Origin of the sequence: Deinococcus alpinitundrae (genome assembly GCF_009982895.1) — a bacterium.
Lineage (GTDB): Bacteria > Deinococcota > Deinococci > Deinococcales > Deinococcaceae > Deinococcus > Deinococcus alpinitundrae.
Genome location: NZ_WXZL01000007.1, coordinates 114,489 through 199,639, shown reverse-complemented (window position 1 = coordinate 199,639; position 85,151 = coordinate 114,489). Strand labels below are relative to the sequence as shown.

The window sequence follows — 85,151 nt, the reverse complement described above, 5'->3', positions numbered from 1 at the left end:
GGCGACGTTCTTCGAGTTGAGCTCGGGTGAGGTGCGATGGGAGCCAACGGTCAGTCATCCAATCATTCTACCGTCGTTCACTTCAGCCGAGATCAATAAGCGGGCAAGGGCCGTTCTGAGCGTCACATCGTCGTAACGTCTCAACCCCTGCGCAATGGCGAGGGTGAGCAGCTGTGGACCTGTTCTCGCGATCTCTGCCGAGGCGCTGGAGAGCAAGGCATGTTCGATTGAACCGCTGAGGACGACGTGTGATTTCCAAGGGGAGGTCATCGGCTGTCAGTATAGAAAACGCTGTGCCTGCTGGCCGATAGCAATGCAAATCAGGTGAGAGGCTGGCCGATAGCGTGGGGAATCAGCCGGGGTGGGGCTGAGGCTGTGTGGGGTCAGTTGCGGTCAATCTTTGCACCCATGCCTCGCTGTGGCTGATGGCAGCAGCAAAAACCCCGCTTTCCAGCGGGGCGAAATTCATCGGTAAGGGTTAAAGATCGGCACCCATTGCACGTAGCAGGTCGTCGAAGGAGACGGTGTGGTCCTCGGACTGAGCATTTCTTCCAAGATTCTGGGATGCAGGCATTTCCGGCGCAGAAGGAAAGGGCGTCGCTGATGCCTCGAGCGTCAGGAATCGTTTCAGGAAGTGCATCAGGGAAGCCATGCGGCAGTCTGTCAGAGGGAGCCTTGAAGTACGTTCAGAAGCCCTAAACGTTGTGTTTGGTTGACCTTCACAGAGTGGGGAGGGGGGGTTGGCTGGCTGATCGTTGACGGTGTGGGCGAGAGGCTGGTCAATGCTCGCCCGGGTCAGGTCTCAGGAAGAGATCAGTCACAATCGCTAAAGTGCCAACAATGAAAAAGCTCTCGCTCCTCCTCATGGCCCTCAGCGGCTTTGCCTTCGCCCAAGAAGGCCTCTACGACCCGGCCCCACCTGCCAATAGTGCCTTCGTCCGGGTGCTGAACGCCCCAGCGGCCACCCTCGGCGATAAGCCCATCACGGCTGACAAAAATGCGGCCAGCGTCTACGTCGTCATTCCTCAGGGCGACTTCACTGCCAAAGTCGGCAGTGTCAGCACCAAGCTGAAGGTCGAGGCAGGCAAGTTCTACAGTGTGGTCGCTGACGGGGCCAAGCTCAATATCCTGACTGATCCCTCGGCTGACAACCGCGCCAAGGCCTTGCTGGTGATCTACAACCTCAGCAAGGTAGCGAGTATCGACCTCAAGACCGCCGACGGCAAAACCGCTGTGGTCAGTGGCGTCAAGCCCGGCCAGAGTGGCAGCCGCGCCGTCAACGGTATTACCGTCGATCTGGCGGCATTCAGCGGCACCAAGGCATTGGGCACCCTGAAAGGCGTTAAGTTGGAGCGCGGCAGCGCCTACGCCCTGGTCCTCACCGACAGTGGCTTCACCCTGACCACCAGCAGCACCAAGACCAAGTAAGGCGGTGCCCGGGATAGATTCTGCATATATGCTCTCCTCCTTGAGGTGCAGTAAATGACTGAGTTTGCCCAGGACACCGTCAAACCCAATCCGGACAACCCGGCTGCTCCAAAGATCTTGCAGTGGCTGCCCGCTGCCTTTCTGCTGGCAGTGGTGGGTGTGGGCGCAGTGCTGACGCTCAGCTCCAAGGGCACCCGCACTTTTCCCGCCGGGCAAGACGTGGTAACGGGGCAGTGGATGGCGAGTTACGAAAAGACCAATCTCGACCCCGGTGTGCCCTGGCGGGATGCCAGTGTGAACCTATGGGGCGGGCTGAACTACCGGCTGTTCGGTGAGGCCCGCGACGGCGCGGTGATCGGTAAGGACGGCTGGCTGTTCACCAGCGAGGAATTTCAGACCAGCAAGACCGACCCTGCCGAGGTCGCAGGCAAGGTCGAGTATGTCAAGCAAGTCCGGGACGAACTGGCGAAACAGGGCGCGAAACTGGTAGTAGCGCTCATTCCAGCGAAAGTGCGGGTCTACGCCGACGAGTTGAGCGGCGCGAAGGCTCCAGCGGTCAATGCTGGGCTGTACGAGAACTTCCGCCAGCAGCTCACCCAGGCGGGCATCCCGACGCCGGATCTGGCGTCGGACCTCAAGGCAGCCAAAGCGCAGGGAGACCTGTTCCTCCATACAGATACCCACTGGACACCGCTGGGCGCGCAGGTGGCGGCGCAGGCCCTCGCACCTGTCGTGAACGAATTGGACCTGGATCTACCAACAGCGACGTATGGGGCATCGAAGAAGCCTCCAGTGAAACGCTCAGGGGACCTGCTGAGGTACGTGCCGGTGCCGGAAGGCGAAGGGCCGCCGCCCGACACGGTGCAGGAGGCGGTCTACACCCGCACCGACGAGGGCGGCGGTGGCCTGCTGGGCGACGACAGCTTGGCCGTCACGCTGGTCGGTACCAGCTACAGTGCAGTCAGCAAAAACAATGCCTGGCACTTCGATGGGGCGCTCTCGCGGGCGCTCAATACCGAAGTGCTGAATGCCGCTCAGGAAGGGAAAGGCCCGATTGTGCCAATGCGCGAGTATCTGTTGAGTCAGGATCGGAAAGACAACTCACCCCAGGTCATGATTTGGGAAATTCCAGAACGCTTCTTGCGCGTGAAGTATCCAGTACAACAGTCAACCGCCAAAACAGCTCTACCTTGATCAATGACAGTTTCCCAAATCATTTTGGTTTAGAATGAGTGTTTTGGTGCGGTATTCAGTATAGCTCACGTACCGGTCCATACTCAACAAGAAAAGCTGGTCAAGAGCGTCTTCCGAGGTTCTGGGCCTCGCCAGAAATTTTGCATCCAGTGAAAGCAGGCAAGACAGTTGCGCTGACCTGCTATACCGATCGAGTTCATCATTTCTACGGATCAGATAAACGAGATCAGAGTGGGTTCTATCTATGAAAAGGCCGCTTGAATAATAGCGCATGGCGATATCGCCAAGATCTTCGACTGATCCGTTGGCGATGATTTTGGCTCTGGACAGGTAAGTTGATTTGTCGCAGCAGTCTACTTCGCCAACCGCGCCTTCCACGTCGAATTCAACCAGGCCCAGGACGGGCTTCGACTCTGCTGTGAAGGCCACGTCCCATACCCTGACCTGACCCTCTTTCGCCGTGTAGATGGGCGTCATTTTCGACAGATCCGCAACAAATTTTCCATGAATGTCCTTCCAGAGTATTCTTCTGGTATCGGACTGGGCGTAAAACACGCTCTGGTGAGTCTTGGTGATCTGATCGAAATAATCCCAGGCAATCCCAATTATATTTCCGTGCTGCTCAGCGATGTAGTAAACGGTTTTATTCTTGGGTGCCAGGATCAGCTTCCTTGTCTGAAGGCTCGCCAGATCCATATCCTGATTGATCTCAGCAAATGAGATGTCGCCTTGCGAGATGGTGCTGTCTCTGAAAAAGCAGATGATTTTGTTGTCGCTCGTGAAGAAGAGCTGCGGATAGGTAGCGGACTGATGGATCACGAACTCTTCACCCCAGTCCTCAATGCTCTCGGGAGATTTCGACAGCTTCCCGTAAAGCGTTGAAGTGTGCAGTGAATACACCAGCAGGATTTTACCTCTCTGCGGTCCTTTGGGAATCACCAAAAGGGCAGCGCTGGAATGATCGTCTGGGCGAGGCCAGGACTTGATCAGGACAGGCTGCGAACGTGTGCCGTCCCGGTTGTCCAGGTACTGAATGGAGGCTTTCCCCTCGGCACTAACGGAGGTGAAATAGGTTCGATCATGCTCGCCAACATAATGTTGAATTTGTGGCGCGTTGTACCAGAGATTGGTAGCATCGTTGATAACGACCGGTGCAGCAAGCGATAACCCAATGTATTGCACCAAGATTATGAGACAAATCAACATCCTCGGCATATTTGTTCCCCCACTCATGCAATTTCTTATACCGATTGGTCGGCAGACTTGATGGGCTTATTTCAAATTGAAGAGCTGCAACACGCCGTCATTCAAAACGACCGGAGTCTCTGTTGAAGTCGGGAACGTGACCGTGATCTGGCGCAGTCGACCTACGTTCACAGGTACCTCAGCTAAAAACTCCTTGGCCTGGATCAGTTTGTTTCCGTCTCGGCGCAGATCAAGCTGCGCTGTACCCCGTTCTCCCTCTATCTTCACGACCGGACTCAAGGCAGTGGCTTTCCCAAGCTTCAACTGGAAGTACAGACGGGCTCCTGTACTAGGTAGGGGATCAAACGAGAACACCACCTCGTTGCCTGTTACCACTGGACGCCCGGACGCGACGGGCCGTTCAACTGGATTCGACAGTCGGGAGAGGCGAGCCATCATCTGTGCCAGAAAAGTCTGGTTATGCTCTTTGTTTTCAGTGGCGAAGTCAGAAATGGGAAATTCCCAGATCGCCAGACGCCGTTTGGCTACGTTGGCAGGGTCACCGAAAAGCTCCAGCATGGATGTTTCGGAACCACCGCTGATGCTTTCGTTCTGAAAGTCGGTGTGCAATAGGCTGATCAACCATTGCTCGAAGCCGTATCCCAACGCATACGGGTTGATGCCCTGGTTGGTCGTCACACTGCGCGAAAAGCTGCTGCCGAAGATTACGCCACCTGGCAGGTCATCACTGATCAGGTTCTGAGAAGGTTCTGGGAGAGCGATCGTAGCAAACGTTTCTTCCGACGGGAAGGTGAACTTACACAGCCGCTCAACGGGCACGGCGAAGCCCCCCAGAAACTGAAAGCGGCCCTGAAAGACGGGCGGCACCTCTTCGGGCTGCCCTACGGTGGCCAAGGCTTGCTTCACTGGCCGAGGTACAGCATCTGTAACACTTCGTGCCGCCAGCTCGACCGCTGGAAGTTTCCAATGATGGTCGGTCTTGAAATAGAGGTCCTGAGTCTGATGGGCCAGAAAGGGAGTGAGCAGATCAATTATGTTGATCCCAGCCTTTCTAAAGTTCTCGATGACTTGCCAATAGCCGAGGCGGGCCAGCAAGGGAGAATAATGAAACGTCCCAGGTGTGCCGACCAGAGATTCCGGAAAGTAGAGCATGGCGGCCCAGGGAACGGGCACAACCACCAGTTCGATACCGAGATTCTGAAGACGGCGCTCAAGTTCACGAAGGTCTGGAACAAGTGTGGCGGCTGAGAAATCAGTCCCCAGGGTCAACTGGCTATAGAGCCGACCTTGGCCGTCGGAAACCACGTAAGGCGGCTTTTCGGTCGCGGCGGTACAGACCTCCGGCACCGCTGTCTGGGCGAGGCCCGGACTGGCGAAAAGCAGGGCAGCGCAAATGGCAAGAGGAAAACACTTGCTGGAAATCATGGCGTCGGTCTCCAGATCAGCGGTATGTGAACCCTAGTCATTCTTTGCAAGTATGCCTCCGCTGGGCAAGCGGACGCCCCCGCGTGGAGCCGGGGGCTGGGTGGCGGGCAACTTATGACCGTGTCTTGAGCTTGAGAACCTCGGAGCGCTGCAGGTCAACCGTCACGCTGACCCCGCCCAGCCACGTCGCCGTGAGCAGGTTGCCGAACGTGCTGGCCGAGGCGGGCCGCCCGGCAGTCAGGCCGTTGACCTCCTGGCAGGCCTGGAGGAACGCCAGCTCCAGCGCCACCGGCAAGACCCCCTCTGCGCTCAGCAGGGAGTAGCCGAGCAGGCCGTCCAGGCCAGCGGCGGCCGCGACCCACACCTGCGCCCGGATCTGCTGAGGCGTCGGTCGCGGCTGGTCCGGCCCGAGCGGGTGCAGTTGGCTGTTGCCGATGGCCTGCACCCCAGCCTTGTCAGCGTTCTGCCGCGCGGCCTGCCACACCAGCCAGGACGCCTACAGCGACTCGGTGGGAAAGGGGTAACTCTGGACGCCCACAGCCTCCTTCTCGTAAAGCACCTCGAATACCTCATCGGAGACGAACGCAATGACCGGCTCCACCGTTTCGGGCGTTGCCACTCCCCCGAAGGCGTATTCATGGTATTGGTCCCTGGACCCGTACAGGTAGCTCTCGCTGATGATGCACGGTATCCCCGTGCGGTATACGGCGTCACCTCCTACCTGTTCATCGCTCGGCTGGTTTTCGGAAAGCCAGGGGCGCAAAGTCCAGGGATGCGCCTCATTCCTGACTAAGCCTGCGCCGTTAATCCAAGCGTGGGGTCCGGTTTCGCGGGAGAGGTTTTCGTCGTCGTGTTCGGGGTTTTGCGTGGTCATGCTTCTTCCTCCGTCTTTGTCATGCGGGCGGTTCGTGCCTGTTCCTGGGCGATGGCCTGGGCGAGCGCGAAGGCTTGGTATGTCTGGTCGCGCACGCTAGCGTCAGGATTCGTCAGCAGCCCCAACAGCTCTCGCTCCTGCGCATGGGCCGCTTCCTGCTCGACAATCAGTTGCCGCAGGCCCTTGATCTGCCCCTCGGCTTCTTCCAGCGCTTTTTCCAGCGTCTCGACATGAGCTGTCGCCCGGTTCAGTTCAGCGGTGGTCTGCTGCTCAGCGCGACTTGCGACCGCAGCCGCTTCCTGGGCAGACTGCAACTCGGCTTCGCTTTGGCGATGCTGTTCCAGCGCGCCCGCCGCCACGTCGCCCAGCGCCGCCATCACGACCCCTTCGTCTTCTGGTGCCAGATTGTTCAGGTCAACGCGCTCCATCGGCAGCGCCAGGGTGTCGCTCAGCTCCCCGTCCTCGAAGGTCTGCCGGTGGCGCTGAATCTCGATGATCGGCGGGGCCGAAATACGGATGAACAGGCTGTGAATCACGGTCTGGCGGGTCAGTGTGGTCATTTTCGTACTCCTTAGCTCGCGGGCGAGAGCCGCAGGTGAATCACTCGGTTCGGCGGGTCGATGGCCGCACTGGAGGCATTGGTCAGGTTCAGCGTGACGGTGCCCGCCGCCGTGACCTGGCCTGTCAGGAACAGCCCTGCATTCCAGCCGCCCTCAGCAAACACATCCACGAAATCGCTCAGCGCCGCGTTGGGGACCGAGACATTGAGCGGCGTCGCTGAAGCCCCCGCAGCAATCGAGGCTGGGTCCCAGGTCACGGTCTGATTCATGACCCTGACGAGCGGAACGGTGTGCATCGGCCCGCCAGACAGGGAAGTTTGCACCCATGCCCACGTACCTACAGGCACATTGTTGATGAAGGCGTCCGCTGCTCGATAAGACCCAGCAGTCGGGATCGACGCCGTGTTGAACTCGCGGCCTCGGCCTCGGCCTTCTCGAATCGTCCCGCCGCTCCAGTCAAAGGCCGTCAACGTTGAAAGGGACGTGTAGATCGTGCCGATGTTTGGGCCGTCAATTTTACTCAGCGTCCCGGCGATAATCACTGGCAGGGAACTCGGCGCGTAGACGCTGCGCTCGATCTCAAGGGTCGTGGCAGTGTCCTCGTTGTAGATCGACGCCACCGCGCCGCCGACCGAACCGGAACTTCTGGTCGTTCGTACGTTGATCGTGCCGCCGCCTGACAGCGCCATCAGGGATTTCTGCGGGTTCGTCAGCGTTGCGCCCCCTATGCCGGGCTGTGCTGCGCTGCCAGCGTTGACGGGGTTCGCGCCCCCGTCGATGATCGCAGTATCGCTGATCTGGAGACGCCCACCTGTTGAAACGCCCGCGTAAAGTGGCGTCCAGGCCGCGCCCTTCAAGATGTGATTGTTGATGGCCCCGTTCATGTCCAGCACGTAGACGCCGTAAGTGCCCACGTCCACCACGACTGAGGTCGTCAGCATCCCGTGATCGGTCGCCCGCATCGTCCAGCCACCCGAGTTCGTCTGCGCCGTGACGTTCCCGCCCATCAGCGAGGCGATGTGGCGGAAGGAACCGCTGACCCGACTTTGGTTCAAGCTCCAGCTCGATCCTCGGCCAGCCATAAACGAGTTGCCCCAGTAGATATTGGCAACCGAGTCAGCCGTGTCGCCTGAGCTGATCTGATTCTTCAGCCCGTCGTAGACGTAATCGTTAGTAGCGTTCCCCCCGTAGAACAGTTGCTCGGTGCCGCTGAGGTAAACCGCGTGCTGCCCGCGAATCTTCGTGAAGGTGTTGTAGGTGATCTTCAGCCGCTTGAGGTCAGGCGCGACTTGCAGCCCCATCGCCAGCTTCGTGAACAGGTTGCTGTGAACCCAGTGATCGGGGTACAGGATGGAAATAATGAGGTGAATGCCGAAATGGTAGTTGCCGCTGGCCGTGTCCCCGGTGATGAGGCCGTTCTTGACCCCGCGCTGGTTGTTCGTCGCGTCGTATTCGTCCACCCCGATGAAGGTGCTGTCGAGCGTGCGGGTCGAGGCGATGTTCGTGTGATAAACCGCCGCCTGTCCGAACTTCTCGAAGTAGGCGTTGCGGATGGTGAAGTGGAAGCCGCCACTGGTGGCGATAGCGCGTCCGCCGGTACGGGGGGCGAAGTTACCGTCCGTCGCGTCCTTGTAATCGGTGCCCACGCCGATCATGTGCAGGTTCTCCAGCAGCAGGTTATTTGCGCTGAAGAACGTCCACATGTTGTTGAGGCCCTGGGTCATCTGCAACACCGTGCCCGCACCGCTAATCACGGCGTCAGTCACGGGCACAGTGGCCGATTTGGAGATGTTGGCTTTCATGGCCGAGTTGCCACGCCCACCGACATCGAGGTGGCCAGTGAACCAGGCGGCCATGAAGGCGGACCACTCGGTCTGGTTGGCGACGACGTTGACATCGGCGGCGTCCACGGTGCTGGCGTCCTGAGCGAGATTGTTGCTGGCGAGGTAGGTGGTCGAGCGCTGATTGACGGCCTGCTCAGCCTTCATCCGGGCGTCGAAGCGCACCCATTTGCGCGGCGACACCCCGCTGTAAACCGTGACGCCGTTGGCCGTGCGCGTATCGTCCCGAACCCAGACGCCCCTGCCGGGTCCGGTCTGCACGGCCAGGATGGTGGCTGCGCCTTGGTAGGCGGCCAGGGCGGCTAGATCAAAGGCATTGCCAGGGACAGCGGAAGTGAGCGGAACGCCGTTGCCTTCGAGCACCCACGCGCCTGCGGTGCGGGTCCAGAACGCGCCAGTCGCCAGCACAAAGGCTTTGGTGTTGTCCGGGGGCGTGGCGGCTGCGCGCAGGGCGTCGGTGGTGTAGAAGGTGCGGCCCGCCGCGACGAGGGCGGCAGCAGCAGCGGTACCGGCATCGCTGACGGCCTGCGCGCCCGCCGCTGCCGCGCCACTGACCGCCTGCGTCCCAGCGGCCGCCACGCTGCTGATGGCTGCGGCCACGTTGGCGTTCCGCTGGGACTCGCTGAGCACGGTGGCGTCGAGCGACTGCTGCATCTGCGGTACCAGCGCTGTGGCCTGCGCGAGCAGATCCGTGAGGTTCGCCAGCACGCCAGGCGTGACCGGCTGCACCTTCCCCTGCAGGTACAGCGCCTTGATGTCCACGATGCCGGCGCTGCTCTCGATCAGGTCGAATTGCAGCACTCCACCGACCGGTGCGCCGTTGAACAGGATCGTCAGGCTGGCCCGGGCGATGTGGCCCAGGGAGCCGCCGACCGCCGCCGCGATGACGTAATCGCTCGTGCCGTCCGCCGCCTTCAGATTGCCGGAGCTGTCGTAGGTGATCGGCTTGAACACGGTCAGGCCCAGCCCGTTCGGCCCGATGCTGCCGATGTCACCGTCGACCTCCAGGTAGCCGGTGTACGTCCCGGCGGGTGCGCCGGTCAGATCGAGTTTCTGCGTCAGGATGCTCAAATGACTCCTTCCCTCCAGCTGACAACGGCGCTGGCTCCCGGTGCGGTGATGGTGATGGTCTGCAGGCCGGGGGCCAGACGAGGCTGCGGCCCACGCAGGGCCGTCCGCACGTCATTGCCGTTCAGGGTCACGCTCCAGGTGCCGGGCGTGGCGTCGATGGTCAACGTCTGCCCGGCGGGCACGGTGCCCAGCCAGGTCGTGATTCCGGCGTCGGTCTGCACTACTGGGTTCAGGACCGCGCTCCCGCCCGCCGTGAGGCTCAGCCGCAGCGGTGCGGGCATCTGGCCACCGTTGCTGAGTGGAACCGCGCTGCCCACAGCCACGATCTGAGGTGACTTCGGCGGGCGCAGCCAGTAAGCGCTGGCCGCTTCGAAGGTCGCCTTGACCATGCTCCCGAGTGCTGCCGAGCCGCGCCAGCTCTTCTCAACGCCACTCATGATCACTGGCAGCGTCAGGTTCCCGCTCACCGCATACCGGGTGCGGATGGCGGCCAGCATCACCTGGCCGCTGAGTTCCCGCTGGGAGAGTCGGTCCCCCGCCCAGATACCCACCGACACGGTGTACTGACTTGCCACCAGACCGTCGTACCCGGCGTAGATGCGTTGCCCGGTCTGCGGCACCGTCTCCGCTGTCCCCAGCAGCTTAAGGCTCGGCAGCATCTCTTCGAGCGGCCTGATCTCATGGCCGTCCGCGAATTTGTACAGGCCGAAGAGGGGCTGCTGGTTGATGTCCAGCCAGCGCAGCAGTTGTGGTTCATCGTGCTCGTCGGGGAGTTGACTCGGAAAATTGTGCATTCAGTTCACCCCCAATGTTCTGATTTGCCGCTGCAAGCTCTCGATGCGGCCCACCGCCGCCGCGTCACTACGGGCCACCGGCGTTCCGGCTTCCACCGTGACCGTGCCCTTGTCCAGGTCGTAGACGCAGCGCTGAATGTCCAGCCCCACGTCGCCGCCGGCCACCTCGAAGTTCGCCACCCCTCGGCACGGCACGCGCTTCAAAGTGCGGATCAGGCCCACCCACTGCCGCACCGGCTCGATGCGGTAGCGCAGGAGTCCGTAGGCGTAGGCGATCAGGGCACTCTGGTCCGCGATGGCCGCGCCCACCCAGCCGATCTGGTTCGGGTCGCCGGTCACGATGACCTGCGAAGCGGTGATGTCCTGCGGCGTCGCCCAGATCCGCCGCCGCCCAACTTCCGGGTGGGCTGGGTCCGGGCCGTCCACATCGTCCTTGCGGATCAACGTGACTGCCGTGGTCAGGTCTTGCAGCACCACGCCGCTCACGTTGACGTCGGTGGTCACGGTGTCCCCGGCCCGCCAGATGAACACGCCGGGGAGGCCCACTCGCACCGTGCTCGGAGCCGAGAGTGGGCGCACCTGATACGGCGTGATCCCAGCGCTCTCCGTGCCCGCTGTCGCCAGGACCTGCCCCATTGCAGGCAGCCCACCCGTGCTGCTGACTGCTGAGACGGCAGGCAGGTAAACCTTCAGAGACGACCCCGGCAGCTGAACGGAAAAATCGAAGGCCACCGGCCGGTGGCCAGTCGCCGTGATGTAAGCATCGACGTCCGCCTGCACATACCGCAGTAGCGCCTCACTGCCGGTGATGGTGAACTGCCGGACGCTGTTGGGGACGTAAGGAATCGTTGTCCAGGCCCCGCCGTCGATCTGATATTCCAGGTCAACGACTTTTGCCGTTCCCCCGGAAGGGGTATAGACCACGATGTCGGAGATGTTGCCCTTGCTGCCTGTCGAGGCGGTTTGGGTCACCCTGACGGTTTCTTGCTGGTTCTGGGTGAGCTGGAGGCCTGCGCCCTGATTCACGGCCAGCGTCCCCGGCCCGATGCCCAGCCCATCACTCAAGTGGCCCGCCCAGCTCGGCGTCAGGGCCGTGTTGGTGACATGCAGGTTGAGATTGAAGGTCGGTTCGTCTGGATGAACCACCGGAATGTTGATGTCGACCGTCGTTCCGGCGTAAGGATTGTTCTGCGTGGTCGTGACGTTGGTGGGGAGCCCGGCGCTCTCCCACAGCTCACCGCGCACGTCCACCTCGCTCTGCACCCGGCCCTCGAAGTAGGTGTCGACATCATCGGGCCGTTTGTAAGCGAAGCGGACGCAATTGGCGTAGTCGCCGCTCACGCCGGGCGGGGTCTGCGCCTCTCCGAGCACGAAGCGGTGCGTTACCTCGCTGCTGTACTGGGAGACACTCCAGACCGCGTGGCTGTTGACCCCGGCTGTCGCGCTCGCCACGGGCAACGCTTGCGCGAGGGTGTCGCCGAACTCTTCGAACAGCGTGTTGGATTTGAGCGTGGCCACCACGTCGGGAATGAATCCCAGGGTGATGCCCTTGGGGGAGGCGGCATTGAAGGCAGCGGTCAGGTAGACCTTGAACCCGGCCGTCGCCTTGCCCCGCCAGGCCGCCTTGCCCACCGTGACGCTGAGCGGGCGGCATTTCAGTTCACCGGCTCCGGCTTCCCAGGGTTCCCCCTCAGCCTCCCCCAGATAAGTCGGATCATCGTCGGGGTCATCGTCGAGGTAGATCCGGACCCAGTCTCCGGCCCGGAACTCCGGCGGGGCCGAGAGTTTGAGCGTCGCGGCCCCGCAGAAATCCCCACGCAGGTGCTCGAAATTGCCGCCCAGCGGCGCGATCTCCCCCGGCGCGTAGGGCGTGTCGCGGGCGTGGACGGTCAGGTAGGGCGTCAGGGCCGCCGTGCGGCTGAGCGTGTAATACATCTATTCACCTCCTTTAGCGGGTGGGGAGCATGCCGACCAGGCCCAGGCCCGGGGTGCTCGGCAGGGTGAAGTTCACAAGTGTGGTGCCGAACTGCTGCTCCTGCACCGCAGCGGTGTTCTCTTTGGTCGCATCGGTATTGGCCTTGAGTGCCGCGTTGTTGGCCGCGTAAAAGGGTTGCAGCGCGTCGAACACGGGATGAAAGTCATTCCCGAGGGTGACGATTCCGGCTTGGATATCGGCAATGGCGGCCAGGTCGTCCTGAATGCCTGCGGTCTTGAGGGCCTGGCGGTACTTCTCGACGGCCGGGCGCAGTTCTTCCTCGGCCATGCTCTTGAACAGCCCAGCCACCGTGCCTTCCAGCGTGGCGCGGGTCAGATCGGCCTTGAACTTGTTGAAGAAGGTGTCGAAGTTTGCGGCGTCGAGACCCGCCGTGAACGCGGTGGCGAAGGTGCCACCCCAGGTGTTGAGGATGCCGTCCTGCTCGCTCTTGAGGGCATCTACGGCCTGTTGCGCGGCTTGTGCCACCTGCTGAGCGGATTGGAGGCGGGCCGCATCAGCATTGATCTGGGCAACTTGACGCTGGGTGTCGAAATTCTCGTTGATGCTGGCGATCTGGGCAGCGGTGAGGCCCTCGGCGCTGAGGGCCGCTTCCTGCTCCAGGTCGATGCGTTTGAGGGTGCGGGCCAGCTTGTCCGCGTTGTACGCATCGTCGATAGCGCGTTTCTGATCATCGGTGCTGGCCGCCGCGAGCACCTCGGCATGCTGAGCGTCGGCGAGACCATCCGCGTTGGTCAAGGTCTGCAGGCGGATGCCGCGCTCAATTTCCGCCGCTCGTTTGTTCGCTGCCGTTTGCCAGTCGAGGTAATCCTGCTCGATCCCCTGACGGCGCAGGCTGAACTGCTGGAGCAGGATCAAGCGTTGTTCATCGGTGAGGGCCTGGTTGGCGAGTGCGGCGGCCTGTTCTTCGTCCACCTGGCGCAGGGCCAAGTCACGCTTCCTGGCCTGATACACGTCGTCGCCCATCCCAGCACGCTTGGCGAGTTCGAGGGCAGTCTGTTCGTTGTTCAAGCGGTCCATCGCGTTTTTCTGGCGAATGGCACGCAGGGTGTTCTCGTTTTCGGTCTCGGCAGCGATGTCTTTCTGGCGGTAGAGGGTGCGGATGAGGGCGATTTGTTCCTGGGTCAGTCCCTCCTTGCTGAGTTCTTCGGCCATCTGGGCCGCGTTCGTTCGTTTGGTCAGGGCCAGTTGTTCACGGGCCGCGTCCTCGTCGCTGATCAGCTGGGCATTCTTTCGAATGTCCAAGCTGGCTTGCTCGATGCTGAGCTGCCGGGACGCGAGGTCGCGCTGCACCGCCGCCATCGCCTCGGGGGAGTAGCGGCCCGTGCCGTTGGCCTTGTCGATCGCGTCGAGGGTGGCCAGCAGCTCTTTGGCCTGTTGTGTGGTCGCTTTGGCATCCGCTTTGAGCCGATCCAACGCGCTGGCCATCCCCACCGAGTCACCCGCTTTTTGGGCATCGGTGTAGGCCTTGATGTCCGCAGAAAAGGTGGCCTGCCGGGCGGGATCGTTCTTGAAGCCGTCGATCAGCCCTTGCTTGGCCGCGTCCACAATGCTGCCCGTCAGGGCCTTTTCGAAGTCGTCGAGGTTGCCGGTCTCGGCGTATTTCTTGAACCCGGCGTCGAGGCCGTTGAACACGCCAGTGGCCAGGCCCTGCGCCACCTTCAAGCCGAGCTTGTCGATATCGTTGACCACCTCGGGGCCGCCGCCGAACGTGTCGGCAAACCAGCCCCGCGAGCGAGTGAACGTCTTCTGGTAGTCGCCAGGGTTGAGGAGCGGATTCTGCTCGGCGAAATCAGCCTTGTTCTTGAGTACCGCAGCCTGGGCCTTCTTGAATCCAGCCAGGGCGTCGGCGATCGAGTTGATCACGTCGGCAAACAGCTTGCCCCAGGCCTTGATGTCCAGCGGATTGGTGATGATGGCCAGCGCGTCACCGGCGATGGTCTGGAGAGTGTTAAAGGCCTTGCCCGCCCCCGCAAGATTGGCTGACAAATCCTTCCAGGGGGTCTGGAGCTTTGCGCCCGTCAAGGAGTCGTAGGACTGTTCGGTCTCGCCCATCGCTCCAGCCAAGTCCCCAAACGCTCCGGACACCTGCCCCACTGTGCCTGCCCAGTCGGCAAATTTGTTCAGGCCCATATAGGCCTTGAGCGCCATTCCGCCCAGCGCCCCAAGCTCCTTTGCCATCTGGCGGTATTGGTCAGCAAGGTCGGTTCGCCCCGCCGCCTGGGCAGCTTTTGCTAGGTCCAATAGCTTAGGGATGCCCGCTGCGGCCTCTGTGCGGAACTCTTGAAGCGTGATAGCTCCGTCCTGCAATCCGGTGACCAGTTTAACGAGCCCGACGACGAGGTCGCCCCCCGCCTAGTCGGCCAGCGTACCTAGCACGTCGCCCACGTCCATGCCGGGCTTGATCATCCCCTTGAGCTCGGCCGCCATTTCGCGGTACTGGGCGGCCAGCTCAGGGTTACCGGCCCGGTCCTGAGCCTGGGCCAGGCGCTCGAGCACGGTGATGTTCTCCAGCGCCTGAGTATTGAAATCTTCCTGGGTGACTGTGCCGATGTCGAGCTGCTGCGTGAGACCCACGAGCTTAGTGACCAGATCCGCACCGGCTTGCTCGGCGAGGTTGCCTATCACATCGACAGCCTGCTCTCCAATCACCACCATGTTTTTCAGCTCGGCGGCTATTTGTCGGTACTGTGCGGCCAACTCTGGGTTGTTCGCCTTGTCTTGAGCCTGGGCCATGCGCTCCAGCACGACGATGTTGTCGAGCGCCTGGTTGTTGAAGTCCTCCTGCGTGGTGGGGCCGATCTCCAGCTGCTGCGTCAGCCCAACCAGCCTCGTGACCAGCTCTGCCCCGACCTGCTCTGCAAGGCTGCCCATCACGTCCACAGCCTCAGCGCCAATCACGACCATGCCTTTCAGCTCGGCGGCAATCTGACGGTACTGCGCGGCCAACTCTGGGTTACCCGCCCGGTCCTGGACCTGGGCCATGCGTTCCAGGATGGTGATGTTCTCCAGGGCCTGGGTGTTGAAATCGGTCTGCGCGAGGGTGCCCATGTCCAGCTGCTGGGTCAATCCCACGAGCTTCGTCACCAGATCGGCCCCGACTTGCTCAGCAAGGTTGCCCATCACGTCGACCGCTTCAGCACCGACGACGATCATGCCCTTCAGCTCGGTCGCGATCTGCCGGTACTGGGCAGCCAGTTCTGGGTTGTGGGCTTTCTCCTGCGCGTCGGCCATCCGGCCCAGCACCACGATGTTGTCCAGCGCCTGAGTGTTGAAGTCCTGCTGGGTGAGCGTCCCAATGCTCAGTTGCTCGGTCAGGCCCACGAGCCTGGTGACCAGATCCGCTCCGGCCTGCTCGGCGAGCGACCCAAGAACATCGACGGCCTGCGCCGCGACGACGACCATGCCCTTCAGTTCGCTGGCTACCTGCCGGTATTGAGCGGCGAGCGCCGGGTTACCGGCCTTGTCCTGCGCCTGCGCCATCCGTTCCAAGACCGTGATGTTCTCGAGGGCCTGGCTATTGAAGTCCTCTTGAGAGGTTGCACCGATCTCCAGTTGCTGAGTCAGGCTGACGAGCTTCGTAATCAGGTCTGCTCCAGCCTGCTCTGCGAGGCTGCCCATCACGTCCACAGCCTCCGCCCCAATGACAACCATGCCTTTCAGCTCGGTAGCGATCTGCCGGTACTGAGCGGCCAACTCAGGATTGTTCGCTTCGTCCTGAGCCTGCGCCATCCGTTCCAAGATCAAAATGTTGTCCGTGGCCTGCGAGTTGAAATCCGCTTGGGAGACAGCCCCCTCGCTAAGCTGCTCGGCGAGACCCACCAACCTAGTGATCAGGTCGGCCCCGGCCTGTTCAGCGAGGCTACCCATCACATCGACCGCTTCGGCCCCCACCACGACCATGCCCTTCAGTTCAGCGGCGATCTGTCGGTACTGCGCCGCCAACTCTGGGTTGTTCGCCTTGTCCTGGGCTTGAGCCATGCGCTCCAGCACCAGAATGCTGTCCGTGGCCTGCGAGTTGAAATCCGCCTGGGAGACAACCCCCTCACCAAGTTGCTCAGTGAGGCTCACCAGCTTGGTGATCAGATCGGCTCCGGCTTGCTCGGCCAGTGATCCGAGCACCTCGACCACATCCTGAGCGGGCTTGATCATCTGACCCAACCCAGTGGCCGCCGCCCGGTAGTACCCGGCCAGATCAGCATGGCCCTGTTTCTCGGCGGCCTGAGCTTCGGATCAGCAGCAGGCGCTTTCCAGTTTGGATCACGCTGAGGAACAGCCGCCGCAGCGCTGCCGGTCACGTCCCCGACCCTCACATATCCAGCAATGGGCCCCAGCGAGGTCATCTTCTCGGTCGACACGACGTCGCGGCCATGCTGAGTGCCCCAGCGGTTGTTGCCGCGCACGGCGTCCTGCATTTTGCCGTCGATCATCTGCTTACCGACGTAGATCCCAACATGGTTATCGTCATAGACCACCACGTCGCCGGGCTGGAGCTGCTTCAGATCAGTACGGAGTTTCTTGCTGTTCGTGGCCGTGGTCTTGATGTCGTTCGCATCACCGGCGAAAAATTTCTCGATCTGCTTGGCCGCGTGCGGCTCGGCCTTATCGAGCGTGAGCCGCACCCAGCGGGCACACCAGCCCGCCACAGTGTCGGCTTCCAAGTTGCCGGTGTTCCCCAGGAGCGCTGCGCCGACCACATTCCAATTTCCAGTTGAACCGGCACCAGGAGGCGCGGCCAGAGGTCCCGGCCCACCGAACCCGGTCATTCCTGGCACGTTCAGCGGAGCCGCACCGACCTGGGCGATCTTCTTGTTGAGCATCGCCTCGTACATCGGCAGCTTGTCCAGAATGGCGAAGAACTGCTTGAGCTTGTCGGCCCCGCTCTTTTCTTGCAGCACGCCGAGGTTGACCAGGCGGCTCTGGACTTCTTCAGCGCGGCCCTGGGCCGCCGGGCCTTTATCGTTGGGCATGGCCCAGGCCTTGACCGCGCTCAGGCCTGCGAACCCGCCCATGAACAGTTTGAGGATCTTCTCGGTTCCGCTGTCGGCCGAGGTGATCTTGAGACTGAGCTGAAGCTCTTTGGGGCTCTTGTTGCCGTCGAAAATAGCCAGCACCTTGTTGACTTCGGTCAGCACGGTTGTCGCCGCTGTCGCCGCTGCCGTCAGCGCAGGCGTGAAGGTCTTGGCGAAGGTCAAGCTCAGGTTCTTGGTGGCCGCGTCGAGGCGCTTCTGGCTGCCTTCCAGCCCGCTGACCACCGTGCCGCTGTAGGTGGTCAGGAAGCCGCCCGAGTTCTTGACCTCGGCGGTCATGTCCTTGAGGTTGCCGAGGGTGCTCAGGAAGGCGGTGGCGCTGCGGGTACCGAAGATCCTGAACGACATGGCGGCCAGGTCGTTGCTGGTGATGATCTCGCCGGTCGTCTTGCTGTACACCGGCGCGGTGGAACTGAAGACCTTCTGGAGGTCTTGCATGATGTCCCGGCCCGAGCGCATGTGCCCGGTGGAATCTTCCATGTTGACGCCGAGCTGAGCGTAGATAGCCGCCGCATCCTTGCTGGGGGTGAGCACCTTCTGCATGGCGTTGCGCAGACCGGTTGCGCCGATGGTGGCCGGGTCCATGCCCTTCTGGGCGAGGCGCACCAGCATCGCCAGCGTTTCTTCGACCGAGAAACCCATGGTGTGGGCTGTCGCACCGGCCACGTTCAGGCCCTTGGACAGGTTGTCCATTGAGGCCATGCTCAGGTGGGAAGCGCGCGCGAGCTTGTCGCCGAACCCGCTGGCCTCGTCGGCGGTCATGTCGAGATGCTGGAGGTTGCCGTAGAGCCGCTCGGTGGCCTCGGAGAGTTTGATGTGCTCCGCCGCCGCGAGTTGACTGGAGACCTTCAGCACGGTCAGGGCATCCGAACCCTTCACGCCGCCGCGGGCCAGTGCAGCCAGGGCGGTGGCCAGTTCGGATTTGCTGAACATGCGTTCGGCATCGGAGCCGTTGGCGACCATATCGTTCAGCTCAGCGTTGATCTTGTCGATGTCCCGAATGCCGTTGGCTGACATGACCAGGTAGGCCTGTTGGAGTTTCTTCGCCTCGTCCTGGCCGTCCTTGGTGAGCTTGACGACCCCGCCCAGTGCTAGGCCCACAGCGGCAGCTCCGGCGACGACAGGGCCCATGCTCGCGGCCATCGCAATCATGCCTGCCTGAGGGCTGATGAACGATAAGGCCATTGCCGCGCTATTCATGCCGCTCGCCTTACCTGCACCTGCTGCGCCCAGCCCAGCCCGCAGCGGAGCCGCTGCTGCTGCCTTAGCCGCCGCGTTCTGCTGGAGCAGCGCGGCAGTCGCTGCCGCCGCGCTGGCCACCAATGCCCGCTCCGCTGCGGTCAGCTCAGCGAGCCGGACGGTCTCCTGCGCAGTGTTGACGCCCAAGCCTTTAAGGGCTGTCGCCTCAGCTTGCACGGCCAGCATCTGAGTGCGAAGAGCCAGGGTCTGGCCTTCCATGGCCAGCTTGAAGTCATTGCCAACAAGAGTTCCGGCCCGCTGCTGATCAAGCAGGAATTTCGTGTTACCAGTCAGGTTCTTGAGGGCGGTGGCTTCCGTTCCCGCTGCCACGCTCGCCGCCAGGCTGCCCTTCTGAATCTCGCCCGCGATCTGCATCTGGACGCTGGAGGTGGTCCTAAGCGCGTTGTTGAACGTATTCCGCTGCGCGATCAGCGCTGTCACTCGTGCCTGATCCTGCTCTTCCAGGACCCCTAAGCTACGCAGGCTGGCGATCTCGGCGTCGATGGCGTTTTTCTGGCTGAGGATGCCTGCTTCGAGCCGCTTCATGATGGAAGCGGTCGTCGCGTCGTCGTTGGCCTTGCGCTGCCAGGCGATGCGGTAGTTGTTGACGTCCTGCACCGCTTCGCGGGCTAGTGCCTGCTCCTGGCGCAGCTGGTTGATGACAGGGCTGGTCGAACTGCGAGCGGTCCCGAGTGCGGCGCGGCCCTGCTCGATCACGCCGGTCAGCACGCGGGCCTCCGCCGTGCCCGCTTCGAAGCCTGGTTTCAAGGCGCGGGCCTCGGCAACGATCCCAGCAACCTTGGCCTTGGTCGCAGCCGCATCGGCGTCCATCGTGCGGAACTCACTCCCCGCCTGGCGCAGCTGGTTGCGGAGGTTGGTCGCTTCGTTTCCGGCCCCGCCGAGGTTGCGGGTAACGGTCCGAGTAGCCTGGTCCGCGATGCCCTGGAGATCCTTCCAGCTGGTACTGGTGCGGGCGATCTCGGCGCGCATGGCGGTGGTGTCCAGTCCGGTCTTGACCTGCACCGTGCCGATCTTGTTCGATTCCTCGCGCACACGGTTCAAGCCAGCAAAAAAGCCGCTCAGATCGAGTGCCGTGCTCGCTACCAGTGATCCCAGCGTGCTTTCCATTCCACCACCAACCCTTCGTTACATTGAAAAAGCCGCGCTAAGGCGGCTCGTCTTGTGTTTAGTTCATCGCCCCCACAACCCCTTCCCAGATCCGGCTGAGCGGCTTGCCGTCCCTTGAGGCAGGCCAGCTCGACATCAGCGGCCCGGTGATCAACCCGAGGGACATCGCTTTGTCCAGGCCGCGCGCCACCGTCGCTGGGAGGTCGTAGCGCTGGCCGGAGCCGTTAATCACGTCACTGCCGTCGATGGCGGCGTAGACCTGCACAGTGCCGCGCTCGTGGCCCCGCTTGGCGACTTCCATCAGGTCGGTGCTGCCTGACATGGCCCGCACGGCAAACTCACCGGTCGTGACAGCGCGGGCATACGCCCTAGCTTCTCTCGCCTGCAAATGCTCGTGCAGGAAGTAGACCCGGTCCATCGGCGCGTCATACCAGTCGAAGCCAGGGTGCTCCAGGCTCAGGTCGGCGAAGATGGCGGCGAGATCGGCCCGGTAGCGCTTGCCGCCGGAACCGCCTGCGCTTTTGGGTCTTGCCCCCCGTTCGCGGTGCGGACGCGCCAGGCGCTCAGATCTTCCTCGCTCAGCTCGTCATAGACCTGCTCTTTGGTGGGGGCTTCGCTGCCCATGCGCCGTGCGAACAGCCGCGCATACGTCTCGGAAGCGAACTGCCGCACGACCCGCAGTTGCTGAGCGAAGTCGCGCGCCTTGGTGTCGGAGGGGAGGCTCTGCACTTCCTCGCGAGCGACATCGACGTCGAGCAGATCGTCCAGCTCGCGCTGGCTGAAGCTCAGGTAGGGAATCAGGAAGGGGCCGACTTGCCAGCCGTTCTCGCTGTCTGGCTGGCCGAGCGCGGCTTTGACGGTGCGGGTGGGTGAGGTGTCTTTAGGAGCCATGGCCATCCTTCGGCGTCAAAATGACTCTGATCGATGGTACGAAAGGGCGCATCTTCTGCAGCTCCTCCAGGACTTGCCGCGCTTCCGCTTTCGGCGACGGCACCTGTTTGCCAACGACGGTGCCCTGGGGACCGATATAGAAGCCGTTCATCGTCATCATCGACATATTTGTTCTCCCTAATCCATGACCCTTTTCAAGGTAATGGCCTTGTGGATGTGGTGGCCGGAGTCGTGCGCCGGGAAAATGACGGTGATGCCTGGCGAGAGCCTCACCCAGTTCTTGTCTTGCGGATTGTCGTGTTCGAGTGCGCTGAGCGGGCCGTCCGGGAGTTTGTAGCGGACGCTGTAGCCCTGGGCGGTGACGTGGTCCTGGGCCAGCTCCACGCCGTAAAGGAGGAGCAGGGGCATGCGCCCCTGCTCTCCCATGACCAGAAGGTCAAGGTGGGTCATTAGGGCGTGGGCACCGCCAGCGTGCCGATCGGGTACCACTGCGGGGTGGTTTCGTTCAGGTCAGCCCAGAACATCTTGCCGGCGAGGTTGCCGCTGAACTCGTAGCGCTGGGTGCTGCCTACCGCGCCGGTCGGCTTGGGGGAGCCGATGTTGACGGTCGCCAGGATGGCAAAGCCGTCGGCATACTTGAAGATCAAGCGGGCGCGGTTGCCAGGGCTGATCTGGGTGCCAAGGATAACAAGGCGCTTGATCACCGGATCGTCGATGGCCGCCACGGTCTTGACCATGGCGGTGAGGTCCTTGCCGTTGACAGTGCGGATCGGGGTGATCCTGCCGTGGACTTTTACAGTCTCTTCGTCGTCGGTGAGGGTCGGCGCGAAGTCCTCAGCCAGCGGGATCTCGTCGAAGTTCTGGTAGGCGGCCGTCGCCCCAGCAGGAATCGAGGCACTGAGCGCCGAGACGGTCAGGGCAGTTGCGCTCGCAGCCGCAGCAGCGGTCAGGGTGGCCTTGACGCCACCGAAGTCCAGCACCGTGCCACTGGGCAACGCGACGGGGAGCGCTGTCACGGTGATGGTGGTCGCAGCGGCGGCCGTCAGGGTCCCGCCCGTGGTCACGGTGCCGGTCACCAGGGTCGTCTGGCCCGCCAGCAGCAGGTACGCGGTCAGCAGGGTACCGGAGTAGGTCTTGGGGGTGTTGTCAGTCGGAAGAGCAGTGGGCAAGGGCTGCTGGGTCATGTGGAGACTCCTTGAAGGAATGAGAGGACGAAGCGAATTGACGCGTAGTGGCTTTGCGTGCCCACATCCCGCATGACGGGCGACTCGTCGGCCGCCTGACACTCGGTGATGCGCGGGTACCCGGCGAGGCGATCAACCTCGCGGGCGCGGGCGCGCAGGTGAGCAAGGACGATGCCGCAGCTCTGGAAGCCTGCGGCGTCGGCGGTGAAGCCGTAAATGCTGATGAGCACCTGCGCGCGCCGGGTCTGCGCGCCGCCGTGCAGCAACGTTTCGCGGCTGCCGTTAAGCAGTTGGGTGACCGCGTATGGCGCTTTTGGGAGCGGATTGGGCGGGGCGTTGCTGAGGTAATTTCCGGCTGGATCGCGGTTGAGGATGAGGCCCAGCCCGTATAAAAGTTGGTCGACGGTCAGTGCCGCATCACCTCCCACATGGCGTGCATAACCCGCTCGCGGGCGTCCGGATCGGCCAGCATTTTGCTTAGCCAGGGCCGCGCCGTGCGCCCAGGAGCTGGGTATTCCAGTGCGAATGCCTCAACTGGCGCGTTGAAGCTGCCAAAGGCCCAGAACTGGCCCATCGGCTGGGCGTCGATGGATTTGAGAAGCTTCCCGCTCTGCTCAGCCGGGTACTCCCCTGGGGCGGAGCTGGTGTTCGGGAGGCCCGGCCACTTGTTGCCCGTACCTGCGCCTTCCAGCTTCTCGCGCAGGAATGCCGCCGCTTCTTCCGCGCCTGCCTTCTCGGCGAGCGCGGCTCTCGCCAGCAACATGGCCCGCAGTTGTGGGTTCTCAGTCCAGGTCATCAGCGCTGTCCAACCGCCTGGCAGATCAGCCGCCAGACCACGCCCGCCGCGCCGACCAGCTCGGCGTCACCGACTGGCTTGAGCGGCACCGGGGCCGTCAGCTTGTCGCCGCTGAGCGTGAGGCTGAACCCTGGCTTGTTGAGATCGGCCCGCCGGTCGATCAGCACGCGCCACAGCGGAATACCGATGTCCGCGCCGAGGCTGGCGTACTGCTGGCGTTCCTTGTCGCTGACCTGATACCCGTAGGCAGGGAAATCGTCGGTGAGGTGGACGGGCTGACCTACCGGGAGGGTAATCACGCCGTCCTCGATGTCAGGCGGCGGGCCGTCCGGCACGGGCACAGGGCGGCTGACCTTGATGGACTGCCCCAGGAGTGGGAGCAGTAGGTCGAACTCCACGCCGCTGATCGCCTCGGCGCGGGTGGAGAGTTCGGACGCGGCGGCCAGCAGGCGCGCGTCCACCAATCGGCATACGCCGGTGCTGGTGCCGGTGAAGTCGCTGATGTCGGTCTGGGAACCGCGCACCAACAGACCGGACTGGTAAGGCGTGCTCGCGCCAGGAGCGGGCATCACGTCATCCGGGTGGACCTTCAGACGTCTGAGACTCGCATCGAGCGGAGAGGTGCTCAGCCGCTGCGGGTTAGAACGTCCATCCTTCGCCGGGTCCTGCACGCTAAAGCGGCAAGTGGTGCCGTCGCTCCAGGTGGCCGAGTGACGAAAGCGAAGTTCGTTCAGCTCGGCGTCCTGCTGAATGCCCTGCACCGCGCCCAGCACTTCACTGAGCAGGCTCATCTCGACGCTCCCACCACGGACTGCCAGACGCTGATCCCTGCCGCCCGCAGGTGCATGCGTGCCTGCTGAAGCCAGGTGTCAGCAGCCAGACCCGCACTCGCGGCGGACTGCTCGGCATTCAGGGCGGCGCGCTCGATCTTGATCTCACCGACCACCTCCACCGATTTGAGTGCCCCCTCGCTCACGCTCGTCCGGCTGCCCGCACCGACGCCCTGCGCCGCGACGTACAGGGCATACGCGCACTCGGCCCGCTCGACCTCGCGCAACTCCCGCTCGTCCAGCGAAGCCGGATCCACCTTGCCGCGCTTGATCATCCAGGCCACCCAGTCCACAGCCAGGGCGCAGTGCTCCGCCGAGACGCCGGGACTGGCCGGGGCGTAGGCTGCCACGTCAGTAGGCGTGATGTCCGGCGGCACGGCTTAAACCAGCGCCAGTTCTTCCTGGCGGATCTTCTGGGCCGTCCAGTCGTCATCCGTGACCAGCACCGGCGTCTCACCGATAGTCACCTTGTCGATGGGGTGCAGGAACGTCACGCCGGGCTGGGCTTTCTTGCCGAGCTTGACGCGGCGCTTGCCCTCGGTGTCACTGCCAGTCGCGGCGCTGCTGGCCGCCGGGTCCGGGGTATTGGGGTCGCCCAGCAACGCATCGAAGGCAGCCTTGTCTTCTGCGGCGAGCAGCTCGTCGAGCTTCTTCTGGCTCAGCGCCTCATCGACGTCCACGCTGAACTTTTCCTTGATGGCCTTCACGGTGTCAGATTTCGCCACAGTTCATTCCTCCCTTTCTGGCCAATGCCAGCTCTCTTTGGCCTTGCCGCTCTGGTCTTCCTGAACGGCGTAGACGAACGAACCGGGCACGCTTGGGTGCATGACAAACAGCGTCAAGCCCTCCGGCGTCACCTCGGATACCGTGGCGGCCCGGTGAGCATCCTTCGACTCACCAGGGAGAACCTTGGACGGTACGAAATGCACCGCCCGCCCAACGGAGATCTTCGCCATGTTCGCGCTCAGGGCCGCACGAAGGCCTGGAAGCTGTTGGCCCAGGGCTTGGCGTAGCCGATGTTGATGCTCATGGTGAATTCCTGCGTCTGGTTGCTGATCTGGCGGGCCTGTTCCTGGATCTGCGAGCCGTTCTCGATGACCTGCTCCAGGGCGCGGGCCGCGTTCCAGCCGAGCAGGGTCTTGCTGCCGTCGAGCAGGCTGCCCTTGGGCGCGAGCTTGAGGGGAGATCCGTCGGGCATCTGGTAGGCCATGCCGGTGTACATGGCCAGCTGGTCGGGGTTGAGCGTCACCGCGCCGGTCGAGGCGTAGCACAGCGCGCGGGTGCCCTGCACCTCGGTCAGATCGCCCACGTAGCGGTCCAGGCCCACGCGGGCGTTGTAGGCCACGCCCATGCCGAACTCGTCGATGCTCTGAATCGTCCAAGCTCCAGCGGCATTGGTGGTCACAGCCGCGTTGCCGTTGCCGTCGCCGTTGCGGGCCACGTCCAGTGCGGCCAGGATGCGGCGCACGTACTCGTCGTACGCCATGTTCTGCATCAGCACGGCGAGCTGGTTGATGCGCTGGCGGCGTAGCGCTTCGTAGGTGAACTTCACGCGCGCGCCGTACTTGTAGACCCGCACCACGTTGTCACCCAGCTTGATCTCGTAGAGCGGCAGGTCAGCACCTTCGGCCACGCGGCCCATGGTGGTGGCTCCGTCCACGCGGTTGATCTGCGCCGCCTTGTAGCCGTCGCCGTCGATGCCGACCGTCAGCGAGACCAGGTCGTCGATGGTGACGACGTTCTCGGGGTACGGCAGGCGCTGATCGACGGGTGGGCGCATGTCCAGCGGGTAGAGGGTGTCGCCAGCCACGCCGGGGCGACTGGTCATGGTTAGGTCACCCGCTCCGGCGTTGATGCCGAGGTTCCCCTCGAACATTTCCTGCAGCAGGATCGGGAAGACCACGTCCGCGCCCTTGATGGAGTTGGCGTTGCCCCGGAAGAAGACGTCGCATTTGGTGGCGTTCAAGCCGCCCAGGGTGATGCCCTCGGCGTGCAAGAGCTGGCGCACGGGGCTGATGCCCGCCGCGACCCACTCCTCGCGGATGAGGCCCTCGGCGATGTCACCTTTTTCGGCCATGCCGAGGAGGTGGGCATTCATGTCCACGTAGGCCATCCCGTGGTTGGCGGAGGTCTTGGCGGCATCCTCGAAGATGCCCGCCTGGAATTCAGCGAGTTTTTTAATGGTCATGGTTGGGTCTCCGGTGCAACAAAAATCCGCCTCTACGGGCGGCTGGGAAGGTTTGGCGGGAGCGACTCAGAGTCGATTGACGGCGATATAAACCACGCTGCTAATCGTCTGGCTACCCAGGACGTTGACGAGCAGACTGCCAGCCGTGCCAGCGGTCACCAGCTTGCCGCTGCCGTCCCCTTTGCCCTGGAGTCCGGCGGGTCCGAGGATCACGCTGCCGGTCAGCTTGATGACGGTGACTTCCTCGAAGCTCTGCACCCGGCCCAGCTGGTCGCCGTCGATGTTGGTGACCAGGCCGATGGGCAAAGCCCCGTCCGCGCCGCGAATGGCTTTGTTGGCCACGGCAGCGTCGGCGGTGACCACGTCGCCCACCACCACGGCGTTGTCGATGATGAAGGTGATGCCGTTGCTGGGGTCCTGGCCGCCGTGAACCACGTTGCCGATTCGAATGCTGTTCATCGTTTCCCTCCAAGCCCGAAGGCGCTGAGTTTGAGCTTCTGAGCGGGGGCGGCGGTATTAGCGGGCGCTTTGCTCTGCTGCCCGGCGGGGAGAGTGTCGCGGCGGGCTTCGAGGCGGGTGATCTGGCCGCTGATGCGCTCCAGGGACTGCGCGGCGTAGACCTCGCGGGCATCGTCGGCAGCCTGAATACCTGCGGGGTCGTTGCCTTCCATCGTGATGGTCAGCGCGTGCAGGCGGTCGAGCTGGGCTTCGCGGTAAACAGCGCCGTCTTTGGCCTGAGCGGCCAGGGCGGTGAGGTTGGCGGGCTTGCCGGGTTCTTCGCTGAGGCCCAGCGCGGCGAGCATATTGGTGCGTTCGGTAGCAGCAGCGGTTTTGCGCTGTTCCTGGATGGCGCCCTGGATCTGCTCCGGGGTCGCCTCTGCGCTCAGGCCGAGCATGGCAAGGACTTCTGGGGGCACGAGGCCACCTCCTGGGGTCTCTACCGCTGCGCTGAGGCGGGTAGGCGATTTGGCGGCGGGCCGCTGGGCATCGGGCTGGGCACTGAAGGCTCCAGCGAGGGCTTGCTGAACGGTGCCCACCGCATCGGCCAGGCCCACGTCCACGGCGGCCTGACCGATCCACGTTCGTCCCGTGGCCAGCAATTGCACCTGGGCAACGGTCATGCCGCGCCCCTTTGCAACCGCTTCGACGAACTGGTCGTGGAAGGTCATCAGCTGCTCGTTGTAATGGGCGAGCGTGGCATCGGTAATGGCCTCACCCGGCTGCCCGAGAGCTTTCTCGACACCGGAGCGCAGCACATGGGTCTGCACACCGTCCTTGGCGTTCTTCTCGCTGGTGTCCTTGAGGGCCATGATCACGCCGATGCTGCCCACCGTCGCGCCAGGGTCGGCGATGAACTTGGTAGCCTGCGCGCCGATCCAGTACGCGGCACTGGCCGCCATGTCATCGGCAACAGCCACCACTTCCTTCTTGCTGGCGGCGTAGGCCACGGCGTCACCAGCGGTGCGGGTCCCGCTCACCGATCCGCCGGGGCTGTCGATGCTCAGCACGATGCGCGAGATGCTCGGATCATCGGCAGCGCGCCGCATGTTCGCGGCGAAACGCTGCGGATCGGTATACCCGCTCATGGTCATGTCCCCACTGGCGCGGCTGAGAATCACGCCGTGCAGGTTCATCAGGGCCACCTGCTGCTGAGGAGCCTCTGCGCCAGAGCCGTAGTCCTGACTAGCGGCACGCAGCTGCTTCTCCTCAGCGGAGAGGCGCACCCCGGACAGGTGCGCCTCGATGATGCCAGTCATGAGATTCATTCCGGCTTCGGTAATGGCCCACGGCGTGCCGTACAGGGCCCGCTGGATTGATTCAAGGTTGCTGATTTGGATCACCTCCTTGTTGGGGTTTCACGTCTTCTTTGATGCTCATTGGGGGCGGCGCGGGCTTGTTGGCTTCACGCCAGGCCAGCACCTTCTGCGGATCGAGGTCGAGGCGAGCGGCGACCATCTGGGTGTACTCGGGGCCGAGTTGTTCCATGTAGATCGCATCCGCTTGAGCTGTAACGAGTTCGGCGCGGGCATGATCGAGCTTGAACGGGTTGGGTGGTGCGACGAATCCCAGCTCTACGCTCGCTGGGATTCCAGCCAGCCGCAGGTGCAGATTCATCACATGCTCGACCACGCTGCGGGCCACGATCTGCAGGTTCTCCGCATGCGAGAGCAGGATCGGGTACATGACTTCGGCCAGGGCTTGGGTGGTGCCCTCGGTCTTCCCGCGCAGGAAGGGTAAGGTCATCAGGCCGGACCACAAGCGCATGTTGTTCATGGCGTGCAGATCGGCAATGCCGCCAACATTGCTGGTCAGCGGGACGGCGCGGGAATTGACGCCGTCAGGCACGACCATGGCCCCTCGGCTGCGTGCTTGGGTGGCAATTTCCAGGTAAGCCGTGAACCACATGGCGCGCCTGGTGCCGTATTCCGGGTCTGCTGTGCTGTCCAAGCCGAGATCGTCGAGCGTTGGAGGGGGCACGCCAATTTCCAGGAAGGGCCCATCACTGATCATGTTGATGATCTTGTCGGTGCCGTTGACGAGCGTGAGCTTGCGCTCGAGTTCAATCAGGGCCGAGACCATCACGGGGGTGCCGTGCGGATCTCGGGCGTGCTGGCCGAACGGGCTGTAGACGTAGGTGCGGGGGTCGAGGTCGGTGCCGTAGAGGGTCTGCCGGTACACCCGAGCGTTGCCTTCACGCAGGATGGTGATCTCTTCGGCGGGGACGATTTCCACGCCAGCCACACCGCCACGGCTCGGGAACGGGTAGGCTTCCAGGCTGCCTGCTCCGGCTTCGAAGGCCTCGCTGAGCTGGTGGTTGATCAGCTCGTCCCAGCCTCGGAAGTCACCGAGTCGCTTTTCGAGCTGATCGAGTTCGCGCTTGGCCTGCGCTTTGGCCCGGTCGGAGCCGGTGAATTGCAGGCTGTAGCCGGGGTTCGCCAGGGCGATGATGTCCCGCTTGGCTCCAGCTGCGTCGCTGTCAGCCTGGCAAGCGTCCCGGCAGAGTTGGATCACCTCCTGACGACTGCGGCCTGCCAGGAGCTCGCTGGGCCACCACCACCCGGCCGCCATGTCGGACGGGCTGCGGGACAGCCTCCCCTTGGGGAGCGGAGCCTGCTTGCGCTGAGCGTTGGCCAGCACCACCGGCACCAGTGTCGGCATCGGGCTGATGGGCGAGGCGCGTGCGGGAGAAGCGCGAGCGAGGGGACGTGGGTACTTCTCCGCCAGCACCTTGTTGAGTTCATCGGCCATAGATCACCTCCTTGCAGGTAGGACGGACAGAACGGCTTGCATGGCAGCCATAGCGTCACCTGCCGTCCGTGCCGGCTTCCGTTCACCGAGCTGGTCGACATACGCGCAGGCGTACCTCATCGTGTCCATTCCGTGATCGTCACGTTTGACCGGCGCTTCTTTCTCCGTGACGCCCGCTTTCGAGGTCGGGTAGACGTAGCCGGGCAGCTCGTCGTAGGTGTTGGTGGGCTTCTTGGCTTCCACCAGGTCCACGTCGGTCTCGACCAGGACGCCGCGCATGATGGTCAACCTGGGCTTGCCGTCTTTCGCGGGGCGGATGCGGCCTTCAACCGCTTGGATGCCGGTCGTCACCGCCTTGTAGGCCGGGAGGGTCGAGCAGCGCAGGTACCGCTCCAGCGTGGCGCGGTCTTCCGCGTCGTGATCGCAGATGGTCGCCTCGTAGCGCTCGCTGCCGCTCAGTTCCCGGATCTGGGCGGCGTGGTCTTCGACCAGGCGGTGGGTGAAGTAGATTTCGCGGTACAGGAACATTCGCCCGTCCGGGTCGATGGCCCACCACTGGCAGACGAAGGGGTTGGTATACCCGAAGTCCACCACCCGGATCTTGCTCCAGGCACTCGGCGGGTCGAAAAACTCAACCAGGTTCAGCTTGTCGTCCCAGTCGCTGTAGACCATGCCTTCAGCGGCCACCCACTGGCCTTTACGCAAGCGCTGGTAACGCACGCCGGTGAGGTTGTCGAGTTTGGAGATGTAGTCCTGGCCGTAACCCGTGAGTTTTCCCTGCCGGTCGAAGAGTCGTGGGTTGTCCTCGTGCTGGCAGAGGATGCGGCGGGCCTGGCCACGCTTCATCCGCACGTTCAGCCAGTGCCCTGGTGCACCCGGGTTGCAGTCACCCAGCAGCTGCTGGTACGGCATCACGCCGTTGCGCAGGCGGGTGGTCATGGCTTCCCAGTCCTCTTCGTAGAACTCGGTCGCCTCGAAAGCGCAGATGATGTCGTATTCGCTGGACATGATCTTGATGGACTTATCCATGCCGCCCACGACGATTTCGGAACCGTTGGGATACGTGTAGGACTGCCTGACCCGGCGCTGCTGATTGGTGGTGTCGCAGCCGGGGTGGACATGCTCTTCCCAGGTGACGAGGGTGGTGTCGGTCAGGCTGGCCCGCGTTTTGCGGACGATCAGCGCCCGCATGCCGGGGTATTTCAGCGCCAGGGCGTTGAGCTTCTCCAGGATGCCTCTCGATTTCCCAGTGCCGGCCGGGCCATCGAGCACCACCTCCGCATCGCGCGCGAAGAACAGTTCGCGGGCCGCACCGAGCGGTTCGTAGAGCAGTGCTCCAGCGGGAAGCGGCTCTTGTAGGGCGGTCACAGGGCGTCCTCTGGAATGCCCACCAGGAATTTGAGTGGCGTGCCGTCCGGGTTCTCCAGGGAGAGCCGGTCACCCCACAGCCGGTAGTGCTTCCCGAGCAGCTCGCGCGCCGAAGCCGCATCATGCAGCTCGATTTCCAGCCCGAACTTCGTCTCCTTCATCTTCTTGATGAGGTGGAGCTTCCCGGCGTCGCGCGCCTTCTCCAGGTCGATCCTGACGACGGTGCGTTCTTTCCACTCGACATCGATGAGCATCTCGGTACTGGGCTCTTTTTCCGGGTCGCCGGCATCGGCTTTCTGCATCACCCGGTTGCAGCGCTTCTCCAGCCGGCGCAGGCGCTTAAGTTCCTGGGCGATCCAGTCGCCGCGCTCCACGCTGGCGCTGTCGAGTTCCTCGCCGTAATAGACGATCTTGTCCTGAATGAGGTCGATCGCGTCTTCGGCATCCATGTAGACCGGATCGGTGTACGGCACGCGCTCGATGCTCAGAAAATCCTCGACGGTCGCGGCGGCCACCTCGGCTGTCCGGGCCCGGACCTCGTGTTTCCCCATCGTCTGCTCGAAGCCAGCTTCGATAGTCGCGAGGATCTCAGGTTTTCTCAGGTTTTCGCTGCCGATCGAGTAAGCCGTTTCCTCGCTGTAGCCGGCCTTTTTCGCGGCTTTGGTGGCGTTCGGCTCCTGAACGTAGTACTTGACGAATTGTCGCTGCTTACCGGTGAGGTCGGCCAGGAGCTGTTTGTAGGTTTTGGGCTGGTCGACTTCTGGCACGATTTCACCTCCTTCGTGCATGGCAAAGCCCCAGCCTCGCGTCTGCGGGTGCTGGGGCTGGGGGCGCTGCTAGTAAAAGATGCAGCTCCTGAAAAATACGGCCTACAGCATGCGCATCACGATGGGACAATTGACGACCACGCCGCTGGAGCCGAACTTCGTGCCGCCAGGGCCGGTAATGAAGCCTTTCTGCACCAGCGAGAGGTATTGGAACTCGTCGATGATGCGTGAGCGGTAGCCTTTGTTCACCGCGTCCGCCGTCCAGACGCCCACATTCACGTCCCACAGCGGGCTGTAATCGGTAGCGACGGTCGGAATGCCGCCGAGAACATTGAGGGGACCGTCCGGAGCCTTGTCGCCCAGCGCGCTGTTGAGACCCTGGCGCTGTGGGTTGTCCAAGCCCATCGGCCCGTTGACGGTGGTAAAGAGGCGCTCTACTGCGCTGAACGCCCCGTCGTCTCGGCCCACCAGGGTGTCTTGCAGCCCCGGCGCAAGGGTCACATTCTCAATGGACGCCACGGCAGGGTCACTGGCTTCCATGCTCAGGTACGAGACCGGTTTGCCAAAGCTGAAACCTGGCGTCAGGGCCAGCGTCACAGTCTGGTCGTCGGGGCAAATCTTCAGCACTTTGTCATGCACAAGGTCATGGTTGACGCCGCCATCACAGTTGTTGATCTGCGCGGCACTGACGTTGAAAGCCACAATCGGCGCGTTGTAGATGTGGCCACCCGCGTTGGTGATCGAAATGATCGGGCTGTAATCACGGTCCCCGACGCCGCCAGGCTGAAACGCTTTGGGCGGAAAGAAATCCGGAGCGTCGCCAGGGGTAACGGCGTGCTTGGGCGCAAAATTCACGGTGCCGCGTGAAAAGGTCAAGCTGCCGTCTTTTTCCAGTTTGGCGGGACGGGCTGAGCGTGCCGTATTGCCGTAGGTGAGTTTGGACGAGTAGTTGAGGCCCAGCGCGTTGGCGTTGCCCTGATCGTCGGTGTCGGTCAGGATGTACCACACCGAGCGACCATCTTTCATCTGGCCTTTGTAGAGCGGCAACGTCACGCTCTTGCCGTCACTGCTGACTTTGCCCGCCCTGAGCAGTAGCAGGGGCCCGACGAGTTCTTTCTGAAAGCTGGAGGGCGCTGGTCCCTGATAATCCTGGCTGATATTTGAGCCAATGGCTGAGGGCGGCGGCGTGATGTCACTGGCATTCTGGGCCAAGCTGCTGGAAGCTGTGAGCGCCAAACTGGCGAGCAACATTCTGGATGAACTGGGGAAAATCATACGATGAGGCCTCCTGACGCCAAAGCTGCGTCTCTTTCGACAGCTTTGAATGGGTGTCTGACATTTGGATAGGCTTTATAAAATTTCTTGACCGGTCTTATTTAGAGATACGTAGCTGCTTTCAGGAAGGTTCATTTTGAAATTGTTTTGGAATTTTATCTAACGTTAATGAATGAACGGCTGTTCTGACACAGAAGTTCAGGCTTCGTGTCGAAGGTGCACAGCAGGACGTTGCGTTGGATGAGCGATGATGCAGTGGTCAGCCACGAAAAAGCCCCCACAATCGCGGGGGATACCGTCAACTTCACTCGGTTGATTGTTTGGATAACACCAGCGTACCGGCGAGCTGTCACGGTGGCGTCACACGCACAAGCCTTCGCAGTGGGTGGAACTGTACTTGAGATCGATGTCGTCAAACTGCCGGTGCTTCGAAGCGAGGGCCGCGCCCAGCTCCTCGGCAGTCTTGTGTTTGGGTGAAGTATCGGTCATGGGCGCGGTCACCTCCTGGGAGTAGGGTGGGGGATGGAAAACATCAAACTGATGAATCTGCTAAGCGTTGACGAATACACCGTCGAGAAACTCAACGAACTCCAAGCGTTAGGCGTACGGTTCGAGGTTGATGAAACAAATCGAGAAGTTGTTGCGAAAGATTCTCGCGTAGGAAGGCCCAAAGAAGAAGATCATGAACTGGCTCGGCAGAAAATAGAAGATTTTAGAGATATTTCCATCAAAAGAGAGTCAGCGCGTCTTTTTCTTCTAAATACCTCAAGAGCGTATTTTTTACTTCAGCCCCTCATTGATGTCGCACCTAAAGAGACTTAGTTTCAGCTCCTCATTCCTCCCAAGCTGCTTAAATCATTTTCTTTTGTGGCGAGGGCCGCGCCCAGCTCCTCAGCGGTTTCTTGATTGGCGTCGGTCATGGGCGGGGTCACCTCCTAGGAGTAGGGTAAGGATGTGGCAAATCTTCAGCGAATAATTCCACGCCGGGGCACGGGTGTTCAACTTTGGCGGCGTGTTTCCCCTCACTACTTGAAAAAGCCCCCGCAGGCAAGCGAGGGCCAGTTCAGTGCGCAGGCTCATTAAGGATCACAAATGCTGAGCGTGGTGATCAATATGTCATTCATCTCCACACTCAGCGGACGCTAAGCTCTCTCAGGACTGGGTGACTCCTCGTTCAATACCTGCTGAGGAAAGAAGGAGCAGCCGCTACTTAAGACGTTAGGAAGTCGTTTTGGGATTGGTCATGGAAGTCTGATCGCCTTCCACACGAACTTCGCCCGTCTTCGTCACGTCCAGAACCTCTCGGCCGACGGTTTCCGTCACTGTCTGGTTTTCCGTCACGGTGCGCTTGCCCAATCCGATCTCTTCCGTAACGTACGCTTCCTTCCCGATCTTGGCACGCTCAGCTTCGAGATCCACCTGAATCGTCTCACTTGCTGAGCCCAGCACCACGCCCTCAGCAGCAACGCGAGTCTCAGCGACCGGATGACGCTCGATGACAACCTCCTCACGCTGCAAAGCCACATTGACCTGCTCCTGGCGGGTTTCGACGTGCTTGCTGATCTCGATACTGCCAGCCACAAAGCGGTCTTTGTTCACCACCAAGCGCTCTTCGAGGAGCCGCAATTTGTCTGGCGTACGCAGTGCTTGCTCACGGTAGCTGGTCTGGGCCTCATCCTGAATGTCGGGTGATGTGGCCTGCACATTGGTCTGGGCAGCATGAAGAACGCGTTCCCCGCTTGCTTCAGTCGTCTGCGCTCCACGCAGCACGCGCTCGTCTGCTTCCTGCGCTGCTGGACCGTAGCCCTCTTCGAAGCTGTAGGTCTGCATCCGCCCCACCTGTTCGGTGGTGAGCTGATCGAAATACACCCCCTGGTCATCGATTCGGGCGTTACCGACTGGAATCAGGACTTGCTTGGAATTGGCGTCAATCAGAAAGTAGCGGATGAGGCCCGTGTCGTACTCTACTAAGGCGTCTCGAACGGTGCCGATTCGCTCGCCGTTAGTGCCGTAGGCGGTATCACCAGTTGGATCGTAGACACCTTCGGCGCTGGTGTCATAGCTCTGATCACGGGTCAGATCGGAAAGGCGGACAAAGTCGTTTTCACTCATAAGGGGATCCTCCAAACAGCGACTAGGACTACGGCGCGTTTCGAGCTGTAGTGTGCCGATTTTGAGTGGTTTGGAGCTGAAGCGAAGGAGGGGCGTTCCTACACTCAGCCTTATCCTTCTATTTATCCTCAGGGCAAGGCGAGGGAACATCTCGAGCGCGGCCCTCGGCTCAGCGCCGGGGCACGGCTGGAAGGTTACGCTTCGGTGATCTCGCCGCCGTAGGGCTCGAAGTCGGCGAAGTGATCGGTCGGGATGTACACAATGTCAGTGTGGTCCAACCAGATCACCACGAGTTTGCTGTGCCACTCTTCTTCCAGGGCTGATTCGATCACGCTCAGGCTGCTGTGAGGATCAAGGCCCAGTTGCTCAGCGGCCTCGCGTATGAAGTCGGCATTCGATTGGCCCGGATCCGAACGCTCGGGGTCGCTGAGCATCAGCGCTTTCTCGATGTCTTTATCCCAAAGCAGTTCCTGTAGATCGAGGAGGCGGGGGTCTTTGAACTTCCGGGCGTCAATCGTCATGGTCTGCACCCAGAAACGGTAGCAACTGCGCCCCGAGTCGCGGTGCAGGGTTCTTTAATGCGCTCTTTCGTTACGCTCGACGAACCTGCGGTGGCGAGGTTGGAGGGCCGCGCCCAGCTCCTCAGCGATCTTCGGGTTGGCGTCGGGCATGGGTGCGGTCACCTCCTGGGGCAACAAAAACCGCCCTCTTCAGGACGGTTGGACAAGCGAATTGGGTTTACGCAGCCAGCAGAGCTTGGATCACGTGCGGGCTATGACCTTCAGCAATCTCGCGAGCGATCACGACCCGAAACTCGTTCGCAGTCTCTAACCCGATTTCCTCCACCAGCCGGAGGAAATCCAACTGGGTGAATTGTTTTTCATTTTGAGGCTGGCGATAGAAAAAGTAAGAAACAAGTTCCTCAAGTTGAAGGTGAGTCATGGCACTTCGTACTTTAACGGGTCATGGTGACAAAAGTGTCACAGCCATGAGTTCCCGTAATGCAGGCAGGTTGAACCATTCAGGTCACAGATGCGGTCGCCTCCTTTGGTAGTCTGGGGAATGGACAAGTGGCAAATTGATATGGGCACTGTGAGACAACAGCTCACCGGGTTTGACGGCGGCAACGCCTTATCACTGACCGCGCTCAACGCTTTAGAGGCTTGGGGCGTACGGGTGACGTGCTGGGCTGATGATCAGATGCGCTATCAACTACGGGCGGAACTTGATGGGGAGATGGTCGAAACGCAGCTTCAACGAGAAATTACGTTTGCCATGACCGTGGAGTTGCAAAACCTCACGCTGCCACTCGTCAACGCTCGCAGGAACTGACCGACTTGGTTGGATGGATCGTTTTGGGCCACTGGCGGGAGCAGGTCTGTGGCTTATGCATCTTGAAGTACTCTGGGGGATGAGTGAATCGGAAATCCGCATGGAGCAGTTGCGCCAAGAACTTACTGAGCAAAGCGGCGGCAAGCCTGATGAATTCACCTCACTTGAATTCTTGTTGGGTAAAGGCGTGATCGTGACCGCGTGGGTTGATACTTCACAGCAGCGGTACTTGTGTGGGGAGATTGAGGGACATAAGTTCAAAACGAAGCAGGCTAGGCATTTCTCCTACGCGATGCTTAAAGAGTTGGTAGACCTTGCGACGCCTTCAATCAATGAGCAGGAGTCCCGCAAGAACAGCCCGTAAAACTAGCTCAGTAGTTCCTTTAGGAGCCCACAAATCAGTGTTCTTCCCCGCACCTGTCTAAGCAGGTAAAACTTCCGGATGCCGTGCCATGCTCGCCAGTTCGCCTTCGCCTCTTTGCTCTCGCGGGTGTTCGTGTTCATCGGACTCCAATCAATGCCCGTGACGGGCACTAACCTCTGGCCATGAGCGAGGAATCCAGCTTCAAAGCCGCCGTGGAAATCGCCCTTGACAAGAAGGGAATCAATGTTGATGACCTTTCAGCCAGAATGGGAACGCACAAAAATATGCTGATGCGACTCATTAACGAGGAGCACCCGATCAACCCCAGTCCGTTACTGCCCCGTCTCCTTGCGGCGCTGGACATCGAAATAGAAATCATTTACCGGGTGAAGTAGGTCTCGACGAACTTGCGGTGGCAAAGCTGTAGGGCCGCGCCCAGCTCCTCGGCGGTCTTGGATGGCTTGTCAAACATGAGTGCGAACACCTCCTTTAGGATGAGGAGTGGATAAAGACGCGAAGGTGTACACCGTCAGGAGTAGTCGAATTAACTGGCACGGATCAGGAGCGGGGATGAGCTCGGCGGAGCAATACTTCGTTTCGGTCAATGGCGTCGGGAAGTACGTTTTTGATCTTGAAGATCAAGGGGTCGACAGCAGGGAAAAAGCGATCGCTCTCGCCAAAAAGCTTAAAGGGTGAGTCTCTAAGCCTGATACCTTTGGTGGGAACATCCGGATTCGAACCGGATCGGGCTTTGGCACCCGCTATCACCGCTCGCTGCCGTTGCCGTTCCGCCTGGATTCCCGCACGGGCAACTCAGTCCTCACCGTCGCCGTCGCTCCGGCTGCTGCCTATTGGGAGCGGCTGAGCGAGCAGGTCTCGCTGAGCCTTAATCCTTCGAGAGAATCAGAATTCAGTATGTCGTTTTTCTGAGAATAGGTTCATGGTGATGGACACTGCCCGGTATAAGGATCGATTGATCGAAATCCAAAGCCACCTGTTGGCTGAAGAGGAACCGGAGCTTTCGATGATCGAGATTTACGTCGATGGACAGTTGGTCAATACCACGCTTTTCGCTGGTGATGTAGGGCATCCCCAGGTTTACTTGAGAGCAGGCAAAACCTACATCGATCGACTCTAAGTGAACAAGGTGCTCCAGCTGGGCGACTCGATGAACCGAGTCGCTCTAAGTGGGACGATTGCCTAAACAAAAGAAGCGCCAACCTTTCGGCGGCGCTTGTATTTTTTACTTTTGTGGAACTCTATCAAAACAGTACCTTTATTCCACCGTAATTTCAACACCGGGACGCTCCATAACCTGCCGGCAGTAGGGCAGAAACTGCTCAGCGCGTTCGTCGCATACCTGAATTGCGAGAGTGAGCACCGCCACCGCGTAGGCTGCATGACGTGGCGCATCGGGTTGCCAGCGCCCGTCCTCCCTGAGGAGCGTCTGCGGCGTAACATTACCGCTCCGGATGCGCTCGAGCAGCAGGCCAGCGGCGCGGGCTTCCCGCACACCACTCTCGGCCATGCGGGTGATCAACCGCCCAACCTCTACTTCGCTCACCTCGCCGATCGGCGTTCGGAGCACCGTGGCCTTCTCCGGCCCGCCCTGGCCCATCGTGCCTTCCGGTTCCCAGCCGGGCCGGTACTGGGCATAACTCATCTTGGGCAGCCGGTTGACCACCATCCGAACTTCTCAGCGGTTGAGGGCTTGGTACCAGGCCTCGGCATGTTGCCGCGCCAGCTGGCCCTGCGGCTGTGGTTTGATGCCGCGCGACTTGGCCACATAGCGACGGCGCTGTTTGGGTTGTGTCATCAGGTGGGCCTCCAGGGTCAGGGTCATGCTTGGGTTTCGCTGCGCGACTTCATGGTCGAAGTGAAAGTAGACATTCCAGCTTAGACATCCGCAGAAGTCGTTTAAGCTTGTCTATGGCTACCTTGCGGCGTCTGAAGACGTTGGAGATCTCCCACAACCCATTTGAAGACATCACTGTCTGGCTGCAAAAATCCGAGGCGGCCCCGAAAGAAGGTGAGCAAGTCGCGTTGGACCGAAGAGCCGGAACATACGTGGTTCTAGAAGCAAAGATCGATCACCTTGGTCCCTTTGTCCTTAAACTGCGCCAAATCAGATCAGAACCTCAATTGCCTTGAACTTCTTCTCCAAGTTGCCGCCCGATCACGAACAGCAGCGGGTAGAGGCTGTCAGTGAAGTTGCGCCAGGGATCGACGTGAATCACGGGTGGCAGCAGCGCAGCCGGCAGTCGAGGAACCAGCGCGCCGACGCTGGGGCTGAACACGATCTCCGGCACCGGGCGGGGCTGCTGCGCCTGGGCGATCAGGGCGCGGGTGAGTTTGCGGGAGCGGTAGCTCATTCGAGCCGCCCACTGCCGGTCACGTCAGCCAGGAACTCTTCAAGCGTCTGCCAGTACGGAGCGCGGCCGCTGGTCGGCAAGACACGCAGCCACCAGTCGGAGCGCAGCCACCGGTGCGCGATCACCGGCAGCTTCTCCGGCCCCGCGTCGCGTCTGGCCTGCGCCTCCCAGTCCCTGAGTTGAGCGGGACGGGTCATCTGGCACTCGCGGTAGATCTTGATTTCCCAGTGGACGAACGGCAGGGCGGGGCAGCGCACGTCCGGACTGTCTGAGCCGCCCGCGTGCTGCTATCCGCGCGTGGCGGGGAACCCGGCGTCGGTGAGGGCGCGGGCGAATTCTCGCTCGCCCTCTTTGCCCTTTCGGTTGCCATTTACGCGCTTCTTGGGTGTAGACTCACCGCTGCCTCCGTTTGAGCGCGACGCGACGCTGCTCACGGAGGCTTTTTGCTGCCGGATCTCAAGAGGCGTAGACTCGCCTCTGCCTCCGCTTGAGCACCCTGCCTCGCTCGCGGAGGCGATCTTTTGGCGGGTCATGGCTGCGCCTCTGGGTCTTTGGCAACCAAGGCGAGCACGTACCATGAATCCGTCTTCAAGCCCATGACGGGGAAGCGCCGAAGTTGACAAAAAAAAGACATTAAAAGAACTTCCTAAAGTAAGACTTTAGAAACTTCTCAGGTGTTCTACTCGGCCCAGACCTGGTGCGGTCGTTCTGCGCCTTCTCTGGAGACCTGCTGTGGAGACTGCTCTGACCCACATTCCCAACATGACACTCCTTTCTGGGACCCTGGGCATCATCACGTCCCTGATCTCTCTTTTTACGTTGGGCATCGCCTGGCTTCGGCCCTCGTACCCTGGCTGGCGCAGCTGGTCGGTGGGCCATGCCGCCTTGGTCCTGGGTCTCTTGGTCGGTGTCGTCCGAACGCCGCAGATCATGTTGTTGTCCATCGTGCTGGGAAACGGCCTGGTCATGATCGGAACCGGCTTGTTCGTGGATGCTTTTCAGCGCTTCGGTGGTCAGCAGCCCACCAAAAAGATGGTGTGGGGGCAACTCGTGAGCACAGCGGTGGTGTTGCTGATGCTGGTCGCCTTGACCGTCTACGACAATCTTACGGCCCGGTATCTGTTGGTGACAGGCTACTTGCTTGTGCAGAGCATGTTGCTGGTGCAGTTGTTCATCCGCCGCATCGTCGCGCACCCTGGCCTTCGCAGTGCTTATCTGTTCAACTTCGCTGTTCTGATCATGGTTCAAGTCCTGAGCTTGCCCAGGATGCTGATGCTTGCTTCCGGGAAGCATCCTGAAGCAGTCTTCGCTCTGAACGTGCCCAATCTGCTGATGTACTTCTCTGTTCTGCTCTTTTCGGTTGGTGGAACCTTCGCATTCTGGATTTTGCACGATGACCGCCGAAAGCATGAAGTTCAACAACTGCATCACAAGATGACCGCCTTGGCATACAACGATCCACTGACCTCGGTCTTGAACCGCCGCGGCCTGTGGGAAGCGTTCGGCTGTTGGAGTCAGGCCGAGGTCGGAACCTCCTCGGTGCTGGTGGTCATGGACATTGACGGCTTCAAGGTGATCAATGATCAACAGGGTCATCAAGTCGGCGATCAGCATTTGAAAGATCTGGTCCTCTTGCTTCAGGAAATTGCCCAGCCAAAGGACCTGATCGGCCGCTTGGGCGGCGACGAATTCACCTTGCTGCTCAGCGGCCCGGTGGTCCAGATGACACGGCAACTGAACGTTTTGGGGGGCATCTTGAGCCAGGGGGTAAGTGGTGCTCTGGGCTTCTCGGTCAGCTTCGGTCATACCGACGTGGAACGCTTCGAGTCGCTGGATGACGCGCTGAACCGGGCCGATCAAGCGATGTACCGCAATAAATTGGCCCGTAAGTTGATGTTGCCTGCTCATGGCCCAGCAGTGGATCTTGCCGTGGACGAAATCAGCAATGTCTCTGGACGGAGATCGGTTGCCCGTGGGCGCTATCGGCAACGTCATTGAGTGGAAGGGGGGTGCGATGTGACCGTCCCATTCACCTCCCTGCGCCGCTTTACTCAGCTCTCGGTAACCAAGAGGCTCGAAGCTAGAGCCTCGGCAGAGCTTTCTGGGCGTTCTGATTGCAGTCATGGCTGCACCTTTGTTGGCGCAAGGGCGGCAGCCAGTTCTCGGAGGTATTCAGGCGTGAGCGCGTAGAGCGCGCCTTCAAGACTCACCCGGCGCTCCTGCCCTGCAGCAATGAGGTGCGGCGCAAGCTGACCTTGGCTGTAAAGCCAGACTTGCCACCTGTGCTTTGTGACCTCATCTTTGAGATCGGCCATCATCGTCAGCACTTCAATAGCGCTCGGCTGGCTGTCATTTCCCGAAAGTGGGGAGTCATTAGAAGTCATTTCACTCATAAATCAGGCCCTCCTTAAAACGGGGCGACATCGAGGTCGAGCAGTGGCAGCTTCAACATCCGGTTGAGGTAGACGACGGCTAGGGCGTTCAGGTGGAAGTCCTCGCTGGCCGGGTGGTGGAAGACCGGCAGGGCGTTGGGCGGCGTGTCTGGCCTCGCGTCTTCGTCTTGCTCGGTGGTCAGCGTTTCGATGCCGCACCACTCGTAGCCCATCTCCAGCTGGGTGCCGCCAGTGCCGGTGTAGGTGTAGCTGGCGCAGCTCTCGGCGTAGGCGGGCCAGGCACGGGTCCGCAGCAAGTCCACCTGCTTGTCCCGCTCGGCGAACAGCGCCAGCCCGTCCTGGGATTCCAGCCGCTTGAGGTAGGCGCAGAGCCGGGGCAGGCGCTGGGCTTCGTAACCTTTGGGGAATTTGTAGGTGTAGGGGTCGCCGTTGATCCAGTACAGGCCGCAGTGGGCGGCGACGAAGACGTAATTGAGGAACGCCAGTTCGTCCGGGTCGACCACGTTGGTCTGCGCTTCACCGGCTTCCGCCTGGAGCTGCTGATCGAGCGCGGCGAGGTTGATCTTTCTGGTGGTGCGGGCCACTTGTGGGGTGATCGGCATGTTATTGGCCTCCCTGTTGCAGGTTGGTGGCAGGTTCGCAGGCAACCTGCAACAGGCTGAACGCCGTGCTGGCGCTCGCTGTTGCAGGTGTTGCAGGTATGTAGGGTTTTTTCGACTTGCTTCCATGCGCGTGCGCGTGTGTATGCGAGGTATAGAAATAACCTGCCACACCTGCCACACCTGCAACCGATATGTGTAGGACGGTGTTTTTCTGTGGCAGGTTGGAAATGAACCTGCCACAACCTGCAACACGGTCTTTCACTTGGCTTCCTTTTTTTCCCAGTCGTAGGGATGACTGGCCAGGACAATGCCGTTAAAAGTGGTTCCGGCTCTCTCGCGGACCCGTTTAACCTCTTTCCCAAAGTGCTTCGCCGCTGCGATCAGGTCACGCGGGAAGCGGGTCGAACTGACCGGACGGTGGCGGGTCTTGAAGCACCACTCTTCGTAAGCGGCGTAGAGTTCGCCGCTCTTGATCTCGCCGCTGGGCGCGCAGGATTCGCGCAGGAACTCGATGACCTTGTTGCTCTCTTCGACGATCTCGCGGGTCAGATCGTTCAGGCCGTCACCCGGGAACTGCATCGCACCGGCTTGGAGGCTACGCAGCCCGTCGATCATCCAGTTGAGCACTCCGGCCAGCTCGTCCGGCGCGGTCAGGCGGGCCTCCAGGAGGGGGTCAGGCGTGGCCGGCTTGACGTTAAAGGCGACCGGAAGGAAGCGGCGCATCAGCGACGTGTTGGTGGCGTCGTCGCCCAGCAGCGGAATGGTATTGCTGAGGATGATCAGCTTGGTGTCGAGCTTGACGGTGTACGGCGTCTTGTTCTTGACGTCCACCGCGATCTTGTCCTCGCCAGTGATGCGCTTGAACGGCAGCCAATCGACGTTGCGCTGCAACTCGCTGACCACACACATGCGCTTCCCGACCAGCGTGCCCACCAGAAAGGAACCATCGCGGATGTTCTCGAGCGCCGAGCCAGTGGCCAGACTGCCCAGCACCGCTGAGAGGATGCGGGTGAAGGTTGACTTGCCGGTGCCGCCCTCGCCCACCAGCAGCAGGGCACGCTGCGGACTGGTGTCGCCGGTCAAGCACAGGCCTGCGAACTGCTGCAAGCGCCGCCGGTCTGCCGCGTCAGGAATGGCTTCGAAAAGAAAGTCGAGCCACTCGTAAGGCACCACGCCGGGCCGGTAACTGGCGGCACTCTGGATCGTCGAGAAGAACTCGGGCGAGTGTTCGTGCAGCGTGCCGCTGGCGAGGTCGAGCAGGCCATTGGTGACATTCAGGTGGTACGGCCCCAGATCGACGTCGAGCGCCCCGATGTGTTCCTCACGGGCCACCTTGTCGAGCACGTCTTTCAGGCGGGCGCTGCCGAGGTCAGACAGTCCCTTCGCTTGCAGCACCAGGTCAAGGCGCTGGAGCATCACCTCGTCGATCACTTCTTCGTAGACCCCGGCGCGGTACTGCCACCAGCTGCGCCACACCTGATGGAACTTGTAGATGTGGCCTTGCTCCAGGCACCAGGTCAGGAAGTGGTCGCGCAGCTCGACCAGTGTGGGCGCGCCGTCCTTGCGCTTGCCGGGAGGAAGCGGCTTGCCGTCTTCGCCCATCACGGCGGCGGACTTGCCGACGCGCATGCCGGGCCGGTCGCGCTGGGTCAGCTCGGCCCAGGGTTGCCGCGCTGGCTGGCGGTAGACGCTGCGGGCCGCGTGCATGGCTTCTTGCAGCGTGAACGGGTCGGTGCTGCTGCCCACGATGCTCTGGAACTCGCGCATGACGCTCTCGGCTTCATGCAGCGGATAGCCGTTGTCGCGGACCTGACAGGCCAGCTTGAAGGCGGTGTTGTTGCGTCCCTCCTGCATGTCGGCGCGGCTGAGCACCACTTCCATGATCTTTTGCGGACTTGGCCGCCCGGTGCTGCTGCGCGGGGCCGTGTACGCCACGCTGGGGGCAGCTGGGGCAGCCGGTAGGGAAAAGGCGCGGGCAATATCGGCGAGGGCGTAGAGATGCCCAGGGGCGCAAAGCAGACGAGTCGGTACCGCGCCATTCTTGTGGTGGGTGAAGCCCGGCACCCGCATCACGCGGCTCAGGCCCTTGCAGTCGTTGGGTCGACTGCCGACAGCCTTGGCGATGGCTTCCTGCTGGCGGTTGAACTCGACGTTGTTCAGCTCTGGCGACTCCGAGAGCAGCCAGTAGGTGTGGAACTTGCCGGGGCTGCTCTCGACGATGGTCGACGGGACCAGCGGCCAGGTGCTGGGCAGCTCAGCCCCGTCGAAGTCGCTGAAGTACGCCCGAATGCGTGTCACGTTGTCGTTGCTGCGCCCGGCCCCGTCGCCTTCGTTGATCATCAGGAAGATGCCCGCACCGCGTTCGTTCAGCCCCACCAAGGCATCGGTGCTGTACTCGATGCGCGCCAGGGTCGGGTCGTCTTTGCGGTCAGCGAAGGTCTGGAACGTCTGCTGGCCTGGAAAAAAAGACAAAAAGCGGGCGGTGTCGGGATTCATCCCGCCGCCCCTTTACTGCCGGTGTACTGCTGTGTCAACATGTTGGCACCTCAAGTAGGACGAAGCCCCGCCCCGCCGGCACAGCACGGCGGGGCTTCGGTTTTGGGTCAGTAGCCGAATTCCGGCTCTGTAGTGGCGTTCCGGCGCTGCGCGGGTGGCGGGTCGAGCAGCTGCCCAGACTCCGCCTCGACTGCGGCGGCCTTCTTCTTCTTGCCGCCCGCGCTGGGCAGCGGCGAAGCGCCAGCGGCGGCGCAGGTGTTGTAGCCCTTGGGATTCACGCCCAAGGTCAGCTGTGCCTGGCGTCCGAACAGGCTCTCGCCGTCGAAAGTCAGCGCCTTGACTTTAAAGAAGGCCGGCCGGCCGTTATCCAGAACGTCGGTGACCGCATCATCCAGATCGTCGTAGTTCTCGATGCCGTCGCGGATGTCGATGCTGAGCCGGTGCGCGTCTTCGTCCGTCAAAGGGCGGCCCACCAGGGCGCTGAGGCGGTTGGTCCACTTGGCCTTGTCGTTGAGCTTGAAGCCCAGCGGAATGCGGATAAACGAGTCACTGAAGGTGTCACCGTCCGCGTCCGCCCAGACGAACCGCGCTTGAGGGTATTTCTGGGACTTGTCCTCATACTCGCTGCCCTGGTCAATAACGATTTCCTGCAGAGTGAAAACGTAGGTGCCGGGATCGCCCTCGAAGCGGTTGGTGTCGTCACTGCTGCGGCCTGCGCTGGGTTGCATCTTGATCGGCATGTTGGTTCTCCTTGTGGCCCGTCGGTGGTCGGCGCTGTGCCAGTGGTCGCTGGGCGGTGGTGAGGCGAGAGGTCAGCGGACTGTCTTGGCGTGATTAAGGGAATGCGCCAGCCCTCCCGAGGGGTTACTGGAGGCCGCCGCCCGTCTCGCCGTTGATGAAGAGCAGCAGCAGGCAGACCACGACGAACAGCGCCACGGCCAGGCCGCTGGCGAGGTAGCGGATCACTGGGCACCGGCCAGTGTCAGCATCTGCTCGGTGTCCGCCAGTTCGCGGTAGGTGGCGCGGCCCTCGCAGATGGCGACGCAGACCTGCTCCAGTTGGTCCTGGGCGCTGCTGGTGGGCGGAGTGGCGATGAGCCGGTCAAACTCGCGCCCCGCGTCATTCATCATCTCCACGATTCCCGGCACGCTCAGGGCGCGCCTCGCCTCGCCGATCAGGGCGATACTGTCGGCCCGGCCCAGGTGCCCGTGCTCATGCAGGCGCGCTTCGATCTCCGCTAGCTGCTCGGGGTTCACTGGGCCACCGCCATGTACCGCCCATCGGTGCAGGTGCGTTCGCCGCTGCCGTCTTCGATCAGGCAGGGGTCGCCGGGCTTGGTGTTGCGGCTGCTGATGTGCCGGTCGCCGCACCTGTCGCACTTGAGCTTCATGCCCAACGCGGCCAGGTTTGCCGTTTTCCCTGGGAGATCATGTCATGAAGCCTGCTGCCTTCTACGCCCGCGTCTCCACCAGTCCGCAACTGGAGAAGTTCGGCCCCCAGGTACAGCGCGAGGCCGCCCAGCGCTACGCCGCACGCCTGGGCCTCGACATCGTGCAGACTTACGAAGACGCCATTACCGGCACGGCGGCACGGCGCGAGGCGCTCGACCGGCTACTGACCGAGGCCGTGCGCTACCAGGCGGTCATCATTTCCTCAGTGGACCGGCTGGCCCGCCGCGTGCCGATCGCATACGGCGTGCTGGGTGAGCTGGCCGAAGCGGGACTCGAGCTGCACTCGGCAGACATGGGGCTGATCGATCTCGATGACGAATCGAGCAGCATGCAGTTCGGCATCCGCAGTCTGTTCGCCGATGTCGACCACCGGCGCATCTCCAAGCGGCTGGAAGCCTCACGGGTCAGCAAGGTACAGGGCGGTTCGCCCGTCCAGCGCCTCAACGGTTACGGCTGGCGGCAGGGCGTGCGGGACGAGGCGGAAGCGGCCTGGGTCGTCTACATGTACCAGCAGATCATCCATGTGGGCGCGCGGATGCTGGTGGCTGATCTGACGGCCAGGGGCGTGCGGACCCGGCACGGCGCGGCGTGGGGCGAGTCGCGCCTGCGGTCGCTGCTGCAAAACCCCACCTACAAAGGCCAGTACCAGTACGGGCGGCGCAGCGGCGGCCGCGGCCGCGTCAAGGCTGTGTGCCAGGTCGAAGCGCTGGTCAGTCCTGAGTTGTGGGCCGCCGCCCAGGACGCCATGTCACGGCGCAGCCTCAACACCGGCAGACGCGGGGGCAGATCGGACGTGTACCCGCTGCAAGGTCGCCTCACCTGCGCCGAGTGTGGGCGGGCCATCGGTGGGAACACCACCATCAAGGCCAATCGGCCCTACCACTACTACGGCTGCGCCGACCGCTGCAACGCCGAGCGTACCTGCACCCACCGCAAGCTCTACCCGGCGGCGTCGGTTCATGCTTTTGTGCGGGGCATTCTGGAAGAAGCCAGGGAGAACCCGGCCTCGCTCGCCGAGCTGGTCCAGCGGCCGGCCCCAGCTGCGCCTGACCTGGCGACCATGCACGCGGCCATAGACCGGAAGCTCAGCCGCCTGGAAGCCGCCTACGACGCCGGAGCCTACACCGCGCCCGAGTACGCCGAGCGCCGCGCTGCCCTCAAGCGGGAGCGGGAAGCCCTGAGTGTGCTGGAAGCGCCCACTGCTCAGGCTCCAGCTGACCTCGCCGCTGTGCAGGCGGCCGTCGGGCACGCGCTCAGCTGTGCAGACCTGCTGGACGTGGCCGAGGCCTTAAACCTGCGCGGCGTGCTGGGCAGTGGGGGAGAGCTGACGCTGAGCCTCAACCCGCTGTAGGCTTGCTGCCCGGTATCGTGAGGCGAGTTCGTAGGAACGACGTGCTCAGTACGATGGAGGTGTCGCAGGTAAAGCCCATCTGGATCAGGTCGCCAAGCAGGTCTTCGAGCGCCGCTACATCCGGCAGCGCCACCTTGAGGATGCAGGAATTATCGCCGGTGACCGAATGGCACTCCAGCACGCCGTCATTTTTTTGCGCCCAGCGCAGGAGTTCGGGGTCGCGTTTGCCGCTGTCGCGCACACCCACAAAGGCGGTGATGGCGCGGCCCAGTGGTTTGCTGGCAATGCGCGCGCCGTAGCCCAGAATCACGCCGCTATCTTCCAGCCGCCGCACCCGCTCGGTCACCGCGGGGGCCGACAGCCCGACCCGGCGGCCCAACTCGCGCATCGAGAGCCGGGCATCCTCCTGAACTTCCTGCAAAATGCGCTGGTCGAGCGAGTCCAGCGTGCCGCCAAAAGTCTTCATCCCGCAAGTTTAGCGTCTCTCCTTTCAAATGAAAAGGAGGGCGTGCCGTTTGACAGGGATTTGGAGTCATTTTCCCCCCATTCGGAGTGTCGACGAATCTTCCAATTCGCCGCGCAGGCGCTTACTCTGGAGTTCAAGAACCTGTGTGCCCTCCCACCCAGCGGGCGTTGACCGCTGATCGTCCATGCTCCTCTGTAGATGCCGCTTTGAGTGCGGCAGGGGTCTTCTTATGCCGCAACATCAGATTCATCCTCAGGCCACCACCGACTCGCAAGTGATGCTGCCGCGCGGCCACCGCGCCGCCAAATGGCAGGATGTGCCCGACACCCAGTGGTTCGACTGGAAATGGCAGCTCAAGAACCGCATCAACACCGTGCCGGAACTCGAAGAGGTGCTGAGTCTCACCGAGTCCGAGCGGGCCGGGGCCAGCGCCGAGGGCATTTTCCGTCTCGACATCACGCCGTATTTCGCCTCGCTGATGCACCCCACCGACCCGACCTGCCCGGTGCGCCGTCAGGTCATTCCGACGCACCACGAACTCGAACCATTCACGTCAATGATGGAAGACTCGCTCGCCGAGGACAAGCACAGCCCGGTGCCGGGGCTGGTTCACCGCTACCCCGACCGGGTGCTGATGCTGGTGACGACCCAGTGCGCCAGCTACTGCCGCTACTGCACCCGCTCGCGCATCGTGGGTGACCCCGCCGAAACGTTTAACCCGGCCGAATTCGAGGCGCAGCTCAACTACCTGCGCCACACCCCGCAGGTGCGCGACGTGCTGCTGTCGGGCGGCGATCCGCTGACGCTCGCGCCCAAGGTGCTGGGCCGGTTGCTGAGTGAGTTGCGGGCCATTCCCCATATCGAGATCATCCGCATCGGCACCCGCGTGCCGGTCTTCATGCCGATGCGCGTCACCGACGAGTTGTGTCAGGTGCTGTCTGACAATCACCCGCTGTGGATTAACATTCACGTCAACCATCCCAAGGAAATCACGCCGGAAGTGGCCGACGCCTGTGACAAGCTGACCCGCGCCGGGATTCCGCTGGGCAACCAGAGCGTGCTGCTGCGCGGCGTCAACGACCATCCGGTCATCATGCAAAAGCTGCTGCGCGAACTGGTCAAGATCCGGGTGCGGCCCTACTACATTTATCAGTGCGACCTCGTACACGGCGCGGGCCACCTGCGCACCACCGTCAGCAAGGGCCTGGAGATCATGGAGAGCCTGCGCGGACACACGTCGGGCTACAGCATTCCCACCTACGTGGTGGACGCGCCCGGCGGCGGCGGCAAGATTCCGGTCGCGCCGAATTACGTGCTGTCACATAGCCCCGACAAGCTGATTCTGCGGAACTTCGAGGGCTACATCGCCGCTTACACCGAGCCGACCGACTACGTGGGACCGGACATGGCCGTGCCCGCCGAGTGGCAGCGCTCGGAACCCGGCCAGAGCGGCATCTTCGGCTTGATGCAAGGCGAGCGCCTCAGCATCGAACCTGCCGGATTCAGTGACACCCACCACCGCCCCGGCGCGGTCAGCCACCGCTTGAATTCCCGCGAGGACAAGTGGGCAGCCTACGGGGTGGGTGCGGCCAGCATCAGCGACACCGCCCCGGACGGCCAGATGAACGTGCCGATTCCAGTGCATAGCAGAGACTGAAGCGTCGTCCCTCCGTTGCTCACGCCCCGCCTTCGTGTCCATTTCTAGGAGCCAGCATGACCACCCTGGATCAACCCAAAACCAAACCCCGCCAGCCCGTCCTCACGACCTCGCTGCCCGGCCCCAAGTCTGCCGAGATCATGCAGCGCGACGCCGCCGAACTCTCCACCTCCTACATGCGGCCTTACCCTTTCGTCCCCGACCACGGCGAGGGTGTCTGGCTCACCGACCCGGACGGCAACACCATGTTGGACTTCTTCGCGGGGATCGCGGTGAGCACCACCGGTTACGCCCACCCGCATGTGGTCGACAGCGTCACTGCCCAGATGAAGAAGTTCGCCCACGTCTGCCTGACCGATTACCCGCAGGAAATTACGACCAGGCTGGCCGAGCGGCTGGTCAGGCATATCGAGAAGCCCGGTGAAAAGTGGCGCGTCTTCTTCGGCAATTCGGGTGCGGAAGCGGTCGAGGCGGCCATCAAGCTGGCGCGCAACCACACCGGACGCAGCCACATCATCAGCACGCTGGGCAGCTTTCACGGACGCACCTACGGCGCGATCACCCTGACCGGCAGCAAGACCAAGTACAAGGCCGGATTCGGGCCGCTGCTGCCCAACGTGACCCATATTCCCTACCCGAATCCGTTTCGCCCGCCGCTGGGTAGCACGCCGGAAACCTGTGGCGACGCGGTGCTGGCTTACTTAGAAACCCTCTTCAAGACGGTCATTCCGCCGCAGGAAGTTGCCGCCTTCATCATCGAGCCGATGCAGGGCGAGGGCGGCTACATCGTTCCGCCCGCCGGATTCCTGGCCAAGCTGCGCCGAATGGCCGATCAGCACGGCTTCCTGCTGATCTTCGACGAGGTGCAGGCGGGCATGGGACGCACGGGCGAGCTGTTCAGCTTTCAGCACCCGGCCGTCGGTGAGGCCGTGCAGCCCGACATCGTGACGCTCGCCAAAGGCATCGCTTCGGGCCTGCCGCTGAGCGCCATGCTCGCCAAGGAAAGCGTGATGACCTGGGCCCCCGGCTCGCACGGCTCCACCTTCGGCGGTAATCCGGTGGCGGCGGCGGCGGCCCATGCCACGCTCGATCTGCTCGAAGGCGTGGTCAAGCACCCTGGCTGCGGCGACTCGCTGATGCGCAACGCTGCCGAGGTGGGCGCGTACATCCTGGCCGAACTCAGGAAGATGCAGGCCGAGTTTGCTTTCATCGGCGACGTGCGCGGCGAGGGGTTGTTCATCGGCATCGAGTTCGTGGGGCCGGACGGCAGCCCCGACGGTAAGTTGCGCGACGCGGCCAGCCAGGCGATGTTCGAGCGCGGCCTGCTTAACCTCGACTGCGGCGAGAGTGTCATCCGGGTCAGCCCGCCGCTGATCCTGACCCGCGAGGACGCGCAGACCGGCGTGGAGATCATGCGCGAGGCGCTGCGTAGCCTGAGCTGAGCGGCTCGAAAACGAAACCGGGGCCGCATAAGCTGGCCCCGGTTTCGCTTGCTGCTCCCGCGTTATTCCAGCGTCACCAGATAGTCGTACAGGTCTGGTCCGCCTGCGTGGGTTTCCACTTCCGAGTCGGGAAACGCCTCGCGGATGCGCCCGGCCAGCGTGTCGAGGTCGGCCTGGGTTTTTTGCGGCCCGCCGAACACGGTCACGATCTCCTGGCCCTGGTGGCCCTGCATCAGCATCTCCAGCACGGCGTCCTCGGGCGTGCCGCCCGACTGCACCAGCTCGTCGTCTTGCAGACCGATCACGTCGTTGTCGGCAATCGTCAGTTCCTTACCGGCCGACGTGGTGAGGGTGGTGGCCCGGCTGGCCCGCGTGACCTCGAAGGTGGTTACTGCTTTGGCCGCTTCCTCCATCTGTGCAGCCAGCTCATCGGCGTTCTGGTCAGCCTGGAAGCTGAGCGCCGCGCCCATGCCCTGCCCCAGCGTGCGCGTCGGAATGATCACGGCGCGGCCTTCGAGCAGCTCGGCGGCCTTCTGGGCGGCCATCAGCACATTCTTGTTGTTGGGCAGCACGATCACCTTCTCGGCGCTCACGCTGCGCACCGCGTCCACGATGTCCTGCACGCTGGGATTGGCGGTCTGTCCGCCCGAGACGATGCGTGCCCCCAGCGACCGGAACAGCTTGACCAGACCGTAGCCGCTGGCCACCGCCACCAGACCCGAGGGCGGCACTTCGGCCTCGGCCCGGGCCGCCGCACCCGCCATGCCCAGAATCTCGGTGTGCTGCTCGGCCATGTCTTCCACCTTGGTCTTGAGCATCTTGCCGTAGCGGCCCACAGCCGCCAGCAGCTCGTCGGGCTGGTTGGTGTGGATGTGGCCCTTGACGTAGCCCTCCGCGCCGACCACCAAGAGGCTGTCGCCAAACGGCGAAACCAGTTCGCGGATCTCTTCGATGGGCTTGGTCGCCTCGCTCATCAGAAACTCGGTGCAAAACCCGAACGCCTCGTTCTCAAACTGCTGCTGGGCGTAGCTGCTGATTTCGGGCGCGGGCGGCAGTGACTCGCCCCGCAGCTGACCGAGCATTCCCTCGATCAGGTACAGGTAGCCTTGCCCGCCGCTGTCGACCACGCCCGCCTGCTTGAGTGCCGGGAGCATGTCGGGCGTTTTGTCGAGCATGCCCTGCCCGGCAAAGAGGGCCTGTTCCAGCACCTGATCCGGCGTTTCGCCCTTCGCACCTTCGGCCACGCCGCGCGCCACCGTCAGGATGGTGCCCTCCACCGGCTTCATGACGGCCCCATAGCCGCTTTTCTGGGCGGCCTGAAGCGCGGCGATCAGGGTTCTGGCGTCTACCTGGGCGATATCTTTAATGGTCTCGGCAAAGCCCTTGAGCAGCTGAGAGAGAATCACGCCGCTGTTGCCGCGTGCGCCGAGCAGCGCGCCGTAACTGATGGCGCGGGCCACGCTGGGCATGCTGGTGGTGTCGCAGGTATCGAGTTCGCGCCGGACCGACTGCATGGTGAGGTGCATATTGGTGCCGGTGTCGCCGTCAGGCACCGGATAGACGTTGAGGGCGTTGACCTGCTCGCGGTAGACGCCCAGCCAGTCGGTGGCGTACCTGAGCATGGCGGCCAGGTCGGCGGGCAAGAGGGCGCGCTTGACCGGAGTGGAGTGGGTGCTCTCAGACACGGCGCACCCCCACAGCGTGCACGCGGGTGGCGCTCAGTTCGAAGCCCGCCTGGGTTTTGACGGTGTGCTCGACCCGCTCGGCGATGTTCTTGGCGACCGCCGGGATATTGACTCCGTAGGCGACGACCACGTAGAGATCGGCGCTGGTCTGTGCGCCCTCCTTGACGATCACCACGCCGTCGCGGGCCTGGGCGCGGCCCAGCACGCGCTGGAGGCCCTCCTTGAGGTTGGCCGGGGCCATGCCCACCACGCCGGGAATTTCGTGGGCCGTCAGGCCGATGAGGGAGGCGAGGGCCGCCTCGCTGATTTGAATGGTTCCGTTCACGGTGCAGGCAGTATACGGGAGCCGCCGCTTTTCGGCGGCCCTGCACTCCCTTCGCCTGCAGTATTCTTGCCCGCCGCCGCCCGAGTGGAGTAGAATGGCGGCTGTTGCCGACGCGGCGCTCGAGCAGGTGAGCGCTCCGGCTTAAGGAGTCCCCAACAGAATGATCAGCGTAACAGACCTCAGAAACGGCACCAAAGTGGAAATGGACGGCGGCTTGTGGGAGTGCCTCGACTACTCGCACCTCAAGATGGGACGCGGCGGCGCGAAAGTCGTCACCAAGTTCCGCAACATGGAAACAGGCAGCATCGTGGACCGCACCTTCAACAGCACCGAAAAGTTGCAGGACATCTACGTGGAAGGCAAGGCCATGCAGTACCTCTACAAAGACGGCGAGGACTACATGTTCATGGACATGGAGACCTTCGAGCAGCTGCATTTGCCCCCGGTGCTGGCGGGAGACGCAGCCAAGTTCATGAAAGAGAATATGGACGTGGAAGTGACCATGTACGGCGACAAGCCGCTCAAGATCACCCTGCCCAATCAGGTCATCCTGCAGATTGTCGAGACCGACCCCGGGATTCGCGGCGATACGGTGTCGGGTGGCACCAAGCCTGCCAAGCTGGAGAGCGGCGCGACGGTGCAGGTGCCCTTGTTCGTCGAGAACGGCACCTCGGTCAAGGTGGATACCCGTACCGGCGAGTACCTCAGCCGGGCGTAAGCTTTCCCTCAGGGTCCGGTCAGGCGGCGATGTTTGCTGGCCTGGCCGGATTTTTTGGGTGTGCCACGAACCCCGACCAGATGGGCAGGCCAGTGTCATGAACGAACACCCGGATGGCGCCTTCCTCCGCGTTCACGACGTCATGCGGAAACACCGAAGCCCTTTCTCGGCTGGTCCGGAATTGAGTGGGTCGCCTATGCCGTACGCGGCCTGAGCGCCGCCGCGACACTTGCGGGCCGCCACACCTTACAATCCGGTCTGAACCCAACACGCCCCCACGTCGCCAAGCGGCGCTGCCCTGGGCATTCTCTTTTCCGGAGGCCAATTGTCATGAATCCCGAAGACCTGAAAAAAATACTGGACGCCCTGAGCGCCGCTGACGTGCGCGAGTTCGCCCTCAAGACCGGAGAATTCGATCTGAGCCTGCGCCGAGGCCCGCAGGCCATGCAGGGCGGCGCAGCCCTGCCAAGTGCCAGTTCTGGCGCGGCAGCGGCCACCCCCGTTGCCAATCAGCCGCTGGCCACTCCTTCAGTGTCCGGCCAGCCGGTCGCCAGCAGTACGGCGGCCAGCCCGGCAGCCAGCAGCGGATCGGTTGAGGCCGCACCCACCCCGGCGACCGAAGCGCCCGCAACTGCCCCGGCGGCCAAGGCGTCCGGCACGCCGCTCAAGGCCCCCATCGTCGGCACCTTCTATGCCAGCTCCAGCCCCGACGCCGCGCCCTATGTCAAGGTGGGCGACACGGTCAGCGCCGGGCAGGTGCTGTGCATCATCGAGGCCATGAAGCTGATGAACGAGATCGAGGCCGAAACCGGCGGCGTGGTCCGCGAGATTCTGGTCAAGAACGCCGAGCCGGTGGAATACGGGCAGACGCTGTTTCTCATTGAATAAGTTCTGAGCCGAAGTGAGTCCTCAGTACTTCGCTTCCCATTCCTGAAGGAACCTGTATGTTCAAGAAAATACTCATCGCCAACCGGGGCGAGATTGCCCTGAGAATCATGCGGACGGCCCGCGAGATGGGCATCCAGACTGTCGTGATCTACTCGCAGGCCGACGAAAAGAGTTTGCCGGTGCTGCTGGCCGACGAATCGGTGTGCGTGGGGCCTGCTGCCAGTAACGCTTCGTACCTCAACATTCCCAATATCCTCTCGGCGGCGCTGATGACTGGCGCGGAAGCCATTCACCCCGGCTACGGCTTCATGGCCGAAAACCCCGATTTTGCCGAGATGTGCCGCGAGCACGGCATCGTGTTCATCGGCCCCACCCCGGAGAGCATGCGGGCGCTGGGGAGCAAGGCGGGCGGGCGCGAGATCGCCGCACTCAGCAACGTGCCGGTGGTGCCGGGCACCGGCATTCTGGAAGACCTCGACGCAGCGGTGCTGGCCGCCAAGCAGATCGGCTACCCGGTGCTGCTCAAGGCCAGCGCGGGTGGTGGCGGGCGTGGGCAGAAAGTCATTCGCACCCAGGACGAGCTGAAAAAGGGCTTTGCCCAGGCGCAGGAAGAAGCGCGGCTGTACTTCAGCGATCCGGACCTGATCATGGAGAAGTTCCTCGAAGAGTTCCGGCACGTCGAGGTGCAGGTGATGGGTGACGGTCAGGGCCATGTCATTCATATCGGCGAGCGCGACTGCTCGATTCAGCGCCGCAACCAGAAACTGATCGAGGAAGCGCCCAGCAATCTGCCGGCTACCCTGAGGCAGGAGATTCTGGACGCGGGCGTGCGCCTGGCACAGCACGTCAACTACGCTGGGGCCGGAACCCTGGAATTCATCGTGGACCGCGACGGCGGCTTTTATTTCATGGAGATGAACACCCGCATTCAGGTGGAACACTGCGTTTCCGAGATGATCTCGGGTCTGGACTTCGTGAAGTTGCAGTTGCAAATTGCGGCGGGCGAGGGTCTGGCGCTGACGCAAAGTGACATCGTGCTACGCGGTCACGCCATCGAGTGTCGCCTCAACGCCGAGGATCCCGACAAGGATTTTCGCCCGGCGGCGGGCAAGATCGAGGAGGTCTACTTTCCTGGCGGCCCTGGCGTGCGGGTCGACAGCCACGTCTACGAGGGCTACGTCATTCCGCCGCACTACGACTCGCTGATCGGCAAGCTGATTGTCTGGCATGAGAGCCGCGAGCAGGCCATCCCCAGGATGAAGCGCGCTTTGCAGGAAGCGGTCATCGGCGGCCCCAAAACCACCATCCCGCTGTACATCCGCATCATGGACAATCCCTTTTACAAGCGCGGCGCGGTCATGACCAATTTCCTCAAGACCCGTATGGACATGTAAGTCGGTCCATCATCAAGCATTGAAGGGGCGTTGAGCTGGTCTTATTCCAGCTTGATAACCGCTTCAGAAGGAAAGAAACCTCACGATTGCTGGTGCCTACACGCGGCAATCTGCCACCCAAGTTCATTGGCTGCCCGAACCACTACGGGCAACAAGGTACAAGGGGGATTCACATGAAAGTATCCAATATCTTCTATATTCTGGGCTTCGTTTCTATTGCCATTTCGGCCACCAATTATCTCAAGGGCAAGTCAGGCGGTACCCAAGAGTCCAGCGAGCAGGAAAAGCAGCGCGACGGCCTCTTCACCGGCCACTGGGCACCTACCTTCTTTATCTTGGGCAAGATCGTGGAAGACCGTGAAGACAAGAACGAGTCGCTGGTGACGGGCAACTGAATCTTGCCCTAATCAGAGGGTTGAAGGGCGCTTCGGCGCTCTTTTTTCGTGCTCTGCCCTGGAGGGCGTGAACGCCCGTGACACCCTGCCCTCCCACGTCTGCGGCTAGGGCTGGACGTTCGAACCGTTACCGTTACTAGACGCGATCGATCTGCCTCCTGCCGCTGCCGTGCTCGACATCGGCGCGGGTGGAGGGAAGTTGGTTGAAGACCTGCGGCGGCGCGGCCATACTGGATTGTTGATCGGCCTCGATATGAAGCCGGGAGCAGGTGTGCTGCCGTTCGCGGATGCCCACTTCGACGCCGCCTTGCTGATCCGGGTGTTGCTGTACGTCGCCGATCCGCAGCAGGCGCTGGCAGAAGCTTGGCAGGTGCTAAGCCCCGGCGGAACAATGGTGGTGGCTGTGCAGGGTGCGGCGCATCTGGCGGCCTTCTGGGCGCTGTTCGGCTCGCCGGAAGGAGAATCGGCGGACGCGGCCACTCGGCGGCAGCTTGCTCCGTGGCTCTTTGATCGACTGGATCTTTAAGGTGCCTGTCGCGCTGGAACCGCAGACGGTTCACGGTCCGCCCGCCGCCCTGTGATTCGAAGGATCAGCTGCCTTGCCTAATTACTTGCACCTGATCGTGTTCCGATGCATCCGCTGAGTGACCCGGAGAACTGGTTCAGCGCGGGCACGACAAACAAAAAAGGCCCAGTGCTTAACTGGACCTCTGCTGTGCTCGCTTGAATTCAGCCCTGACCGCTTTGGCCGTTGCCACCCCGGCGACCCCGGCGACGGCGACGGCGGCGGGCCTCGTCGGCAGCGCTGCTCTCGGCACTGGGCGCGGGTGCGCTGGCCTGGGCGGCAGCGGGGCGCGGACGCTGGCCCTGGGCCTCACCGCGTGGGCGCTCGGTGCGGCTTTGATTGCCGCGCTGCACCTGACCCGGGTTCTGGCTGCGGCCCCGGAAGGTGGGCTGGTTGCTGCGGGAACTGCCCGAGTCGCGGCCCTGACCTTCTTCCGGTGGCATGTTGTCCAGCGTCCAGTCACCGAAATACATTCGCTGCACCGTCACGTTGACCGGGCGCAGGTGCTCGTTGCGGGGTCGGTCCAGCGTGACCACCCGGCGACGAAACCCGCCGCTGGGCCGCTCACTGGTCCGCTCGCCTGAGCGCTGCGGGTTGCCGCGTCCTGTCTGGGCGCTGGGCCTCTCGCCCCGTGCTGGAGCCTCACGGCGCACGCCGGTGCCGGAATCGCTGCCGGGGCGCTGGAGAGACTGGCTGTGTGGCGGCTGACCCTCCTGAGACTGGCCCTGTTGTTCGGGCGCGGCCTGGGCGGGCAACTGCGTGCCCTCAGCGCTGCTCTCCTCGGGGTCGCCGGGTTTACGGGGCAGGAAGCTGCTGAGTTTCTCGCGCTTTTGCGTCTCACGGTCTTCGCGGCGGCGGGCGCGGGGGCGGGGGTCGTTGCCGTCCATACTGTTCTCCTGATTCTGGTCAAACTGAGTGAAGTCGATCTGGCGTGCCAGCGGATTGACGCCGCTGATGGTCACGTCTATTCGCTCGCCGATGCGGTAGATGCGGCCACTGGTGCGGCCTTTGAGGATGCTGGCATCCTCGATGTAGAAGTAGTAGTCGTCGCCCAGGTTGGAGATGTGCAGGCGGCCCTCGACGCCGTTTTCGAGCGAGACGAACAGGCCCGAGGCGATGACGCCCGAGACCCGGCCCTCGAAGTTCTCCTCGAGGTGCTCCTGCGCCCACTTGGCTTGGTAGTACTTGGTCAGGTCGCGCTCGGCGTCGGAGGCGGTGCGCTCGCGCTCGGAGGTGTGGCGGCCCTGCTCGGGCAGCGCTGCGGCCAGCTCAGTGCGCACCCGGTCCGATACGGGTCCGCTCAGCGCCGCCTTGAGCGCTCTGTGCACCAGCAGATCGGGGTAGCGGCGAATCGGCGAGGTGAAGTGCAGGTACTCGCCGAAGGCCAGCCCGAAGTGCCCCAGGTTTTCCCCGGCGTATTTGGCCTGCTGCATGCTTCTGAGCAGCAGGGTATTGACGGCGCTCTCCTGCCCGGTGCCGCGCACCGCCTTGAGCACCGCCTGGTATGCCTGCGGGGTGGGCTCGCCGCCGGGGAAACTCAGCCCCATGCGGCCAATCGCCCCGGTGACTTCCTGAAAGCGGGCCAGGGTCGGCTCCTCGTGGATGCGAAACAGGGTCGGCACATTCTTTTCGAGCAGAAAATGCGCGACGGCCTTGTTGGCCAGCAGCATCAAATCCTCGATCATGCCACGCGCGGTTTCCTCGCGGATGGGGATGAGCTGCATGTGGCCGCCCGCGTCCACGTCTACTTTCACCTCGCGCAGCTTGAAATCGAGGCTGCCCTCGCGCAGCCGCTTCTGGCGTAGCTTGGCGGTGATTTTGAGCAGGAGGTGCAGATCGCCTTCCAGCACCCGGGCGTCGCCCTGGAGGGTCGCCACCGCTTCTGAGTAGGCCTGCACCTCGTCGTAGGTGAGCCGGGCCTTGCTGCGAATCACGCTGGGCGTGAAGGTGGCGCTGAGAATCTCGCCGTCGCCGGAGAGCTCCATCATGGCGCTCATGGTGAGGCGGTCCTCGTGCGGCACCAAGCTGCACACCCCGTTGCTGAGGTGCTCGGGCAGCATCGGCAGCACCTTGCCCGGCAGATAGACGCTGGTGGCGCGGGCATACGCCTCGTCGTCGAGGGCCGTGCCAGGGCGGACATAGTGACCCACGTCGGCGATGTGCACGCCCACCACGAAGGTGCCTTCCGGCGTCGCCTGAATGTGGATGGCGTCGTCGAAATCCTTGGAATCGCTGCCGTCCACCGTGAAGATGTGGTAGTCGCGCAGATCGAGTCGGCCTTTCAGGGCGTCGTCGGGCAGGCGGGTGGGAATGGCGTCGGCCTCGGCCAGCACGTTGGCCGGGAACTCGTCGCGCAAACCGTACTTGACGATCACGGCCTGGGTCTCGGTGGCCGGGTCATCCTCATGGCCCAACACCCGCACGATCTCGCCGTACACCTCGTCCTCGCCGGTGTGCTCGGGCCAGAACAGCTGGGTGACCACCCGCGCGCCGTTGGGCAGCCCCTCGGTGCCGCCGGGCATCAGCATGATGCGGTGGCGGGCGCGGTGGTCGTCGGGCTTGAGAAAGGCGTAGGTCTGCTGGTGGTCGAGCGAGCCGACGAGCTGCGAGTAGGCCCGGTTGACGATGCGAACGACGGCGGCGCGCGGCGAGTCGTTGCGGCGGTTGCCGCCGCGCCCGCGCTCGTTGTAGCGCTCGTTGCCGCCGCTGCGGCCTTCCGGGCGAATCAGGACGATGTCGCCGTTCCAGGCTTCAAGGGTCTCGCCCTCGCGGATATAGAAATCCTCGCCGCCCGCGCCCGAATCAGGAACGACGAAGCCGAAGCCGCCGCTCGACGCCTGAAAGCGTCCGCGTACCAGATTCATGGCCTCGGGCAGACCGTAGGTGTGGCGGCGGGTACGAATCACGTCGCCGCTGCGGGTCAGGTCCTCGAGCAGTCCGGCCAGATCGCGCCGCACGCCCAGTTTCTCGCGGCCCTGGCGAGTAAAGGTGCGCTCGAAGTCGCGCACATGCACCGGGCGGCCCAGCTTGCGAAGCTGCGCGGTGATCAGTTCCCTGGCCTCGGCGCTGACGCCGTGCGCGCCGGACGTTTCCTGCTGATCGCTGCCGGAAGTCTCGGCACTGTCCTGGTCGTCACCCGCCTCGTCCGCCGTGGCCGTTTCGAGCGATTGAGCGGGGGTCAGCGCGGCCGGCTGCTGAAGCTCGACCTGCTTGCGACTCCCCGGCGGGCGTCCGCGCCGTGGTCTGGTGGGGGCCGGGGCAAGCTCGACGCCGGCGGCTGCCGGTTCGGCTCCGCTGCTCAGGTCTGCTGCCGCCTCGCCCGACTGGGCGTCTGTGAGCCGGGTGACGCTAGGAATCAGGTCAGTCTGGTCCGGCTCGGCAAGCTGCGGCGCGGCTTTGGGTGGGCGGCCTCGGCGCGGGCGGGCCGGTCTGGGGTCGCTGTCCGCCCCGGTGCTCGGGTGATCAGCAACCGGGTCAGCTTGTGTGGGGTCCACCTGGGGGAGCGGCTCAACGGTGGCCACCAGTTCAGAGGCAGGTTGCTCGGACGTCGCCACCTTCCTGGGCCGACCGGGGCCGCGTTTGACGGGGGTTGCGGGCACAGTGGCCTCGCTGGCCTGAACCGGCTGGAGAGCAGCAGAGACCTCCAGAAGTTCGGCTTCCGGCAGGGCCAGTGGCGGCTCGGTGATCGGGGTCGCTATTTTTTTGCGGCGTCCTGGCTTCCTGGCCTCAGGCATGACCAGCTCAGGAGCGGTGACTTCAGGCAGTGCGACTTCAGCGGTCATGGGAGCTGGGTCGGGCGTGAGAGCGGTGGTGCTGGCGCTTCGTCTGCCACGCCGCGCAGGGGCCGCAGGCTCAGCAAGCGGTTCCTGGGTGGTCGGCAACCCGGTTGCGGCGACGGGTAACCCGTCAATCGTCTGTTCGCCAGTCGTTGGCTCGGTGGGTAGGAGCTTGCGGCGGCGGGTCTGGCGCGGCACGCTGGGGGTGGACGATTCCACCGTCGGGGCGGCGTCTTGCGACTCGGCGGCAGCAGTCTTCTTGCGGCGGGAGGTGGTGGGATTGTTCGTAGTCGTGGCCTTGGGGAGCTTCACGCTCTGGGTGGTGGGAGAGGGGGGAGTGACTTCCTCGCTCGCTGGATCAGTCCGGCTGAGCGTGGAAGCGGCGTTGCGGCGCGGCGCGGCGTGCTGACCGCTGCGGCGGCCCGGACGGGGTGCAGACGGTTGCGCTTGTTCCTGCGCTGCGGCGACGTCGGTGGCGGTGGGCGCTGGGCGCTCCTGTTTCTTTCTCGGCACTTTGCACCTGTTTCAGGACTGGGGGCGCAAACCCGGTGCAGTGTGACGCCTTTGGGGGGCGTCTGCGTTGCGGCGGTCTGCGCGGTCATTTCGCTTGTCTGGGGCATTGCGCTCACGGCGCGTCCTGTGCCCGGAAGCTCTTGTAGTTTAGCACACCGCTCCTCATTTGCAGGGCCGACCCGATGGGGGAGGCGGCTCAACTGCGCCGGGGCCGCCGGATGAGCGGGGCCAAATCCAGGGCGGCGGCACCGACTGGGCCTGGACTGGCCGCTGCCGGAGCGGGGAAAGACGGTGCGAAGGGGTTGTGGGCCAATGGATTCTGGGCAAACGACTTCTCTACAGATTGGATGACACTTCTGAGTTCACTGGGCGAGATCAGGTTCATCGCCATGGCGTGAAAAGCGGCGGCCAGCGAGTCGCGGGTGAGGACCAGTTCCACGCCCGCCTTCTGCACCTCAGCGCGAAGTTGTTGCACGCCCTCGTCACGGGCCGCGCCGGTCACCCTGCGGATGTAGACAGCCAGCACCCGCCCCGGATTGCGCCGGACCACCTCGGCGTAGATCTCGGGGTCCTGCTCGCCGCTGTCGCCGATCAGCACGAACGGCAGCGCCGGATAGGTCTTCATCAGCCGCTCGATGATGGTGTGCTTGTGATGGCCACCGCCGGAAAACAGCTCCGCACCCCAGTCGCGCAGAAAAATCGGTCCCAGCGGCAAGCGGCGGTACTTGAGGAAGGTCCAGAGCAGGTCGTAGAAATTCCAGGGACTGCTCGACACGTAAAAGATCGGATTGGTTCCGGTTTTTTCACGCACCAGCGCCCGGTAGAGGGCACTCACGCCGGGAAACGGCAGCCGGGTGCGGGCGTTGCCGGTCAGGACGGTGCCGAGCATCTGCGGCAAGCTGGTCACGTCCGACTTGAGCACCGTATCGTCGAGGTCGCTGATGATGCCGAACCGGGGACGGCGCACCACCCGCACTTGGGCGAAGGTCTTTTTGCTGCGGCCCTCGATAGAGAGCGAGGCTTCCAGCCAGCCGCCCGCATCGGGAGTCGCCGCCGCTACTTCGGGGCGCTCCCAGGTCAGGGTGAAGTAACCGCCGGTGTCCGACACGGCGCTGACGGTCTGGCCTTCCAGCACGCCGTAAACGATGACGCCGCCGACCTCGCGTGAGAGCAGCCGCCGCAGGATGCCCACGAAGTTGCGCCACCTCGGATCGCCACGTTTGGGGACCGCCAGCGTGCGCGGCAGCAACACCCGCCCGGTGAGTTCGAGGTGCTGCGGGGTGCCCCAGCCAGTGTACGGCGTGATGATGATGTCGCCTCTGCGTCGGCGCGGCTGGATAAAGGCCGAGAAGCGGGTGTCGGCCAGCGCCAGCAGCCGCTCGAAGGTGGGTTGTAGCAATCTGCCGAGCTGCTTGAGGCTGAGTTGCCGCCGCACGAACTTTCCCAGCCGCGAGAGCAGCCGCGTCTGCTCGAGCGGCCCCGGCCCCTGGGCGGAAGTGTGCTGGCCTGAATCCATGCTGGTCAGTCTAGAGAGTCGGAGGCGGCTGGATGTAAGCCAAACATTCAGAGACGGTGGGTAGGTGATGCCTGACCCGGCTGCTCGTCGGCCCCGCCGCTCAGCGGTAGCGCCGCGCCTGGATCAGCGGCAAAACCCGGTCGACCACACCGGGAAAGAGGGTGTCGAGCAGCGCGGGCAACTTATACCAGCCCGGCACCACCACCTCGCGCCGGGGTCGCTCCAGCACATCCGCGATGACCTGAGCCACGATCTGCGGTCCCGGCATCGGCAGGCTGGCCCGCGCCGTCAGCTCGGTGCGCACGAAGCCCGGCGAGACGAGCGACACATTCACGCCGCTGCCCATCAGTTCGCGCCGCAGCGAGAGCGAGAAGCCGCGCAGCCCGAACTTGCTGGCGCTGTACATACCCTGAAAAGCGATGATACCCGCCACCGAGGCCACGTTGACGATTGCGCCCTGCCTGCGGGCGCGCATGGCGGGCAACACCAGCCGGGTCAGCTCGATGGGCGCGCTTAAATTGGTATGCAGCACCCGCAGCGGGTCGGCGTCGTCCCACCAGGGGCCGGAAGCGATGCTCACGCCCGCGTTGTTGATCAGGGCGTCGATGCGCCCGAAGCGCCCAGTGGCCTGCTCGACCAGCCGCCGCCGGTCGGCGTCCTCAGTCACGTCGGCCTGCACCGCCATCGAGCGCTCACCGCTGGGGTCGAGGCGCTGGCAGAGGGTTTCGAGCTTGTCCAGTCGCCGGGCCGCCAGCACCAGCGCGTAGCCCCGGCGATGCAACTCGGCGGCCGTCGCCTCGCCGATGCCGCTCGACGCGCCGGTCAGCACGGCCACCGGACGGGGGGTGAAAGGGGAGAGGGGGGAAGTCACGGACCCAGCATACCGACCAGCACTCAACGGTGAAGGCCCGCTTCAGCCGTTCGTCAGGCCTGGCCCCCAGACTGAGGCATGATTCGCCCTCTTCGTTCGCTGGCCTGCCTGTCGTATGCGCTGCTGCTCGGCGGACTGCCGCTCTCGGGACTGGCGCAGGTGAACGCGCCCGCCGCGCTGCCGGCCCGCCCGATCAGTCGGCCCTCGTCCGCCCTGCCGGAACTCAAGCCGCTGCCTGCCGCGCCGAAAGTATCCGCGCCACTGGTGCCGTTCGCCGCGCCAGCAAAACCGGCTTCAACCCAGACGGCCCCGAAACCGGCAGCACCGACGCCGATCAACACGGTCATGCCCAGCGATCCGCTCTATTCGCAGCAGTGGAATCTGGCCGCCGTCAGGATGCCCGCTGGCTGGGCCGTGACGCCCGGCGAGGCCGTCACGGTGGCGGTGCTCGACACCGGCTATGTCAACGACCCGGAACTGGCGGGGCGGCTGACCAGCGGCTATGACTTCGTGTCGGATTCGGCCCGCTCCGGCGACGGTGACGGGCGTGACGCCGACGCTTCAGGTGTGGGGGCATTTCGCTATCACGGCGAGGGGGTCGCCAACATCATCGCAGCGGCCCACGACACCCTGGGCATGGCGGGCGTCAATCCGCGCGCGCGCATCGTCGCGGTGCGGGTCGCGGGCGAGGACGGCCTGATCGCCCCGCAGGACCTGATCGACGGCCTGCGCTGGGCCGCCGGGCTGCGGGTCGGCGGCGCGCCGCTTAACCTGCGCCCGGCCAAGGTCATCAATCTCAGCTTGTATGCCGACTTCATCGCGCTGACCGGCTGCGACGCGGGCGTGCAGCGGGCGGTGGACGAGGTTACGGCCAGGGGTGTGCTGATCGTCGCTGGGGCCGCCAACGACGCCGCCGACGCGGGCGGCTACAGTCCGGCAGGCTGCCGGGGCGTGCTGACGGTCGCCGGTACCAACCGGGCTGGGCGGCGTGCCAGCTATTCCAACTTCGGCGCGTCGGTGGCACTCGCGGCTCCGGGCGGGGAGCAGAGCGGGCCGCTGGTCTTCAGTGCGGTGGAGGGTGAGCAGCGCCGCAGCGGCACCAGCTTTGCCGCCCCGCAGGTGACCGGCTTGGCCAGCCTGGTGATGGGCCTGAATCCCAAGTTGACGCCCGCCCAGGTGATTGACCTGCTGCGCCGCACCGCCCAGCCGTTCGTCGGTGGCCGCTGCGATGCCGACCCGGCTAAGAGCTGCGGTGCGGGATTGATGGATGCGGGTGCGGCGCTCAGGGCGGCGAAAGCGTCACCTGGTCTTCCTGCCGGGCGATGAGGGCGGCGATCTGCCGGGCTCCTGCGGCGATGGCGTGCAGCATGCCGGTGGTCGCCACCTGGTAGTCGCAGGCGTGGACGTTGGTGGTCGCCGCCAGCTCAGGCGCGTAAGGGGCGGCGGGTTGGTAGCCGGTGGCGAGAATCACGGCGTCAATGCCCAGGGTTTTACCGCTCGTCAGCCGCACCTGCTGCTCTCCAAATCCGGCGACGTCGCCCACCACCCTCACAGCTCCGGAGCGCACCGCGTGGACGATGCCGGTGTCGATGATCGGCACGCGCCCGGTTCGCTCGATCTGTTGAAACGGTCCGAACGGCAGCATCCGTAGGCCGTGACGGGGCAGCTCGCGGCACAGCCACCAGCGCAGCGGAAAGGTCAGCGCGTCGCGCGGAATTACGTTGACTGCGCCCCGCACCGACCAGGTGACCGCGCTGCAAGGCCAGGGCAATCTCGTGTCCGGAGTTGCCCGCACCGATAACCAGCACCCTTGCGCCCCAGAACGCCAGGCCGCTGCGGCAGCGCGAACTGTGCAGCACCGTGCCCGCGAACCGCTCCAGACCGGGCCGTTCGGGCAGGACCGGCGTGGCTGCGTGGCCTGTGGCCAGCACCAGATGCCGGGCGTGGTACTCGCCCCGGTTGGTCTGCACGCGCCACACGCCCTGCTCCTCCCTGACGACGCGGCGGACCTCGGTGCCGAGGCGTGGGCTGAGGCGCAGGCGGTGCGCGTAGGTTTCCAGATAAGCCACCACCTGATCGCGGCTGGGGTAGCGTTCGGTGTTTGCCGGGAAGCGGAGGTACGGCAGCGCCGAGTGGCCTTTGTCGGTGTGCAGTTGCAACGTCTCGTGGTGTCGCCGCCATGTGCTGGCGAGGTTCAGTTCGCGCTCGAGCAGCAGGCAGTTCACGCCGCGCCGCTTCAGGCAGGCGGCTGCGGCCAGTCCGGCAGGCCCCGCGCCGACGATGACGACGGGCCAGACGGTGGGTGAGGGCGGAGTGAGGCGGCTGAAGTCTCGGGCATCAAAAGACCTCCCCGGTACCGAACGAAACCGGCTTAGCACGGCTGAAGGGGCAGTTGAACAAAGGGGCGTGGCCCGACCTGAGCGGGTCACCGAAAGCCCACTACACTGGATGCCATGAAGCCCAATGCCTTCAACCTCTATCTGACGGTGGCCCTCTGTGCGGGGTGGGCCATCTTGCTGATCACCTTTTTGCGAAAAGCCAACTGGCCGCTGGCAGCCCTCAGCGCCGTGCTGCTGATCGCTTACGGCGTGCGCCTCTACAACCTGACCAAAAAGTCCTAGTCCAGAAGTCTTGGTTCAGGAGTCCTGGCTGATCGGCGTGGCGGGCCTCAGCCACACCTTCAGCAGCGCCGGAACGCCCCAGATGGCCACCAGAACCAGCAGGAAGTAGCGCAGGGCACGCGCCGCGCCGCTCAGCGAGGTGGGCAGCAGTCCGGCCAGGGCGCTCAGGCCCAGGTACACCCCGATCACGATGATCAGCCCAATCACGGCCACGCCGACGCGCCCGGCCCAGGTAGTGGGCGGCAGGTAGCGCGGCTCGGCCAGCCAGAACCCGGCCAGTATCCCCAGGCCCCGGCTGTACTCTTCCGGCAAGCTGACCGGCAGCAGGCAGGCGATGATCAGTACCACAGTAGGTAGCCAGAGGTTCGGTGCGAGAAAGCTGGACCGCCGCCAGTCGAGGATGGCCAGAGCGGCGAAGACAACGCCCAGCAGCAGGCCCACCAGCACATCGGATGGATAGTGGACATGCAGCGCCAGCCGGGATGCCGAGATCAGCGCGACCAGCAGGCCCAGCACGACCCATACCCAGGGCCGCCGCAGTTGGGCCGCAATGCCGCCCCAGAGTGTGGCGCTCATTTGGGCGTGGCCGCTGGGCAGACCGGGGCCGCCCGCCGTGGCCTTTGCCAGATCGCTGGCGACGCCCGGATGACTGGTAAAGGGACGTGGCAGGTTCAGCCCGTACTTGAGCAGCGAGTTGACGAGGTAACTCAGCGCGAAGGCCACTCCCAGCGCCCGCAGCCCGCTGGGGCGCACCAGCCAGCCGTAGAGGGCCAGCGCCGCGATAAAGACCAGATCGCTACCGAATGCCGTGAAGGCCAGCCAGAAAGAATCCATGTGCCACTCATCTTAACGGTGCGAGAACGCCTGCTCTCAACGGGCGGCTTCATCCTCCGGCGCTAGACTGCTTGCATGACCCAGCGCGCCGCCAACCTCACCCACGAACACCGCTCGCCCTACGCCCTGGAGCTGCGAAACATCACCAAGCGCTTTCCACTGGTGCTGGCCAACGACAACATCTCCATGGAAGTCAAGTGGGGCAGCGTCCACGCCCTGTGCGGCGAGAACGGCGCGGGCAAGTCGACTCTGGTGAAGATCGTCTACGGCGCGCAGCCGCCCACCTCCGGCGAGATCGTGGTGGACGGACAGGTGGTCAACCTCAAGGACCCCGCCGACGCCATCAAGCTCGGCATCGGGATGGTGTTTCAGCACTTCATGCTGGTCGAGCCGCTGACCGTCACCGAGAACGTCATTCTGGGCAGCGAACCCACCCGGGGCGGGGCCATCGACTACGCCGGGGCGCGCCGCAAGGTGGCCGCACTTATCAAGCAGTTCAACTTCGGCCTCGACCCCGACGCCCGTATCGAGGATCTGCCGGTGGGCATGCAGCAGAAAGTCGAGATTCTCAAGACGCTCTACCGGGGCGCGCGCATCCTGATTCTCGACGAGCCGACAGCGGTGCTGACCCCTTCGGAAACCGACGAACTGTTCGCCTTTCTCAAGGGCCAGTACGCGGCGGCGGGCAACAGCGTGGTGTTCATCTCGCATAAGCTCCACGAGGTCTTGCACATCTCCGATACCATCTCGGTGATTCGCGACGGCAAGATGATCGGCACCATTCCGGCGCGCGGAGCCACCACCGAAACCCTGGCGAACATGATGGTGGGGCGCGAGGTGGTCATGAAGGTCGACAAGGAACCGGCCCAGCCCGGCGAGGTGGCGCTGGAGGTCAGTGATGTGGTGGTCGTCAACGAGAACCGCAAGAACGTCGTCGACCATGTGTCGTTTCAGGTGCGCCGGGGCGAGATCGTGGGCATCGCGGGAGTGGAGGGCAACGGTCAGAGCCAGCTCGTCGAGGCCATCACCGGCCTGATTCAGCCGCAGAGCGGCAAGATCACCTACGACGGCGTGAGCGCCCACGGCGCCAAGGCGGTGGGGCAGGCGGGCGTGTCGCACGTGCCGGAAGACCGCAACGAGCGCGGGCTGGTGCTGGAGATGACCACCGCCGAGAATTTCATTCTGGGTGAGCAGGACCAGAAACCCTTCGCCGGGCCGCTGGGCCTCCTCAACCTCGATCTGATCGAGCAAAATGCCCGTGAACTCAGCGAAGCCTACGACGTGCGCCCGCGCTCGGCGGCCTTGCAAGCGGGGCGCTACTCCGGCGGCAACGCCCAGAAGATCATCGTGGCCCGCGAGATGCGCAAGAACCCCAAGATTCTGGTGGCCAGCCAACCGACACGCGGGGTGGACATCGGGGCCATCGAGTTCATTCACGCCCAGATCGTGCAGGCCCGTGACAAGGGGCTGGCCGTGCTGCTGATCAGCGCTGACCTGGGCGAGGTCATGAACCTGTCTGACCGCATTCTGGTGATGTACGAGGGCAAGGTGGTTGGCGAGGTGATGGCCGACCAAGCCACCGAGACGCAGCTCGGCTTGATGATGACCGGAAGTACGCTGGCAAAATGAAGCGCGGAGCGTCTTGCTCAACTCAGGGCAGATGCCCTCCCCAAACCCACATCTTCAGGCCACCGTGCAAGCGGTGCTGGCACATGTCCAGGTGGCCCCGCAGCTGAGTGAGGCGCTGGTGCGGCAAGCTGTCGTTTAGCGTTTTTTGCAAGCGGGCGGCTTTGACAGCTGGAATCCTACCGAGGTGGTGCCGGAAGAAACTAACGGCGGCAGGCGTCCGGACTTTCTGGTGAGGGCGGGTGAGGCCTTCGCGCTGGAAATCAAAGGCATGGTGGTGACGCTGGGCCGTCCTAACCAATGGCCGGGCCTGGGTGCTGCTGGACGAACACAAAAATGGCAAGCCCCAGGAGCGCGAGGTGCTGCGCCTGGAAATGACCCTAACTCAGCCGCAGCCCTTCGCGGGCGATCTGGCCCTGCTGTTTGACGCGGCGGTGTGGCGAGCGGGCCGGTTTGAGCAGGCGCTCAGCGAACTCAGAGTGCGAACGCAGCAGCGCCAGCAAGCTGAGCAAGTCAGGACCAGGACCGAGAAAATGCCTGCCGTCCTGGCCTTTCACGCCAAGTATAGAGGGCTGGAATTTGAAGACGCCCTCGACCTGTTTGCTCAGTTGGGCCCCATCACCGAGTTGGAGCGTCAAATGCTGAGCGGCGAGATGGTGCTGCCTTTCTCTGAACCCCGGCCAGAATCGGTGCCACCCAGCGAAATTGAGTTCTGGGGCAAAGTAAAAGCGGCCCGCTCCCACATGATCTACCAACCTGAGACGGGCATTTGGACTCTGCAACCTGGCAGCACTTTTCTGGACCGACCAAGTCTGTAGCTGGGTCTGGAGACGGAAATCCAGCAGTTTCTGGATACGGGGTCGCTGATTCGGCAAGACGGCTTACTGCGACTGAATGCGCCGCTGCCCTGCACTTCACCCTCGGGTGCTGGCAACTCTGTGCTACGTAAGGCTATCAACGGCTGGGGATTCTGGAAGGACGCCCAGGGTCGGTCGGCACAGCATGACCGTCCCAAGTCGACCTGCGCGGGATCGGTCAGCGTTCTCCAGCACTCCCAGTGCAAAGCCGTTCGCGTCGGCCCAAGGAAGATGAACCTTGAGCCGCCTGGAAAGGAGCGATTCGGTCCGTTCTCGCCTGCCCGGATGCTCTAGGCTGACCGGCGTGCCGGACTTCCCCGATTCGCCCGCCTCCGCCGGGCCGCGCCCCGAGGTGCAGCGCCTGACCACCCGCGCCGTGCAGGCCATCACCACCCACCTTGCCGGGTGCGAGGCCGCCCAGGATGTGACGCCTGAGGCTGCCGCCGCCTTGAAGGCCAGCGGCTACGCGGCGCTGTGTGTGCCTTCTCAGCTCGGTGACGAGACGCTGGGGGGCCTGGGCGCGACCTTGAGTGAATTCGCCTGGGCGCAGGAGCGGCTAGGCGCGGCGGGCGCGTCGCTGGCGCTGGTGCTGGCCATGACCGGGCAGGTGTTGGGCAGCGCCTTTGCCGCCAGCAGCCTGCCGCCGCACCTGCTGCTGAAGGTGGGCCGGGCCGCTGTCCGCCGGGGTTCCCTCATCAACGCGGTGGCCAGCGAGCCGGGCCTGGGTTCGCCCTCGCGCGGCGGCTTGCCACAAACGAAGCTCACGCCGGACGGAGGCGGATTTCTGCTCAGCGGCCACAAGACCTGGGCCACCGGGGCGCGGGCGCTCGACTTCGCGCTCGTCACGGCCCGCACCCCCGACGACCAGATCGCCCGCACGCTGATCGATCTGTCGGCGCCGGGCATAGGCATCGAAACCACCTGGGGCGGCTCGCTCTCTCTGCGCGGCAGCGGTTCGCAGGATATTTTCCTGGACCGTGTACGGATCGAGGGCGGCGACGTGGTACCGCCCCAGCCGCAGCACCCGGCCCACCCGGCCTGGTTCTGGACGGCGCTGGCCGGAACCTACCTGGGCGTGGGCACGGCGACCCTGACGGCTCTTATCACCTATACCCGCGAGCGGGTACCCACCGCGCTGGGCCAGCCGCTCTCCAGCCTGCCGCGTGTGCGCGAGGCGACCGGGCGAATCAGCGCCGAACTCGCCGCCGCCCGCGCCCTGCTGCACGAGGCCACCCGGCAGTTTGAGGCTGACCCCAGCGCCGCCCGATTGCCGCTGCTGGCCGTCGCCAAGGCGCTGTGTACCAATGCCGCCGTAAGCGCCGCCGATCAGGCGGCCCGCGTGGTGGGTGGCGCGGCGCTCGCGCCCCAACTCCCGTTCGAGCGCTTGCTGCGCGACGCCCGCGCGGGCCTGACCCACCCGCCCACCGACGCCGAAGCCTTCGAGCGGCTGGGCGGTGCACTGCTCGACGCCGAGCGTCGGGAAACGCAGGTGCCCTGAACCCGAAAAGGGCAGCCGGGGAAGGCCGCCCAAAGGGGATGAGCGCTGTAAAAATCAGTGAAACAGCTGTTTGATCTGCGGTGTCAGCGTGCTGAGGGCACTCGCCTTGAGGCTCAGCGGCGTGGCCGATGCGGGATCGGCAGCCCAGCGCAGTGGCGACTTGCCGTTGGCGAAGCGGATGGTTGAGTTGGTCGTTCCGCTTCCGTCCGAGTTCAGGACCAGCGTCTGGTTGATGACGTTGTAGCCTGCCTTGATGTTGATGGTGTAGGTCGAGATCAGCGTGGAGCCGTTGTTGATGCATTGCTGCTCGCCGCTGACCTGGGTGGCCGAATCCGAGTAGATCAGCAACGTGTCGGTTTCTGTGTACTGGCCACTTCCGTCCGGGTTGACATTGACCTGCACCTCGATCGGCGCGGCGAAGCGGCTCCCGGTGGCCGTGAGCAGCTTGAAATCGACCACCGTGGTCCGGGCAGCCTGATTGCTGATCTTAAGGGCTCCCGCGCAGTTGGCGCTGCTGAGGTCCAGGTCGGCGTCACTCAGTGAGCCGAGATCACTGTCCGTCAGGGTGGCAGGCAACGTCAGGCTGAAGCTGCCGCTGCTGGCGCCGGCTCCCGTCGAGAGCACGCTGTCCGCGTCGACCGCCTGCATGCTGCCCGTGCCGTCCAGGGCAGATACACCTGAGCGGTGGTCTTGGCCGAGGGGTTGAGCATGACCAGGGTGACGCTGACGTTGTAGAGACCCGGCGTGGGTGCCCCCTTGGTTCCCCTGACAGGCCGCCAGCAGCAGGGCAGGCTCAGGGCGGCGAGGAATCGAGCGAAATTTGAGGAAGATGAAATCACCATGAAATTTTACCAGACCCGGCGGTGGTCGAGTAGCGCGCTCCTCATGCCAGCGTCGCCAGTCCCGCTTTCAGCGCATAGAGTGCGGCCTGGGTGCGGCTTTCCAGCTCCAGTTTGCTCAGAATGCGCGACACGTGGGTCTTGACGGTGGGTTCACCCACGCCCAGCTCATCGGCCATGCGGCGGTTGCTGTGGCCGCGCGCGATAAGCTGCAAGATCAGCACTTCGCGTGCCGTCAGGTGCTCACGCATCTCGGGCGTACGAAAGTCACGCACCAGCCGGGTGGCTGCCTCGGGGTGCAGGTAGACCTCGCCCCTGGAGGCGTGGTGAATGGCCGTGAGCAGCATCTCGCTGGACGCGTCCTTGAGCAGGTAGCCGGTGGCTCCGGCCTGAATGGCGGCGTTGACGTTGTGCTCTTCCAGGGCGCTGGTGAGGGCCAGCACCTCCACGTCCGGCTGGGCGGCGCGAATCCGCCGGGTGGCTTCCACGCCGCCCATCACCGGCATCATCAGGTCCATGATGACCACGTCGGGGCAAAGCCGGGCGGACTGCTCCACCGCTTCCTGGCCGTTGCGGGCCTCACCAACGATCTCCAGCGCGTCGTCGAGCGAGAGAAACATCTTCAGCCCCTGGCGCACCACGTCGTGGTCGTCGACCAGCAGCAGGCGAATCGGGGCAGGCTCAATCGGGGCAGGCTCAGGTGTGGTCATGGTGACACTCCAGTGGTATTCAGCGCGTTGACGTTCAGGGAGCCGCCTGCGAGTTCGAGGCGGGCGGTGAGGACAGGGCCGCCAGGCTGGCCCGTCTGAAGATAGCGGCGGGCCTGGCGGTTCTGAGCTGGGACAGCTCGGAAGCTGGCAGGCAGCGTCAGGTCGGCGGGAGAGGACGGGCCGCTAAGCGTGACCGTGAGATTGATCTGTGCCGAGGGCGGCACGTTGAGGGTGATGTTGCCGCTCTCGCTGGTGGCGTCCAGCGTGGTGCGGGCGTCGCCCGGCGGCAGCGTCAAGTCCAGGCCGCCCCCGGTGCTGCGAACATCGAGCTGCGGCGTGCCGTGCTGCGGCAGGCTGGCCCGTAGCGCTCCGTTGTCGCCGACGAACGTCAATTGCTCGATGTTCAGCTCCCGCAGATCGAGGTCGCTGTCGTCCGCCGGGTGCTGGAGGTCCAGGGTCAGGGCAACGCGCCGGGGCAAGGCCAGGCGCAGCGTGCCGGGCAGGCCGCTGTGGGCGTCGAGCTGAAGCACCAGCGGCCAGGCGCGCAGATGGCGGCTGAGGGTCAGGGCCAGATCACGGGTCGGATTGTTGCCGGAGGAAGTGTCCTCGGAAAGCGGCGGCGCTGGCTTGAGCCGCAGTTCGTCCTGGCGGCTGGCGCTGAGCTGGGCGCTGAGGCCCGGCACGCTGCTGCTCACCAGCTTCAAGCTGTGGCTGAGGTCTGGCGGTAGGGTCAGACTCAGCCGCCGCACGCCGGTCAGCGGCTGCTGAACGCGCGAGGACTGGGCGCTCAGGAGGCTGAGATCGTGGCGCTGCAAGCTGGCGATGAACAGCCCCCCCAGCACCGTCAGGATGCCCAGCGTGACCGACACCCGCAGCAAGGCCGCTGGCAGCGACCAGTGCGGAAACGGTGAGCTGCGCGGCGGCGTCATGCCTGCACCGATGCGCGGCTGGGGGCCGGGGGCCGTTCGGCTGGTGCGCCCACCCGCAACGTCAGGGTGGTGCCTGCGCCGGGGGCGCTCTCCAGCGTCAGGTGTGCGCTAATCAGCGCCGCGCGCTCGCGCATGCTTTTGAGGCCCAGGCTGCCGGGCCGGGTCTGGGCCGGATCAAAGCCCTGGCCGTCGTCACGGACTTGCAGTATCCAGCCTGCGCTGCCGGGCAGCAGACTCAAGCTGAGCTGCCCGGCGCGGGCATGCTTGACGGCGTTGTGGGTCGCTTCCTGGGCCACCCGGTAGAGCGTGCCCTTGATCTCGCTGCTCAGCGGAGGCTCAGCGGGCGCGTCGAACTGCACCGCGAGCTGGTAGCGCAGCCGCAGCATCTCGGTGAGGCGAGATAAGGCCGGAACCAGGCCACCCTCCTCCAGCGCGTCGGGGCGCAGGGCGAACAGCAGGGCGCGCATCTCGGCGCTGGCTCCGTCAGCGAGGTTCACGGCAAAGTCGAGGCTCTCGGCGGCCCGCAGCGGGTTCTTGTCGATCAGCGCGCGGGCGCTGCGGGCGGCCAGCGACACCCCGTAGAGCGCCTGGGCCACGCTGTCGTGCAGCTCGCGGGCCAGCCGGACGCGTTCCTGCTCGCCGCCCTGCATCTGGGCCTGATCGATGAGGCGGGCGGTGTCGGCGGCGCTGGCCGCCTGATCGGTCACGGCGGCCCAGAACTGAATTTCGCGGCTGCCCGGCGGCGCGTCGTAGACGGCCTGCAGCGTACCCAGCACCTCGCCGCGCGCGGAGACGGCCAGCGACAGCACCTGCTGGCCGCCGATGCGGCTCAGCGTGTCGCGTCCGCTCAGCGGCGGGTCACTGGCCTGCTCGTTCGGCAGCCCGGCAGGCCAGTCGCCCAGCGCCGCCGTGACCGATTCTGCCGTGCCCCGACTCACCGTGATGCGCGCCCTCTGGGCCGAGGTGGCGCTCAGCGAGAGCCGCAGCAACTCGCCCAGCGTTTCTTCCAGGCTGCCCGCAAAGGCGACGGTGGCCGCGCCCGCCCGCAACGCCGCCACCTCGCGCACCGCCGAGGCGTGCTCGCCGTACTCGGTCAGCAGACCGTAACTGACGACCATCCAGGCGCGGGCCAGCAAATTGAGGCTGCTGACGCCCAGCATCACCACGAAAAAGCCGCAAAGGGCCAGCAGCAGCAGTGAAGTGCGGTTCAGCCCGTAGACCTGATCGCCCAGCGCCAGCGGCAGGTTGAGTGCGGGAAAGAAATGCAGCGCGGCGGGCAGCGCCATCAGGCCCAGCCCGCCCAGCAGCGTCCCGCCCACCCAGAGGCTGCTGAACACCGCGAACGGCAGTTTCAGCACGCTGTAGAGCAGCACCTTGTAGGTGTTGGCCTCGGTCAGGCGAGCGCGCAGCCAGGGCCACCCCCTCGGCGGGCGGGTCGGCGCGGCGCGGCTGAGGTTCACGTTCAGCAGGGCGCTGCCGAGGGCGCGGTCGAGGTTGGCCAGCCCGCCCAGCGCCCAGCCGCCCAAGAGCAGCAGCGGCACGCCCAGCAGCAGCGGCGAGAGGGCCGCGCCCAGGACCGCTGCCGCCAGTGCCAGCGCGGTGACGACGCTCAGCAGCGCCGCCAACACGAAGTACAGCAGATGGCGGTAGGTGGCGGCCCCGAACAGCTCAGAGAAGTAGCCGCTCGCCCGCGTGTGTGCCCCGACCCTGCCCATGCACCCAGCTTAGAGGACCGCGCGGGAGCAGGCGTCCCCACAAAGGTGGAGCCTGCACGGGCGGATGGCTAGATCTCCTGCAACTCTCGCTCAGCCAGCCACGCGGGCACGTCGTCAGGCGGATAGGTCTCGAAGTACAGGTGCAGCAGCGAGGTCAGCGGGTAGCGTTCCAGCGGCCCCACCGCCTTGCGGCGGTCCACGATGCAGGCCAGGCCCAGGCAGGTCGCGCCGTAGCTCTCGGCGGCCCGCACCGCCTTCAGCACGCTGCCGCCGGTGGTCAGCACGTCCTCGACCGCCACGAACGTCTGCCCCGGCGTGACGCTGAAGGCCTCGCGGATCTTCATGCCGCCCTGTCCGTCCTTCTCGGCGAACAGCGCCCGTGTGCCGAGTTGCTTGGCGACCTCGTAGGCCAGCACCACGCCGCCCATCGCCGGGCCGATGACGAAATCGGGCGTCGGGTGGGCGGCGCGCAACTTCTCGGCCAGCACCGCGCCGAGCCGGGCGGTGTGCTGGGGGTATTGCAGCAGGGTGGTCGATTGCAGGAAGTACGGCGAGTGCCGCCCCGACGCCAGCAGGAACCGGCCCTCGTGCAGCGCCCCGGCTTCCTTGTAGAGCGCCAGCACGTCGGGTGGGGGAGAGGATTCGGACATGGGGGGAGTATAGCCGGGCGGTAGAGTGGTACCGATGATGCGGCGGGTGATGGTTCTCGGCAGCCCCGGCGCGGGCAAAAGCACTTTCGCTCAGCGGCTTGCGCAGACGACAGGGCCGCCGCTCATTTACCTTGACGATCTGTACTGGTTCCTAGGCTGGGTCAGGCCTGAGCAAGCAATCTGGCAAGCCCAGATGCAGGCCGCCACTGCGCCGGAGCGCTGGATTCTGGATGGCAACAATGCGGACACACTGAAGATTCGCGCCGAACAGGCCGATACTGCCGTCGTGCTGGTGTATTCACGCTGGCTGTGCCTCTTTCGTGCCGTGACCCGCGCGCTGCTGCACCGCCGACTCAACGCCAAGCACCTCGGTAAAGAACCGCTGGACTGGGCATTCCTACGCTTCATCTGGACCTTTCCCCAGCTGGGTGCGCAGCAGCTTGAACAGCTCAGGGAGACGCCGAAACTCCAGGTCGTCGTGCTCAGAAATGCCCTGGACGCCAGGGCATTTCTGAAACAGCTGTCTTCTTAGACCTGTCCCCATAAAAGAAAGCCGCCCCCGACCCGGCGAGCGACTTTCTTGAGCTCCCTTCTTCTTACTTCAGCAGTTCGCCCTCGCCAAAAAACAGCTTCAGCTCGCGCTCGGCGCTCTCCGGGCTGTCGGAGCCGTGCGTCACGTTCTCGCCGGTGGTGGTGGCGAAGTCGGCGCGGATACTGCCGGGTGCGGCGTTGGCCGGGTTGGTCGCGCCCATCATGCCGCGCCAGCCGAGAATGGCGTTCTCGCCTTCCAGGGCGATGGCCACCACCGGGCCGCCGGTAATGAACTCGACCAGCTCGCCGAAGAAGGGGCGCTCCTTGTGCTCGGCGTAGTGGCTCTCGGCGGTCTCGCGGCTGATCATCATCTGCTTGAGGCCCACCACGCGGTAGCCCTTGCGCTGAATACGGGCGAGAATTTCGGACGTCAGGCCCCGGCGCACACCGTCGGGCTTGATCATGGCAAAGGTTCGTTCCATAGCCGCAGCAGTGTAGCAGGTGAGATCGGCGCGGCGTAAGGCGGCGCGGCTGACACCCCCCGGAAATGGCCCCTAGAATGGGCCAATGTCTGACCCTGTGAGGCCCTCACCGCTGGCAGCGCGGCTGAGCCTGATTTTCATCGTGCTGGCGCTCGTCGGCTTGTTTCTGTTTCCCTACGGCACCCTCAGCCGCAACTTCAACGCCCAGTCGCTGCTGCAACGGTTTCCCGGCGGCCTGACCAACTTCGTCGGCTCGCCGTTCGAGAATCTGCCGAACGTCAGTGCCGCCCTGCTGACCGGCTGGGGCACGCTGCTGCTGCTGGCGCTCAGCTTGTTCGCGGCGCTGCGGCGCGCCCGCTGGCTGTGGATCGCCGGGCTGCTCACGCTGCTGCTGGGCGCAGCGGCCATCGTCGTGTTCAATTCGGCCCTGAGCGCGTCGGTGGCTGAGCTGATCGCCAAAGGGGTGCGCGCCCGGCGCATTCCCTGGACCTCGGGCGGCATGCACCTGGGTCTCTTCTTGCCGCTGCTGGCCGGGGGGGTGAGCTTGTTCGCGGGCCTGAGCATGTGGCCGAGCTGGTGGGAGCGGCTCAACCGGCTGCGCGGCCTGCTGGTCCCGTTGTCGGCCATCGCGCTGGCGGTGGCGGTGGGGGCGCTGGTGGTGCTCATCGTGCAGCCGGTCCCCAGCGGCCTGAACCGTGCCCTCTCGGTTGGCGAGCTGCTGACCGGCAAGCTGGACGTGGTGTGGTACGTCTACACCACTTTGTTTGCCCCGGTCACCAATCTCAACGGGCTGTTCGATTCGCTCAAACTCGCCACCCCGCTGATCTTCGCCGGGCTGGGGGTGGCCTTCGGCTTCCGGGCAGGCCTGTTCAACATCGGCGGTCCTGGCCAGCTCACGGCGGGCGGCATCGGGGCCATGCTGGTGGGTGTCTACGCGCCGCTGCCGCCCGCGCTGCTGCTGCCCGCCACGGTGCTGGCCGCAGCAGTGGGCGGGGCCATCTGGGGCGCGATTCCGGGCTTGCTCAAGGCCCGCTTCGGCTCCAGCGAAGTGATCAATACCATCATGCTCAACTACATCGCCTCGGCCATCTTCATCTTTCTGATCGGCAACAGCACCTTTCCGCTGCTGGGTAAAACCTATACCCTGCCGTTCAAGGCCCCCGGCTTCGAGGCCAAGAGCCTGGACTTCCAGCCGGGCGCGCGCCTGGCCTCCATCGCCGACCTGATCAGTTTCAACCGGGGTGAGGCCGCCTACTTCTCGCTGGGGCCGGTGCTGGCGCTGCTGGTGTTCGGGGCGCTCTATTTCGGCTTGCGGCGCATCAAGGCGCGGCTGTGGATCGCCCTTACCGCCGCCGCCATCGTGGGGTTCGTCACCTGGAAGACGGTGGGCATTCCGGTGGTCGGCAGCTTCAGTGCCAGCCGCCTCAACACCTCGTTTTTGATCGCGCTCGTCTGCGCCGTGCTGATGGGTGTGCTGCTGTGGCGCACCTCGGCGGGCTACGCGCTGCGGGCGGTGGGCCTCAGCCCGGCGGCAGCCGAGTACGGCGGCATCAGCGTCGGCAAGAACGTGATTCTGGCGATGACCCTGTCGGGTGCGCTGATCGGCCTGGGAGCCACCCACTACACCATGGGCGGCGCGCTCGACGAATTCCGGCTCAAGGCCAACATGCCGGTCAACGTGGGCTTCGACGGCATCGCGGTGGCCCTGATGGGCCAGAGCACGCCCGGCGGGGTGGTCGCCGCCGCGATTCTGTTCGGCACCGTCGATACTGGTGGCGTGAACGTGGACCGGGTGCTCGACAAAGTCAACAAGGACATCGTGACGGTCCTCAAGGCCCTGATCGTGCTGTTTATCGCGGCGGGCGGTTTCCTGAGTCGGCGCATCACCGACCCGCCGCCCCCGCAGCTCGTCAAGGCGGTGGACGCTGCGGGCAGCGACGACAGCGCCCACCTGACCCCTGGCCAGGCGGCCCGTGAGGCCAAAACACCAGTGCCGAACGTGGGCCGCAGCAGCGAGGTCATCTCGCAGGACATGCTCGGCGGCGACGTGGTGGCCGAGGAAAATACAGACAAGATCCAGCTCGACAAGGAGAGAGAATCGTGAGCGCCTTCTTTGCCGCGCTGCTGAGCGTGACCTTTGCCGGAATCTTTATCCGCTCCACCGTGCCGCTGCTGCTGACGGCGCTGGGCGGGCTGTATTCCGAGCGCAGCGGGGTGGTCAACATCGCCCTGGAGGGCCTGATCATCTTCGGCGCGCTGGCCGGGGCCATCATCACCAAGACGCTCGACGGTCCGCTGGGGGCGGCCGCGCCCTGGGTCGGCTGGCTCGGCGGGATGGTGGTGGGCGGCTTCATCGCCTGGATTCACGCCGTGCTCAGCATCAAGTACCGCGCCGATCAGGTCATCTCCGGCACCGCCATCAATCTGCTGGCGACCGGGGTGCCGCCTGTCGTTCTGACTGCCCTCTACGATTCGAGCACCGAGAGTCCCGCCGTCGATCATCCGTTGCCGCTGTGGGGCATAGGTGACCTCAAATTCAGCCCCCCGGTGTACTTCGCGCTGATCGCGGTGGCCGTCACCTGGTATGTCATGTACCGCACCCCCTACGGTCTGCGGCTGCGGGCCAGTGGCGAGCATCCCGGCGCGGCGTCGAGCATGGGTGTCAATGTCCGGGCCATGCGTTACAGCGCCGTGATTTTGTCGGGCGTTCTGGCAGGCACGGCGGGCGTCTTCCTGAGCATCGGCAACCTCGAAGCCTACGTGCGCAACATTAGCGCGGGAGCCGGGTTCATCGCTCTGGCAGCTCTCATCTTCGGACAGTGGAAGCCGCTGGGCGTACTGGCGGCCACCTTGCTGTTCGGGTTTCTGCAGGCCCTCTCGATTCAGCTCGGCGGCGGCAATCTGCTGCCCAGCAGCTTGGTGCAGGCCCTGCCGTACCTGATCACGGTGCTGGCCCTGATCTTCACGGGCCGCAGCCGCGCGCCCAGGGCAGTGGGCAAGCCGCTCGACTGAGTGCCCGGCTGGAGACCTGTTGCCAACCAGACCGGAGTGCGGCCCAGCGCCGTGCTCCGGGCTTTGTCTGGCTCGGGCCTTTGACCGGCAGGCGTTTTTTCCTCCTCCCGCTTCCTGGGGAGAAAGAACTGTCGTCAGCAGCACCTCCATAGGGCGAGCCTGCCTACTGGTTGGGTCAACAGTTATTTCTTGACCAGAATCCCAGTCACGGGGTCCTAGCGCTGCACTCCTGCCGCCACAGCTGGGTGGCCTCGGCGGGGCTGAGGGCTGGGGCGAACAGGAAGCCCTGGCCCTCCGTGCAGCCCAGGTCCAGCAAGCTGCGGCGCTGCTGCTCGGTTTCCACCCCCTCGGCGACGACCCCCAGCTTGAGGGCCTTGGCCAGCGCCAGAATCGCTTGCACGACGCTGTGGCTAGCCGGAGCGCGGCCCAGGTTGTCGAGGTTGTCCACGAAGCGGCGGTCGATCTTCAGGGCCGTCAGGTCGAAGTGGTGCAGCGAGGCCAGTGACGAGTAGCCGGTGCCGAAATCGTCAACCTGCACGCCCACACCCAGCTCGCGCAGTGCCGAGATAGTGGGGTCGGCGCTGTCCTGCAACATGGCTCCCTCGGTAATTTCCAGATTGAGGCCGCACGCCTGGGCACCACTTTTGTTGATGGCCCGCTGCACCTGCTTGACCAGATCGGTCTGCTGAAACTGCGGCGGCGAGAGGTTGATGTTGAGGCTGACCGGCTCGCCTGCCTGCTGGCCCTGGAGGCGTTGCCACTCGCTGAGCTGGGCACAGGCGGTTTCCAGCACCCACTGGCCCAGCGGCCAGATCAGCCCGGTTTCCTCGGCCACGCTCAGAAACTCGTCCGGCTTGATCTCGCCCAGTTCCGGATGAAACCACCTCGCCAGCGCCTCGAAACCCAGAATTCGTTTGTCCGAGAGGCGCACCACCGGCTGATAGAACAACTGCAACTGGCGCGTTTCCAGGGCCGATCTCAGTTCGGATTCGATATGCAGCCGCCGTACGGCGCGGGTGTGCAGACTGCGGTCAAAAACCCGGTACGCTGAACTCGCCCGCGTTTTCTGGCGGTGCTTACTCTCGTACATGCCCAAGTCGGCGTCGCGCAGCACCTCACCGGGTTCGGCGTAATCGGGGTGGCCCAGCGCGATACCGATACTGATGCTCAAGCGCAGCTGGTAGCTGCCGACCGAGAGCGGCGTGTCGAGCGCCTTGATCAGTCGGCGGGCCAGCTGCTCGGCGTCGGCCGGGCTGCCGCGCAGCAACACGGCGAATTCGTCGCCGCCCATGCGAGAGAGCAGCGCCCCGGTCGGCACGCTGGCGGCCAGCCGCCGGGCCAGTTCGATGAGCAACTGATCACCGACCCGGTGGCCCAGACTGTCGTTGATGATCTTGAATCGGTCCACGTCGAGAAACAGCACAGCGTACGGTTGTCCCCGCTGCTGCGCGCGGTCGAGGTGATCTTGCAAGCGGCGCTCGAAGAGACTGCGGTTGGCCAGCCCGGTCAGCGGGTCGTGTTGCGCTTCGAAAGCCAGGCGCTGCTCGATGAGCCAGCGCTCCCCGATATCGCGCGATGTGGACTGCCAGTGCTCCTGGGATGGCCCGTGGTCCGGGTCGAGCGGCACCGGGGCGCTGCTGGTCTCGAACCACAGCCAGTGGCCCTCCAGGTGGCGCAGCCGCAGCCGCAAGCGCTCGCGCTGCCCTGCTCGCCGCCAGCGCCGCAGGGTGCTTTCCAGCTCGGCCCGGTCGTCCGGGTGAATGAAGTCGCGCGGCCGTGCGCCCAGCATGGCCTCCGGCGCGTAGCCCAGCAGCGCCGTGACCGAGGGACTGACGTAGGTGACCCGTCCGTTCGGAGCGTGCAGGCACACCAGATCGGTCATGCTCTCGGCCAGCAGGCGGTAGCGCGCTTCACTCAGGCGAGCGGTTTCGAGCAGCTGAGCGCGCTCCAGCGCTTGCCCGAGCTGCGCAGCCACCTCGGTCATCAGTTCCAGGTCGCGTCTCAGCAGCACCACGCCGTCCACGCTCTCCACGTTCAGTGTGCCGACCACCTGGCCCTGGGCATGCAGCGGCACCGTCACCTCGCTGGTGACATTTTCGGACAAGCCCAGAAAAGCGCGCTCCAGCCTTACATCCCCGATCAGCTCGGCCTGGTTGCTGCGAACGACCCGGCCCATGACGCCCTGCGAGATGGGAACCCGGTCAAGCACCTGGCGGTAGCCGATCTGATGTTGCAAGACCAAGCAGGGTTCAGACTCTGCCTCGGCCCCGCTGATCTTCCCGGTGAGCGACGGCCCGCCATACGGCCTGTCGAGCAGATAGACGCTGACCTGGGTGTAGCCGAAGGCCTGAGCGATGGACGCATTGACCGACGTTATGATGTCGTTAATCGTCACCTCACGGCTCAGGGCATTGCGGACCTGATGGAGCAGCGCCAGCTCGCGGGCTTGCCGGGCGATCTCGTCGTAGAGCCGCTGGTCGCGTGCCTGGGCAGCAGCGCGCTCGGCATCCAACCGCACCCGCTGAACCGCGCTGCCGAGATGCTGGCAGAGAATCTGCATCAGCCGCAGGTCTTCTTCGTCCAGCACGGCTTCGGTGGTTTCGATATTCAGCAGTCCCGCGAGCCTGTAGCCGTCGTGCAGCGGCAAGCAGAGCTGACTGATAACGCCTTGCCGGTACAGCTGATAGTCCGGGTCCTGGTCCACGTCGCTGACCAGCGCCGCTTCACCGCTGCGGGCCACCCGGCCGAGAATGCCGAAATCGAGCGGGTAGGTCGTTCCCCCGGTACTGTAGCGGCCCTCGCCCGCATACCCGAAGCTGACCTGCGGCTTGATCTGGTTGTCCTCGATCAGCAGGAGGCTGACCAGCGGATACCCGAAGACCTGCTGAATGGCCGCTGTGATGTCGTAAAACAGCTCCGGCAGCGCTGAAGTCCGGGCCAGCGTGTCTCTGATCCTGCCGAGAAACACGAGGGCGCGCTCCTGAGGCCCACCGCTGTCTGCCGGATACGCAGGCGGCGACGGAGCGCCAGGCGAACGCTGGTGGTCGGGCGACGGCTTCACTGGCCCTCCAGTATGGGGCCTGAGTCTCACAGTGGTCTGACGTAACGGGCTGGCCAAGGCCCTGGGCTGCACCCGGCCCCGGCCGTGCCGGACCGTACTAGACTTTTCACGGCAGTACTAGACTCACCGTGAGTAAGGTGTGTAAGATGCAACAGAAGAGAACGCGCTGAGCTTGATTGAACAGTGCCAACACCAAACACTGCCCCTTCCTCCCTAGCTTCCCCTCCGGCCTCTGCGGGCCGTCAGAAAAAAGGACATTCATGCTGCAAGTCACGCCTTTGCATATCACCGGTGGCCGCTCCCTCAGCGGCGAATTTGCGGTTCAGCCCAGCAAGAACGCCGCGCTGCCGATTATCGTGGCGGCCCTGCTGAGCCGGGAGCCGGTGACGCTGCACGGGATTCCGCGCTTGTCCGACATCTACACCATTCTGGACATCGTGGGCCACCTCGGCGCGCAGCACGCCTGGGTCGGCCCCAACAGCGTGACCCTGCACACCCCGGAAATTCTCAACACTGCTGCGCCCTACGCCCTGGTCAGCAAAATGCGCGCCAGCTTCATCGTGATGGGATCGCTGATCGCCCGCGCCGGGGAAGCCACCGTCAGCATGCCCGGCGGCTGCGCATTCGGCTACCGCCCGGTCGATCAGCACGTCAAGGCGTTTCAGGCGCTGGGTGTGGACATGAACGAGGAAGGCGGCAACTTCACGGCGCAGCGCCCCCGTCCGCTGGGCGGCTCGTACGTCTTCGAGATGCTCACCGTGGGCGCGACCCAGAACGCCATTCTGGCGGCCACGCTGGGCAGCGGTCAGGTAACCCTGGAAAATGCCAGCATCGACACTGACGTCGTGGACATGATCAATTTCCTCAACTCGCTGGGGGCCGACATTCGCGGCGCGGGCACCAATACCATCACGGTGCAGGGTGTCGGATCGCTGCGCGGCGGCGAGTACCACATCATTCCCGACCGCATCGAGGCCGGGACCATTATGCTGGCCGCTGCCGCCACCCGCAGCAACATCACCCTGACCGGCGTGCGTCCCGCGCACCTGCGAGCCGTCAGCATGAAACTGATGGAAATGGGTGTTTCCATCAGCGAGTCCGACGACATCATGACGGTGGACGCCACCCGCGCCGTCTTGAAGGCCACCAACGTCACCGCCCTGGAGTTTCCCGGCTTTCCCACCGACGTGCAGCCGCAGATGAGCGCCCTGCTGGCCACCGTGCCCGGCACCAGCGTGGTCGTCGACAAGATCTACCCCGATCGCCTGACCCACGTGGTCGAACTCAAGCGCATGGGCGCGCAGATCACTGTCAGTGAGCACACCCAGATCATTCAGGGCGGGCATGTTCACGGCGCACACGTCAAGGCCGCCGACATCCGCGCCGGGGGCGCGCTGGTGGTCGCTGCACTCGCCGCCGAGGGCGAGACCATCATCGACGGCATGCAGTACATCAACCGCGGCTACGAGCGCTTCGCCGAGCGGCTGCGCGGTCTGGGCGCGCTGGCCACCCAGTCGGAACTGACCCTCGCCAGTGCGATGGACTGAAATACCTTCAGGGGTAAGCAAAAGGGGCCGGGAATGATTTCCTGGCCCTTTTGCCGTTGACGGGGTTCGGCCCTGCGACGCGCGAACCTTGAGATGGATAGACTGCTGGCCAGTTATGCTGCCGCCTGTTCTTCAGAATCTGCTCGACTACTACCGCCCGCTCTGCACCTTCTCGCACGGCTGGCCGGGGGGCGGCGAATCGCTGCTGGCTCCCGGCACCAATTTGCTGGGCGCGAACGCGGCGTACCTGCCGGATAACGCGGGCGAAAGTGTGCTGTCGGCGGCCAAGGACTGGGCCGAGCAACACGAGCTGCCGCCGCTGCGGGTGCGGCTCGGGTCGGCGGGCGACGCGGGCACGCTGCGGGTGGGTGTCTGGCAGACAACAGCTGGACCGGGTGCTCTTCAGATCGAGCAGACCTCGCGCCTGCACCTGCCGCGCTGGGCTGGTGTGCTGGCTGAGGCCTACGGTCAGCCGGAATGGGCCACGCCAGTGGCCCGGCACCTGGCCACGCGGCTCGAACAGCTGCCCGACGCTGCGTTGCTGCTGGCCTACGCGGGCCACGAGGCGGTGGGGGCACTGCTGTGGCAGCCGGGCGGCGCGCACCTGTGGGGCACGCTCGACGCGGCCGTGGACGCGCCGCTGCTGAACGCTGCCGGCGAACTGAGCGGGGGAGAGCTGAGCGTCAGCTTGCCAGATTCGTCGCCGCTGAGCGTCGTGGGCGAGCAGACGGTGGGGTTCGGGCGGCTCGCTTGAATCTCGCCTCAGAATCACCTGGTAACTGTTGATGAGGACCGCCCAAGCCTCCCGGTCATCCACCCGTCACCTCTGTTCGTCACACTGAGCGCATGACCCGTTCACGTTTGCTGCTCCCGCTGCTGGCCCTGGCCCTCGGCACGTCCAGCCCGCTGTCGTTCAGTCTGGCCCAAACCGCTGCGCCGGTGACCCAGCCCGGCACTTTCACTGCGCCCACCACCGCCGCGCCCGACAACAGCGTACCGATCGGCGGCTACAGTCTGGTGTCGTTGACCGAGAACGGCCAGACGACCCGGCCCGGCAGCGCCGCCGTGCGCCCCACCCTCAGCTTCGACGGCAAGCGGGCGACCGGGTTGAGCGGCTGCAATAATTTCGGCGGCTCGTACGTGGCCCGCCAGAACGTGCTGCGCTTCGGCAACCTGGCGTCCACCCTGCGGGCCTGCCCGGACTATCAGGACGGTCTGGAAGCC

The 85,151-nt window shown here is 64.0% G+C and carries 90 protein-coding genes and 1 pseudogene (1 of these 91 only partly in view); 29 read left to right on the top strand and 62 right to left on the bottom strand.

All coding sequences use genetic code 11. The features are described 5' to 3' along the window. Positions 1 to 54: 54 nt before the first annotated feature. The gene (locus GUI70_RS08965; RefSeq protein WP_161881960.1) at positions 55 to 270 is read right to left on the bottom strand and encodes a hypothetical protein; all 216 of its coding nucleotides are present in this window, start codon (positions 268 to 270) and stop codon (positions 55 to 57) included. A 208-nt stretch (positions 271 to 478) separates the two neighbouring features. Continuing rightward, on the bottom strand, positions 479 to 652 hold the full coding sequence (locus GUI70_RS08960; RefSeq protein WP_161881959.1) for a hypothetical protein: 174 nt from the start codon (positions 650 to 652) through the stop codon (positions 479 to 481). 188 nt (positions 653 to 840) lie between these two features. Between GUI70_RS08960 and GUI70_RS08955 the strand changes: the two genes are divergently transcribed. Both GUI70_RS08955 and GUI70_RS08950 read left to right on the top strand, forming a co-directional pair. Continuing rightward, entirely contained in the window at positions 841 to 1,428 is a 588-nt protein-coding gene (locus GUI70_RS08955; RefSeq protein ID WP_202630437.1) for an alginate O-acetyltransferase AlgF, read from the top strand. A 54-nt stretch (positions 1,429 to 1,482) separates the two neighbouring features. After that, complete coding sequence (locus GUI70_RS08950) at positions 1,483 to 2,622, top strand: alginate O-acetyltransferase AlgX-related protein (RefSeq protein WP_161881958.1); 1,140 nt, start codon at positions 1,483 to 1,485, stop codon at positions 2,620 to 2,622. On the opposite strand, the gene GUI70_RS08945 is transcribed toward GUI70_RS08950, so the two are convergent. From GUI70_RS08945 to GUI70_RS24970, 30 genes are all read right to left on the bottom strand, one after another. After that, positions 2,623 to 3,804: a BNR-4 repeat-containing protein gene (locus GUI70_RS08945; protein ID WP_161881957.1), complete on the bottom strand. Its 1,182-nt coding sequence runs from the start codon at positions 3,802 to 3,804 to the stop codon at positions 2,623 to 2,625. 90 nt (positions 3,805 to 3,894) lie between these two features. Next, positions 3,895 to 5,253 (bottom strand): alginate O-acetyltransferase AlgX-related protein, encoded by a 1,359-nt coding sequence (locus GUI70_RS08940; RefSeq protein ID WP_161881956.1) that lies wholly within the window; start codon positions 5,251 to 5,253, stop codon positions 3,895 to 3,897. A gap of 112 nt (positions 5,254 to 5,365) precedes the next feature. After that, positions 5,366 to 5,737: a hypothetical protein gene (locus GUI70_RS08935; RefSeq protein WP_161881955.1), complete on the bottom strand. Its 372-nt coding sequence runs from the start codon at positions 5,735 to 5,737 to the stop codon at positions 5,366 to 5,368. A gap of 12 nt (positions 5,738 to 5,749) precedes the next feature. Next, entirely contained in the window at positions 5,750 to 6,127 is a 378-nt protein-coding gene (locus tag GUI70_RS08930) for a hypothetical protein (RefSeq protein WP_161881954.1), read from the bottom strand. Then, positions 6,124 to 6,687, bottom strand: a complete 564-nt coding sequence (locus tag GUI70_RS08925; RefSeq protein ID WP_161881953.1) for a hypothetical protein — start codon at positions 6,685 to 6,687, stop codon at positions 6,124 to 6,126. Before GUI70_RS08925 ends, GUI70_RS08930 begins: the two co-directional genes overlap by 4 nt. 11 nt (positions 6,688 to 6,698) lie before the next feature. Beyond that, the gene (locus GUI70_RS08920) at positions 6,699 to 9,599 is read right to left on the bottom strand and encodes a hypothetical protein (RefSeq protein WP_161881952.1); all 2,901 of its coding nucleotides are present in this window, start codon (positions 9,597 to 9,599) and stop codon (positions 6,699 to 6,701) included. Beyond that, positions 9,596 to 10,393 (bottom strand): phage tail family protein, encoded by a 798-nt coding sequence (locus tag GUI70_RS08915; protein WP_161881951.1) that lies wholly within the window; start codon positions 10,391 to 10,393, stop codon positions 9,596 to 9,598. Before GUI70_RS08915 ends, GUI70_RS08920 begins: the two co-directional genes overlap by 4 nt. Next, the gene (locus GUI70_RS08910) at positions 10,394 to 12,328 is read right to left on the bottom strand and encodes a hypothetical protein (protein WP_161881950.1); all 1,935 of its coding nucleotides are present in this window, start codon (positions 12,326 to 12,328) and stop codon (positions 10,394 to 10,396) included. A gap of 13 nt (positions 12,329 to 12,341) precedes the next feature. Next, positions 12,342 to 14,567, bottom strand: coding sequence for a coiled-coil domain-containing protein (locus GUI70_RS08905; protein WP_161881949.1), 2,226 nt, complete (start codon positions 14,565 to 14,567; stop codon positions 12,342 to 12,344). A gap of 174 nt (positions 14,568 to 14,741) precedes the next feature. Then, positions 14,742 to 16,538, bottom strand: coding sequence for a hypothetical protein (locus GUI70_RS08900; RefSeq protein WP_161881948.1), 1,797 nt, complete (start codon positions 16,536 to 16,538; stop codon positions 14,742 to 14,744). After that, entirely contained in the window at positions 16,535 to 19,783 is a 3,249-nt protein-coding gene (locus tag GUI70_RS08895) for a phage tail tape measure protein (RefSeq protein WP_161881947.1), read from the bottom strand. Before GUI70_RS08895 ends, GUI70_RS08900 begins: the two co-directional genes overlap by 4 nt. Before the next feature lie 58 nt (positions 19,784 to 19,841). Further along, complete coding sequence (locus GUI70_RS08890; RefSeq protein ID WP_161881946.1) at positions 19,842 to 20,201, bottom strand: hypothetical protein; 360 nt, start codon at positions 20,199 to 20,201, stop codon at positions 19,842 to 19,844. Between the two features lie 38 nt (positions 20,202 to 20,239). Beyond that, positions 20,240 to 20,674, bottom strand: coding sequence for a hypothetical protein (locus GUI70_RS08885; RefSeq protein WP_161881945.1), 435 nt, complete (start codon positions 20,672 to 20,674; stop codon positions 20,240 to 20,242). Continuing rightward, complete coding sequence (locus GUI70_RS08880; protein ID WP_161881944.1) at positions 20,664 to 20,840, bottom strand: hypothetical protein; 177 nt, start codon at positions 20,838 to 20,840, stop codon at positions 20,664 to 20,666. The genes GUI70_RS08885 and GUI70_RS08880 overlap by 11 nt, the downstream gene beginning before the upstream one ends. 11 nt (positions 20,841 to 20,851) lie before the next feature. Then, a complete protein-coding gene (locus tag GUI70_RS08875) occupies positions 20,852 to 21,082 on the bottom strand; it encodes a hypothetical protein (protein ID WP_161881943.1) in 231 nt (76 codons plus the stop codon). A gap of 41 nt (positions 21,083 to 21,123) precedes the next feature. Beyond that, entirely contained in the window at positions 21,124 to 21,858 is a 735-nt protein-coding gene (locus tag GUI70_RS08870) for a hypothetical protein (protein ID WP_161881942.1), read from the bottom strand. Then, on the bottom strand, positions 21,855 to 22,286 hold the full coding sequence (locus tag GUI70_RS08865) for a hypothetical protein (RefSeq protein WP_161881941.1): 432 nt from the start codon (positions 22,284 to 22,286) through the stop codon (positions 21,855 to 21,857). The genes GUI70_RS08870 and GUI70_RS08865 overlap by 4 nt, the downstream gene beginning before the upstream one ends. Beyond that, the gene (locus GUI70_RS08860; protein WP_161881940.1) at positions 22,265 to 22,654 is read right to left on the bottom strand and encodes a hypothetical protein; all 390 of its coding nucleotides are present in this window, start codon (positions 22,652 to 22,654) and stop codon (positions 22,265 to 22,267) included. Before GUI70_RS08860 ends, GUI70_RS08865 begins: the two co-directional genes overlap by 22 nt. Further along, positions 22,654 to 23,445 (bottom strand): hypothetical protein, encoded by a 792-nt coding sequence (locus GUI70_RS08855; RefSeq protein WP_161881939.1) that lies wholly within the window; start codon positions 23,443 to 23,445, stop codon positions 22,654 to 22,656. The genes GUI70_RS08860 and GUI70_RS08855 overlap by 1 nt, the downstream gene beginning before the upstream one ends. Beyond that, a complete protein-coding gene (locus GUI70_RS08850; protein WP_161881938.1) occupies positions 23,442 to 23,861 on the bottom strand; it encodes a hypothetical protein in 420 nt (139 codons plus the stop codon). The genes GUI70_RS08855 and GUI70_RS08850 overlap by 4 nt, the downstream gene beginning before the upstream one ends. A 3-nt stretch (positions 23,862 to 23,864) precedes the next feature. Further along, positions 23,865 to 24,209 carry a hypothetical protein gene (locus GUI70_RS08845; protein ID WP_161881937.1) on the bottom strand — a complete coding sequence of 115 codons (345 nt, stop codon included), beginning with the start codon at positions 24,207 to 24,209 and terminating at the stop codon, positions 23,865 to 23,867. A 3-nt stretch (positions 24,210 to 24,212) separates the two neighbouring features. After that, on the bottom strand, positions 24,213 to 24,440 hold the full coding sequence (locus GUI70_RS08840) for a hypothetical protein (RefSeq protein WP_161881936.1): 228 nt from the start codon (positions 24,438 to 24,440) through the stop codon (positions 24,213 to 24,215). An 8-nt stretch (positions 24,441 to 24,448) separates the two neighbouring features. Next, positions 24,449 to 25,672 carry a phage major capsid protein gene (locus tag GUI70_RS08835; RefSeq protein WP_161881935.1) on the bottom strand — a complete coding sequence of 408 codons (1,224 nt, stop codon included), beginning with the start codon at positions 25,670 to 25,672 and terminating at the stop codon, positions 24,449 to 24,451. Positions 25,673 to 25,738: 66 nt separating this feature from the next. After that, on the bottom strand, positions 25,739 to 26,131 hold the full coding sequence (locus GUI70_RS08830; RefSeq protein ID WP_161881934.1) for a hypothetical protein: 393 nt from the start codon (positions 26,129 to 26,131) through the stop codon (positions 25,739 to 25,741). Further along, positions 26,128 to 27,438, bottom strand: coding sequence for a S49 family peptidase (locus GUI70_RS08825; RefSeq protein ID WP_161881933.1), 1,311 nt, complete (start codon positions 27,436 to 27,438; stop codon positions 26,128 to 26,130). The genes GUI70_RS08830 and GUI70_RS08825 overlap by 4 nt, the downstream gene beginning before the upstream one ends. Positions 27,439 to 27,490: 52 nt before the next feature. Continuing rightward, positions 27,491 to 28,921, bottom strand: coding sequence for a hypothetical protein (locus tag GUI70_RS08820; RefSeq protein WP_161881932.1), 1,431 nt, complete (start codon positions 28,919 to 28,921; stop codon positions 27,491 to 27,493). Positions 28,922 to 28,924: 3 nt separating this feature from the next. Continuing rightward, positions 28,925 to 30,289 carry a phage terminase large subunit gene (locus GUI70_RS08815; RefSeq protein WP_237724798.1) on the bottom strand — a complete coding sequence of 455 codons (1,365 nt, stop codon included), beginning with the start codon at positions 30,287 to 30,289 and terminating at the stop codon, positions 28,925 to 28,927. Further along, positions 30,286 to 31,056, bottom strand: coding sequence for a terminase small subunit (locus GUI70_RS08810; RefSeq protein ID WP_161881931.1), 771 nt, complete (start codon positions 31,054 to 31,056; stop codon positions 30,286 to 30,288). The genes GUI70_RS08815 and GUI70_RS08810 overlap by 4 nt, the downstream gene beginning before the upstream one ends. A gap of 102 nt (positions 31,057 to 31,158) precedes the next feature. Further along, entirely contained in the window at positions 31,159 to 32,331 is a 1,173-nt protein-coding gene (locus GUI70_RS08805; protein WP_161881930.1) for a hypothetical protein, read from the bottom strand. 360 nt (positions 32,332 to 32,691) lie between these two features. Next, positions 32,692 to 32,820 (bottom strand): hypothetical protein, encoded by a 129-nt coding sequence (locus GUI70_RS24970; protein ID WP_272952863.1) that lies wholly within the window; start codon positions 32,818 to 32,820, stop codon positions 32,692 to 32,694. Positions 32,821 to 32,853: 33 nt separating this feature from the next. Between GUI70_RS24970 and GUI70_RS08800 the strand changes: the two genes are divergently transcribed. Beyond that, positions 32,854 to 33,153 carry a hypothetical protein gene (locus GUI70_RS08800; protein ID WP_161881929.1) on the top strand — a complete coding sequence of 100 codons (300 nt, stop codon included), beginning with the start codon at positions 32,854 to 32,856 and terminating at the stop codon, positions 33,151 to 33,153. A 396-nt stretch (positions 33,154 to 33,549) separates the two neighbouring features. Here the strand turns inward: GUI70_RS08800 and GUI70_RS08795 are convergent, their stop codons facing one another. The 3 genes from GUI70_RS08795 to GUI70_RS08785 all read right to left on the bottom strand — a co-directional run bounded on the left by GUI70_RS08795 (position 33,550) and on the right by GUI70_RS08785 (position 35,385). Further along, the gene (locus GUI70_RS08795; RefSeq protein WP_161881928.1) at positions 33,550 to 34,443 is read right to left on the bottom strand and encodes a DUF2382 domain-containing protein; all 894 of its coding nucleotides are present in this window, start codon (positions 34,441 to 34,443) and stop codon (positions 33,550 to 33,552) included. A 194-nt stretch (positions 34,444 to 34,637) separates the two neighbouring features. Further along, positions 34,638 to 34,964: a hypothetical protein gene (locus GUI70_RS08790; protein ID WP_161881927.1), complete on the bottom strand. Its 327-nt coding sequence runs from the start codon at positions 34,962 to 34,964 to the stop codon at positions 34,638 to 34,640. A 217-nt stretch (positions 34,965 to 35,181) separates the two neighbouring features. Then, positions 35,182 to 35,385, bottom strand: coding sequence for a hypothetical protein (locus GUI70_RS08785; RefSeq protein WP_161881926.1), 204 nt, complete (start codon positions 35,383 to 35,385; stop codon positions 35,182 to 35,184). A gap of 120 nt (positions 35,386 to 35,505) precedes the next feature. On the opposite strand from GUI70_RS08785, the gene GUI70_RS08780 reads away from it, so the two are divergent. The 5 genes from GUI70_RS08780 (at position 35,506) to GUI70_RS08765 (ending at position 37,277) form a co-directional block, all read left to right on the top strand. Next, positions 35,506 to 35,775 carry a hypothetical protein gene (locus GUI70_RS08780; protein WP_161881925.1) on the top strand — a complete coding sequence of 90 codons (270 nt, stop codon included), beginning with the start codon at positions 35,506 to 35,508 and terminating at the stop codon, positions 35,773 to 35,775. 13 nt (positions 35,776 to 35,788) lie between these two features. Continuing rightward, positions 35,789 to 36,139, top strand: coding sequence for a hypothetical protein (locus GUI70_RS08775; RefSeq protein ID WP_161881924.1), 351 nt, complete (start codon positions 35,789 to 35,791; stop codon positions 36,137 to 36,139). Between the two features lie 182 nt (positions 36,140 to 36,321). After that, the gene (locus GUI70_RS08770; protein WP_161881923.1) at positions 36,322 to 36,534 is read left to right on the top strand and encodes an XRE family transcriptional regulator; all 213 of its coding nucleotides are present in this window, start codon (positions 36,322 to 36,324) and stop codon (positions 36,532 to 36,534) included. 175 nt (positions 36,535 to 36,709) lie between these two features. After that, positions 36,710 to 36,835 carry a hypothetical protein gene (locus tag GUI70_RS24965; RefSeq protein ID WP_272952862.1) on the top strand — a complete coding sequence of 42 codons (126 nt, stop codon included), beginning with the start codon at positions 36,710 to 36,712 and terminating at the stop codon, positions 36,833 to 36,835. A 244-nt stretch (positions 36,836 to 37,079) separates the two neighbouring features. After that, on the top strand, positions 37,080 to 37,277 hold the full coding sequence (locus tag GUI70_RS08765) for a hypothetical protein (protein WP_161881922.1): 198 nt from the start codon (positions 37,080 to 37,082) through the stop codon (positions 37,275 to 37,277). 138 nt (positions 37,278 to 37,415) lie between these two features. On the opposite strand, the gene GUI70_RS08760 is transcribed toward GUI70_RS08765, so the two are convergent. From GUI70_RS08760 to GUI70_RS24290, 4 genes are all read right to left on the bottom strand, one after another. Continuing rightward, a complete protein-coding gene (locus GUI70_RS08760) occupies positions 37,416 to 37,802 on the bottom strand; it encodes a hypothetical protein (RefSeq protein ID WP_161881921.1) in 387 nt (128 codons plus the stop codon). A 33-nt stretch (positions 37,803 to 37,835) separates the two neighbouring features. After that, positions 37,836 to 37,982 carry a hypothetical protein gene (locus GUI70_RS08755; protein WP_161881920.1) on the bottom strand — a complete coding sequence of 49 codons (147 nt, stop codon included), beginning with the start codon at positions 37,980 to 37,982 and terminating at the stop codon, positions 37,836 to 37,838. A 295-nt stretch (positions 37,983 to 38,277) separates the two neighbouring features. Beyond that, positions 38,278 to 38,511, bottom strand: a complete 234-nt coding sequence (locus GUI70_RS08750; RefSeq protein WP_161881919.1) for a hypothetical protein — start codon at positions 38,509 to 38,511, stop codon at positions 38,278 to 38,280. After that, positions 38,508 to 38,768 carry a hypothetical protein gene (locus GUI70_RS24290; protein ID WP_237724797.1) on the bottom strand — a complete coding sequence of 87 codons (261 nt, stop codon included), beginning with the start codon at positions 38,766 to 38,768 and terminating at the stop codon, positions 38,508 to 38,510. The genes GUI70_RS08750 and GUI70_RS24290 overlap by 4 nt, the downstream gene beginning before the upstream one ends. Positions 38,769 to 39,243: 475 nt before the next feature. Between GUI70_RS24290 and GUI70_RS08740 the strand changes: the two genes are divergently transcribed. Then, positions 39,244 to 40,509 (top strand): GGDEF domain-containing protein, encoded by a 1,266-nt coding sequence (locus GUI70_RS08740; RefSeq protein WP_161881918.1) that lies wholly within the window; start codon positions 39,244 to 39,246, stop codon positions 40,507 to 40,509. Between the two features lie 122 nt (positions 40,510 to 40,631). Here the strand turns inward: GUI70_RS08740 and GUI70_RS08735 are convergent, their stop codons facing one another. From GUI70_RS08735 to GUI70_RS08705, 7 genes are all read right to left on the bottom strand, one after another. Further along, complete coding sequence (locus GUI70_RS08735) at positions 40,632 to 40,904, bottom strand: hypothetical protein (RefSeq protein WP_161881917.1); 273 nt, start codon at positions 40,902 to 40,904, stop codon at positions 40,632 to 40,634. Positions 40,905 to 40,918: 14 nt separating this feature from the next. Further along, a complete protein-coding gene (locus GUI70_RS08730; protein ID WP_161881916.1) occupies positions 40,919 to 41,506 on the bottom strand; it encodes a hypothetical protein in 588 nt (195 codons plus the stop codon). 1 nt (position 41,507) lies between these two features. Continuing rightward, positions 41,508 to 41,768: a hypothetical protein gene (locus GUI70_RS08725; protein ID WP_161881915.1), complete on the bottom strand. Its 261-nt coding sequence runs from the start codon at positions 41,766 to 41,768 to the stop codon at positions 41,508 to 41,510. Continuing rightward, positions 41,765 to 44,002, bottom strand: coding sequence for a phage/plasmid primase, P4 family (locus GUI70_RS08720; RefSeq protein WP_161881914.1), 2,238 nt, complete (start codon positions 44,000 to 44,002; stop codon positions 41,765 to 41,767). Before GUI70_RS08720 ends, GUI70_RS08725 begins: the two co-directional genes overlap by 4 nt. Before the next feature lie 107 nt (positions 44,003 to 44,109). Further along, positions 44,110 to 44,742 (bottom strand): hypothetical protein, encoded by a 633-nt coding sequence (locus GUI70_RS08715; protein WP_161881913.1) that lies wholly within the window; start codon positions 44,740 to 44,742, stop codon positions 44,110 to 44,112. A gap of 222 nt (positions 44,743 to 44,964) precedes the next feature. After that, on the bottom strand, positions 44,965 to 45,258 hold the full coding sequence (locus GUI70_RS08710; RefSeq protein WP_161881912.1) for a hypothetical protein: 294 nt from the start codon (positions 45,256 to 45,258) through the stop codon (positions 44,965 to 44,967). Next, the gene (locus GUI70_RS08705) at positions 45,255 to 45,392 is read right to left on the bottom strand and encodes a hypothetical protein (protein WP_161881911.1); all 138 of its coding nucleotides are present in this window, start codon (positions 45,390 to 45,392) and stop codon (positions 45,255 to 45,257) included. Before GUI70_RS08705 ends, GUI70_RS08710 begins: the two co-directional genes overlap by 4 nt. 44 nt (positions 45,393 to 45,436) lie before the next feature. Here GUI70_RS08705 and GUI70_RS08700 point away from each other — a divergent pair, with 44 nt between their 5' ends. Beyond that, positions 45,437 to 46,804: a recombinase family protein gene (locus tag GUI70_RS08700; RefSeq protein WP_161881910.1), complete on the top strand. Its 1,368-nt coding sequence runs from the start codon at positions 45,437 to 45,439 to the stop codon at positions 46,802 to 46,804. Here the strand turns inward: GUI70_RS08700 and GUI70_RS08695 are convergent. Next, positions 46,791 to 47,270, bottom strand: a complete 480-nt coding sequence (locus GUI70_RS08695) for an Lrp/AsnC family transcriptional regulator (RefSeq protein ID WP_161881909.1) — start codon at positions 47,268 to 47,270, stop codon at positions 46,791 to 46,793. The genes GUI70_RS08700 and GUI70_RS08695 overlap by 14 nt on opposite strands. Positions 47,271 to 47,499: 229 nt before the next feature. Between GUI70_RS08695 and GUI70_RS08690 the strand changes: the two genes are divergently transcribed. Continuing rightward, positions 47,500 to 48,927: a KamA family radical SAM protein gene (locus tag GUI70_RS08690; protein WP_161881908.1), complete on the top strand. Its 1,428-nt coding sequence runs from the start codon at positions 47,500 to 47,502 to the stop codon at positions 48,925 to 48,927. Between the two features lie 56 nt (positions 48,928 to 48,983). After that, positions 48,984 to 50,369, top strand: coding sequence for an acetyl ornithine aminotransferase family protein (locus GUI70_RS08685; RefSeq protein ID WP_161881907.1), 1,386 nt, complete (start codon positions 48,984 to 48,986; stop codon positions 50,367 to 50,369). A gap of 62 nt (positions 50,370 to 50,431) precedes the next feature. Here the strand turns inward: GUI70_RS08685 and GUI70_RS08680 are convergent, their stop codons facing one another. Together GUI70_RS08680 and GUI70_RS08675 are read right to left on the bottom strand one after the other, a co-directional pair. Next, positions 50,432 to 51,991 (bottom strand): DAK2 domain-containing protein, encoded by a 1,560-nt coding sequence (locus tag GUI70_RS08680; RefSeq protein ID WP_161881975.1) that lies wholly within the window; start codon positions 51,989 to 51,991, stop codon positions 50,432 to 50,434. A gap of 55 nt (positions 51,992 to 52,046) precedes the next feature. Beyond that, positions 52,047 to 52,379: an Asp23/Gls24 family envelope stress response protein gene (locus tag GUI70_RS08675; RefSeq protein ID WP_161881906.1), complete on the bottom strand. Its 333-nt coding sequence runs from the start codon at positions 52,377 to 52,379 to the stop codon at positions 52,047 to 52,049. A gap of 160 nt (positions 52,380 to 52,539) precedes the next feature. Between GUI70_RS08675 and efp the strand changes: the two genes are divergently transcribed. From efp to GUI70_RS08650, 5 genes are all read left to right on the top strand, one after another. Continuing rightward, positions 52,540 to 53,097, top strand: a complete 558-nt coding sequence (efp, locus tag GUI70_RS08670; protein ID WP_161881905.1) for an elongation factor P — start codon at positions 52,540 to 52,542, stop codon at positions 53,095 to 53,097. A gap of 330 nt (positions 53,098 to 53,427) precedes the next feature. Then, on the top strand, positions 53,428 to 53,985 hold the full coding sequence (gene accB, locus GUI70_RS08665) for an acetyl-CoA carboxylase biotin carboxyl carrier protein (RefSeq protein WP_161881904.1): 558 nt from the start codon (positions 53,428 to 53,430) through the stop codon (positions 53,983 to 53,985). Between the two features lie 56 nt (positions 53,986 to 54,041). Further along, a complete protein-coding gene (accC, locus tag GUI70_RS08660; protein WP_161881903.1) occupies positions 54,042 to 55,379 on the top strand; it encodes an acetyl-CoA carboxylase biotin carboxylase subunit in 1,338 nt (445 codons plus the stop codon). A 173-nt stretch (positions 55,380 to 55,552) separates the two neighbouring features. Further along, on the top strand, positions 55,553 to 55,774 hold the full coding sequence (locus tag GUI70_RS08655) for a hypothetical protein (protein ID WP_161881902.1): 222 nt from the start codon (positions 55,553 to 55,555) through the stop codon (positions 55,772 to 55,774). A gap of 145 nt (positions 55,775 to 55,919) precedes the next feature. Continuing rightward, a complete protein-coding gene (locus GUI70_RS08650) occupies positions 55,920 to 56,300 on the top strand; it encodes a class I SAM-dependent methyltransferase (RefSeq protein ID WP_161881974.1) in 381 nt (126 codons plus the stop codon). Positions 56,301 to 56,503: 203 nt separating this feature from the next. Here GUI70_RS08650 and rnr read toward each other — a convergent pair whose 3' ends face one another. The 3 genes from rnr to GUI70_RS08635 all read right to left on the bottom strand — a co-directional run bounded on the left by rnr (position 56,504) and on the right by GUI70_RS08635 (position 63,015). Then, on the bottom strand, positions 56,504 to 60,628 hold the full coding sequence (rnr, locus tag GUI70_RS08645) for a ribonuclease R (RefSeq protein WP_237724795.1): 4,125 nt from the start codon (positions 60,626 to 60,628) through the stop codon (positions 56,504 to 56,506). Positions 60,629 to 60,824: 196 nt separating this feature from the next. Beyond that, the gene (locus GUI70_RS08640) at positions 60,825 to 62,144 is read right to left on the bottom strand and encodes an App1 family protein phosphatidate phosphatase (RefSeq protein ID WP_161881901.1); all 1,320 of its coding nucleotides are present in this window, start codon (positions 62,142 to 62,144) and stop codon (positions 60,825 to 60,827) included. A 100-nt stretch (positions 62,145 to 62,244) separates the two neighbouring features. After that, a complete protein-coding gene (locus GUI70_RS08635) occupies positions 62,245 to 63,015 on the bottom strand; it encodes an SDR family NAD(P)-dependent oxidoreductase (RefSeq protein ID WP_161881900.1) in 771 nt (256 codons plus the stop codon). A 78-nt stretch (positions 63,016 to 63,093) separates the two neighbouring features. Between GUI70_RS08635 and GUI70_RS08630 the strand changes: the two genes are divergently transcribed. Beyond that, complete coding sequence (locus GUI70_RS08630; protein WP_161881899.1) at positions 63,094 to 64,341, top strand: S8 family serine peptidase; 1,248 nt, start codon at positions 63,094 to 63,096, stop codon at positions 64,339 to 64,341. Here the strand turns inward: GUI70_RS08630 and GUI70_RS24285 are convergent. Both GUI70_RS24285 and GUI70_RS25220 read right to left on the bottom strand, forming a co-directional pair. Further along, positions 64,298 to 64,753 carry an NAD(P)/FAD-dependent oxidoreductase gene (locus GUI70_RS24285; RefSeq protein WP_237724794.1) on the bottom strand — a complete coding sequence of 152 codons (456 nt, stop codon included), beginning with the start codon at positions 64,751 to 64,753 and terminating at the stop codon, positions 64,298 to 64,300. The two genes, GUI70_RS08630 and GUI70_RS24285, sit on opposite strands and share 44 nt — an antisense overlap. Positions 64,754 to 64,808: 55 nt before the next feature. After that, positions 64,809 to 65,393 (bottom strand): annotated as a pseudogene (locus GUI70_RS25220) (NAD(P)-binding domain-containing protein); the annotation flags it as partial. Positions 65,394 to 65,468: 75 nt separating this feature from the next. Here GUI70_RS25220 and GUI70_RS23970 point away from each other — a divergent pair. Continuing rightward, positions 65,469 to 65,636 carry a hypothetical protein gene (locus GUI70_RS23970; protein WP_202630436.1) on the top strand — a complete coding sequence of 56 codons (168 nt, stop codon included), beginning with the start codon at positions 65,469 to 65,471 and terminating at the stop codon, positions 65,634 to 65,636. 15 nt (positions 65,637 to 65,651) lie between these two features. Here the strand turns inward: GUI70_RS23970 and GUI70_RS08615 are convergent, their stop codons facing one another. Continuing rightward, the gene (locus tag GUI70_RS08615; protein ID WP_161881896.1) at positions 65,652 to 66,470 is read right to left on the bottom strand and encodes a phosphatase PAP2 family protein; all 819 of its coding nucleotides are present in this window, start codon (positions 66,468 to 66,470) and stop codon (positions 65,652 to 65,654) included. A gap of 75 nt (positions 66,471 to 66,545) precedes the next feature. On the opposite strand from GUI70_RS08615, the gene GUI70_RS08610 reads away from it, so the two are divergent. From GUI70_RS08610 to GUI70_RS08595, 4 genes are all read left to right on the top strand, one after another. Then, positions 66,546 to 68,099 carry an ABC transporter ATP-binding protein gene (locus GUI70_RS08610; protein WP_161881895.1) on the top strand — a complete coding sequence of 518 codons (1,554 nt, stop codon included), beginning with the start codon at positions 66,546 to 66,548 and terminating at the stop codon, positions 68,097 to 68,099. Between the two features lie 311 nt (positions 68,100 to 68,410). Further along, positions 68,411 to 68,914 carry a hypothetical protein gene (locus tag GUI70_RS08605; RefSeq protein ID WP_161881894.1) on the top strand — a complete coding sequence of 168 codons (504 nt, stop codon included), beginning with the start codon at positions 68,411 to 68,413 and terminating at the stop codon, positions 68,912 to 68,914. Then, positions 68,915 to 69,247, top strand: coding sequence for a DUF4357 domain-containing protein (locus GUI70_RS26115; protein ID WP_161881972.1), 333 nt, complete (start codon positions 68,915 to 68,917; stop codon positions 69,245 to 69,247). It abuts the gene before it with no gap. A gap of 10 nt (positions 69,248 to 69,257) precedes the next feature. After that, entirely contained in the window at positions 69,258 to 70,451 is a 1,194-nt protein-coding gene (locus tag GUI70_RS08595; protein WP_161881893.1) for an acyl-CoA dehydrogenase family protein, read from the top strand. 54 nt (positions 70,452 to 70,505) lie between these two features. On the opposite strand, the gene GUI70_RS08590 is transcribed toward GUI70_RS08595, so the two are convergent. The 5 genes from GUI70_RS08590 to pyrE form a co-directional block, all read right to left on the bottom strand. Beyond that, positions 70,506 to 71,099 (bottom strand): hypothetical protein, encoded by a 594-nt coding sequence (locus tag GUI70_RS08590; RefSeq protein ID WP_161881892.1) that lies wholly within the window; start codon positions 71,097 to 71,099, stop codon positions 70,506 to 70,508. Between the two features lie 235 nt (positions 71,100 to 71,334). Next, positions 71,335 to 72,000: a response regulator gene (locus GUI70_RS08585; protein WP_161881891.1), complete on the bottom strand. Its 666-nt coding sequence runs from the start codon at positions 71,998 to 72,000 to the stop codon at positions 71,335 to 71,337. Continuing rightward, a complete protein-coding gene (locus GUI70_RS08580; protein WP_161881890.1) occupies positions 71,997 to 72,929 on the bottom strand; it encodes a DUF4097 family beta strand repeat-containing protein in 933 nt (310 codons plus the stop codon). The genes GUI70_RS08585 and GUI70_RS08580 overlap by 4 nt, the downstream gene beginning before the upstream one ends. Next, on the bottom strand, positions 72,926 to 74,644 hold the full coding sequence (locus GUI70_RS08575) for a sensor histidine kinase (RefSeq protein ID WP_161881889.1): 1,719 nt from the start codon (positions 74,642 to 74,644) through the stop codon (positions 72,926 to 72,928). The genes GUI70_RS08580 and GUI70_RS08575 overlap by 4 nt, the downstream gene beginning before the upstream one ends. 68 nt (positions 74,645 to 74,712) lie before the next feature. Then, a complete protein-coding gene (gene pyrE / locus GUI70_RS08570) occupies positions 74,713 to 75,294 on the bottom strand; it encodes an orotate phosphoribosyltransferase (RefSeq protein ID WP_161881888.1) in 582 nt (193 codons plus the stop codon). A 34-nt stretch (positions 75,295 to 75,328) separates the two neighbouring features. Between pyrE and GUI70_RS08565 the strand changes: the two genes are divergently transcribed. Further along, positions 75,329 to 75,826, top strand: coding sequence for a P-loop NTPase family protein (locus GUI70_RS08565; protein ID WP_237724792.1), 498 nt, complete (start codon positions 75,329 to 75,331; stop codon positions 75,824 to 75,826). A 64-nt stretch (positions 75,827 to 75,890) separates the two neighbouring features. On the opposite strand, the gene ndk is transcribed toward GUI70_RS08565, so the two are convergent. Beyond that, positions 75,891 to 76,307 carry a nucleoside-diphosphate kinase gene (gene ndk / locus GUI70_RS08560; protein WP_161881887.1) on the bottom strand — a complete coding sequence of 139 codons (417 nt, stop codon included), beginning with the start codon at positions 76,305 to 76,307 and terminating at the stop codon, positions 75,891 to 75,893. Positions 76,308 to 76,392: 85 nt separating this feature from the next. Between ndk and GUI70_RS08555 the strand changes: the two genes are divergently transcribed. Both GUI70_RS08555 and GUI70_RS08550 read left to right on the top strand, forming a co-directional pair. Continuing rightward, complete coding sequence (locus GUI70_RS08555; RefSeq protein ID WP_161881886.1) at positions 76,393 to 78,411, top strand: ABC transporter permease; 2,019 nt, start codon at positions 76,393 to 76,395, stop codon at positions 78,409 to 78,411. After that, complete coding sequence (locus tag GUI70_RS08550; protein ID WP_161881885.1) at positions 78,408 to 79,319, top strand: ABC transporter permease; 912 nt, start codon at positions 78,408 to 78,410, stop codon at positions 79,317 to 79,319. The genes GUI70_RS08555 and GUI70_RS08550 overlap by 4 nt, the downstream gene beginning before the upstream one ends. 205 nt (positions 79,320 to 79,524) lie before the next feature. Here GUI70_RS08550 and GUI70_RS08545 read toward each other — a convergent pair whose 3' ends face one another. Further along, positions 79,525 to 82,380, bottom strand: coding sequence for an EAL domain-containing protein (locus GUI70_RS08545; protein WP_161881884.1), 2,856 nt, complete (start codon positions 82,378 to 82,380; stop codon positions 79,525 to 79,527). A 263-nt stretch (positions 82,381 to 82,643) separates the two neighbouring features. On the opposite strand from GUI70_RS08545, the gene murA reads away from it, so the two are divergent. From murA to GUI70_RS08530, 3 genes are all read left to right on the top strand, one after another. Next, positions 82,644 to 83,927 carry a UDP-N-acetylglucosamine 1-carboxyvinyltransferase gene (gene murA / locus GUI70_RS08540; protein ID WP_161881970.1) on the top strand — a complete coding sequence of 428 codons (1,284 nt, stop codon included), beginning with the start codon at positions 82,644 to 82,646 and terminating at the stop codon, positions 83,925 to 83,927. A gap of 115 nt (positions 83,928 to 84,042) precedes the next feature. Beyond that, complete coding sequence (locus GUI70_RS08535; protein ID WP_161881883.1) at positions 84,043 to 84,681, top strand: hypothetical protein; 639 nt, start codon at positions 84,043 to 84,045, stop codon at positions 84,679 to 84,681. Positions 84,682 to 84,773: 92 nt separating this feature from the next. After that, positions 84,774 to 85,151 carry the beginning of an META domain-containing protein gene (locus tag GUI70_RS08530; protein ID WP_161881882.1) on the top strand. The gene runs 471 nt beyond the window's last position, so only the first 378 of its 849 coding nucleotides appear in the window; the start codon lies at positions 84,774 to 84,776; its stop codon lies beyond the right edge, outside the window.

What these genes read in the sequence shown, in the direction of transcription:
- GUI70_RS08680 (WP_161881975.1), bottom strand. Translation starts at nt 51,991, where the DNA reads ATGCTCAGGTACGCCACCGACTGGCTGGGCGTCTACCGCGAGCAGGTC.
- GUI70_RS08565 (WP_237724792.1), top strand. Translation starts at nt 75,329, where the DNA reads ATGATGCGGCGGGTGATGGTTCTCGGCAGCCCCGGCGCGGGCAAAAGC.
- GUI70_RS08770 (WP_161881923.1), top strand. Translation starts at nt 36,322, where the DNA reads ATGAGCGAGGAATCCAGCTTCAAAGCCGCCGTGGAAATCGCCCTTGAC.
- GUI70_RS08955 (WP_202630437.1), top strand. Translation starts at nt 841, where the DNA reads ATGAAAAAGCTCTCGCTCCTCCTCATGGCCCTCAGCGGCTTTGCCTTC.
- GUI70_RS08855 (WP_161881939.1), bottom strand. Translation starts at nt 23,445, where the DNA reads ATGAGCCTGCTCAGTGAAGTGCTGGGCGCGGTGCAGGGCATTCAGCAG.
- GUI70_RS08965 (WP_161881960.1), bottom strand. Translation starts at nt 270, where the DNA reads ATGACCTCCCCTTGGAAATCACACGTCGTCCTCAGCGGTTCAATCGAA.
- GUI70_RS08555 (WP_161881886.1), top strand. Translation starts at nt 76,393, where the DNA reads ATGTCTGACCCTGTGAGGCCCTCACCGCTGGCAGCGCGGCTGAGCCTG.
- GUI70_RS08790 (WP_161881927.1), bottom strand. Translation starts at nt 34,964, where the DNA reads ATGACGATTGACGCCCGGAAGTTCAAAGACCCCCGCCTCCTCGATCTA.
- GUI70_RS08835 (WP_161881935.1), bottom strand. Translation starts at nt 25,672, where the DNA reads ATGACCATTAAAAAACTCGCTGAATTCCAGGCGGGCATCTTCGAGGAT.
- GUI70_RS08755 (WP_161881920.1), bottom strand. Translation starts at nt 37,982, where the DNA reads ATGACCCTGACCCTGGAGGCCCACCTGATGACACAACCCAAACAGCGC.
- GUI70_RS08905 (WP_161881949.1), bottom strand. Translation starts at nt 14,567, where the DNA reads ATGGCAAAGGAGCTTGGGGCGCTGGGCGGAATGGCGCTCAAGGCCTAT.
- GUI70_RS08535 (WP_161881883.1), top strand. Translation starts at nt 84,043, where the DNA reads ATGCTGCCGCCTGTTCTTCAGAATCTGCTCGACTACTACCGCCCGCTC.
- GUI70_RS08775 (WP_161881924.1), top strand. Translation starts at nt 35,789, where the DNA reads ATGGATCGTTTTGGGCCACTGGCGGGAGCAGGTCTGTGGCTTATGCAT.
- GUI70_RS08895 (WP_161881947.1), bottom strand. Translation starts at nt 19,783, where the DNA reads ATGGAAAGCACGCTGGGATCACTGGTAGCGAGCACGGCACTCGATCTG.
- GUI70_RS08830 (WP_161881934.1), bottom strand. Translation starts at nt 26,131, where the DNA reads ATGAACAGCATTCGAATCGGCAACGTGGTTCACGGCGGCCAGGACCCC.
- GUI70_RS08860 (WP_161881940.1), bottom strand. Translation starts at nt 22,654, where the DNA reads ATGACCTGGACTGAGAACCCACAACTGCGGGCCATGTTGCTGGCGAGA.
- GUI70_RS08805 (WP_161881930.1), bottom strand. Translation starts at nt 32,331, where the DNA reads ATGATTTTCCCCAGTTCATCCAGAATGTTGCTCGCCAGTTTGGCGCTC.
- GUI70_RS08705 (WP_161881911.1), bottom strand. Translation starts at nt 45,392, where the DNA reads ATGAAGCTCAAGTGCGACAGGTGCGGCGACCGGCACATCAGCAGCCGC.
- GUI70_RS08925 (WP_161881953.1), bottom strand. Translation starts at nt 6,687, where the DNA reads ATGACCACACTGACCCGCCAGACCGTGATTCACAGCCTGTTCATCCGT.
- GUI70_RS08880 (WP_161881944.1), bottom strand. Translation starts at nt 20,840, where the DNA reads ATGTCGATGATGACGATGAACGGCTTCTATATCGGTCCCCAGGGCACC.
- GUI70_RS08695 (WP_161881909.1), bottom strand. Translation starts at nt 47,270, where the DNA reads ATGAAGACTTTTGGCGGCACGCTGGACTCGCTCGACCAGCGCATTTTG.
- GUI70_RS08685 (WP_161881907.1), top strand. Translation starts at nt 48,984, where the DNA reads ATGACCACCCTGGATCAACCCAAAACCAAACCCCGCCAGCCCGTCCTC.
- GUI70_RS24965 (WP_272952862.1), top strand. Translation starts at nt 36,710, where the DNA reads ATGAGCTCGGCGGAGCAATACTTCGTTTCGGTCAATGGCGTCGGGAAG.
- accC (WP_161881903.1), top strand. Translation starts at nt 54,042, where the DNA reads ATGTTCAAGAAAATACTCATCGCCAACCGGGGCGAGATTGCCCTGAGA.
- GUI70_RS08700 (WP_161881910.1), top strand. Translation starts at nt 45,437, where the DNA reads ATGAAGCCTGCTGCCTTCTACGCCCGCGTCTCCACCAGTCCGCAACTG.
- GUI70_RS08630 (WP_161881899.1), top strand. Translation starts at nt 63,094, where the DNA reads ATGATTCGCCCTCTTCGTTCGCTGGCCTGCCTGTCGTATGCGCTGCTG.
- pyrE (WP_161881888.1), bottom strand. Translation starts at nt 75,294, where the DNA reads ATGTCCGAATCCTCTCCCCCACCCGACGTGCTGGCGCTCTACAAGGAA.
- GUI70_RS08910 (WP_161881950.1), bottom strand. Translation starts at nt 12,328, where the DNA reads ATGTATTACACGCTCAGCCGCACGGCGGCCCTGACGCCCTACCTGACC.
- GUI70_RS08795 (WP_161881928.1), bottom strand. Translation starts at nt 34,443, where the DNA reads ATGAGTGAAAACGACTTTGTCCGCCTTTCCGATCTGACCCGTGATCAG.
- GUI70_RS08760 (WP_161881921.1), bottom strand. Translation starts at nt 37,802, where the DNA reads ATGAGTTATGCCCAGTACCGGCCCGGCTGGGAACCGGAAGGCACGATG.
- GUI70_RS08585 (WP_161881891.1), bottom strand. Translation starts at nt 72,000, where the DNA reads ATGACCACACCTGAGCCTGCCCCGATTGAGCCTGCCCCGATTCGCCTG.
- GUI70_RS08820 (WP_161881932.1), bottom strand. Translation starts at nt 28,921, where the DNA reads ATGGCCGATGAACTCAACAAGGTGCTGGCGGAGAAGTACCCACGTCCC.
- GUI70_RS08730 (WP_161881916.1), bottom strand. Translation starts at nt 41,506, where the DNA reads ATGCCGATCACCCCACAAGTGGCCCGCACCACCAGAAAGATCAACCTC.
- GUI70_RS08610 (WP_161881895.1), top strand. Translation starts at nt 66,546, where the DNA reads ATGACCCAGCGCGCCGCCAACCTCACCCACGAACACCGCTCGCCCTAC.
- GUI70_RS08785 (WP_161881926.1), bottom strand. Translation starts at nt 35,385, where the DNA reads ATGACTCACCTTCAACTTGAGGAACTTGTTTCTTACTTTTTCTATCGC.
- GUI70_RS08690 (WP_161881908.1), top strand. Translation starts at nt 47,500, where the DNA reads ATGCCGCAACATCAGATTCATCCTCAGGCCACCACCGACTCGCAAGTG.
- GUI70_RS08870 (WP_161881942.1), bottom strand. Translation starts at nt 21,858, where the DNA reads ATGACCCAGCAGCCCTTGCCCACTGCTCTTCCGACTGACAACACCCCC.
- GUI70_RS08900 (WP_161881948.1), bottom strand. Translation starts at nt 16,538, where the DNA reads ATGATCAAGCCCGCTCAGGATGTGGTCGAGGTGCTCGGATCACTGGCC.
- efp (WP_161881905.1), top strand. Translation starts at nt 52,540, where the DNA reads ATGATCAGCGTAACAGACCTCAGAAACGGCACCAAAGTGGAAATGGAC.
- GUI70_RS08640 (WP_161881901.1), bottom strand. Translation starts at nt 62,144, where the DNA reads ATGGATTCAGGCCAGCACACTTCCGCCCAGGGGCCGGGGCCGCTCGAG.
- GUI70_RS08590 (WP_161881892.1), bottom strand. Translation starts at nt 71,099, where the DNA reads ATGCAGGCGGTCGACGCGGACAGCGTGCTCTCGACGGGAGCCGGCGCC.
- GUI70_RS08800 (WP_161881929.1), top strand. Translation starts at nt 32,854, where the DNA reads ATGGAAAACATCAAACTGATGAATCTGCTAAGCGTTGACGAATACACC.
- GUI70_RS08765 (WP_161881922.1), top strand. Translation starts at nt 37,080, where the DNA reads ATGGTGATGGACACTGCCCGGTATAAGGATCGATTGATCGAAATCCAA.
- GUI70_RS08875 (WP_161881943.1), bottom strand. Translation starts at nt 21,082, where the DNA reads ATGCCCCTGCTCCTCCTTTACGGCGTGGAGCTGGCCCAGGACCACGTC.
- GUI70_RS08825 (WP_161881933.1), bottom strand. Translation starts at nt 27,438, where the DNA reads ATGAATCTCATGACTGGCATCATCGAGGCGCACCTGTCCGGGGTGCGC.
- GUI70_RS08890 (WP_161881946.1), bottom strand. Translation starts at nt 20,201, where the DNA reads ATGGACCGGGTCTACTTCCTGCACGAGCATTTGCAGGCGAGAGAAGCT.
- GUI70_RS08735 (WP_161881917.1), bottom strand. Translation starts at nt 40,904, where the DNA reads ATGAGTGAAATGACTTCTAATGACTCCCCACTTTCGGGAAATGACAGC.
- GUI70_RS08575 (WP_161881889.1), bottom strand. Translation starts at nt 74,644, where the DNA reads ATGGGCAGGGTCGGGGCACACACGCGGGCGAGCGGCTACTTCTCTGAG.
- GUI70_RS08655 (WP_161881902.1), top strand. Translation starts at nt 55,553, where the DNA reads ATGAAAGTATCCAATATCTTCTATATTCTGGGCTTCGTTTCTATTGCC.
- GUI70_RS08960 (WP_161881959.1), bottom strand. Translation starts at nt 652, where the DNA reads ATGGCTTCCCTGATGCACTTCCTGAAACGATTCCTGACGCTCGAGGCA.
- GUI70_RS24970 (WP_272952863.1), bottom strand. Translation starts at nt 32,820, where the DNA reads ATGACCGATACTTCACCCAAACACAAGACTGCCGAGGAGCTGGGCGCG.
- GUI70_RS08720 (WP_161881914.1), bottom strand. Translation starts at nt 44,002, where the DNA reads ATGAATCCCGACACCGCCCGCTTTTTGTCTTTTTTTCCAGGCCAGCAG.
- GUI70_RS08940 (WP_161881956.1), bottom strand. Translation starts at nt 5,253, where the DNA reads ATGATTTCCAGCAAGTGTTTTCCTCTTGCCATTTGCGCTGCCCTGCTT.
- GUI70_RS08840 (WP_161881936.1), bottom strand. Translation starts at nt 24,440, where the DNA reads ATGGCGAAGATCTCCGTTGGGCGGGCGGTGCATTTCGTACCGTCCAAG.
- GUI70_RS08715 (WP_161881913.1), bottom strand. Translation starts at nt 44,742, where the DNA reads ATGCCGATCAAGATGCAACCCAGCGCAGGCCGCAGCAGTGACGACACC.
- GUI70_RS08930 (WP_161881954.1), bottom strand. Translation starts at nt 6,127, where the DNA reads ATGACCACGCAAAACCCCGAACACGACGACGAAAACCTCTCCCGCGAA.
- accB (WP_161881904.1), top strand. Translation starts at nt 53,428, where the DNA reads ATGAATCCCGAAGACCTGAAAAAAATACTGGACGCCCTGAGCGCCGCT.
- GUI70_RS08750 (WP_161881919.1), bottom strand. Translation starts at nt 38,511, where the DNA reads ATGAGCTACCGCTCCCGCAAACTCACCCGCGCCCTGATCGCCCAGGCG.
- GUI70_RS08950 (WP_161881958.1), top strand. Translation starts at nt 1,483, where the DNA reads ATGACTGAGTTTGCCCAGGACACCGTCAAACCCAATCCGGACAACCCG.
- GUI70_RS08615 (WP_161881896.1), bottom strand. Translation starts at nt 66,470, where the DNA reads ATGGATTCTTTCTGGCTGGCCTTCACGGCATTCGGTAGCGATCTGGTC.
- GUI70_RS08915 (WP_161881951.1), bottom strand. Translation starts at nt 10,393, where the DNA reads ATGCACAATTTTCCGAGTCAACTCCCCGACGAGCACGATGAACCACAA.
- GUI70_RS08580 (WP_161881890.1), bottom strand. Translation starts at nt 72,929, where the DNA reads ATGACGCCGCCGCGCAGCTCACCGTTTCCGCACTGGTCGCTGCCAGCG.
- GUI70_RS08780 (WP_161881925.1), top strand. Translation starts at nt 35,506, where the DNA reads ATGGACAAGTGGCAAATTGATATGGGCACTGTGAGACAACAGCTCACC.
- GUI70_RS23970 (WP_202630436.1), top strand. Translation starts at nt 65,469, where the DNA reads ATGAAGCCCAATGCCTTCAACCTCTATCTGACGGTGGCCCTCTGTGCG.
- ndk (WP_161881887.1), bottom strand. Translation starts at nt 76,307, where the DNA reads ATGGAACGAACCTTTGCCATGATCAAGCCCGACGGTGTGCGCCGGGGC.
- GUI70_RS08885 (WP_161881945.1), bottom strand. Translation starts at nt 20,674, where the DNA reads ATGGCTCCTAAAGACACCTCACCCACCCGCACCGTCAAAGCCGCGCTC.